Annotated in this window: 97 protein-coding genes and 1 tRNA gene (2 of these 98 cut by a window edge); 58 read left to right on the forward strand and 40 right to left on the reverse strand. The window is 66.2% G+C overall.

Annotation, left to right across the window (positions count from 1 at the left end):
• From mdcA to mqo, 3 genes are all read right to left on the reverse strand, one after another.
• Positions 1–707: the 5' end (the start) of a malonate decarboxylase subunit alpha gene (gene mdcA / locus ACZLIF_RS05570; protein ID WP_128989342.1), read on the reverse strand. The gene continues 937 nt to the left of window position 1, outside the view; 707 of the gene's 1,644 nt are visible here — the first part of the coding sequence; the start codon lies at positions 705–707; the stop codon falls past the left edge of the window.
• Between the two features lie 131 nt (positions 708–838).
• The gene (locus tag ACZLIF_RS05575; RefSeq protein ID WP_053516245.1) at positions 839–3,028 is read right to left on the reverse strand and encodes a TonB-dependent siderophore receptor; all 2,190 of its coding nucleotides are present in this window, start codon (positions 3,026–3,028) and stop codon (positions 839–841) included.
• Positions 3,029–3,294: 266 nt separating this feature from the next.
• Positions 3,295–4,992, reverse strand: coding sequence for a malate dehydrogenase (quinone) (gene mqo / locus ACZLIF_RS05580; protein ID WP_128989340.1), 1,698 nt, complete (start codon positions 4,990–4,992; stop codon positions 3,295–3,297).
• Positions 4,993–5,206: 214 nt separating this feature from the next.
• Between mqo and ACZLIF_RS05585 the strand changes: the two genes are divergently transcribed.
• Positions 5,207–6,322: a PAAR domain-containing protein gene (locus tag ACZLIF_RS05585; RefSeq protein WP_080375221.1), complete on the forward strand. Its 1,116-nt coding sequence runs from the start codon at positions 5,207–5,209 to the stop codon at positions 6,320–6,322.
• 65 nt (positions 6,323–6,387) lie between these two features.
• Complete coding sequence (locus tag ACZLIF_RS05590) at positions 6,388–6,795, forward strand: hypothetical protein (RefSeq protein WP_053516196.1); 408 nt, start codon at positions 6,388–6,390, stop codon at positions 6,793–6,795.
• 27 nt (positions 6,796–6,822) lie between these two features.
• Here ACZLIF_RS05590 and ACZLIF_RS05595 read toward each other — a convergent pair whose 3' ends face one another.
• The 4 genes from ACZLIF_RS05595 to ACZLIF_RS05610 form a co-directional block, all read right to left on the reverse strand.
• Positions 6,823–7,269, reverse strand: coding sequence for a GNAT family N-acetyltransferase (locus tag ACZLIF_RS05595; RefSeq protein WP_065182375.1), 447 nt, complete (start codon positions 7,267–7,269; stop codon positions 6,823–6,825).
• A 44-nt stretch (positions 7,270–7,313) separates the two neighbouring features.
• Positions 7,314–7,898: a hypothetical protein gene (locus ACZLIF_RS05600; protein WP_053516192.1), complete on the reverse strand. Its 585-nt coding sequence runs from the start codon at positions 7,896–7,898 to the stop codon at positions 7,314–7,316.
• A gap of 185 nt (positions 7,899–8,083) precedes the next feature.
• A complete protein-coding gene (locus tag ACZLIF_RS05605) occupies positions 8,084–8,518 on the reverse strand; it encodes a tetratricopeptide repeat protein (RefSeq protein WP_128989338.1) in 435 nt (144 codons plus the stop codon).
• 161 nt (positions 8,519–8,679) lie between these two features.
• Positions 8,680–9,585 (reverse strand): LysR family transcriptional regulator ArgP, encoded by a 906-nt coding sequence (locus ACZLIF_RS05610; RefSeq protein ID WP_053516191.1) that lies wholly within the window; start codon positions 9,583–9,585, stop codon positions 8,680–8,682.
• A 138-nt stretch (positions 9,586–9,723) separates the two neighbouring features.
• Here ACZLIF_RS05610 and ACZLIF_RS05615 point away from each other — a divergent pair, with 138 nt between their 5' ends.
• Together ACZLIF_RS05615 and ACZLIF_RS05620 are read left to right on the forward strand one after the other, a co-directional pair.
• A complete protein-coding gene (locus tag ACZLIF_RS05615; RefSeq protein ID WP_053516190.1) occupies positions 9,724–10,359 on the forward strand; it encodes a LysE/ArgO family amino acid transporter in 636 nt (211 codons plus the stop codon).
• 162 nt (positions 10,360–10,521) lie between these two features.
• Positions 10,522–12,510, forward strand: coding sequence for an alpha/beta hydrolase family protein (locus ACZLIF_RS05620; RefSeq protein WP_128989336.1), 1,989 nt, complete (start codon positions 10,522–10,524; stop codon positions 12,508–12,510).
• 45 nt (positions 12,511–12,555) lie between these two features.
• Here ACZLIF_RS05620 and ACZLIF_RS05625 read toward each other — a convergent pair whose 3' ends face one another.
• Positions 12,556–14,310: a peptide MFS transporter gene (locus ACZLIF_RS05625; protein ID WP_128989334.1), complete on the reverse strand. Its 1,755-nt coding sequence runs from the start codon at positions 14,308–14,310 to the stop codon at positions 12,556–12,558.
• Between the two features lie 88 nt (positions 14,311–14,398).
• Entirely contained in the window at positions 14,399–15,547 is a 1,149-nt protein-coding gene (locus ACZLIF_RS05630) for an acetyltransferase domain-containing protein (RefSeq protein WP_128989332.1), read from the reverse strand.
• Positions 15,548–15,747: 200 nt separating this feature from the next.
• On the opposite strand from ACZLIF_RS05630, the gene ACZLIF_RS05635 reads away from it, so the two are divergent.
• From ACZLIF_RS05635 to ACZLIF_RS05645, 3 genes are all read left to right on the forward strand, one after another.
• Positions 15,748–17,712 (forward strand): OPT family oligopeptide transporter, encoded by a 1,965-nt coding sequence (locus tag ACZLIF_RS05635; RefSeq protein WP_128989330.1) that lies wholly within the window; start codon positions 15,748–15,750, stop codon positions 17,710–17,712.
• A 240-nt stretch (positions 17,713–17,952) separates the two neighbouring features.
• Positions 17,953–20,031: an alpha/beta hydrolase family protein gene (locus tag ACZLIF_RS05640; protein ID WP_128989328.1), complete on the forward strand. Its 2,079-nt coding sequence runs from the start codon at positions 17,953–17,955 to the stop codon at positions 20,029–20,031.
• Positions 20,032–20,158: 127 nt separating this feature from the next.
• Positions 20,159–21,403 carry a DUF819 family protein gene (locus ACZLIF_RS05645; RefSeq protein ID WP_053516181.1) on the forward strand — a complete coding sequence of 415 codons (1,245 nt, stop codon included), beginning with the start codon at positions 20,159–20,161 and terminating at the stop codon, positions 21,401–21,403.
• A 55-nt stretch (positions 21,404–21,458) separates the two neighbouring features.
• On the opposite strand, the gene ACZLIF_RS05650 is transcribed toward ACZLIF_RS05645, so the two are convergent.
• The 5 genes from ACZLIF_RS05650 to ACZLIF_RS05670 are packed head-to-tail and all read right to left on the reverse strand — an operon-like array spanning position 21,459 to position 24,487.
• Positions 21,459–21,938 (reverse strand): hypothetical protein, encoded by a 480-nt coding sequence (locus tag ACZLIF_RS05650; RefSeq protein WP_128989326.1) that lies wholly within the window; start codon positions 21,936–21,938, stop codon positions 21,459–21,461.
• A 48-nt stretch (positions 21,939–21,986) separates the two neighbouring features.
• Positions 21,987–22,247, reverse strand: a complete 261-nt coding sequence (minE, locus tag ACZLIF_RS05655) for a cell division topological specificity factor MinE (RefSeq protein ID WP_053516176.1) — start codon at positions 22,245–22,247, stop codon at positions 21,987–21,989.
• Positions 22,248–22,249: 2 nt separating this feature from the next.
• Positions 22,250–23,059 carry a septum site-determining protein MinD gene (minD, locus tag ACZLIF_RS05660; RefSeq protein ID WP_053516174.1) on the reverse strand — a complete coding sequence of 270 codons (810 nt, stop codon included), beginning with the start codon at positions 23,057–23,059 and terminating at the stop codon, positions 22,250–22,252.
• 37 nt (positions 23,060–23,096) lie between these two features.
• Positions 23,097–23,945 carry a septum site-determining protein MinC gene (gene minC / locus ACZLIF_RS05665; RefSeq protein WP_053516171.1) on the reverse strand — a complete coding sequence of 283 codons (849 nt, stop codon included), beginning with the start codon at positions 23,943–23,945 and terminating at the stop codon, positions 23,097–23,099.
• A complete protein-coding gene (locus tag ACZLIF_RS05670) occupies positions 23,891–24,487 on the reverse strand; it encodes a GNAT family N-acetyltransferase (protein WP_053516169.1) in 597 nt (198 codons plus the stop codon). Before ACZLIF_RS05670 ends, minC begins: the two co-directional genes overlap by 55 nt.
• 138 nt (positions 24,488–24,625) lie before the next feature.
• Between ACZLIF_RS05670 and ACZLIF_RS05675 the strand changes: the two genes are divergently transcribed.
• The 4 genes from ACZLIF_RS05675 (at position 24,626) to ACZLIF_RS05690 (ending at position 28,256) form a co-directional block, all read left to right on the forward strand.
• A complete protein-coding gene (locus ACZLIF_RS05675) occupies positions 24,626–25,828 on the forward strand; it encodes a sensor histidine kinase (protein WP_053516166.1) in 1,203 nt (400 codons plus the stop codon).
• Positions 25,828–26,469: a response regulator gene (locus tag ACZLIF_RS05680; RefSeq protein WP_053516165.1), complete on the forward strand. Its 642-nt coding sequence runs from the start codon at positions 25,828–25,830 to the stop codon at positions 26,467–26,469. Before ACZLIF_RS05675 ends, ACZLIF_RS05680 begins: the two co-directional genes overlap by 1 nt.
• 233 nt (positions 26,470–26,702) lie before the next feature.
• Complete coding sequence (locus tag ACZLIF_RS05685; RefSeq protein ID WP_053516163.1) at positions 26,703–27,776, forward strand: polyketide cyclase; 1,074 nt, start codon at positions 26,703–26,705, stop codon at positions 27,774–27,776.
• 108 nt (positions 27,777–27,884) lie between these two features.
• A complete protein-coding gene (locus ACZLIF_RS05690) occupies positions 27,885–28,256 on the forward strand; it encodes a DUF423 domain-containing protein (RefSeq protein ID WP_128989324.1) in 372 nt (123 codons plus the stop codon).
• Between the two features lie 19 nt (positions 28,257–28,275).
• Here ACZLIF_RS05690 and ACZLIF_RS05695 read toward each other — a convergent pair whose 3' ends face one another.
• From ACZLIF_RS05695 to ACZLIF_RS05720, 6 genes are read right to left on the reverse strand one after another with little or no spacing between them, the layout of a single operon-like run.
• Entirely contained in the window at positions 28,276–29,085 is an 810-nt protein-coding gene (locus ACZLIF_RS05695; RefSeq protein WP_128989322.1) for a M15 family metallopeptidase, read from the reverse strand.
• Positions 29,086–29,094: 9 nt separating this feature from the next.
• A complete protein-coding gene (locus tag ACZLIF_RS05700) occupies positions 29,095–29,688 on the reverse strand; it encodes a PH domain-containing protein (protein ID WP_053516158.1) in 594 nt (197 codons plus the stop codon).
• Positions 29,685–30,974, reverse strand: coding sequence for an alpha/beta hydrolase (locus tag ACZLIF_RS05705; RefSeq protein ID WP_128989320.1), 1,290 nt, complete (start codon positions 30,972–30,974; stop codon positions 29,685–29,687). The genes ACZLIF_RS05700 and ACZLIF_RS05705 overlap by 4 nt, the downstream gene beginning before the upstream one ends.
• Before the next feature lie 2 nt (positions 30,975–30,976).
• Positions 30,977–31,156 carry a DUF4177 domain-containing protein gene (locus tag ACZLIF_RS05710; RefSeq protein WP_053516154.1) on the reverse strand — a complete coding sequence of 60 codons (180 nt, stop codon included), beginning with the start codon at positions 31,154–31,156 and terminating at the stop codon, positions 30,977–30,979.
• Positions 31,153–31,332 (reverse strand): type II toxin-antitoxin system antitoxin, encoded by a 180-nt coding sequence (locus tag ACZLIF_RS05715; protein WP_053516152.1) that lies wholly within the window; start codon positions 31,330–31,332, stop codon positions 31,153–31,155. Before ACZLIF_RS05715 ends, ACZLIF_RS05710 begins: the two co-directional genes overlap by 4 nt.
• 45 nt (positions 31,333–31,377) lie before the next feature.
• Positions 31,378–32,259: an SPFH domain-containing protein gene (locus tag ACZLIF_RS05720; RefSeq protein ID WP_128989318.1), complete on the reverse strand. Its 882-nt coding sequence runs from the start codon at positions 32,257–32,259 to the stop codon at positions 31,378–31,380.
• A 129-nt stretch (positions 32,260–32,388) separates the two neighbouring features.
• On the opposite strand from ACZLIF_RS05720, the gene purT reads away from it, so the two are divergent.
• Positions 32,389–33,576: a formate-dependent phosphoribosylglycinamide formyltransferase gene (gene purT, locus ACZLIF_RS05725; RefSeq protein ID WP_065182365.1), complete on the forward strand. Its 1,188-nt coding sequence runs from the start codon at positions 32,389–32,391 to the stop codon at positions 33,574–33,576.
• 66 nt (positions 33,577–33,642) lie between these two features.
• Here purT and ACZLIF_RS05730 read toward each other — a convergent pair whose 3' ends face one another.
• Complete coding sequence (locus tag ACZLIF_RS05730; protein ID WP_279942289.1) at positions 33,643–34,848, reverse strand: endonuclease/exonuclease/phosphatase family protein; 1,206 nt, start codon at positions 34,846–34,848, stop codon at positions 33,643–33,645.
• Positions 34,849–34,886: 38 nt separating this feature from the next.
• Positions 34,887–35,642: an arginyltransferase gene (locus ACZLIF_RS05735; protein ID WP_128989314.1), complete on the reverse strand. Its 756-nt coding sequence runs from the start codon at positions 35,640–35,642 to the stop codon at positions 34,887–34,889.
• A 155-nt stretch (positions 35,643–35,797) separates the two neighbouring features.
• Between ACZLIF_RS05735 and ACZLIF_RS05740 the strand changes: the two genes are divergently transcribed.
• On the forward strand, positions 35,798–36,361 hold the full coding sequence (locus ACZLIF_RS05740) for an EF-hand domain-containing protein (RefSeq protein ID WP_065182363.1): 564 nt from the start codon (positions 35,798–35,800) through the stop codon (positions 36,359–36,361).
• A gap of 50 nt (positions 36,362–36,411) precedes the next feature.
• Here the strand turns inward: ACZLIF_RS05740 and ACZLIF_RS05745 are convergent, their stop codons facing one another.
• The 4 genes from ACZLIF_RS05745 to ACZLIF_RS05760 all read right to left on the reverse strand — a co-directional run bounded on the left by ACZLIF_RS05745 (position 36,412) and on the right by ACZLIF_RS05760 (position 40,094).
• Positions 36,412–37,629 carry an RNA polymerase sigma factor gene (locus ACZLIF_RS05745; protein ID WP_478462403.1) on the reverse strand — a complete coding sequence of 406 codons (1,218 nt, stop codon included), beginning with the start codon at positions 37,627–37,629 and terminating at the stop codon, positions 36,412–36,414.
• A 144-nt stretch (positions 37,630–37,773) separates the two neighbouring features.
• On the reverse strand, positions 37,774–38,265 hold the full coding sequence (locus tag ACZLIF_RS05750; protein ID WP_478462404.1) for a pathogenicity-like protein: 492 nt from the start codon (positions 38,263–38,265) through the stop codon (positions 37,774–37,776).
• Positions 38,266–38,269: 4 nt separating this feature from the next.
• Positions 38,270–39,190: an acyl-CoA thioesterase II gene (gene tesB / locus ACZLIF_RS05755; protein ID WP_414487809.1), complete on the reverse strand. Its 921-nt coding sequence runs from the start codon at positions 39,188–39,190 to the stop codon at positions 38,270–38,272.
• 127 nt (positions 39,191–39,317) lie between these two features.
• Positions 39,318–40,094, reverse strand: a complete 777-nt coding sequence (locus tag ACZLIF_RS05760) for an enoyl-CoA hydratase/isomerase family protein (protein ID WP_053516135.1) — start codon at positions 40,092–40,094, stop codon at positions 39,318–39,320.
• 34 nt (positions 40,095–40,128) lie between these two features.
• On the opposite strand from ACZLIF_RS05760, the gene ACZLIF_RS05765 reads away from it, so the two are divergent.
• A complete protein-coding gene (locus ACZLIF_RS05765) occupies positions 40,129–40,569 on the forward strand; it encodes a copper chaperone PCu(A)C (RefSeq protein WP_053516133.1) in 441 nt (146 codons plus the stop codon).
• A gap of 105 nt (positions 40,570–40,674) precedes the next feature.
• Here the strand turns inward: ACZLIF_RS05765 and ACZLIF_RS05770 are convergent, their stop codons facing one another.
• The gene (locus tag ACZLIF_RS05770) at positions 40,675–41,082 is read right to left on the reverse strand and encodes an acyl-CoA thioesterase (protein WP_053516131.1); all 408 of its coding nucleotides are present in this window, start codon (positions 41,080–41,082) and stop codon (positions 40,675–40,677) included.
• On the reverse strand, positions 41,082–44,066 hold the full coding sequence (gene uvrA, locus ACZLIF_RS05775; RefSeq protein WP_053516129.1) for an excinuclease ABC subunit UvrA: 2,985 nt from the start codon (positions 44,064–44,066) through the stop codon (positions 41,082–41,084). Before uvrA ends, ACZLIF_RS05770 begins: the two co-directional genes overlap by 1 nt.
• 317 nt (positions 44,067–44,383) lie before the next feature.
• Here uvrA and rplU point away from each other — a divergent pair, with 317 nt between their 5' ends.
• The 3 genes from rplU (at position 44,384) to cgtA (ending at position 46,205) form a co-directional block, all read left to right on the forward strand.
• Positions 44,384–44,692, forward strand: coding sequence for a 50S ribosomal protein L21 (gene rplU, locus ACZLIF_RS05780; RefSeq protein WP_006424709.1), 309 nt, complete (start codon positions 44,384–44,386; stop codon positions 44,690–44,692).
• A gap of 18 nt (positions 44,693–44,710) precedes the next feature.
• Positions 44,711–44,974, forward strand: a complete 264-nt coding sequence (gene rpmA / locus ACZLIF_RS05785; protein WP_053516127.1) for a 50S ribosomal protein L27 — start codon at positions 44,711–44,713, stop codon at positions 44,972–44,974.
• Positions 44,975–45,152: 178 nt separating this feature from the next.
• Positions 45,153–46,205, forward strand: a complete 1,053-nt coding sequence (gene cgtA / locus ACZLIF_RS05790; RefSeq protein WP_065181115.1) for an Obg family GTPase CgtA — start codon at positions 45,153–45,155, stop codon at positions 46,203–46,205.
• Between the two features lie 190 nt (positions 46,206–46,395).
• Here the strand turns inward: cgtA and rpsT are convergent, their stop codons facing one another.
• Positions 46,396–46,665, reverse strand: coding sequence for a 30S ribosomal protein S20 (gene rpsT / locus ACZLIF_RS05795; RefSeq protein WP_005408560.1), 270 nt, complete (start codon positions 46,663–46,665; stop codon positions 46,396–46,398).
• Positions 46,666–46,782: 117 nt separating this feature from the next.
• Between rpsT and murJ the strand changes: the two genes are divergently transcribed.
• The 7 genes from murJ (at position 46,783) to ACZLIF_RS05830 (ending at position 56,509) form a co-directional block, all read left to right on the forward strand.
• Positions 46,783–48,387, forward strand: a complete 1,605-nt coding sequence (murJ, locus tag ACZLIF_RS05800) for a murein biosynthesis integral membrane protein MurJ (protein WP_128989459.1) — start codon at positions 46,783–46,785, stop codon at positions 48,385–48,387.
• Positions 48,388–48,462: 75 nt separating this feature from the next.
• On the forward strand, positions 48,463–49,410 hold the full coding sequence (locus ACZLIF_RS05805) for a bifunctional riboflavin kinase/FAD synthetase (protein WP_128989413.1): 948 nt from the start codon (positions 48,463–48,465) through the stop codon (positions 49,408–49,410).
• Positions 49,407–52,238 carry an isoleucine--tRNA ligase gene (gene ileS, locus ACZLIF_RS05810; RefSeq protein ID WP_065181117.1) on the forward strand — a complete coding sequence of 944 codons (2,832 nt, stop codon included), beginning with the start codon at positions 49,407–49,409 and terminating at the stop codon, positions 52,236–52,238. The genes ACZLIF_RS05805 and ileS overlap by 4 nt, the downstream gene beginning before the upstream one ends.
• Positions 52,238–52,762: a signal peptidase II gene (gene lspA / locus ACZLIF_RS05815; protein ID WP_065174616.1), complete on the forward strand. Its 525-nt coding sequence runs from the start codon at positions 52,238–52,240 to the stop codon at positions 52,760–52,762. The genes ileS and lspA overlap by 1 nt, the downstream gene beginning before the upstream one ends.
• A gap of 27 nt (positions 52,763–52,789) precedes the next feature.
• Positions 52,790–53,740: a 4-hydroxy-3-methylbut-2-enyl diphosphate reductase gene (ispH, locus tag ACZLIF_RS05820; protein WP_053516117.1), complete on the forward strand. Its 951-nt coding sequence runs from the start codon at positions 52,790–52,792 to the stop codon at positions 53,738–53,740.
• Positions 53,741–53,963: 223 nt separating this feature from the next.
• Complete coding sequence (locus ACZLIF_RS05825) at positions 53,964–55,847, forward strand: M61 family metallopeptidase (RefSeq protein WP_128989415.1); 1,884 nt, start codon at positions 53,964–53,966, stop codon at positions 55,845–55,847.
• Positions 55,844–56,509, forward strand: coding sequence for a lysoplasmalogenase (locus tag ACZLIF_RS05830; protein WP_128989417.1), 666 nt, complete (start codon positions 55,844–55,846; stop codon positions 56,507–56,509). Before ACZLIF_RS05825 ends, ACZLIF_RS05830 begins: the two co-directional genes overlap by 4 nt.
• On the opposite strand, the gene treA is transcribed toward ACZLIF_RS05830, so the two are convergent.
• The 4 genes from treA to ACZLIF_RS05850 form a co-directional block, all read right to left on the reverse strand.
• On the reverse strand, positions 56,510–58,129 hold the full coding sequence (treA, locus tag ACZLIF_RS05835; RefSeq protein WP_128989418.1) for an alpha,alpha-trehalase TreA: 1,620 nt from the start codon (positions 58,127–58,129) through the stop codon (positions 56,510–56,512).
• Between the two features lie 73 nt (positions 58,130–58,202).
• Complete coding sequence (locus ACZLIF_RS05840) at positions 58,203–60,989, reverse strand: TonB-dependent receptor plug domain-containing protein (protein ID WP_128989420.1); 2,787 nt, start codon at positions 60,987–60,989, stop codon at positions 58,203–58,205.
• A gap of 14 nt (positions 60,990–61,003) precedes the next feature.
• Positions 61,004–61,972, reverse strand: coding sequence for a FecR family protein (locus ACZLIF_RS05845; protein ID WP_128989422.1), 969 nt, complete (start codon positions 61,970–61,972; stop codon positions 61,004–61,006).
• On the reverse strand, positions 61,969–62,448 hold the full coding sequence (locus ACZLIF_RS05850) for an RNA polymerase sigma factor (protein WP_229765781.1): 480 nt from the start codon (positions 62,446–62,448) through the stop codon (positions 61,969–61,971). The genes ACZLIF_RS05845 and ACZLIF_RS05850 overlap by 4 nt, the downstream gene beginning before the upstream one ends.
• A gap of 430 nt (positions 62,449–62,878) precedes the next feature.
• Between ACZLIF_RS05850 and ACZLIF_RS05855 the strand changes: the two genes are divergently transcribed.
• From ACZLIF_RS05855 to ACZLIF_RS05920, 14 genes are all read left to right on the forward strand, one after another.
• Complete coding sequence (locus ACZLIF_RS05855) at positions 62,879–65,764, forward strand: autotransporter outer membrane beta-barrel domain-containing protein (protein ID WP_128989424.1); 2,886 nt, start codon at positions 62,879–62,881, stop codon at positions 65,762–65,764.
• A gap of 98 nt (positions 65,765–65,862) precedes the next feature.
• Positions 65,863–66,867 carry a 2-hydroxyacid dehydrogenase gene (locus tag ACZLIF_RS05860; protein WP_128989426.1) on the forward strand — a complete coding sequence of 335 codons (1,005 nt, stop codon included), beginning with the start codon at positions 65,863–65,865 and terminating at the stop codon, positions 66,865–66,867.
• Positions 66,868–66,918: 51 nt separating this feature from the next.
• Positions 66,919–66,994: transfer RNA gene (locus ACZLIF_RS05865), tRNA-Thr, on the forward strand.
• A 258-nt stretch (positions 66,995–67,252) separates the two neighbouring features.
• Complete coding sequence (locus ACZLIF_RS05870) at positions 67,253–68,197, forward strand: RHS repeat-associated core domain-containing protein (protein ID WP_343132737.1); 945 nt, start codon at positions 67,253–67,255, stop codon at positions 68,195–68,197.
• Positions 68,194–68,679: a hypothetical protein gene (locus ACZLIF_RS05875; protein WP_128989428.1), complete on the forward strand. Its 486-nt coding sequence runs from the start codon at positions 68,194–68,196 to the stop codon at positions 68,677–68,679. Before ACZLIF_RS05870 ends, ACZLIF_RS05875 begins: the two co-directional genes overlap by 4 nt.
• 852 nt (positions 68,680–69,531) lie before the next feature.
• Positions 69,532–75,609: an RHS repeat protein gene (locus tag ACZLIF_RS05880; RefSeq protein WP_128989430.1), complete on the forward strand. Its 6,078-nt coding sequence runs from the start codon at positions 69,532–69,534 to the stop codon at positions 75,607–75,609.
• 14 nt (positions 75,610–75,623) lie between these two features.
• Positions 75,624–76,541: an RHS repeat domain-containing protein gene (locus ACZLIF_RS05885; RefSeq protein WP_241685979.1), complete on the forward strand. Its 918-nt coding sequence runs from the start codon at positions 75,624–75,626 to the stop codon at positions 76,539–76,541.
• Positions 76,542–77,186: 645 nt separating this feature from the next.
• Entirely contained in the window at positions 77,187–77,333 is a 147-nt protein-coding gene (locus ACZLIF_RS05890) for a hypothetical protein (RefSeq protein ID WP_478462409.1), read from the forward strand.
• A gap of 363 nt (positions 77,334–77,696) precedes the next feature.
• Positions 77,697–80,735, forward strand: a complete 3,039-nt coding sequence (locus tag ACZLIF_RS05895) for an autotransporter domain-containing protein (protein WP_241685980.1) — start codon at positions 77,697–77,699, stop codon at positions 80,733–80,735.
• A 421-nt stretch (positions 80,736–81,156) separates the two neighbouring features.
• A complete protein-coding gene (locus ACZLIF_RS05900) occupies positions 81,157–81,837 on the forward strand; it encodes a vWA domain-containing protein (RefSeq protein WP_128989432.1) in 681 nt (226 codons plus the stop codon).
• A 47-nt stretch (positions 81,838–81,884) separates the two neighbouring features.
• Positions 81,885–82,595, forward strand: coding sequence for a PP2C family serine/threonine-protein phosphatase (locus tag ACZLIF_RS05905; protein WP_206733984.1), 711 nt, complete (start codon positions 81,885–81,887; stop codon positions 82,593–82,595).
• Between the two features lie 4 nt (positions 82,596–82,599).
• Positions 82,600–84,006 carry a DNA-binding protein gene (locus ACZLIF_RS05910; RefSeq protein WP_128989434.1) on the forward strand — a complete coding sequence of 469 codons (1,407 nt, stop codon included), beginning with the start codon at positions 82,600–82,602 and terminating at the stop codon, positions 84,004–84,006.
• Positions 84,003–85,685, forward strand: coding sequence for a TonB family protein (locus ACZLIF_RS05915; RefSeq protein WP_128989436.1), 1,683 nt, complete (start codon positions 84,003–84,005; stop codon positions 85,683–85,685). Before ACZLIF_RS05910 ends, ACZLIF_RS05915 begins: the two co-directional genes overlap by 4 nt.
• Positions 85,686–85,728: 43 nt before the next feature.
• Complete coding sequence (locus tag ACZLIF_RS05920; RefSeq protein WP_128989438.1) at positions 85,729–85,920, forward strand: hypothetical protein; 192 nt, start codon at positions 85,729–85,731, stop codon at positions 85,918–85,920.
• Here ACZLIF_RS05920 and ACZLIF_RS05925 read toward each other — a convergent pair.
• Positions 85,908–86,588, reverse strand: a complete 681-nt coding sequence (locus tag ACZLIF_RS05925; protein ID WP_128989440.1) for a GyrI-like domain-containing protein — start codon at positions 86,586–86,588, stop codon at positions 85,908–85,910. The two genes, ACZLIF_RS05920 and ACZLIF_RS05925, sit on opposite strands and share 13 nt — an antisense overlap.
• 343 nt (positions 86,589–86,931) lie before the next feature.
• Here ACZLIF_RS05925 and cyoA point away from each other — a divergent pair, with 343 nt between their 5' ends.
• Genes cyoA through cyoD form a run of 4 tightly spaced genes read left to right on the forward strand, consistent with a single transcriptional unit; the run spans position 86,932 to position 90,948 of the window.
• A complete protein-coding gene (gene cyoA / locus ACZLIF_RS05930; RefSeq protein WP_053518989.1) occupies positions 86,932–87,972 on the forward strand; it encodes a ubiquinol oxidase subunit II in 1,041 nt (346 codons plus the stop codon).
• A 2-nt stretch (positions 87,973–87,974) separates the two neighbouring features.
• Positions 87,975–89,972 carry a cytochrome o ubiquinol oxidase subunit I gene (gene cyoB / locus ACZLIF_RS05935; protein ID WP_053518988.1) on the forward strand — a complete coding sequence of 666 codons (1,998 nt, stop codon included), beginning with the start codon at positions 87,975–87,977 and terminating at the stop codon, positions 89,970–89,972.
• On the forward strand, positions 89,969–90,607 hold the full coding sequence (cyoC, locus tag ACZLIF_RS05940; protein WP_065174633.1) for a cytochrome o ubiquinol oxidase subunit III: 639 nt from the start codon (positions 89,969–89,971) through the stop codon (positions 90,605–90,607). Before cyoB ends, cyoC begins: the two co-directional genes overlap by 4 nt.
• Positions 90,607–90,948, forward strand: coding sequence for a cytochrome o ubiquinol oxidase subunit IV (cyoD, locus tag ACZLIF_RS05945; protein ID WP_053518984.1), 342 nt, complete (start codon positions 90,607–90,609; stop codon positions 90,946–90,948). The genes cyoC and cyoD overlap by 1 nt, the downstream gene beginning before the upstream one ends.
• 115 nt (positions 90,949–91,063) lie before the next feature.
• Here the strand turns inward: cyoD and ACZLIF_RS05950 are convergent, their stop codons facing one another.
• Complete coding sequence (locus ACZLIF_RS05950; protein WP_128989441.1) at positions 91,064–93,121, reverse strand: putative bifunctional diguanylate cyclase/phosphodiesterase; 2,058 nt, start codon at positions 93,119–93,121, stop codon at positions 91,064–91,066.
• A gap of 149 nt (positions 93,122–93,270) precedes the next feature.
• Between ACZLIF_RS05950 and radA the strand changes: the two genes are divergently transcribed.
• The 3 genes from radA (at position 93,271) to ACZLIF_RS05965 (ending at position 99,057) form a co-directional block, all read left to right on the forward strand.
• The gene (gene radA, locus ACZLIF_RS05955; protein WP_053518980.1) at positions 93,271–94,647 is read left to right on the forward strand and encodes a DNA repair protein RadA; all 1,377 of its coding nucleotides are present in this window, start codon (positions 93,271–93,273) and stop codon (positions 94,645–94,647) included.
• A 198-nt stretch (positions 94,648–94,845) separates the two neighbouring features.
• Positions 94,846–96,702 carry an ATP-binding protein gene (locus ACZLIF_RS05960; protein WP_128989443.1) on the forward strand — a complete coding sequence of 619 codons (1,857 nt, stop codon included), beginning with the start codon at positions 94,846–94,848 and terminating at the stop codon, positions 96,700–96,702.
• 48 nt (positions 96,703–96,750) lie between these two features.
• Positions 96,751–99,057: a tetratricopeptide repeat protein gene (locus ACZLIF_RS05965; protein ID WP_128989445.1), complete on the forward strand. Its 2,307-nt coding sequence runs from the start codon at positions 96,751–96,753 to the stop codon at positions 99,055–99,057.
• A 78-nt stretch (positions 99,058–99,135) separates the two neighbouring features.
• Here the strand turns inward: ACZLIF_RS05965 and ACZLIF_RS05970 are convergent, their stop codons facing one another.
• The gene (locus ACZLIF_RS05970; protein WP_478462411.1) at positions 99,136–99,930 is read right to left on the reverse strand and encodes a cytochrome C assembly family protein; all 795 of its coding nucleotides are present in this window, start codon (positions 99,928–99,930) and stop codon (positions 99,136–99,138) included.
• Between the two features lie 122 nt (positions 99,931–100,052).
• Here ACZLIF_RS05970 and ffh point away from each other — a divergent pair, with 122 nt between their 5' ends.
• The 11 genes from ffh to ACZLIF_RS06025 all read left to right on the forward strand — a co-directional run bounded on the left by ffh (position 100,053) and on the right by ACZLIF_RS06025 (position 107,583).
• The gene (gene ffh / locus ACZLIF_RS05975; RefSeq protein WP_053518973.1) at positions 100,053–101,429 is read left to right on the forward strand and encodes a signal recognition particle protein; all 1,377 of its coding nucleotides are present in this window, start codon (positions 100,053–100,055) and stop codon (positions 101,427–101,429) included.
• A 93-nt stretch (positions 101,430–101,522) separates the two neighbouring features.
• Positions 101,523–101,957: a hypothetical protein gene (locus tag ACZLIF_RS05980; RefSeq protein WP_128989447.1), complete on the forward strand. Its 435-nt coding sequence runs from the start codon at positions 101,523–101,525 to the stop codon at positions 101,955–101,957.
• A 76-nt stretch (positions 101,958–102,033) separates the two neighbouring features.
• Positions 102,034–103,110: an NAD(P)H-dependent flavin oxidoreductase gene (locus ACZLIF_RS05985; RefSeq protein ID WP_128989449.1), complete on the forward strand. Its 1,077-nt coding sequence runs from the start codon at positions 102,034–102,036 to the stop codon at positions 103,108–103,110.
• The gene (locus tag ACZLIF_RS05990; protein ID WP_128989451.1) at positions 103,107–103,889 is read left to right on the forward strand and encodes an aminotransferase class IV family protein; all 783 of its coding nucleotides are present in this window, start codon (positions 103,107–103,109) and stop codon (positions 103,887–103,889) included. Before ACZLIF_RS05985 ends, ACZLIF_RS05990 begins: the two co-directional genes overlap by 4 nt.
• 136 nt (positions 103,890–104,025) lie before the next feature.
• A complete protein-coding gene (gene rpsP, locus ACZLIF_RS05995; RefSeq protein WP_005415733.1) occupies positions 104,026–104,286 on the forward strand; it encodes a 30S ribosomal protein S16 in 261 nt (86 codons plus the stop codon).
• Between the two features lie 44 nt (positions 104,287–104,330).
• Positions 104,331–104,843 carry a ribosome maturation factor RimM gene (rimM, locus tag ACZLIF_RS06000; protein ID WP_053518968.1) on the forward strand — a complete coding sequence of 171 codons (513 nt, stop codon included), beginning with the start codon at positions 104,331–104,333 and terminating at the stop codon, positions 104,841–104,843.
• A 2-nt stretch (positions 104,844–104,845) separates the two neighbouring features.
• Positions 104,846–105,604 (forward strand): tRNA (guanosine(37)-N1)-methyltransferase TrmD, encoded by a 759-nt coding sequence (gene trmD, locus ACZLIF_RS06005; RefSeq protein WP_053518966.1) that lies wholly within the window; start codon positions 104,846–104,848, stop codon positions 105,602–105,604.
• Between the two features lie 154 nt (positions 105,605–105,758).
• Positions 105,759–106,160, forward strand: a complete 402-nt coding sequence (gene rplS, locus ACZLIF_RS06010; RefSeq protein WP_053518963.1) for a 50S ribosomal protein L19 — start codon at positions 105,759–105,761, stop codon at positions 106,158–106,160.
• Positions 106,161–106,242: 82 nt separating this feature from the next.
• Positions 106,243–106,623 carry a DUF6404 family protein gene (locus ACZLIF_RS06015; protein ID WP_065174641.1) on the forward strand — a complete coding sequence of 127 codons (381 nt, stop codon included), beginning with the start codon at positions 106,243–106,245 and terminating at the stop codon, positions 106,621–106,623.
• 79 nt (positions 106,624–106,702) lie between these two features.
• Positions 106,703–107,137: a DUF1801 domain-containing protein gene (locus ACZLIF_RS06020; RefSeq protein WP_053518995.1), complete on the forward strand. Its 435-nt coding sequence runs from the start codon at positions 106,703–106,705 to the stop codon at positions 107,135–107,137.
• A gap of 38 nt (positions 107,138–107,175) precedes the next feature.
• Entirely contained in the window at positions 107,176–107,583 is a 408-nt protein-coding gene (locus ACZLIF_RS06025) for a DUF1801 domain-containing protein (RefSeq protein WP_053518959.1), read from the forward strand.
• Positions 107,584–107,602: 19 nt separating this feature from the next.
• Here ACZLIF_RS06025 and ACZLIF_RS06030 read toward each other — a convergent pair whose 3' ends face one another.
• Complete coding sequence (locus ACZLIF_RS06030) at positions 107,603–109,060, reverse strand: MATE family efflux transporter (RefSeq protein ID WP_128989453.1); 1,458 nt, start codon at positions 109,058–109,060, stop codon at positions 107,603–107,605.
• A gap of 62 nt (positions 109,061–109,122) precedes the next feature.
• Between ACZLIF_RS06030 and ACZLIF_RS06035 the strand changes: the two genes are divergently transcribed.
• Together ACZLIF_RS06035 and ACZLIF_RS06040 are read left to right on the forward strand one after the other, a co-directional pair.
• Positions 109,123–109,359, forward strand: a complete 237-nt coding sequence (locus ACZLIF_RS06035; protein ID WP_053518955.1) for a hypothetical protein — start codon at positions 109,123–109,125, stop codon at positions 109,357–109,359.
• 9 nt (positions 109,360–109,368) lie between these two features.
• Positions 109,369–109,776, forward strand: coding sequence for an RNA-binding S4 domain-containing protein (locus ACZLIF_RS06040; RefSeq protein ID WP_053518953.1), 408 nt, complete (start codon positions 109,369–109,371; stop codon positions 109,774–109,776).
• A gap of 111 nt (positions 109,777–109,887) precedes the next feature.
• On the opposite strand, the gene katG is transcribed toward ACZLIF_RS06040, so the two are convergent.
• The 3 genes from katG to mutS form a co-directional block, all read right to left on the reverse strand.
• Complete coding sequence (gene katG / locus ACZLIF_RS06045; protein WP_128989455.1) at positions 109,888–112,128, reverse strand: catalase/peroxidase HPI; 2,241 nt, start codon at positions 112,126–112,128, stop codon at positions 109,888–109,890.
• 147 nt (positions 112,129–112,275) lie between these two features.
• Positions 112,276–112,884 carry a DUF937 domain-containing protein gene (locus tag ACZLIF_RS06050; protein WP_128989457.1) on the reverse strand — a complete coding sequence of 203 codons (609 nt, stop codon included), beginning with the start codon at positions 112,882–112,884 and terminating at the stop codon, positions 112,276–112,278.
• Positions 112,885–113,022: 138 nt separating this feature from the next.
• Positions 113,023–114,546, reverse strand: partial view of a DNA mismatch repair protein MutS gene (gene mutS / locus ACZLIF_RS06055; RefSeq protein WP_478462414.1) — the 3' portion only. 1,032 nt of this gene lie beyond the right edge of the window; only the last 1,524 of its 2,556 coding nucleotides appear in the window; its start codon lies off the right edge, out of view — the gene reads right to left on this strand; its stop codon occupies positions 113,023–113,025.

The following is a 114,546-nucleotide window of genomic DNA, read 5'->3' on the forward strand; positions in this document are numbered from 1 at the left end:
ATCGCCATCATCGCCATCAGCACCTGGATCTCGGAGATCTGTGCCGGGTCGCGGGTGAACAGGGGTTCGATGTGGTTCGGGCGCGGTGCCTGCACGACGAAGTTGACCCAGTCGGCGGGGATATCGACGCGGGGGAGGGTGTCGACGATCTCGTTGACCTGGGCGATGACGATGCCGCCACGGAAGGCGGCCGCCTCGACGATCACTGGCGTGTCTTCGGTGTTCGGCCCGGTGTAGAGGTTGCCGTCGCGGTCGGCGGCCTGCGCTGCGACCAGGGCCATGCGCGGCGTGAGGTCGATGAAGTAGCGGCCGAACAGTTCCAGGTAGGTGTGGATGGCCCCGATCTGGATCCGCCCTTCGGCTACCAGGTTGGCCAGTCGCACCGATTGCGGGCCGGAGAAGGAAAAGTCCAGCTTCGAGGCAATGCCCCGCTCGAACACGTCCAGATGCGAGGGCAGCGACAGCACCGACTGCACCATGTGCAGATCATGCACGCGGGCGGGGTCCAGCCCGGCAAGGCATTCGGCCAGGAAGTCGGCCTGCTTCTGGTTGTTGCCCTCGAGGCAGACCTTGTCGCCGGGTTCAAGCAGGGCGTGCAGCAGCTCGCCCACATCGTCGGCGGCCACTGCACGGCCTCTGCTCCAGGGCGCAGCCCGCTGCAGACGTGCCTGGCGGCTGCGTTCCAGCGTGTCCCAGCTCGGGTTCATCGACCGGCTTCCGATTGGCGTTGAGATAATTACGCCATAATTACGGAAGGCGACGCAACCTGCAGCGCAGCAAAAAGAAGGGCCCGCCAATGGCGGGCCCATTCAGGTTGCAGGCTTTCAGCCGGTCGTTCTCAGAACTTCCAGCGCAGGCTGGCGGCGACGAAGCGCGGTTCGCCGTAGTTGTTGTAGTCCAGGTTCGCCCAGTAGGTCTTGTCCAGCGCGTTGCGCACGCTCAGCGTTGCCGTCCAGTTGTCGCTGATGCGGTAGTTGGCGTTGAACTGCACGAGCGTGTAGGCCGGCTGGTTCACGGTTACCGTGCCGCCCAGCGGGTAGGGGATGTTGTAGCCCTGCACCTTGCTCTGCCATTGCACGCCGGCGCCCAGGCTCAGGCGTTCCAGTGCACCGCGCAGGCGCACCTGCGTGTTGAGCTGCAGCAGGTCTTCGGGCGGGTTGGCGTACAGCAGGTCGGTGGCGGCGCGGGTCACTTTGACATGGGTGAAGCCGGCGTTGACCGTCCAGCCCGGCAGGATCTCGCCGTTGACGTCCATTTCCCAGCCACGCGACTTGGTGCCGTTGACGCCGATGTAGGCCGAGGTGCCATCGCTGAGCGAGCCTTCCGGCACTCCCATGTCGCGCACGGCATAGTTGTCCTGCTTGGCCTCGAACACAGCGGCGTTGGCGGTCAGTCGCCCATCGAACCACTGCGTCTTGATGCCCGCTTCCAGATTCGAGCCCTGCACCGGCGCCAGCAGGTTCTCGTTGCGGTCCTTGAAGTTCTGCGGGTTGAAGATCTCGGTGTAGCTGGCATAGACCGAGAACTGCGGCGTGACGTCGTAGACCAGTCCCACGTACGGGGTCACTTCATCACTGACCTTGTAGGCCCCGCTGGTCCCGGTATACGCACCGGCCACGCTGTAGGAGCGGCTGAGGGTTTCCCAGCGGCTCAGGCGCGCACCCGCGATCAACGACAGCGGATCGGCCAGGCGCAGGCGCGCGGCCAGGTAGACGCCGCTCTGCGTGGTCTTCTGCACGCGGCGCGCGCCGGTACGGGTGTAGGTCACCTCGGAGATGTCGCCGTTCCAGTCGTACACGTTGGGGATGTAGTAGCAGCGTTCGCGGCCGCAGGTGGCCCAGTCGCGCGGGTAGTTCAGGGCAACAGTGTGGGTGGTGCCTTCCAGATCGGACCACTGGGCACCCAGGGTGACGTCATGCTCGCGGCCGAACAGCGGGAACGTGCCGGTCAGGTAGGCATCGATGTTGCGGCGGGTGTCCTCGGAGTCGCCAGCGGCAGTGCGCAGGTAGATGCCCGCACCGGTGGCCGGATCGGGATTGCCGGTGCCGTACAGGCGCATGTTCTGCACATTGCCACGGGTGTGGGCGGTGTTGATCTTCAGCAGCCAGTCCTCGCCGAAGCGCTGCTCCAGGTTGGCGAATACCGTGCTGGTCTCGCGCTGCCAGTAGCTCCATTTCGGTGCCAGGTTGGTCGAGCGCGGCAGGTGCGCGAAGTCGCCGCGGCTGTCGAAGAACGGCACGGTACCCCAGGTCGAACCGACCGGGTTGTTGTCCTGGGTCTGGTAGCCGAGGGTGACCGTGGTGCTGTCGGTCAGGTCGCCCTCCAGCACCGCCATGCCGGCCATCTTGTTCTCCTTGTAGCGGTCGTAATAGAAATCACGATCGGTATAGGCGGCGACCACGCGGCTGCGGAACCGGCCATCTGCGGTCAGCGGCGCGGTGACGTCGGCCTCCATGCGCCGGTAGTCCCAGCTGCCGGCGCTCACCGAGAACGAGGCGTCGAAGTCCTTGCCGGGGCGCTTGCGCAGCAGGTTGACCGTGGCCGAAGGCACCCCCGCGCCGCTGAGCAGGCCGTTGGCACCGCGGATCACTTCGATGCGGTCATAGAAGGCGGTGTCGTATTCCTGGTTGGTGGAGCCGCTGTAGGTCGGAATGCCATCGACCTGGAAGTCCGTGATGGCAAAGCCGCGGGCGTAGTACAGCGGGCGCTGGGTGTCATAGAAGGACACGCTGACGCCGGTGACGTTGCGCAGCACGTCGTTGATGCTGAACAGCGATTCGTCCTGCAGGCGCTGCAGGCTGATGGCCGTGGCCGACTGCGGCGTTTCCTGCAGGGTGATCGGCAGGCGGGTGCTGCTTGAGGGCGGCGCAGCCTGGTCGGCGCGCACGCTGACGCGGTCCAGGGTCTTGGCATCGGCTGCGGCATCGCCGGCGGCGAACGCTGACGGTGTCGACAGGGCCAGGGATGCGAGCAGCGCGGCCGGAAGCAGCGCGCGACGGAGCGGGCGGGTAGGGGAGTGCAGGGACATCTTGGTGGGCTCGATGCGGGAGAGTCGGAAGGGCGGCAACAGCCGGGCGGTACCCGGGGCGGCGGCTTCGGGCTGGGTCAGGTCCGTCTGGTGAGCGCGGGCGGTCCGCGCGAGGCGCAAATGTAAATCGTTCGTAACAACATTACAATTCGCCCGGGCTGGTCGATGCCTGGGACACGCACCGCGAGCCCCGGCGGAGCCGAGCTCCCTGAATGCGAACGGCCACCCGAAGGTGGCCGTCCGTAGGTGTCATCGAAGAACCGGGCTCAGAGCGCCTGCAGTTCCTCGTTGGCGTTGCGCTTTTCCTTGCCCGGCGTCGGCGTCGGCGTCGGCGCCGGCGGTGTGGCCGGTGCAGCCGTGGCATCGGCCGGCACTTCCAGGTAGGGCAGCTTCAGGGTCTGGCTGGTCATCGAACGGATCTCGTTGACCAGTGCCGCACTGTCGTTGAGCTTGCGCCCGTAGGAGGGCACGATCTCACGCAGGCGGGCTTCCCAGCCGGCCTTCATCTGCTCAGGGAAGGCCTTGGCCATCAGATCCAGCATGATCGGCGGCGACGTCGAGGCACCGGGCGAAGCGCCCAGCAGCGCGGCGATGGTGTGGTCCTTGTCGGTCACGATCTCGGTACCGAACTGCAGCACCGCACCCTTCAACGGATCGCGCTTGATGATCTGCACGCGCTGGCCGGCGGTGACCAGCTTCCAGTCGCCCGGCTTGGCATTGGGGAAGTACTTGACCAGTTCGGCCTGGCGGTCGGCATCATTCAGCCGCGCCTGGCTCATCAGGTACTGCACCAGGTCCAGGTTGTCCTTGCCCACTTCCAGCATCGGCGCAACGTTGTTGTGGGTCACCGACGAGTACAGGTCCCACCACGAGCCGTGCTTGAGGAACTTGGTGCTGTACAGCGCGAACGGTCCGAACAGGACCACCGGCTTGCCGTCCAGCTTGCGCGCATCCAGGTGCGGCACCGACATCGGCGGCGAACCGGTCTCGGCCATGCCATAGGCCTTGACGCCATGGCGTGAGGTCACGTCCTGGCCCTGGAAGGCGAGGAACTGGCCGCCCACCGGGAAGCCGGCGTAGTCCTTTGACTCGGGAATGCCTGACATCTGCAGCAGCTTCAGCGCGGCGCCACCGGCACCGATGAACACGAAGCGGGCGTGGGTGGTGCTCTCGGTGCCGGCCTTGAGGTCCTTCACCGTGACGTTCCAGCTCTTGTCCGCGTTCTGCCGCAGTGCCGAGACTTCGTGGTTCAGGTGCAGGCTGAAGTTCGGACTGCGCTGCAGGCCGGCGGTCAACTGGCGGGTGATCACGCCGAAGTTGACGTCGGTACCCAGTGGCATCCAGGTCGCAGCGACCTTCTGCTTCGGATCGCGGCCTTCCATCATCAGCGGAGCCCACTGCCGGATCTGTGCCGGGTCTTCCGAGTACTGCATGCCGTAGAACAGCGGGTTCTTCACCAGCGCCTGCTGGCGCTTATGCAGGTAGGCGATGTTGTCATCGCCCCAGACGAAGCTCATGTGCGGCGTGGGGTTGATGAAGTCGCTGGGCTCGCTGAGCCGGCCTTCCTTCACCTGGTGCGACCAGAACTGGCGCGAGACCTCGAACGATTCGGCGATGCCGACCGCACGCTTGGTCTCGATGCTGCCGTCGGGCAGTTCCGGGGTGTAGTTCAGCTCGGCGAATGCCGAGTGGCCGGTGCCGGCGTTGTTCCAGCCGTCGGAGCTTTCGCCGGCGACGCCGTCGAGGCGTTCATAGACCTGGATGTTCCAGTCCGGCTGCAGTTCCTGCAGGTAGGTGGCCAGGGTGATGCTCATGATGCCGGCGCCGACCAGCACAACGTCGACAGGCTTGTCGTTGCTGGCGGCGGGGACGGAGCGCTGGGTCAGCGGCCAGTACAGGAACACGGCGGCAGCCAGCAGGAACAGCACGAGCAGGGCGAGCAGGGCCTTGCCAAATTTCTTCATGGGGGCGGGATCGTTGGCGGAGGGGAGGAGATCAGGATGCGCGCTGGGCAGGGGAAGGGCGTGAAGAAACAACGCCTTGCAGCATCCTTGCAGAGGATTCTACCCGGAACGGGTCCGGTTTTTGTGCAATGCATCATCCTGCTGGCGGTCGCTCCGGGGTAGACTTGCCGGCTGATTCCAGAACGACCACCGGCCACGGAGGGGCCGCGCAACGATGTCACGGATGCTGATCGTGGTGGGTGACGCCCTGCAGACGGGCGGTTCGGTCCTTACAGGTTCCCCGCATACCGATATCGAAGGGCGCGCCGTGGCGCGTGTCGGCGACCGTGTCATCTGTGCACGCCATGGTCCGGGTTCGATCGTTTCCGGCGATGCCACCCTGGTCATCGATGGCCAGCCGGTCGCCCGCGATGGCGACAGGGCCAGCTGCGGTTGCGCACTGGTATCGGGCAAGCAGCAGCGCGCCCACGTGGTGGCCGGCGGTGGAGGGCGCGCAGGTGCAGGCGCCGGAGTGGCGGCGATCGCAGCGATCGTCGCGCCGTTGTTGAAGCCCACCCTGCAGACACCCCCCTTCGCAGCGCCCGGCACCGCCGTGCGCGACGAGGACGCGCCGCAGTGCTGGGTGGCGGACCATGATGCGCAGATCGACCGTGACGTGGACGGGCGCTACTACGAAGCCTATGACGTCAATGGCGACAAGCATGACTATCCTTTCCAGGTCAGCTACCGCATCGATGTTCCGCTGCAGGCCCAGGGCGAGGTGGTGGTGTCGATCAAGGTGCAGGTGATGCCCAAGCCCGGCGTCACCGCTGCCGAGGTGGCGGCGGTCAAGGCGCGCATGGAGCGCGGCATCGATCAGTTCTGGAACGGCCGGTTCACGCTGGACGTCCATGATCCCGCGTGCGGCACCCGCAGCTTCCCGATCCGCTACGAAGTGCGGTGGGTGCAGGGCGGCAGCGACTACAGGCTGATCGTTCATCGCACCTATGACCGGGAGCAGGTGGAATTCCCGGATATCGATGTCTCCGTGTCGACCACGGCCTGGACCTTCGCCCACGAGTTCGCCCACACCCTGGGCGTGCCGGACGAGTATTCGTACAACGACCCGGACGAAGAGACCGTGCGTTACGTCCAGCCCGATGGCACTCTGGATCCGGAGGTGCTGGTTGCCGTTCCGGATTCCCGTGAGCTGACCGATCCGGCGGCGACCATCATGAATTCCGTGGACTGCGCGGTGACCCGGCCGCGTCATGCCTGGAACATCGCGCGGGAAGTACGTGAACTGCTGAGCCGGGAAATCGGCCGGGAGATAACATGCACCGTCAAGTGATTTCGTTGATTGCCACTTTTGCCGCTGCCGCAGCGCTGCCGGCCCACAGCAAGGAGCTTCCTCCCATGATCGAACTTCATGCGCGCTGCGTGGACGATGCCCAGTGCCGTTTCCGTGGCGACACCCTCAACGTCGAACTGGAACTGCGCAACAGCGGCAGCGAGCCTGTATCGCTGCCGCTGGAGTACATCCGCAGCCGTGGCCCGTCGGTCAGGGTGAAGGACAACCACTCCGAGAAGACCACGGCGTTGCGCAGCGGCATGGCTTCGGCCGCGCTGCGGCAGCAGATGCAGGAGCTGCGCGCGGGCCAGTCCCTGCGCATCGGTTTCCCGATCAAGCCGCAGGAGCTGACACGCTTCGCCCTGCGCCCGATGGATGTGACCCTGCAGTTCTCGATCAATCTGACACCCGGTTCCACCGGCGCCGAGGCGCAGGTGGTCCAGGCACAGCTGCACGTGGTCGACGCCGACTGACCGCAGCGGCCAGCACTCCGCTTGGGGTCAACGCAGTTCGAGAATCTCGTCGCCGGTTTCGTCGATCTCGCCCGTCGGGCACCAGCCGAGATGGCGGTAGAAGCCATGCGAGCGCGAGCGCGGGTCGGCCGAGCACGCAAGGAACAGCCGGTGGTGACCGGCATCCCGGGCCAGGCTGACCACATCCTGCAGCAGACGTCGGCCGATGCCCAGATTCTCGTACTCCGGCAGCAGGGCCAGAACCAGCACCTCGCCGCTTTCGCGGTCGGCAAACCCGTAGCCGGCCATGCGCTCGCCGTCGCAGGCGATGCGTCCGATGAAATCTCCGTTGCAGATGCCTTCGGCCCAGCTCTGCGTCGTGATGCCCAGCTCGGCCAGCTGCGCTGCACTGAAGGCATTCTCGCGGGTACGCCCGCGCAGGTCGATGCAGGCGGCGGCATCGTCGGGGTGGGCATCGCGGTAACGGATGGTCATGGCACCTCCTTGTGACCGGGCGCTGAAGGAACTGCCCGTCTCGTTCAATCGTTGCCGATTGTGAAGTATTCGGCGGTGAAATAGCCGATCTGGTAGAGCAGGGTGGCCGCGGCCAGTCGCAGCTGTGCCCGGCTGGAGTGCAGTTTCCAGCCCAGCAGGACCACCAGCAGCATCAGCAGGGTGTGGACCGGATACGCCGCGCCCAGCAGATGCCACCGGCTTGTGCCCTTGATCGCGGTGTCCACCAGATCCAGCAGCGTCAGCGCGCCGATCACGCCGAATATCCAGCGTCGGCGCTGCATCAGGTAATTGCCGTAGCTGCCGTAGTCACGCAGGTCATCCGGGAACAACAGGGCGCAGAGCAGGAACCAGGTCGCGCAGTAGCAGATCACGAACAGATAGGTCTCGAACGTCCAGCGGTGGACTTCGATCAGGCGGAACTCCCACCACCAGAAGGTGACCAGCGACACCAGCGTCCATGCCACCCAGCACAGATGGAGTGCCGAGCAGCCGCGTCGCTGCGGATGCTCGATGATCTGCGCAATCCCTTTCAGCAGGGTCGTGATCGACAGGCCCAGGATGATGCCCATCACCACGCGGATATGCAGGAACAGCGGATCGGTCTGCATCGCGGCGCTCCGTGTCGGTTGCTTCGATGCTGGCACAACTGGGCGACCCTGAACGGACCTCGGTCACGCGGAGAAGAGAGGACGGAGGGCGCCAAGTCGCTTTGCCCTGGTTTGTCCACGGCTGGCGCCGGGCAAGTCCTGGCTGCCAAGCGCTGCATTCCCAACGCTCGGCTGCCTTGGTGGCATCAAGGCGAAATGAGGCCCTGCTGTCGCAGCAAGGCAAGGTACTTACTACCGTCATCATCGGCGTCGAATATGTCCTCGCCATCCAACGCGTACGCCCTTAGCAGGTATTCAAGGGCCTGGTCGCGTTTCCCCAGTAGTTCATTGCATTGGCCAATGCGATACAGGATGAAGGGATTGATATGCCCGTCCGGGCCATTCAGCGCATCCATGAAGTACTTTAGGCCCACCGGGACATCGCCGGAAAGAAGGCTCGCGTCTCCTAGTGAGGCGCACAGCCAGGTATAGGCCTCCCAATCCTTCGCAGGCGCTGGCAGCATGCCCAATGCCTGCAGCCAACAGCGCATCGCACCAGCATGATCATGGGCATCCATGCGGACGTTTCCCTGCTCCGAGAGATCAGTGACCCGCTGATAGATTTCGTCAGGAAGTTCCATTCGGTTTGACTCACAGTTGATGAACCTTCCAGCTTACGTAATACAGTTGCTCCGGTCGGCGGGCAATGACGCCACACCGTGTCGTAATTGCCGCAATTTCTAAGGTTGCGGCGCGAAGACCCTGTCCACCAAAGTCGCTGCATCTGAGTACAGTCAGCAATTCAGCGCCTGCGCCGCACCAGCGTCGAGGATGCCTCCAGCACCGCGCGGGTCAGCAGGGCCATGGTCTGCACATCGCCCTTCCAGTGCTGCCAGTACAGCGGCACGTCCTCCCACGCGCGCTGTCGCACGTAGACCAGGCGGCCGGCATCCAGGTGCCGCTTGACCAGCGGCAGGGGGTTCATGGTCCAGCCCATGCCGCCCAGGTTGGCCTGCACGAAGGCACGGGTGGAGGGAATCCACCAGGTCGGCGCGGTGCTGGGCAGGTCATCGCCGGCCATGCGCCGGGCAAAGCGCGACTGCATTTCGTCCTTGCGGTTGAACACCAGTACCGGTGCCTGCGCCAGCGCCTGCGCGGTCACGCCCTTGGCGAAGTGCCGTTCGCGGAACTCCGGCGTGCAGGTGGCCGCGTAACGGATGCTGCCGAGTGCATGGATCTGGCAGCCCTGCACCGGCTCGTCCAGGGTGGTCACCGCGCCGAGCACCGTGCCTTGCCGCAGCAGCTCCACGGTGTGGTCCTGGTCTTCCACGCGCAGGTCGAGCGTGGTGCCGGTACCCAGTGCGAACTGCTGCGCCGCCTGCGGAAACCAGGTTTCCAGACTGTCGTGGTTCACCGCCACCGGGATGCTGGCCTGGGGCAGATCTTCATCGGCCAGGCCCATCCGGTGCAGGGCGTCATGCTCGAGCAGGGCCGTCTGCTCGGCCAGCTGCACCAGCACCTGGCCTTCGGCGGTGGCAGTGGCGGGGGCGCCACGCTTCACCAGAAGGCGTCCGACACGATCCTCCAGCGCCTTGACCCGCTGCGAGATGGCGGAGGGGGTGACATTCAGCGACTGCGCCGCGCGATCAAAGCTGCCTTCGCGGATCACGGCGGCGAGCGCGCGCAGCTGGGCATGGTCGATGCGCATGGTATTAAGTTCCGCTAATGTTGGTTTAGGAAGTTTAGCTCGTCTTTTCTATGTTGCGGCGCGACAATGGCGCCCGTACCCGGTGCTGTCCGCCTTCGCGAGGCACCGTCCCCCCAGCAAGACAAGGCAGTGAATCCCATGTTTTCGGTCATCTCCGCCGGCACCGGCCTCGGTGCCTGGTTCTCTGGTGCAGCCACCGGCATCGGCCTGTTCGCCGTGGTCGGTGCCCAGAGCGCCTTCATCCTGCGCCAGGGCATCCTGCGCAAGCACATCGTGCCGGTGGTCGCCACCTGCGCGGCCATCGATGCGTTCTTCATCTTCGCCAGCGTGGCCGGCCTGCGCACGTTGACCTCGGCGCTGCCGTGGCTGACCTCGGCCGTGCTGTGGACCGGCGTGGCTTTCCTGGCCTGGTACGCGATGAAGTCGGCGCGCCGGGCCATTGCCGGTGGCGGTGGCATGGGTGAAGCCGACAGCGACGACGGCAGCCGCCGCGCGGTGCTGATGGCGGCGGTCGGCTTTTCGCTGATCAACCCGCACTTCTGGCTGGACATGATGGTCATCGGCTCCATTGCCGAGAACTTCGGCCACGCACGCATGGCCTTCGCGGCCGGCGTGGTCACCGCGAGCTGCCTGTGGCTGACCGCGCAGGGCCTCGGTGCACGCCTGCTGGCGCCGCTGTTCACCAAGCCCAGCACCTGGCGTGTGCTTGACGGCACCATCGCGGTGATCCTCAGCATCCTGGCCCTCACCCTGGCGGTGCGCGGGGTCCACTGACCCGGCGCACGCCCCCGAACCCACGTCCTGACTCTCTCTCCAAGGCAGTGGCAACGACGGCACCGGCAACGGTGCCGTCGTCTTTTCCGGCTCTGGCGGGACAGACGGCGCCTGCCTAGAATCCGTGTACAGGACAAGGTGTCCATCGGAGCAGGGGGAAGGATGCGCAGGACGATGTTGACGGCCGCACTGGTCGTCGTGGGTAGCGTTGCCGCGGGCAGCGCATGGGCGGTGGATCTGACGCAGTTCCTGCGCCAGGAGACCTTCACCGACATCAAGATATCGCCGGGGGGCGAGTATGTCGCTGCCACCGTGCCGATGGAGGACAGCACCGCGATCGCGGTGATGCGGCTGGCCGACAAGCAGCTCGTGGGCAGCTTCCGCCCGCCGCAGAAGAACCATGCCTACGAATTCGACTGGGTCAGCAACGAACGGCTGTTGATCGGCCTGGCCGAGAAGTGGGGCGCGCTGGATAAGCCCAATCCCACCGGCGAGCTCTACGCCATCGATGCCAACGGCAATCGCGGCGAGCTGCTGGTCGGTTACCGCGTCGAAAGCAAGGGCCCGGGTACCCGCATCCAGCCGAAGAAAGTCGAGGCGGTCGCGGCGTTCCTGGCCGATGATCTGCCCGGCGACGAACGCAACGTGCTGGTGACGGTATGGCCGTTCGCGGAGGATCCGTTCACCCGCGTCGAACGCATGGACGTGGCCAGCGGCAGGCGTGTGCGCATGGCCTCCTCGCCGGTGCGGCGCGGTGAGTTCACCACCGATGGCCAGGGCGAAGTCCGTTTCGTCCACGGGTCCGGCAGCGACAATGTCAACAAGCTGTACTACCGCGAGCGATCGGGCGACAGCTGGAAGATGATCAACGATGAGGCGGTGAGCACGCGCATCGAGACCGCGATCGGCTTCTCCGCCGATGGCAGCCTGGCGTACCTGCAGGCCGAGCAGGCGCAGGGGCCGGATGCCATCGTCAGCTGGAATCCGCAGACCGGCGAGCGCGCTGTCGTGCTGCGCGACGAGGTGGTCGATCCGTACCGCATCATCCGCCGGCCCGGCACCCATGTGCCGGTGGGCGCCCTGTTTATGGGCGACACACCACGGACCCGGTTCTTCGACGAGAAGTCGCCGGAGGCGCGTCTGTACCGCAGCCTGGAGGCGGCCTTCGGGGGGCCGGTCTACATCACCTCCAGTACCCGGGATGGCCGCGTGGTGCTGGTGGAGACCTGGTCAGGCACCAATCCCGGCGACTTCTATGTGTACGACACGGAGGCCCGCAAGGCTGATCACCTGATCAGCCGCAGCGACTGGATCGACATCGATCGCAGTGCAACGGTGCGTCCGGTGGCACTCAAGGCGCGCGACGGATTGCCGCTGCACGGCTTCCTCACCGTGCCCTCCGGCAGCGACGGACGCAACCTGCCGATGGTGGTGATGCCGCACGGTGGGCCGTTCCACGTGTTCGACAATGGCCAGTACGACCGCCAGACGCAGATATTGGCCGCTGCCGGCTACGCCGTGCTGCAGGTCAACTTCCGTGGCTCGGGGAACTATGGCCGTGCGCATGCCCAGGCCGGCGCCCAGCAATGGGGCGCCGCGATGCAGGATGACGTCACCGACGCCACCCGCTGGGCGATCGCGCAGGGGATCGCCGATGCCAGACGCATCTGCATCTACGGTGCCAGTTACGGGGCCTACGCCGCGATGATGGGCGCTGCCCGCGAACAGGGGCTGTACCAGTGCGCGGCCGGCTATGTCGGCGTGTACGACCTGCCGCTGATGTTTGCCCGCGGCGATGTGCAGGAGCGCGACTCGGGCGTGACCTTCCTGCGCGAATGGCTGGGTGATCCGGCCAAGCTGGGCGCGGTTTCGCCGGTGAACCTGGCCACGCAGATCAAGGTGCCGGTGTTCCTCGCGGCCGGTGGCGAAGACAAGCGTGCGCCGATCCAGCACACCGAGCGCATGGAAGCGGCACTGAAGCGTGCCGGGACGCCGGTGGAAAGCCTGTACTACAAGACCGAGGGGCACGGCTTCTACACCCTGGCCCATCGCACCGAGTACTACGACAAGCTGCTCGCATTCCTGTCGCGCAGCCTGGGGGGCAAGACCGCCCAGGCATCGGCGCCGGCAGGGAAGGGCAAGGCGCCGTAAACGCAGAGCGGCGGCGGATCCACGATCCGCCGCCGCGCAGTGCAGTTACCTGACCCCGTGCATCATCCGCTTCAGCAGCGGCGCGGCGATGAAGGCCAGCAGGGCGCAACCCAGGCCGATCCACATCAGCAGCCAGAACAGGTGCGCATAGGCACCGGCCGCCGCCGCCATGTCCAGCGTGCCGCCTTCGGGCACATCGATGGCCGCCAGCTTGCCGAACAGCGCGGCAAGCGTCTCGGAGAAGGCCGTGGCCAGGAACCAGGTGCCCATCATCAGGCTCATCACCCGCGGCACGGCCAGCTGCGTTACGGCCGACAGGCCCACCGGCGACAGGCACATCTCACCACTGGCCAACAGGAAGTAGGCCAGGACCAGCCACCAGACGCTGGCCATCTCGCCGGTGGCGCCGACCTGCTGTGCGGCCAATGCGAGCGGGACGAACGAGAGCGCGCCGATCACCAGGCCCCAGGCGGATTTGACCGGCTTGCCCGGCTCCCAGCCGCGACGGTCCATCCAGGTCCAGAGGGCGGCGAAGGCCGGCGCCAGCAGCACCAGGAACAGTCCGCCCAGATAGGTCAGGGAGCCGGCGGTCTGCGGAATCACCAGGCAGTCGCGCACCAGCAGGACCAGCATCAGCGCGACGATGGCAATGAAGAACCGGCGCGGCGCGGCCGACCCCGGTCGACGCTCGGTCAGGCGCGCGCTGACCACGAAGCCCAGCGGCGCCAGCAGCAACGACAGGATCGACCAGGGCAGCGGCGTGCCGTCGGTGATCACCAGCGAGGGAACGATGTCCTTGGTCAGCAGGCGATCGGTGAACGTCACCCACGAGCCATAGGACTGCTCGTACAGGGTGAAGAACACCAGCGCCAGGAAAATCAGCACCATCAGCGCGATCATCTGCTGGCGCTGCACCGGCGTGCACTGGCTGCCGGTGAACCAGGCGAACCAGACCAGCACGCCTCCCAGCACCACCAGCATCAGCATCAACGCCAGGCTGATTTCGCCGCCCAGAGCGAACGCACCGTTACCGGCGGCCCACATCAGCCACGCCAGTGGCAGCACCGCGAGCACCGCGCACAGATAGATCAGCCATTCACGCGGCAGGCCCAGCACCCGCTGTTTCAGCGCGGCCGGCTGTGGCGGCTCGGCATGCCCGTGCAGGTACTTCTGCCCCCACAGGAACATCGCCAGCCCGGCCAGCATGCCGATGCCCGCCGCGCCGAAGCCATACTTCCAGCCATAGGCCTCGCCGAGGAAGCCGCACACCAGCGACGAGAACAGCGCCCCGAGGTTGATGCCGGCATAGAACAGCGAGAAGCCCGAGTCGCGGCGCGGATCGTCCTTGGCGTACAGCTTGCCGACGATGGTGGAGATGTTCGGCTTGAGGAAGCCCACGCCCATGATGATCAGCGCCAGCGACAGATAGGTCACCGCCAGCGCCGAGGTGTCGCGCATTACTTCACCGTTGACCCGGTATGCCGCGTGGCCTTCGAAGGCCATGCCGAGATGGCCCAGCACCAGCAGGATGCCGCCGAACAGCACTGCACGGCGCATGCCCAGCCAGCGGTCGGCCAGCATGCCGCCGAACACCGGGATGCAGTACACCAGGCCACCGTAGGCGCCAAGCAGGTCCAGTCCGGCCTTGTCGCCGAACAGGTGGTACTTGGTCAGGTACAGCAGCAGCAGCGCCTTCATGCCATAGAAGGAGAAGCGCTCCCACATTTCGGTGAAGAAGCAGACGTAGACGCCCTTGGGGTGGCCAAGGAAGTCGTCGGAAGCGGGAGCGGCAACGGTCATCGACGGCGGGCACTGCGGAAAGGGCGCGATTATAGGCCCGCCGCCGCGCCCGTGGCGGGCAGCATCAGGCCGCGCCCGGCGAGCGGGGTCACAGGTATCGCAGCCAGCCCAGGTCGCGCCGACGCGCCTTGAACCGCGCGAATGCCCGCGTTGGCGTGTACAGCAGCACCGCCAATGCACAGGCCACCAGGATCAGGCCGGCGACCGAATCGAGAGCGTACAGGCTGCCGTGGGTCGGCCCCCAGAACCCGAGCGCCGCCAGATACAGCAGCTTCAGCAGATACAAATGCAGCAGGTAGAAGAACATCGGTGCCGCGCCGATGTCTGCCAGCGGCCTCAACGCGCGTGCCATCGCAGGCCACTCAAACACGCGCAGCCACAGCAGGCCAACGCCCAGGGTCAGCAACAGGAACTGCAGTGATGGCGGATACTTGGTCACGTTGAACACGCTCATCCAGGTGCGCAGCGCGTCCTGCTGGAACTGCCAGGGCGTATCGCCATAGCCGTTGCCGAACCGCAGCAGGGCGAACATGCCCAGCGCTGCCAGCCCAGCCCACACCAGCCAGCGGTGACGCTGCGCTGGCATGCGGTCCGCCGCGAACCAGGGCCCCATCAGATAGCCGAGCGCGATCACCCCGATCCACGGCAGCACCGGATAGGACGTGCGCAGCCGGAGTGCACCGGCCTCGATCCAGTCCCGCTGGTGCAGCACCTTCCACAGCACCGGCAGCACACCGTCGCCTGCCACGCGCACGCCGTCGAGCAGGTTGTGGCCGGCCACCAGCAGTACCGCCAGCACCAGCAGCGCCGCGCGTGGCAGCCACAGCAGGCCGGCCAGCGCGACCATGCTCAGGCCGATCGCCCAGATCACCTGCAGGTATACGGTGTCCGGAGGCAGCTGGAAGGTCCAGGCGAAATTCACCAGGGTCAGTTCCAGCACCACCAGGAACAGCCCGCGCTTGAGCAGGAACGCGGCCGTGGCCCGGCGCGGATCCGCCTGGCGTTGACCGTACAGCCAGGCCGACAGGCCGGTCAGCAGCACGAACACCGGTGCGCACAGGTGGGCCAGCAGGCGGCACGCGAACAGCGCGGGGGAGACCGTGGCTGCGTCCATCGGGTCGCTGACCTGGTGCTGCAGGAAGAAGGTCTCGCGCACGTGGTCGAGCAGCATCAACAGCATGACGGTGCCGCGCAGCTGGTCGATGGAGGTGAGGCGGGCCGGTGGGGGAGAGGGCATGCGGACGGCGGTGGTGTGCAATCGAAAAGATATAACATATCGTTTGCGGGATGCCCAGCCGGAATGTGCCGGATGCGTCTGCTGCCTGTGCCTGATCGGTGTCCTGCCTGATCCGCTGGCGCTTGTCATGCTGCGGTGTGCTGGACTTGCCGCCCCCTGAACGCTAGCGTGGCAGGGATTTTTTGCCAGCAGGGGCTCCCATGAACCACGACGCTGCGCCCAAGCAGCTCACCTTCCGCGCAGTGGCCCTGGCCATCGTGCTGGCGGTGGTGCTGTCCGCGGCCAACGCCTACCTCGGTCTGTTCGCAGGCCTGACCATCGCCACCGCGATTCCCGCCGCAGTCATTTCCATGGGCGTGCTGCGCCTGCTGGGCGGTGGCTCGATCCTCGAGAACAACATCGTGCAGACCGGCGCCTCGGCCGGTTCCTCGATCGCCGCCGGTGTCATCTTCACCATCCCCGCGCTGGTGATCATGGGCTACTGGCCGGACTTCAAGTACTGGTGGGTGCTGGGCATTGCCGGCCTGGGCGGCCTGCTGGGCGTGCTGTTCTCGGTGCCGCTGCGCCGCTCGATGATCGTCGAAGATCCGCTGCCCTTCCCGGAAGGCAAGGCGGCGGCGGAAGTGCTCAAGGCCGGTGAGAACCCGGGTCCGGGCCTGAAGATCCTGGGCCTGTCGGCGGTGATCGGCGCCTTCGTCAAGCTGGCCGCGGAAAGCGGCATGCGCCTGATTCCCGATGCCTGGGCCACCTCGGCCTACGTGGGCAGTTCCAAGGTCACCGCCTTCATCGGCACCAACCTGTCGCCGGCGCTGCTGGGCGTGGGCTACATCGTCGGCCTCAATGTCGGCATCGTGGTGGTGTCTGGTTCGATCCTGACCTGGCACATCGCCATCCCGCTCTACCAGGCGTTCTTCATGAACACCGATCCGGCACTGGCCGCGTCGGTGGCCGCTGCGTCCTCCACCGAGGCCGCATTCGCCATCTGGGGCGCGAAGATGCGCTACCTGGGTGTCGGCGCAATGCTGATCGGTGGCATCTGGACCCTGATTTCGCTGCGCAAGTCGCTGCTCAACGGCGTCAAGAGCGGTTTTGCCGCCGCCCGCAAGAGCGGCGGACCGGTGCTGGCGCACACCGAGCGCGACCTGCCGATGAAGTGGATGCTGGTCGCCCTGGTGGTCTTCGTGCTGCCGCTGCTGGCCCTGTACCAGGCCATCGTCGGCCAGTGGCACGTGTCGATCCCGATGACCCTCATCATGATCGTCGCCGGCTTCCTGTTCGTGTCGGTCTCGGCCTACCTGGCCGGCCTGATCGGTTCGTCCAACAACCCGGTCTCGGGCATCACCATTTCCACCATCCTGTTCGCCTCGGCGGTACTGGTCGTGCTGCTGGGTGCCGATGGCCTCAAGCCGGTCGGTACCGGCGGTGCACCGCTGGGTGCGGTGGCTGCGATCATGATCGGCGCGGTGGTGTGCTGCGCTGCCGCCGTCGGTGGTGACAATCTGCAGGACCTCAAGGCCGGTTACATCGTCGGCGCTACGCCGTGGAAGCAGCAGCTGATGCTGGGCATCGGTGCGTTCTCCTGCGCGCTGATCATGGCCCCGGTGCTGAACCTGCTGGCCACCGCCTATGGCATCGGCGTGAAGACCGAGCTGCACCCGAACGCGCTGGCTGCGCCGCAGGCCAACCTGATGGCGTCGGTGGCCAAGGGCCTGTTCGGTGGCGAGCTGCCGTGGACCTTCATCGGCATCGGTGCCGTGGTCGGCGCCGTCATCATTGCCTTCGACAGCTGGCTGAAGGCGCGCAACGCGCGCTTCCGGGTGCCGGTGCTGGCGGCCGCCATCGGCATCTACCTGCCGCTGGAGCTGATGGTGCCGATCTTCCTCGGCGGCCTGATCGCTTACCTGGTCGAGCGCTTCCACAAGGTGCGTGCCGATGATGAAGAGGGCCGCGACCGCGTGCACAAGCCGGGCGTGCTGTTCGCCGCAGGCCTGATCACCGGCGAGGCGCTGATGGGCATCGCCATCGCCATTCCGATCGTGGTCAGCAGCCGCGCCGACGTGCTGGCCGTGCCGTTCCATCTGCCGGCCGCGCAGTGGATCGGCCTGGCCGTGCTGTTCCTGGTGGGCTGGCTGATCTACCGCACCGGCAAGTACGCCAAGGCGTAATGCGCGGGGGCGGATCCCTTCCCGTCGGGAAGGGCTCTGACCCCGGTTTGCCGGCGGTGGCCGGGCGGGGCAGAGCCGATTCCTGCGGAATCGGATCCGATCCCGGGTCCACCCACAAACCGCGCTACGGCGCGGTTTGCTGTTTCTGGCGGCTGCCCGATCACGGCCATGACCGATGGCCTTGGCAGCCCCGGGCTGCGGGGCCTACCATCGCTTTTTTGCCGTCCTGCGGAGATCCCGATGAAACTGCGTCATGCCCTGCTGCCACTGAGCCTGCTGGCCGCTCTGCCCAGCGTCGCCGCTGCCCGTGGCCTGGAGATCCGCGACATGGTGGCCATGGATCGCGTTTCCGCGCCGGTGCTGAGCGCCGATGGCGGCACCGTGGTGTTCGCCAAGCGCAGCACTGACGCCAACCTCAAGGCCAGCACCGCCCTGTACGCACGCAACCTGCGCACGCGTGACGCGGCACCGCCGAAGCAGATCACCCCGGCCGGCTGGAACGTCAATTCCGCCTCGCTGTCGGCGGACGGCCAGACGGTGTACTTCCTCAGTTCCAAGAACGGCAGCCAGCAGCTGTACGCGCAGGCGATCAACGGCGGCGCCCCGCGCCAGCTGACCGATTTCCCGGTGGATGTGGACAGCTACCACGTCTCGCCACAGGACGACCGCGTGCTGTTCAGCGCCGGCGTGTTCCAGGCCTGCGCGTCGGACCTGGCCTGCACCGAGAAGAAGCTGAAAGAGAAGAAGGACGCCAAGGCCAGTGGCCAGGTCTGGGATTCGATGTTCGTGCGCCATTGGGATACCTGGAACGACGGCCGTCGCAACACCCTGTTCGTCGCGCCGCTGCCGGGCGCCCAGGCCGGCCCGGTCAAGGGGGCTTCAGCGCTGAGCGCCACCCTCGATGGCGATGCGCCGTCCAAGCCATTCGGTGGCAATGATGACTTCGTGTGGTCGCCGGACGGCAGCAGCGTGGTCGCCAGCATCCGCGTGGCGGGCCGCGAGGAACCGTGGTCGACCAACTTCGACCTCTATCGCTTCGATGCTGCCGGTCGTCAGGCACCGGTGAACCTGACCGCCTCCAACCCGGCATGGGATGCGGGCCCGGTGTTCAGTGCCGATGGCAAGACGCTGTTCTACCGTGCGATGAAGCGCCCCGGCTTTGAAGCTGATCGCTTCGGCCTGATGGCGATGGATCTGGCCAGCGGCAAGAGCCGTGAGATCGCCCCGCAGTGGGATCGCTCGGCGGGTGGCATCGTGCTGTCCGCCGATGGCGCCAGCATCTACACCACCGCCGATGATCTCGGCGAGCACCCGCTGTTCCAGATCGATGTCGCCACCGGCAAGGCCACCCGTCTGATCGGCGATGGCAGCGTGACCGCCGTCGATGTGGCCGGCACCAGCGTGGCGATCACCCGCAACAGCCTGAAGAGCAACGACCAGGTACTGGTCGGCCTGCTGCCAGCCGCCGGCCAGCCGATGGGCGAGCTGCGTGCGCTGACACCGTCTGCCGGCGACGTGCTGAAGGACGTCAGTTTCGGCGATTTCGAGCAGTTCTCGTTCAAGGGCTGGAACAACGACACCGTGCACGGCTATGTGGTCAAGCCGCACAACTACCAGGAAGGCAAGTCCTACCCGGTCGCGTTCCTGATCCATGGCGGTCCGCAGGGCAGCTTCGGCAACGGCTGGAGCTACCGCTGGAATCCGCAGACCTATGCGGGCCAGGGCTACGCGGTGGTGATGATCGATTTCCACGGCTCCACCGGTTACGGTCAGGCATTCACCGATGCGATCAGCCAGCACTGGGGTGATCGTCCGCTGGAGGACCTGCAGAAGGGCTGGGACGCGGCACTGAAGAAGTATTCGTTCCTCAACGGTGACAAGGCCTGTGCTCTGGGCGCCAGCTATGGCGGCTTCATGGTCAACTGGATCGCCGGCAACTGGAACGGCCCGTTCAAGTGCCTGGTCAACCACGATGGCGTGTTCGACCAGCGCATGATGGGCTACGCCACCGAGGAGCTGTGGTTCACCGAGTGGGAGCAGGGCGGCACGCCGTACCAGAAGGCGGCGAACTACGAGAAGTTCAACCCGGTCAACCACGTGGCGGACTGGAAGAAGCCGATCCTGATCATCCATGGCCAGCAGGACTTCCGCATTCCGGTCGAGCAGGGCCTGGCGGCATTCACGGCGGCGCAGCGGCAGGGGATCGAGTCGAAGTTCCTGTACTTCCCGGACGAGAACCACTGGGTGCTCAAGCCGCACAACAGCATCCTGTGGCATGACACGGTCAACGGCTGGCTGAAGCAGCATATCGGCGAATAAGCCGGTCCGGCGCCGCCCCCCAGGGCGGCGCTCTGCTTTTTGTAGAGCCGAGCCATGCTCGGCTGCTCTGTGCCTCCTTTCCCGCCAACAGCAGCCGAGCATGGCTCGGCTCTACCCGAGCGCCCGCATGACTTCGAACGCCCTGATCCAGAACGACATCGTGGTCTTCGGCCTGATCGCCGCCACTTTGGGGGCCGTGTTCTGGACCGCCTCGCGCGAGCAGGGGCCGTGGAAGCGCTTCTACACCTTCGTGCCGGCGTTGCTGCTGTGTTATCTCATTCCTGGCATCTACAACACCGTCGGCCTGATCGACGGGCAGAACACCGCGCTGTACAACCCGGTCGCGCGTGACATCCTGCTGCCGGCGGCGCTGGTGCTGCTGACCCTGGCCGTGGACATCAAGGGCATCCTGCGGCTGGGGCCGAAGCTGGTACTGATGTACCTGGGCGCCTCCGCCAGCATCATGCTCGGTGCCGTGGTCGCCTTCCTGCTGATGCGCGCGCTGCACCCGGAAACCGTTGCCGGCGACACCTGGGCCGGCATGGCCGCACTGGCCGGCAGCTGGATCGGCGGTGGCGCCAACATGCTGGCGATGCGCGAAGTATTCGACGTCAACGCCACCACCTTCGGCCAGTTCGCCGTGGTCGACGTGGGTGTCGGCTACGTCTGGATGGCGGTACTGATCTTCCTCGCCGGGCGCGCCGCGAAGATCGACGCACGCAGCGGTGCCGATACCTCGGCCATCGACGAACTGAAGGAACGCATCGCGCGCTTCCAGGCCGAACACGAGCGCATTCCCAGCCTGACCGATCTGATGCTGATCGTCGCCGTTGCGTTCGGGGGCGTCGGTCTGGCGCATGCAATCGGCGCGCCGCTGGCGGCCTGGTTCAAGGCCCATGTCGGCTGGGCATCGCAGTTCAGCCTGGATGCTCCCTTCGTCTGGGTGGTGGTGCTGTCGACCACGCTGGGCCTGGGCCTGAGTTTCACCCGCGCGCGCACGCTGGAGGGAGCGGGAGCGTCACGTCTGGGGTCGCTGCTGCTGTACTTCCTGATCGCCTGCATCGGCATGCAGATGGATCTGCTGGCATTGCTGGACCGTCCGTGGCTGTTCCTGCTTGGCCTGATCTGGATCGCCGTGCACATCGTGCTGCTGTGGTGCCTGGGCCGGTTGCTGAAGGTGCCGTTCTTCTATTTCGCCATCGGCTCGCAGTCGAACATCGGCGGTCCGGCCTCGGCGCCCGTGGTGGCCGCCGCCTTCCATCCAGCATTGGCACCGGTAGGCGTGCTGCTGGGAACGATGGGCTACGCCACCGGGACCTACCTGGCGTACATCGTCGGCATCACCCTGCGTGCGCTGGCAGGGCAGGGGTGAGGGGGTCAGATCCCTTTTGCTGCGCAAAAGGGATCTGACCCCGTTTCGCGGCGCGTCACGCTACCGGCAATCCACGTTCGATCAGCCAGGCTCTCGCGTCTTCGGCGTCCTGCTCGAACCACGCTCTCGTCGATCCCAACCGGTACGTATACCCCCACGCATCCATGTCGGCCATCAGCCGTGCGCTGCCGACACCGGGCAGCTGCGCGGCCAGCACGATCTGCAGATAGCACGTGGCATCTTCCTCGGCGACCGAATCAGTGGCATCGGTATGCACCTGCGCGCGCCGCTCCGGCGGCAGCACGATCAGGTGGCAGGCCTCGTGCAGCATCGAATGCACGGGCGTGTCGTCGCGCACATACACGTTGCTGGCGATGATGCCTGCTTCAGGTTCACCCCAGTAGCTGCCGGGAATCGGCTCGCCGGCGGCGACGTGGTGCAGCTCCAGCCCATGCGCGGCAAGCAGGCGCTGTGCATCGGCGAAGGCGATATCGCCCACGCAGGTGATGTCCACGGCGGTTGTCGTGTCAGTCATGCGGAATCGTGCAGCCCCGCCCATGCAGGCACGGGCGGGGCAGGGGGGTCAGGGCTTTTCCGGGCCTTCCGGCAGCGCCACGGAGATGTCCAGCACGTCGTGCTGGCCATCCTTGACCAGGTCGACCTTCACCGCGTCGACGTCGATGTTGACGTACTTCTTGATCACTTCCAGCAGCTCGCGCTGCAGCAGCGGCAGGTAGTCCGGGCCACCGCGATGGCTGCGCTCCTGCGCGATGATGATCTGCAGGCGGTTCTTGGCGGTTTCGGCGGTGGTCTTCTTCGCTTTGAGGAAATCAAACAGGCCCATGCTTACCCTCCGAACAGCTTGCTGAAGAAGCCCTTCTTCTCCACGGTGGTGAAGCGCATCGGCCGCTCCTCGCCCAGGATGCGGCTCACCGCATCGTCATACGCCTGGCCAGCGATCGATTCGCCGTCGAGGATCACCGGCTCGCCCTTGTTGGAGGCGTTCAGCACGTCACCCGATTCGGGGATCACGCCGATCGCCTTCAGGCCCAGCACTTCCTCCACGTCGACGATGCTCAGCATCTCGCCGGTTTCCACGCGCGACGGGCTGTAGCGGGTCAGCAGCAGGAAGGCCGGCACGTCCTGGCCGGATTCGGCCTTGTGCGTCTTCGAGTCCAGCAGGCCGATGATGCGGTCGGAGTCGCGCACCGAGGACACTTCCGGGTTCACCACCACCACCGCGCGGTCGGCGAAGTACATCGCCAGGAAGGCACCCTTCTCGATACCGGCCGGGGAGTCGCAGATCACGAAGTCGAAACCGTCGGCGGCCAGGTCCTTCAGCACCTTGCCCACGCCCTCCTGGGTCAGCGCGTCCTTGTCGCGGGTCTGCGAGGCAGCCAGCACGTACAGGTTGTCGAAGCGCTTGTCCTTGATCAGGGCCTGCTTGAGGGTGGCTTCGCCGTGCACGACGTTGACGAAGTCGTACACCACGCGGCGTTCGCAGCCCATGATCAGGTCGAGGTTGCGCAGGCCGACGTCGAAGTCGATCACCGCCACCTTCTTGCCGCGCCGTGCCAGGCCGCAGGCCAGGCTCGCGCTGGTAGTGGTCTTGCCGACGCCGCCCTTGCCGGAGGTGACTACGATGATTTCAGCCAAAGGACTTCTCCTGGTTCTGCATGATGTTGGGGCTGCGTCAGTCCAGCGCAGCGATCTTGACCTGGTCCTGTTCCAGCCACACCTGCACGGCCTTGCCGCGCAGGTTGTCCGGGACATCGTCCAGTACCTTGTAGTGGCCGGCAATGGCCACCAGTTCCGCATGGAAATCACGGCAGAAGATGCGTGCCGCGGTGTTGCCCTGGGCACCCGCCAGCGCGCGGCCGCGCAGGGTGCCGTAGATATGGATGCTGCCGTCGGCGATGACCTCGGCACCGGCGCCGACGGTCGCCATGACCGTCAGGTCGCAGTTCTCCGCGTACAGCTGCTGGCCGGAACGTACATTGCCGAGCTGCATGCGGCCCGGTTGCGGTGCCGAGCCCTCGGCCACCCTGGCCACCGGAGCGGCCGGGGCCGGCTTCGGTTCAGCGCGGGCGGCGCGGCGCGGCTCCGGCGCAGGCGCAGGCGGCGGGGCCGGCTCGGTCTCGACACGCTCGTACTGGGCGCGGAACTTGGCCAGCAGCGGCAGGCCGAGCTGCTGCGAGAGCTGGTCGACCGCACTGGTGCCATAGGCCAGCGCCACCGGCAGCACGCCGGCGCTGCGCAGTCCATCGACCAGCGCCTGGGCGGTGGCCACGTCCGGTACCTGGCTGAGGCCGCCGAAGTCCAGGATCACCGCGGCACGGCCGAACAGTTTCGGGGCGCGGGTCACCCGTTCGCGCATTTCCTGCACGAGTCGTTCGACATCGAGGGTCCGCACGCGCAGGTTGGCGATGCCGACCTGGCCGATCTTCAGTTCACCTGCCTGTTCGTAATCGAAATTCACCGCCACGCTCAGGTCCCCGTCGGCCGCTGTGCCTGCGCCGGCAGCTGCCGGTCGCGTGTCCATGCCACATCCGGCAGCTTGCCGCCGTAGGTCTCCTGTACCCACGGGTAGCTGCACAGTTCCTTGGCCAGCATGCTGGCGCGCACATCGACCTGCGGCATGGTGTTCTGGCCCAGCTCGCGGAAGCCGAAGCTGCCGTGGAACAGCAGGGCGGCATCGGCACCATGGTCGAGGAAGACTTCGCAGGTCATCTGCGGGTAGCGCAGCTCGGCGAAGCTCTGCGCATCGGCGTAGAACGCCCGGCCGACGCCACCACCGCGGCGGCGGCTGGCGACCACGATGCGGTCGATATAGAAGAACGGGGTGTCCAGCTGCTGCTTGAACCAGGCGAAGTTGCTGCTGTCGTGCTGGCTGTCGCTGCCGAAGCCGATCAGGAACCCGGCCAGGTTGCCGTCGCGCTCGGCGACGCGGAAGTACTCAGCGGTTTCATAGAACAGGCGCAGGCGTGCGGCATCCAGCGGAAGGATGGCCAGGCCAGCGTTGTTGTTCAAAGCCAGGACGGAATCGAGCTCGTGCTCGCGCACGTCGCGGATGACAATCGACATTGTGACTCCGTGGGGTAACGCGGTTGGTCCTGCAACGGACCCTGCGCACGATTATTGCATGGGTGGCTGGCGGGGGCACGCCCGTCGCCATGACTTCTGCCCGGGGGCAGGAGCGCTGGTTCAGCCTAAGATGCCTCCATGTTGGGATATCTCAGCCAAATCCGAGTCCTGCGCCTGGCCGGCCTGTTCACCTGGGTCATGGTCGGCCTGCCCGTGGTGTATTCCCAATACGAGTCGATGCTGCGGCACGGGGGCAGCGGCATCGACAGCTGGTCCCTGTGGCTGTTTGCCGCCTACCTGTTCTTCGGCGCCGGCTACTTCTGGCTGACCCGTGGTCTGCGCGACAGCAGCCAGGCCGCCTGGTACGACCGGGTGGTGCTGGTGGTACTGACCGGCTCGGCCCTAGGCGTCAGCTACCTGAGCGGTTCGGGCCTGGGCAGCATCCTGATGATGGTGGCCGCCGGGGTGATCCCGTGGATGCTGCCCGTGCGCAGTGGCGTGATCTGGTTGCTCCTCAGCCAGCTGGCGGTGCTGCCGGTCTACTATCTGATTCTCGACATGCCGTTGTTCGAGGCACTCATGCAGTCGCTGCTGTATGGCGGCTTCTCCATGTTCATGTTCGTGACCAGCCTGGTCGCACGGCAGCAGACCGACGCCCGCGACGAGCAGCGCCGGCTGAATGCGGAACTGAGGGCGACCCGCGCCCTGCTGGCCGAGAGCGCACGGGTCAACGAGCGCACCCGCATCTCGCGCGAGCTGCATGACCTGCTGGGGCATCAGTTGACCGCGCTGACCCTCAACCTGGAAGTGGCCGGCCATCTGGCCGAAGGCAAGGCGCTGGACCACGTGAAACGCTCGCACACGCTGGCCAAGCTGCTGCTGGGCAATGTGCGCGAAGTGGTCAGCCAGCTGCGCGAGACCAGCGCCATCGACCTGGCTGCCGCGCTGCGCCCGCTGACCGAGAACGTGCCCTCGCTGGACATCCAGCTGGACATCGAGGACCCCCTGAACGTGGAGGATCCGCAGCGGGCCCACGTGCTGCTGCGCTGCACCCAGGAGATCATCACCAATACGGTGCGCCACTCCGGGGCCCGCCATCTGTGGATCCGGGTGTACCGTGAGGCGCCGGACCGGGTGGTGGTCGAGGCGCGCGACGACGGTGTCGGCGCGGAAATGGTCAATGTGGGCAATGGCTTGCGCGGGATGCGCGAGCGCCTGCAACAATGCGGTGGCCAGCTGCAGGTGGAAACCCGCCCCGGCGAAGGCTTCTGCCTGCGTGCGACGGTGCCGGCAACCGTGCTGGTGGCCGCCCTTACCAAGGTTCCTGAAGGAGTGCGTTGATGATTCGCGTCTGCCTGGTCGACGACCAAACCCTGGTGCGGCAGGGAATCCGCTCGCTGCTGGCGCTGGACGACGGCATCGAGGTGGTGGCCGAGGCCGGCGACGGCCGGCAGGCGGTCGAACTGGTGCCCCAGGTCCGTCCGGATGTGGTCCTGATGGACATGCGCATGCCGGTGATGTCCGGGCTGGAGGCGCTTCAGGTCCTGTCGCGGCTGGAACAGCTGCCGCCGACCATCATCCTGACCACCTTCGACGACGACCAGCTGGTGCTGGCGGGCCTGAAGGCCGGCGCCAAGGGGTATCTGCTCAAAGACGTGACCCTGGACCAGCTGGTGGGCGCCATCCGCACCGTGGCTGACGGCGGATCGCTGGTGCAGCCGGCGGTGACCCAGCGGCTGCTGTCCGGGCTGGAACACATGCGCAATGATTTCGTCAGCCTGGACCGGCCGGACCCGCTGACCGACCGCGAGACGGAGATCCTGCGGCTGATGGCCAGCGGCTTCTCCAACAAGGAGATCGCCAATTCGCTGGGCGTGGCCGAGGGCACCATCAAGAACCATGTGTCCAACATCCTGTCCAAGCTGGGCGTGCGCGACCGTACGCGGGCCGTGCTGAAGGCGTTCGAACTGCAGCTGGTCTGACGAAAAGCCTTTTGCGGCAAAGGTTTGGCCGGCATTCCCGGGCCCCGGGACGGGCTGCCCCCTACATGCGGGGCGGCCGGATGCGCTACCCTGCCAATCCTTTGTCCATACAAATACGCAGCCGGCAGGGAAACCGGTGCGCCAATCGCGATAAACAATGCCCGCGAAGCCTGCTAGGATTGGCGCTTCGCTTCAATCAACCCGGCCGTGGGATCGGCCCCGGAGACTCCTGAATGACCCGTATTATCGAGTTCCTGATCGCCTTGGGGATCGTGGCTGGCCTGTTCGTCATCATTGGCGTATGTCTGCCGGGCGAGCGCCACATCACCGAAAGCATCGAGACCAACCGCAAGATGACGATCGTGTACGACACGGTCAGCAGCCTGCGCCGCTTCAAGGACTGGAACCCGCTGGTACTGCGCGATCCCGCCGTTGAACTGAAGCTGTCCGGCCCGGCCTCCGGCGTCGGTGCCACCCTCGACTTCTCCTCCAAGGACCTGGGCAACGGTTCCTGGAAGGTGACCGAGGCCGAAGAGAACAAGCGTGTTGTGATCGCCATCGAAGACCCGACCAAGGGTCACGACAAGGTCACCACCTTCAATCTGGAGCCGACCGGCAAGGGCGGTCGCAACGTCAAGATCACCCAGGACTACTCGGTGAAGTACGGCTTCGACCTGTTCGGTCGCTACGCCGGCCTGTATGTCAGCCGCCAGATCGGCGACGACATCAAGCTGGGCCTGTCGCGCATGGCGAACATGCTGGCCACCGTGCCGAACGTCGACTACCGCACCCCGGAAGCGCCGCTGACCGATCTGGGTATCGTGCAGGTGCCGGCCGAAGACCTGCTGGTCGTCAACGCCGGCAACGTCGACCGCGGCCAGGACACCATCACCAAGTCCATCAAGGACAACCAGGAGTGGATCAAGCGCGTGATGGAGGCCAATGGCCTTGAAGCCGCCGGTCCGTTCCGCATCATCACCACCGATTTCGGTGCCGAGAAGTACGCCTTCGACATCGCACAGCCGGTGAAGAAGAAGGGTACCGAAGGTGCCACCGGTGAGGAGCTGACCGTCAAGATCGACGGTGGTGCGCCGGTCAAGTACGTGCATGTCGCCCCGCACCGTTCGGCGCATGCGGCCTACACCGGTCACATGGCCGGCCTGGACGTGGCCCGCAACGGCCTGCGTGCGTGGGCAGTGACCTCGGGCAACGAAGTCATCGACCGTCCGTACGAATCGTGGAAGGACGGCGTGGACAAGTCGTTCACCCAGGAAGGCACCTACGACATCTACTGGGCCGTCAAGTAAGCGCTGGCTGACCCATGTAGTGTTGGACACGAAAACGCGCCGCTTCCTGCGGCGCGTTTTTTTTCATCCCGCGTCCGCCGCCGGGCGGGCGCCGCGCAAGGAGCAGTCATGTTCAATCTGGAACGACGTGCGCGTAAGCCCTCGCTGCTGGCCTGCATCGGTGCGCTGTTGGCGGCCGCTTCGATCGGCCTGTCGGCCTATGCCTCGCATGGCGTGTCCGATCCGCAGGCGCAGCAGCATCTGAACATGGCGGCGCTGTATGCGTTCGCCCATGGTGCCGTGCTGGTTGCAGTGGGACGGCGCGCGCAGGGCGTGATCGCACATCTGGCGCTGTACGTGCTGCTGCTGGGCGTCGGGCTGTTCTCCGGCAGCCTGGTGGGCAGCGCGCTCTGGCAGTGGCCTACCCGGCTGGCGCCTGTGGGCGGCACCAGCCTGATGGTGGGATGGGTGCTGCTGGCGATCGACGCCCTGCGGCGGTGAGGGCAGTGCGGGGAGGGGCTCAGCCGTTGGCCGGTTTCCAGCACCAGTGCCAGGGCTCGTAGACGATCCCGTGCGGGTTGCCGCGCGGGTAGCTCAGGTGGAATCCATGCCCGCGGGCGTGCGCCTGCAGCCACGCGAACGCATCGGTACGCTCGAACGATTCCTCTGCAGGTGCATCGCCCGGGGTGCCGATATCCAGTGCGTGCCCGCTGTGGTGCTCGCTGAAGCCCGGCGCGGCGTTGACCTTCAGGATCTCCGCCACGCTCAGGCCGCGGCCGCGCTTCCGCTCGAAGATTCCCAACTGGTACGCATGGCTGCGGAAGCCGGAAATGGCATCCAGGGCAACGCCATCGCGGGCCGCGTGCAGGCGCATCCGCCGCCACCCCTGCGCCGCGTCGCGGCGCAACCACAGGGGCCGCGAAAAGCGATCGCGGCCGGCGAAATGCAGCAGGCACGGCTCGGCTTCCAGCGGCAGCCCGGTGTCATCCGCGTAACCCTGCGCATCCAGGCCAAGGTGCTGCAGGCGTTGCTGCAAGCCCGCCAGGGGCAGCCATCGCTGCTCCAGTGCCGCAGCGAAAGGGCGTGACGCGCGGGCATCCAGCAGTGCCAGCGCCTCCTCCACGCCAGGCTCGTGCGGTAGGCGCGGCACCAGCGAATGAACGCCCTGCGCCAGCACGGCGGCCAGATAGCGGCCATCGCGCTTGCGCCGCAGCACCCAGCGGGCCCGCGCCAGCAGGCGTGCATCGAGGTTGCTGCGCGCGCGCAGCAGATCGGCCGGCCACAGTTCGATGGCCTCGGTGTTCAGCAGCAGCAGCGGTCGGCGATGCATGTCCGCAGCTTACTGCCGTGGCGCGGCTGCGGCCACCTTGCGCAGGGCGTCAAGCAATGCCTGTGGGCGTTCCATGCTCAGCAGCAGGGTGCTGCCGCCGCGCACCGGGATCGCCAGCGTGCGGTGACGGTCGGTGACCAGGGCGAAGCCCTTGCCGCCGCCCTGCAGCCGCATATGCCCGGAATAGAAGCCGGGCATCGAGTAGCCGTTGGTCTTGAAGCGGATGCCATAGCGGCGGTCCTGCGCCAGGTCCACCACCTCGGCCTGGTCCAGCAGCATGTCGCGCACCGGTGTACGCCGCCGGTACAGCGTCGAGCGCACATCCAGCACGCCACCCACCAGCTCCACGCGGCGGCGGAAGAACGAAGTACCCAGGCCCACGCCGATCAGCACCAGCACGGCGATGCTCCATGCCGCGCTGCCGTTCATCAGGAAGAACGGCGGCGAAAGGGTGACTTCCATCCATGGTGCAGGCGCACGCGTGCGGCTGAACTGCACGTACACGCTGATGACCAGCACGGCCAGCACCGGCAACAGCACCCACAGCACGCGCAGGGGTGAACTGCCAGCCAGCTCGAACGGACGGGCTTCATTGGGGCTCATCGTTGTGCCTCCACCCATCGGGCGATGTCATCGATCAACCCCGCATCGACATGGCCGGGCCGGGTGTACTCCTTCAACGAACTCGGGCCGCTGCCAGCGATGCCGATATGGTTCAGCGCCGGATAGGTCCGCCACTGCACATCGTCGCGCCGGGCGAGGGCCTTCTGCCAGAGTGCCCAGTCGGCATCGGGAACCTGGAAATCGCGCCCGCCATGCAGCATCAGCAGCGGTGCGCGCAGCCGCTGTGCATCGGCGCGGGCATCTACGGCTTCGATGCTCTTCCAGAAGGACTGCGGAACGCCGAGTGGCAGCTCGCTGGCGGGTACCGGCGTGCTGCCGCGTGCTGCGGCGATCTGGCTGTCCAGTTTGTCCAGCAGCGCCTGACCGGCCGCGCTGATGTCGCCGTCCAGGCTCAGCAGGTAGCGGTTCTGTTCCGGCAGCAGGTCCAGCAGCGTGCGTGCGGGAGCGGCCCACAGGATCGCGCCACGCGCCTGTGGCCAGCGGCTGGCGATGCGTGGCGCAAGCATGCCGCCCTGGCTGTGGCCGAGCACGAACACGCGGCGGCCGTCGATGCGCGGGTCGCTGGCGACGGCCTCCAGTGCCGCCACCGCATCGTCGGTGGATTCGACATCGACAGTGAAGGTGCCGCTCTGGAAATCCTGGGGCCGGGCGAGAGTGCGCTTGTCGTAGCGCAGTACCGCGATTCCGTGCGCGGCGAGGCCACGGGCGATATCGAGGAAGGGACGGTTGCCGCCGATGGTCTCGTCACGGTCCTGCGGGCCCGAGCCATGCACCAGCACCACCGCCGGGAACGGGCCTTTGCCCTTGGGCAGCGCCAGCGTGCCGGGCAGCGCACCGCGTGCCTGCGGCACACTGAAATCAACTTCGCTGTAGGTCGCATCAGCCGGCGGCGGCGGCGCCTTGGCCGCGGGAGCGGGGCGCAGCAGCAGGCCGGCGACCTTGTCCTGTGCGTCCACGGCCACCTGCGCGATCACCGCGCCACCGGTGAACTGCAGCGGCACTTCCACCAGGTGCAGGCCCTGCTGCTCGCTGCTGCGGGCCTGGCCGCGCTGCTGCAGTTCGCCCAGGGACCGCCACACGCTGTCGAGCTTCTCGGCGGGAACGGCACGGGCCATCTGCGGGGTCAGCATCGCCTCCGCATCGGCGATGCGGCCGGCCTGCAGGTGGTCCAGCAACCGGGCGGCAACCTGCTGCGGTTCGGCGGCGAATGCGCCACCGCTCAGCAGCGCCAGTGAAAGGGCGAACAGCGAACGGCGGGTCTTCATGGTCAGAGCTCCTTCTTGAAGACCAGCACCGCTGCGCTCATCGGCGCGGGGATCACGATGTTGACCAGCTCCCAGCCAAGCTGGCCCTGCTTGTTCAACGCCTCCTGCACGGCTTCGGTCTTCATGCTGCCCATCAGCGTCGAGGGCACTTCCAGGGTCTGGTACGTCCAGCGCTTGCTCATTCCTTCTCCTCCTGAGGTGGCTTGGGATGCGGCAGCCTGCCGGCCTTGCGCAGCGCGTCGCGCAGCAGGTACTCGATCTGCGCGTTGAGGCTGCGCAGTTCGTCGTCGGCCCAGCGCTGCGCCGCGGCCAGCACGTCGGCGTTGATGCGCAGTGGATAGGCTTTCTTCTCGCTCATGGATGCTCCTGGCGGGGCGGTGGGGCGCCCCGTTGCGAGGGTGATTCAGTACAGCGAACCGGCGTTGACGATCGGCTGCGTGCCCCGGTCCGAACACAGCACGGTCAACAGGTTGCTGACCATGTGCGCCTTGCGTTCCTCGTCCAGCTGCACCACGCCGTTCTTCTGCAGTTCGCCCAGGGCCATCTCGACCATGCCGACCGCACCGGCAACGATGCGCGTGCGTGCCGCGATCACCGCGTTGGCCTGCTGGCGCTGCAGCATGGCCTGGGCGATTTCGGCAGCATAGGCCAGGTGGCTGATGCGTGCGTCGATCACCTGCACGCCGGCATCGGCCAGGCGCTCGGCCAACTCGTTCTTCAGGTGCTGGGAGATCTCGCTGGCGTGGCTGCGCAGTGCCAGCTGGCCCTCTTCATGCTGGTCGTAGGGATAGCTGGTGGCCATCGCGCGCAGCGCCGATTCGGACTGGATGTGCACGAAGCTCTCGTAGTCGTCCACGTTGTAGACCGCTTCGGAGGCATCGACCACCTGCCAGACGATCACTGCGGCGATCTCGATCGGGCTGCCATCGAGCTCGTTGACCTTCAGCTTGCCGCTTTCGAAATTGCGCACGCGCTGGCTGACGTGGCGCTTGCTGAAGAAGGGGTTGTTCCAGCGCAGGCCATTGTCTTTCACGGTGCCGACGTACTTGCCGAACAGGCTCACCACCGCGGCCTGGTTCGGCTGCACGGTGTACAGGCCCGCCAGCGCGAACAGCGCCACCACCGCGACCAGCGCGCCAACCAGCATCATCAGCAGGTTGGGGGAGCCGGTCGACGCCTTGGCGGCGATGCCCAGCACGAACAGCACACCGCCGAAGACGGCGACGAGCAATGCGCCCGCCAGAGTGCCCAGGCCGTTGAGGGAGGACAGCGACTTCTCTTTCATGGCAATACGTCCTTGAGGGTTCGAGGTGACGATATCAAATTGATATCAGATTTCGACTACCGTTCGTCGGGAACCGCCGCTGGACCGGCTAGAATGCCCACCCGCCTTCACATCACCGCCGGACCCCCCATGGCCAAGCTCGGAACCCCCCTCTCGCCCTCCGCCACCCGTGTGCTGCTGCTGGGCTCGGGCGAACTCGGCAAGGAAGTGGCCATCGAGCTGCAGCGGCTGGGCGTGGAGGTGATCGCCGCCGACCGTTACGCCGATGCGCCCGCCATGCAGGTCGCGCATCGTTCGCACGTGATCGACATGCTGGATGCGATGGCGCTGCGTGCGCTGATCGCCCAGGAACAGCCTCATCTGGTGGTGCCGGAGATCGAGGCGATCCACACCGAGACGCTGGTACAGCTGGAACAGGAGCAGGGCCTTCGGGTGATCCCCACCGCGCGTGCCGCACGCCTGACCATGGACCGTGAGGGCATCCGCCGCCTGGCCGCCGAGACGCTGGGCCTGCCAACCTCGCCCTACCGCTTTGTCGATACCGAGGCGGAGTACCGCGCCGCCGTGGCCGCCATCGGCCTGCCGTGCGTGGTCAAGCCGGTGATGTCCTCCTCGGGCAAGGGACAGAGCACGCTGCGCAGCGAAGCGGACATCGCGCCGGCCTGGGAGTATGCGCAGACCGGCGGCCGCGCGGGCGCCGGCCGCTGCATCGTCGAGGGATTCATCGATTTCGACTACGAGATCACTCTGCTGACCGTGCGCCACGCGGCAGGCACCTCGTTCTGCGCGCCGATCGGTCATCTGCAGAAGGACGGCGATTACCGCGAGAGCTGGCAGCCGCAGCCGATGTCGGACAAGGCGCTGGCGCGCGCGGAGGAGATCTCGCGTGCGATCACCGATGACCTGGGGGGCTGGGGCCTGTTCGGCGTGGAGCTGTTCGTGAAGGGCGATGAAGTGTGGTTCAGCGAAGTGTCGCCGCGCCCGCACGACACCGGCCTGGTGACGCTGGTATCGCAGGAGCTGAGCGAGTTCGCGCTGCACGCACGCGCCATCCTGGGCCTGCCGGTTCCGGTGATCCGCCAGAGTGGTCCGTCGGCATCCTGTGCATTGCTGGCGCAGGGCGAAGGCGTGCCGTACTTCAACAACGTCGCGGCCGCACTGCAGGTGCCGGATACGGCCGTGCGCCTGTTCGGCAAGCCGAGCGTGCACGGTCAGCGCCGTGTCGGCGTCACCCTGGCGCGCGCCGACACCGTCGACGAGGCGCGCTCGATCGCCCGTGATGCCGCCGACGCCATCGGCGTCGAGCTGCGCCCGTAAGCCGGTAGCGCCGGGCCGCGCCCGGCGGCTTTCTGCAAGGCAGAGCAGCGCGCCTGGCGCCTGGGGTCACTTCACATCCACCCACACCAGGTGGTGGTCGCTGCCGTCGGCAATCTTCGCTTCAGGGCTGTTGCTGGCTGGCCAGAACACGCCGCTGCCCACGTACTGGAACCCGGTGGAAGGCAGCACGTAATCCAGTCGCAGGGTGCCGGACTTCGGGCCAAAGTCGCCGGTGGCGTGGAAGGGCGCACCCTTGCGCACGATGCCCTTGGCGGCATAGGCGAGGCTGGTTTCCTCACCCCCCGCGCTGCGCGGGGTGGGGTAGCGCAATACGCGTGCGTTCTCGATCAGTTCGACGATCGCCTCGTGGCGGCCATCGCCGTCGACCGGGTCGTTGTTGAGATCGCCGAGGATCACGAAGCGTGCATCCTGCGCCAGACCTCCGCACTGGCCCTTGTCGTCGCACAGCCAGGGCTTGTCACCTGCGGTGAGATACTCCTGCCACAGGCGCAGTTCGTCGTGGTTGCGCGCCGCGTTGCGCTTTTCCGGGCCGTCGAACACCGGCGGCGTCGGGTGCGAGACCAGCGCATGCACCACGCCGGCCGGGGTCTGCACCGGTACATCCCAGTGCGACTTCGACGACAGGCGCAGCTGCGACCACACGGCGTCGCTGTAGAAGCTCTGCCCGCTGCGCGGATCGACCGGACGGATCGCGCCCGGCATCGTGCTCCACTTCAGCAGCTGGAAGCTGCGTACCTTGGCTTCATCGATCGGGTAGCGCGACAGCACCAGCATGCCGTACTGGCCCGGGTGCAGGCCGTAGCCCCAGGCATCGTTGCCACGGCTGCGGCCTTCGCCGCCGACCACGCCGTTGTTGTCCAGGTCCAGGCCACTGGGCACGCCGGTGTTGACCGGGGCCAGGTAGCGGTAGGCGAAGTGCAGCGGCGCGCCGCCGCCCGGCTGCGCCACTTCCAGGTAGCGCTTCTGGAACAGGTCGGCGGCGCGATGGGCGTCGTCGAAATCGAATTCGTTCAGCAGCACCAGGTCCGGGCGCACCTGCTGCAGCACGGCGGCGATCTTGCGCGCATGCGCGCTGTCGCCTTCAAGCTCCCTGATCAGGCCACCGGCCTCATCGGAGTACAGCGACGTGTTGTAGGTGGCCAGGCGCAGCGATGCGGACGGTGTTTCGGTCATCGCAGGGGTCCTGGCAAGAGCAGGGGCCGCAGCGCCACACAGCAGGGCCAGGGCAAGAATCAGGGGTTGGGTGTTCATGCCGCCTATTGTGCACCCCGCCCGGTGTCAGCGGTTTGTCAGCGGCCGTCCAGATCGCGGTCGAAATCGTGCCAGCGACGGCCATCGTAGGCCTCCAGCGGACGGAAGCGGCGCTTGTAGTCCATTTTCTGGTGTTCACGGATCCAGTAGCCCAGATAGACGTGCGGCAGTCCTTCGCGACGCGCCCATTCGATCTGCTGCAGGATGGCGAACGTGCCCAGTCCCCGCGCTGCGTGGTCTGGATCGAAGAAGGTATAGACCGCCGAAAGGCCGTGCTCGGTGACATCGGTGACGGCCACTCCGAGCAGCCGGCTGGGCCGGCCATCGTGGCCCGGCAGGCGCATCTCCAGGAAGCGGGTGTGCGACCAGCTGCCGATCAGGAACTGCTCGAACTCATGCGGGCCATGATCGTCCATGCCGCCGTTGGCGTGGCGGTGCACCAGATAGCGGTGGTAGAGGGCAAACAGATCCTCGCGCGCAGTGGCGGCGGTGATCCGCACCTCCAGGTCGGCGTTGCGGGTGGCGCAGCGCCGCTGGCTGCGGTCCGGTGCGAACCGGGCCACCGGAATCCGTACCGCCACGCAGGCATGGCACTGCGCGCAGTGGGGCCGATAGACCAGGTCGCCGCTGCGGCGGAAGCCCCAGCTGAGTGCGAGGGGATACAGGCCGCCCAGGCGACGGTCGTGGGGATCCATCACCAGGTCGCGCGCCACCCGGTCCGGCCAGTACCCGCAGGGGTGCTCGCCGGTCTGGAACAGCCGCAGTTCGTCGTCTCTGTCGCCGTGGATCGCCATGGCCACAGCATAGCCCCAGCGTGTCGCAATGAACGCGACTGTCCGCCGGATGAACGGAACTGGCGGTTGCGTCAACCGCCGTCGCGGCCGGGCGTTGTTGTCATTCGAGGGTGAACTGATCACCCCGACGCAACCTCATCCCCAGGAGTGACCTCATGATCCGTACCCCCCTGCTGCTGGCCCTGCTGCTTGCCACGTCCGCCTCCGGTGTCGCGCTGGCGGCGACTCCCCCGACCGCACCGGCACAGCGCCCGGCCAAGCTGGACACCAACGGCGACGGTGTCATCGACCGCAGCGAGGCCGCTGCCAACCCACGTCTGGCGGCCAAGTTCGACGAACTGGACCGCAACAAGGACGGCAGGCTGTCGCGCGATGAAATGCCGCGCTGGCAGCATGGTCGTCGTGGCGGCCATGGCGGCGAGCGCTGGGCCAGGCTGGACACCGACAAGGACGGCCGCATCAGCCGCGAAGAGGCCAAGGCCGATCCGCGCCTGGCGGCACGTTTCGACCAGCTCGATCTCAACAAGGACGGCTATCTGGACAAGGCTGATCGCGAGCTGCGCATGAAGCAGCATCGCGACGCCTGGTTCGCCGCTGCCGACACCAACAAGGACGGCCAGTTGAGCAAGGCCGAATTCGATGCGGCGAAGGGCCCGATGCATGGCGGCCCGCGCCACGGGGGCCCGCGTGACGGCGCCGCACCGAAGCCGCAGCGCTGATCACGGCGCAACGTTCAACGACGACGCCGGCAGACTGCCGGCGTCGTCCGTTACAGGCGACCGCTGTCGAGCAGCGTATAGGCCACCAGGGCGATCACCAGCAGGTTCATCGCGATGATGGCGCTGCGGCCGTACATCGCTTCGTACTTCCAGTTGATGCCCTGCCGCCCGCGCCGCGCTGCGTCGCGCACGATCAAGGGCCGCATCAGGCGCTGCAGCGGTCCCAGGCACTGGTAGTTGACCGCACCCAGGCCGATGGCCATGACCACCAGGTGTACCCATACCGGCGTCTGCAGCAGCACGACCAGCAGTATGGACAGGCAGCAGGCCATCACGGTCCAGGTGTTGAGATGGACGAAGCGCCGGACCTGGGTCCGCTCCGGTTCCGTTTCGGCGTAGGACAGCAGGAAGCGACCGCCCAGGTAGCTGCCCAGCACGCCGCCCAGCACGGCACCGGCGATCGCTGCCCAGTTGTGGGCCGGGACCAGATGCAGGTGCCCCAGCGCCGCTGTCAGCGATCCCATCGCGGTACCGCCGGCTGCGCTGGCGCCGCCCAACCCCAGCTTGCTGCCGCCAATGCCCACACCGGTGCCGAGCAGGATCGCGGCACTGGCCGTGCCGGGCGCAGCGATCAGCACCATCGAGACCACGGTGGTTGCGAAGGCAGCGCTGGGTGCGCTGCTGCGCGCGAATTCGCCGAAGCGCTGCAGCAGTCCCTCGCGGACCTGCGCGCGGGCCCGCGACAGGCGCTTGCGCACCGCCGCATCACTCAGGCCCAGCAGGTCCGCCACCTGCTGCGAGCGCTGACCTTCCCGGTAGTAAAGCAGCAGGACTTCGCGGCTGTCGGTGGGCAGCGCCGAGATGATGTCCTCGGCGGCAACCTCCTCTTCCAGTCGCTGCAGGCGGTCGGCGGCAGTCGGCGAGGGGTCGGCCGCCATGCCCAGCGCAACTTCGGCGGCCTCGCCGCTCAGGGGCCTGCCGCGCTGTGCACGCAGCCAGTCGCGCGCGAGGTTGCGGGTGATCTGCCGCAGCCAGGGCAGGAAGCTGGTGGAACTGCGCAACTGGTGCAGCTGCTGCCAGCCCTTCACGAAGGCTTCCTGCGCGATGTCCTCGCTGGCCTGGCGATCGCCGGTGATGGCCAGGGCGATGGCGGTCACGGTGTTCTGGCAGGCGAGCACGATGCGCCCATAGGCGTGCTGGCAGCCACTGCTGGCGGCTGGCAGTTCACGTTCCAGGGTCTGGTCGATGCTGGCGGCGAACGTCGTCATGGCAGCGGCTCCTGCAGGGATTGTGTCCCATGACGGGGCCGCGTGCCGAATGTGACCGGTCAGCCTGCCGGTAGCGCCGGGCCATGCCCGGCGGCTTTTCTGTCCGCCGCGCTCGCCGGGCATGGCCCGGCGCTACCGGTGTCGTTACGTCGACGGATGGATGCGGACCCGCACTTCTTCCTGTTCCGGCGCGGGCTGCTGCGGTTGCGTCTGTGGGGCGGGGGCGGGTGCTGCGGGGGCCGGGCCACCGCGGTGGCGCAGGCCGATCACCAGCGCCACGCCAGCGATCACCACCAGCAGTGCGATGCGGATCCGCCAGGCCCAGCTGCGCCCGCCGCTGCCGGCATCCGGCGTGTCGCGGAACGCGAACTCGGCCGTGGGATGGTCGCGGCGGGTGGTATCGAGCAGGCGTGCATCGCGCAGGATGTCGCGCGCACGCGGCTGGTCGTCGGCGCGCACGATCCAGACCGCTGGATAGCCCTGCGTATTGCCCAGGTCGGTATAGCTGAACTGGCCGCGCCGCCGGGTCTTGTACGAGCGACCATTGGTCACCTTCACTTCGATGCCATGGCTGCGCAGGAGCTCGGCCACGCCCTCGACGGTTTCCACACGCTGGCTGCTGAAGATCTGACGCATCGGATCAGTCCTTGGCCGGCACGGCGGCCGCTGCAGTCTGGTCGGGAACCACGCGGATCAGGCCCTCCTGTGCCGTGCTGGCCACCAGCACGCCATTGCGGGTGAAGAACTGGCCGCGGGCGAGGCCGCGCGAATCCTGCGCACTGGGGCTGTCCAGCGAATAGAGCAGCCAGTCGTCGGCGCGGAACGGGCGGTGGAACCAGATCGCGTGGTCGAGCGAGGCCATCTGCACGTGCGGATGGTAGTAGCTGATGCCGTGCGGGAAGGTCGCCGTGCCCAGCAGATGGAAGTCGGACGCATAGGCCAGCAGCGCCTGGTGCAGCTCGGGGGCATCACCGACCGGTTCGCTCAACCGCATCCAGACCTGGTGATAGGGCGGGCGCTTGGGCGGATTCAGTTCGTCGCGGGGATAGACGTGGCGGAACTCGAACGGGCCACCGCGCGAGAGCCAGCGCTGCACTTTGATCGGCAGCCGCTCCAGCACTTCGGCCGGCAACGGGCGGTTCGGCTCGATGTCTTCCGGTTGAGGCACTTCGGGCATCTTGTGCTGATGCTCGGCACCGGTCTCCGCCTGCTGGAACGAGGCAGCACAGAAGAAGATCACCTTGCCATGCTGGATCGCGGTCACCCGGCGCACGGAGAAGCTGCCGCCATCGCGGGTGCGGTCCACGTCGTAGACGATCGGATGGTCGATGTTGCCGGCCCGCAGGAAATACGCGTGCAGCGAATGCACATGGCGCCCGTTGTCGACCGTGGCCTGGGCGGCGGCCAGCGCCTGGCCCAGCACCTGCCCGCCGAACACGTACTTGGTGCCGATGTCGCGGCTTTGTCCGCGGAACAGGTTGTCTTCCAGCCGCTCCAGGGTGAGCAGGTCGATCAGCTCGGAGACGACGGGTTCGGGCGTGTCGTTCAAGGGGGCGGCCACAGCAGTGAAGAAGGACCGATTATACCGGTCAGGGGTCAGATCCCTTTCGCCTGGCGAAAGGGATCTGACCCCGATGCCACGCGATGCCCCAACTTCGGTCGTGCCGGCCGCTGGCCAGCACGACCGCCTACTTGCCCAGCCGCGCCACCAGCGCCTGCAGGGCATTCTGTGCGTCCGGGGCGAACCAGGCCTCTACGAACCGGTCCAGCTGGATCAGGTCCGGGTGCAGCGCTTCGTGCAGGTCATTGCGGGCCACGGCGCGGGTCAGCAGCATCGGCTGCCGCGGCTGCCTGAGCAGGTTCTGCAGCCAGGCCACGGCGCGGGCGACCACCAGATCGCCCTCGGCCAGTTCGTCGACCAGGCCGATCTGCAGCGCCTGCTCGGCCGGCACCAGGGCGCCGGTGGTGAGCAGCACCCCCGCGCGGTGCACGCCGACGGTACGGCGCAGCAGGCGCTGGATGCCTTCCGGTGCGATCAGGCCGACCTGCACCTCGTTCAGTCCGATGGCATACGGGCGTGCCGGGTCGGCGCTGCGCGCCATCACCCGGTAATCGCAGCACAGGGCGAGCACGCAACCGCCGGCAGGGGCGTGGCCGGTGATCGCGGCGACCACCGGGATGCGGCTCTCGGCCAGCGTACGTACCGCGCCGAAGAAGGCATTCCAGGTATCCAGCAGCTTGTGCTTGTCATCGCCGTGGGAGAGCAGGTGTGGCACGTCCATGCCGCCGGTGAACACGCGCTCGCTGCCGGACAGCACGATGCCGTGCGCATCGTCGGCCATGGCCTGCTCGACGGCGTGGATCAGCTGCCGGCACAGGTCGGTGTCCAGCGCGTTGACCGGCGGCCGCGCCAAGCGCAGTTCGCGGATGGGACCATGGTTGATCACCTCGATGAGCGTCGTCATGCTGCGGTCTCGTTGCGAAGAAGGAACGTGGGCGATGATAACCAAACCATTCGTTGGCGTACTGTTGCTTCTGTGTGCGTCCGCAGCAGCGGCGGCGGAATCACGCTGTGTGACGGTGGAGCAGGGCTGGGTGCGCCTGCCGCCGAACCCGGCCATGCCGATGACGGCGGGTTACGGGACGATCGTGAACCGCTGCGCAGCGCCGGTGACGGTGGTGGGCGCGGGCAGCAGGGCCTTCGGCGACGTGTCACTGCACGAGACCACCGTGGTCGACGGTGTCAGCCGGATGCGCGAAGTCGAACGGCTGCCGATTGCAGCCGGAGCGCGCACCGAGCTCAAGCCCGGTGGCCTGCACCTGATGCTGATGGAAGGCGAGGGAGCTTTGAAGGAAGGGCAGGTCGTGCCGCTGCAGTTGCAGCTGGAGGGCGGTGGCACCGCCAGCGCAACGCTGACGGTACGCAAGGCCGCTCCATGATGCAGCGCCCGTTCTGCCGGGCATCAGGGTCGGACCGGCGTCGGTAGCGCCGGCCCATGCCCGGCGGGGTGGGGCCGACCAGGGCCGGCACCCACCCGCAGTGCATCAGCTCGATGCGCTGCGGATCGCGTCCGGCAGCGGCGCGCTTTTGCCGGTCTGGGTATCCATCCAGACCACCACCACGTTGCCATCGGAGTACAGCTTCGACTCGTCCTGCTGGTCGACGATGCGGTGACCGATGGTGACGCTGCTGTTGCCCAGGCGCTCGACGAACAGTTCGACCAGGATGTCGTTGGGCCACACGATCGGCAGCCGGTAGTTGACGTTGGTCGCGGCCACCACCGGCGCGATGCGGTCGGTCATCGACACGCCTTCCACGCCCAGCATCCAGCGCACGCGCGCTTCCTCCAGGTAGGAGATGTACTTGGCGTTGTTCACATGGCCCATGCTGTCCATGTCGCGCCAGCGCACGCTGATCGGGATGCGGGCCAGGATCTTGTGTTCGCTGCTCATCAGGCGTCCTTCTTCTTGGTCGTGCTCTTGCTGGCCTTGCCGGTGCTCTTGGCGGCCACGGCCTTCTTCGCCACCTTCTCCGGCTTCACCTTGCGCGGCGGCCGGGCGTCGGGCTTGTTGGCCACGGCGGCCGGCTGCTCCGGGCGCGCACTGGTGGACGGCAGCATGCGTGCCAGGAACTGCCCGGTGTACGACTGCGGGCAGGCGGCCACGTCTTCCGGCGTGCCGGTGACCAGGATGGTGCCACCCCGGTGGCCGCCTTCCGGCCCCAGGTCGACGATCCAGTCGGCGGTCTTGATCACATCGAGGTTGTGCTCGATCACCACCACCGTGTTGCCTTCGTCGCGCAGCTTGTGCAGCACGCCCAGCAGCGCTTCGATGTCGTGGAAGTGCAGGCCGGTGGTCGGTTCGTCGAGGATGTACAGGGTGCGGCCGGTATCGCGGCGCGACAGCTCCTTGGACAGCTTCACGCGCTGCGCTTCACCACCGGACAGCGTGGTCGCGCTCTGTCCCAGCTTGATGTAGCTCAGGCCGACATCCACCAGCGTTTCCAGCTTGCGCGCGATCGACGGCACGGGCTCGAACAGCTTCAGCGCATCTTCGACGGTCATTTCCAGCACGTCGTTGATGTTGAAGCCCTTGTACAGGATCTCCAGCGTTTCGCGGTTGTAGCGCTTGCCGTGGCAGACATCGCAGGGCACGTACACGTCCGGCAGGAAGTGCATCTCGACCTTGATCAGGCCATCACCCTGGCACGCCTCGCAGCGTCCGCCACGCACGTTGAAGCTGAAACGACCCGGTGAATAACCACGCGCACGCGCTTCGGGCACCTGTGCGAACAGCTCGCGCAGCGGGGTGAACAGGCCGGTGTAGGTGGCCGGGTTCGAGCGCGGGGTGCGGCCGATCGGCGACTGGTCGATGTCCACGACCTTGTCGAACAGGTCCAGGCCATCGATCTCCTTGTACGGGGCGACCGGGTGCGAGGAGCCGTTGATCTCGTTGGCGGCCAGCGAGAACAGGGTGTCATTGATCAGCGTCGACTTGCCCGAGCCGGACACGCCGGTCACGCAGGTCAGCAGGCCCGAGGGAATCGACAGGTCCACGCCCTTCAGGTTGTTGCCGCTGGCGCCGCGCAGATGCAGGGTCATCTTCGGATTCGGCCGGTGCCGGCGCGCCGGGATCTCGATCGAGCGCTTGCCGGACAGGTACTGGCCCGTCAGCGAACGGGGTGCATCCAGGATGTCCTGCAGGGTGCCCTGGCCGACGATCTCGCCACCGTGCACGCCCGCGCCCGGGCCGATGTCCAGCACGTAGTCGGCCAGGCGGATCGCATCTTCGTCATGCTCGACCACGATCACCGTGTTGCCGAGGTCGCGCAGGCGGGTGAGGGTGCCCAGCAGGCGTTCGTTGTCGCGCTGGTGCAGGCCGATCGACGGCTCGTCGAGCACGTACATCACGCCGACCAGGCCGGCACCGATCTGGCTGGCCAGGCGGATGCGCTGTGCCTCGCCACCGGAGAGGGTATCGGCCTTGCGCTCCAGAGTGAGGTAGTCCAGGCCCACGTCGACCAGGAAGCCCAGGCGTTCGCCGATCTCCTTGACGATCTTCGAGGCGATCTCGCCACGCCAGCCCGGCAGGCTCAGTTCGCTGAAGAACTTCAGGGCTTCGTCGATCGGCAGCACCACCAGGTCCGGCAGCGGCCGGTCGGCCACGAACACGTTGCGCGCAGCCTTGTTCAGGCGGGCACCGTTGCACTCGGGGCAGGCGCGCTCGCTGATGTACTTGCCGAGCTCCTCCTGCACGGCCGCCGACTCGGTTTCCTTGTAGCGGCGTTCCAGGTTGGGAATGATGCCCTCGAAGCGGTGCTTGCGCTGGGTGCGGCCGCCGGCTTCGGTGAAGTAGGTGAACGTGATTGCGTCCTCGCCGCTGCCATACAGCACGGCCTGCTGCACCTTGGCCGGCAGCGAGTTCCAGGCGGCATCGACGTCGAACTTGTAGTGACGTGCCAGCGAGGCGATCAGCTGGAAATAGTACGCATTGCGACGGTCCCAGCCACGTACTGCGCCGGCGGCCAGGGACAGCTCGGGATGCACGACCACGCGCGAGGGATCGAAGAATTCGGCCATGCCCAGGCCATCACAACCGGGGCAGGCGCCCATCGGCGCGTTGAACGAGAACAGGCGCGGTTCCAGCTCCGGCAGCGAGTAATCGCAGACCGGGCAGGAGTATTTGGAGGAGAACAGGGTCGGCGCGCTGGCGGTGTTGTCCAGGCTCTGCACCGAGGCCATGCCGTCGCCGAGTTTCAGCGCGGTCTCGAAGCTCTCGGCCAAGCGCTGCTTGATGTCCTCGCGCGGGCGGAAGCGGTCGATCACCGCCTCGATGGTGTGCTTCTGGCGCAGCGCCAGCGGCGGCACCGCGTCGATCTCATGCAGCTCGCCATCCACGCGCACGCGCACGAAGCCCTGTGCGCGCAGCTGGTCGAATACCTGCGCGTGTTCGCCCTTGCGATCGCGGATCACCGGGGCCAGCAGCATGTAGCGCTGTTCCGGGTCCAGCGTCAGCACCTGGTCGACCATCTGGCTGACCGTCTGCGCTTCCAGCGGATAGCCGTGGTCGGGGCAGCGCGGCGTGCCGACGCGGGCATACAGCAGGCGCAGGTAGTCGTAGATCTCGGTGATCGTGCCGACCGTCGAGCGCGGGTTGTGCGACGTCGACTTCTGCTCGATCGAGATCGCCGGAGACAGGCCCTCGATGTGGTCCAGGTCCGGCTTCTCCATCACGCTCAGGAACTGCCGGGCGTAGGCCGACAGCGACTCGACGTAGCGACGCTGGCCTTCGGCGTAGATCGTGTCGAAAGCCAGCGACGACTTGCCCGAGCCGGACAGGCCGGTGATCACGATCAGCTTGTCGCGGGGCAGGTCGAGGTCGAGGTTCTTCAGGTTGTGCGTCCGCGCGCCGCGGATGCGGATGAAATCCATCGCCATGGGGAATCCGGTTGTGGGGGCGTTGGCTGGGTGCCGGGCCAGCAGGGAACGGCAATCGGTCAGCCTACCGAGGTGACCAGATGGGGGCAATGGGCGACAATGCCAGCCCGGTGTCTCACCTTCTGAGACAGGCCGACAGGTGGGGGTCAGATCCCTTTTCACGTTGTGAAAAGGGATCTGACCCCGTTCCGGCCGGGCCCCCCAGGCCGTTCAGGGGTTGACTTGACCCGCGGCCGTTGATCTGCGTACAATTTCGCTCCTGTCCGCCCTCGATGGCGGCAGCTCAGACCACAATAACTACAGAGGAAGGCCTGGTCATGTACGCAGTACTGGTCACCGGCGGTAAGCAATACCGCGTGGCGCAGGGCGAAAAGCTCCGCGTTGAAAAGCTCGAAGTCGAAGTCGGCAGCGAGATCAAGTTCGACAACATCCTGATGCTGGGCGACAGCGATGGCGTGAAGCTGGGCGATGCGCTGAAGGGCGCCGCCGTCACCGCCAAGGTTCTGTCCCAGGGTCGTGCTGACAAGGTCCGGATCATCAAGTTCCGTCGCCGCAAGCACCACATGAAGCGCCAGGGTCACCGTCAGTACTACACCGAAATCGAGATCACCGGCATCGCCGGCTAAGCATCAGGAGAAGCAGTCATGGCACATAAAAAGGGCGTAGGCTCCTCGCGCAACGGTCGCGACTCCAACCCGAAGTACCTCGGCGTCAAGATCTTCGGCGGCCAGGCCATCGAAGCAGGCAACATCATCGTGCGCCAGCGCGGCACCCAGTTCCACCCGGGTTCCGGCGTCGGCCTGGGCCGTGACCACACCCTGTTCGCCCTCGTGGACGGCAAGGTGGAGTTCTCGGTCAAGGGTCCGAAGAAGCGTCGCACCGTCAGCATCGTCTCGGCCGAAGCCTGATCCAGGCATCCGCCGGCACCCGTGCCCCGGCATGGGAATGCTGCATGAAGAGCCCCGCTTCGGCGGGGCTTTTCGTTAGAGTAAAAGCAAGACCGGCTGCGCCGGGTTGCCCGCCATCGGCTGGCATTACATTCAAGGCGACGGCAGGTTGGCCGCGCCCATCGCAGGCATCGAAACAATGAAACTGGTAGACGAAGCAGAAATCGAAGTGTTCGCCGGCAACGGCGGCAACGGCTGCATTGGCTTCCGTCGCGAGAAGTTCATTCCGCTCGGCGGCCCGGACGGCGGCGACGGCGGTGCGGGCGGCAGCGTGTACATCCGCGCCGACGAGAACCTGAACACCCTGGTCGACTTCCGCCATGACCGCATCTTCAGGGCGCAGCGCGGCGAGAACGGCATGGGCCGGCAGGCCTACGGCAAGGGTGGCGAAGATCTGACCATCACCGTGCCGGTCGGCACCGTGGTCATCAACGTCGCCACCGATGAAATCATCGGCGACCTGACCCAGCACAACGACCGCCTGCTGGTGGCCAAGGGCGGCAGGGGCGGCCTGGGCAACATGCACTTCAAGAGCTCGACCAACCGTTCGCCGCGCCAGGCGCTGCCGGGCGAGCCGGGCGAAGAGCGCACGCTGAAGCTGGAACTGAAGCTGCTGGCCGACGTCGGCCTGCTGGGCTTCCCCAATGCCGGCAAGAGCACCCTGATCCGCGCTGTCTCGGCGGCGACGCCGAAGGTGGCCGACTACCCGTTCACCACGCTGTACCCGAATCTGGGCGTGGTGAAGGTCGAGAACTACCGCAGCTTCGTGATCGCCGACATTCCGGGCCTGATCGAGGGTGCGGCCGACGGTGCCGGCCTGGGCGCGCAGTTCCTGCGCCACCTGCAGCGCACCCGCCTGCTGCTGCACCTGGTGGACATCTCGCCGATGGAGGGTGGCGTGGAAGGTATCTCCCCGGTCGAGCAGGTGCGCGCGATCGAGCGCGAGCTGGAAAAGCACGATCCGGAGCTGCTGCAAAAGCCGCGCTGGCTGGTGCTGAACAAGGCTGACCTGATGTTCGAGGACGAGGCCAAGGCGGCGGCCGAACAGATCGTGGCCGAGCTGGGCTGGAAGGAGCCCTGGTTCCTGGTGTCCGCCCTGGGGCGCGAAGGTACCTTCCCGATCATGAGCCGGATCATGGCCTTCTTCGATCGGCAGAAGGAAGAGGAGCTGGAGGCCCGCAACGCGCAGTAAGGGCGTTGTGGCTCCCGCCAGAAAAGCCCGGCTTCGGCCGGGTTTTTTTGTTGGTTGCGATGCAGGCAGCAGCCGAGCATGGGCTCGGCTCTACGGAAAGCGGGCAGGGCCCGGAGTGCAGGCAACAAAAAACCCGGCCGGAGCCGGGCTTTTGCGTGTCGCCGGGACGGCAGCCCCGGCGGCAACCGGATCAGGCGGCCTTGAGGGCCTTGATGCGGTCGTTCAGGCGGCTCTTGTGGCGAGCAGCCTTGTTCTTGTGGATCAGGCCACGCGCGCTGAAGCGATCCAGGATCGGCTGGGCAACGGCGAAGGCGGCTTCGGCGCCGGCGGCATCGTTGGCGTCCAGCGCCTTGATCACTTTCTTGACAGCGGTGCGCAGCATCGAGCGCTGAGCCACGTTGCGCGCGTTGCGCACGACGGTCTGCTTGGCGCGCTTCTTGGCGGACTTGATATTGGCCACGGTGGTGGTTTCCTGAAAAAATCGGTGTTATGGGAACAGCAAGCTGGCTAGTATGATGGCGCGGGAAATGTACGTCAAGTCGATTGTCAAGAGGGACGTTGAGTGAGTTCACCGAAGATGTTGCGGGGCCTGCTGTCGTTCAGCAGCATGACCATGGTCTCGCGGGTGCTCGGACTTGTCCGGGACCAGGTGATCACCACCACGTTCGGCACCAATGCGGTCACCGATGCGTTCTGGGTGGCGTTCAGGGTACCCAATTTCCTGCGTCGCCTGTTCGCCGAAGGCTCCTTCGCCACCGCCTTCGTGCCGGTGTTCACCGAGGTGAAGGAGACCCGCAGCCACACCGAACTGCGCGAACTGATGTCACGCGTGGCGGGCACCTTGGGCGGGACGCTGCTGGTGGTCACCGCGCTGGCGTTGATCTTCGCTCCCCAGCTGGCGGTGGTGTTCTCAAGTGGCGCTGATACCGACCCGGTCAAACAGACCCTGCTGGTCGATCTGTTCCGCCTGACCTTCCCGTTCCTGTTGTTCGTCTCGCTCACCGCGCTGGCCGGCGGGGCGCTGAATAGCTTCCAGCGCTTCGCGATGCCGGCGCTGACCCCGGTCATCCTCAACCTGTGCATGATCGCCGGCGCGCTGTGGTTGGCGCCGCAACTCGGCGGCACCCCGGAAAAGCAGATCCTGGCGCTGGGCTGGGCCGTGCTGGCGGCCGGTATCCTGCAGTTGCTGTTCCAGCTGCCCTCGCTCAAGGGGATCAATCTGCTGACCCTGCCGCGCTGGGGCTGGAACCACCCGGGTGTGCGCAAGGTGCTGACCCTGATGGTGCCGACCCTGTTCGGTTCCTCGGTGGCGCAGATCAACCTGCTGCTGGACACCCTGATCGCGGCCAAGCTGACGGATGGCTCGCAGTCCTGGCTGTCCCTGGCCGACCGCTTCCTGGAGTTGCCGCTGGGGGTGTTCGGCGTGGCCCTGGGCACGGTGATCCTGCCGGCGTTGGCCCGCCACCACGTCAGCACCGACCGCGAGGGCTTCTCGCGCTCGCTCGACTGGGGCCTGCGCATGACCCTGCTGATCTCGGTGCCGGCCATGCTGGGCCTGGTGCTGCTGGCTGAACCGCTGATCGCCACGCTGTTCCAGTACCGCCAGTTCACCGCCTTCGACACCCGCATGACCGCGCTGTCGGTGTATGGCCTCAGCTTCGGCCTGCCGGCCTTCGCCCTGTTGAAGGTGGTCCTGCCGGCCTTCTATGCCCGCCAGGACACCCGCACCCCGGTACGTGCCGGCGTGGCCGCGCTGGTGGCCAACATGGTGTTCAACTTCGTCCTGCTGGCCGTGCTGTATCAGGTGATGGTGCCGGACACGCTGAAGGCGCAGGGCGTGATGACGGCCATCGGCAAGCAGCCCGGCCTGCATCTGGCGCTGGGCATTGCCAGTGCGTTGTCCAGTTACCTGAACCTGGGCCTGCTGTGGTACTGGCTGGGCAAGACCGATGTCTACCAGCGCCTGCCGGGCTGGGGCAGCTACCTCGTGCGGCTGCTGGTGGCGTGCGCGTGCATGGTCGGCGTGCTGCTGGCCCTGCTGTACTGGATGCCGGCCTTCACCGGCATGGATAAATGGCACCGGATCGGCGGCCTGATCCTGCTGGTGGGGGGCGGTGGCCTGACCTATCTGCTGGCGATGCTGGCCATGGGCTTCCGCCCGCGCGACCTGCGCGGGCATTGATCGTCGCCTGCGGCGGCTATACTTCAGGGTTACACCATTGAAGCGGCGGCCCCGGGTGGGCCGGAACGGGAGTTGATGAGCAGGCTGTTCAGAAGCGTCGAGGGCGGGGAGCTGTTCCCCAACGGAAGCGTGGTCTGCATCGGTGCATTCGACGGCCTCCATCTGGGGCATCGTGCACTGGTGCGGCATGCCGTTGCTCGTGCGCGGGCCTTGGGCGTGGCTGCGGTGGCCGTGGCGTTCGAACCGTTGCCCCGTGAGTTCTTCGCCCAGGGCACGCCACCACCGCGCCTGACGCTGGCACGCAGCAAGGTCGAGATGCTGCGCGAGCTGGGGGTGGACGCGGTGGGGCTGCTGCGCTTCGATGCAGCGATGGCGGCGATGCCGGCCGAAACCTTCGTCCGCCAGCTGCTGGTGCAGCGCCTGAATGCCCGCGAAGTGTGGATCGGGCCGGAGTTCTGCTTCGGCAACCGTCGTCGCGGTGATCTGGCCCTGCTGCAGAAGCTGGGTAGCGAGCTGGGCTTCAGCGCGGGCGAGATCGAGGCGGTCGACCTGCACGGCGAGCGCATTTCCAGTACCCGCATCCGCCAGCTGCTGCAGTCCGGCGATTTCGCCCGGGCCGGCGATCTGCTCGGTCGCCCCTACGCGATCAGCGGGCGGGTGGTGCGTGGTCGCCAGCTCGGCCGCACGCTGGGCTTCCCGACCGCCAACCTGCGTTTCCCCAAGACCCCGGCGTTGTCGGGCATCTACGCGACCTGGGTGCACGGTGTGTTCGACCAGCCCTGGCCGTCGGTGTCCAGCTTCGGCACGCGGCCGACGGTGGAGGGCGTGGAGCCGCTGCTGGAAGCCCACCTGTTCGATTTCCAGGGTGACCTGTACGGTCGCCACATCGACGTTGAATTCGTCGCCAAGCTGCGTGACGAAGAGAAGTTCAATGATCTGGCGGCACTGACCGACCAGATGCACCGCGACGCCGAGCAGGCGCGCGCCATCCTTTCCGAACATAGATTGCGAGCCACTGCGTGAGCCAGGACTACAAGACCACCCTGAACCTGCCAGCCACCGATTTCCCGATGCGCGGCGATCTGCCCAAGCGCGAGCCGGGCATTCTGGCGCGGTGGGAGGAGCAGGGGCTCTACCAGCAGCTGCGCGACAACGCCGCCGGCCGCCCGCTGTTCGTGCTGCACGACGGCCCGCCGTATGCCAACGGCCGCATCCACCTGGGCCACGCGGTCAACAAGATCCTGAAGGACATCATCGTCAAGTCGCGTTACCTGGCCGGTTTCGATGCGCCCTACGTGCCCGGCTGGGACTGCCACGGCCTGCCGATCGAGATCGCGGTGGAAAAGAAATGGGGCAAGGTCGGCGTGAAGCTCGATGCGGTTGAATTCCGGCAGAAGTGCCGTGAGTTCGCCGAGGAGCAGATCGACATCCAGCGCGTGGACTTCAAGCGTCTGGGCGTGACCGGTGACTGGGACAACCCGTACAAGACCCTGAGCTTCGACTTCGAGGCCAACGAGATCCGCGCACTGGCCAAGGTGGTGGCCAATGGCCACCTGGTGCGGGGTGCCAAGCCGGTGTACTGGTGCTTCGACTGCGGTTCGGCGCTGGCCGAAGCCGAGATCGAATACCAGGAAAAGGAATCGCCGGCGATCGACGTGGCATACCCCGCGCGCGATCCGCAGGCCATCGGCCAGGCATTCGGCGTGAGCGTGCCGGCCGATGTGGACGTGGCGGTGCCGATCTGGACCACCACGCCGTGGACGCTGCCGGCGTCGCTGGCCGTGTCGCTGGGTGCGGACATCCGTTACGTGCTGGCCGAAGGCCCGGCGCACAACGGCAAGCGCCGCTGGCTGGTGCTTGCCGCTGCGCTGGCTGGACGTGCGCTGCAGCGCTACGGCGTCGAGGAGGTGGTACTGCACGGCGAAACCACGGGCGCTGCACTGGAAAACCAGCTGCTGTCGCATCCGTTCTATGCCGGGCGCGCGATCCCGCTGCTCAACGGCGACCATGTGTCCGACGAAGACGGTACCGGTGCGGTGCACACCGCTCCTGGACATGGCCAGGAAGACTACGTGGTCAGCCAGAAGTACGGCCTGCTCGACACGTACAACGCCGGCCAGGTGACGCCGATCGATGGCCGTGGCGTGTACCTGGAATCGACGCCGCCGGCCGGTGACGTGGTACTGGCCGGCCAGCACCTGTGGAAGGCGCAGGAGGCCATCATCGGCGTGCTGCGCGACAACGGCACGCTGCTGGCCTTCCACCCGATCCGCCACAGCTATCCGCACTGCTGGCGCCACAAGACGCCGGTGGTGTTCCGTGCCACCCCGCAGTGGTTCATCTCGATGGACAAGGCCAACCTGCGCAGCGATGCGCTGGCCGCGATCGACACCGTCGGCTGGTTCCCGGCCTGGGGCAAGGCGCGCATCCAGAGCATGGTCGATGGCCGTCCGGACTGGACGATCTCGCGCCAGCGCACCTGGGGCGTGCCGATCGCACTGTTCACCCATCGCCAGACCGGCGAGATCCACCCGCGCTCGGTGGAGCTGATGCAGCAGGTTGCCGACCGTGTCGAAGCCGAGGGCATCGACGTGTGGTACTCGCTGGATGCAACCGAACTGCTGGGCGCCGAAGCGGCCGACTACGAGAAGGTCACCGACATCCTCGACGTCTGGTTCGACTCGGGTGTCACCCATGAAGGCGTGCTGGCCGCGCGTGGCTTCGGCAAGCCGGCCGACCTGTACCTGGAAGGCTCGGACCAGCACCGCGGCTGGTTCCAGTCGTCGTTGCTGACCGGCGTGGCAATCGACAGGCGCGCGCCCTACAAGCAGTGCCTCACCCATGGTTTCACCGTGGACGAGCACGGTCGCAAGATGTCCAAGTCGCTGGGCAACGGCATCGAGCCGCAGGACATCATGAACAAGCTGGGCGCGGACATCCTGCGCCTGTGGATCGCCTCGGCCGACTACAGCAACGAGATGTCGCTGTCGCAGGAGATCCTCAAGCGCAATGCCGACGCCTACCGTCGCCTGCGCAACACCGCGCGCTTCCTGCTCGGCAACCTGGACGGGTTCGATCCGGCCCGGGACCTGCGCCCGCTCGACCAGATGGTGGCGCTGGACCGCTGGATCGTGCATCGCGCGTGGGAACTGCAGGAGAAGATCAAGGCGGCCTACGACGGCTACAACATGGCCGAGATCGTGCAGCTGCTGCTGAACTTCTGCAGCGTGGACCTGGGCTCGCTGTACCTGGACGTCACCAAGGACCGCCTGTACACGATGCCGACCGACTCGCACGGTCGCCGTTCGGCGCAGAGCGCGATGTATCACATCGCCGAGGCGTTCACCCGCTGGGTGGCACCGATCCTGACCTTCACCGCCGACGAGCTGTGGGGCTACCTGCCGGGCACGCGCACCGGCCACGTGCTGTTCACCACCTGGTACGAGGGCCTGGCGCCGCTGCCGGCGGATGCCCAGCTCAACGCTGCCGATTTCGACCAGCTGCTGGCCGTGCGCGAGCAGGTGGCCAAGGTGCTCGAGCCGATGCGTGCCAACGGCGCGATCGGCGCCGCCCTGGAGGCCGAGATCACCGTGGCCGCCAGCGAAGAGCAGGCGGCGCGCTGGCAGCCGCTGGCCGACGAACTGCGCTTCCTGTTCATCAGCGGTGACGTGCAGGTGCGTCCGGCAACCACCGACGAGGTGTTCGTCAGTGCCCAGCCGACCACCAAGGCCAAGTGTGTGCGCTGCTGGCATCACCGCGCCGACGTCGGCAGTCATGCCGATCACCCGGAACTGTGCGGCCGTTGCGTGAGCAACATCGACGGCGCTGGCGAAGTTCGGAGCTGGTTCTGATGAGCGCCGCCCGTCCGCATCCCAACGCTCTGGTCTGGCTGCTGCTGTCGGCGGCCATCATCGGCCTGGACCAGTGGTCCAAGGCCTGGGTCCTGTCGAGCCTGCCGGAGTTCCAGCCGGTGGTGGTCATCGATGGCTTCTGGAACTGGTATCGCACCTACAACACCGGTGCCGCATTCAGTTTCCTCAGCGACGCCGGTGGCTGGCAGAAGTATTTCTTCACGGCGCTGGCGATCGCCATCAGCGGCCTGATGGCATGGTGGCTGCGTGGCACCGCCCGTGGCAACTGGAAGGCCGCCGTTCCCTATGCGCTGATCATCGGCGGGGCGATCGGCAACGTGATCGACCGCCAGGTGCACGGTCATGTCGTCGATTTCATCCAGTGGTACGTTGGCAGCTATACCTGGCCGGCGTTCAACATCGCCGACTCGGCCATCGTGGTCGGTGCCATCGGCATCGCCCTGACCGGCCTGTTCGACGGCAGGTCCGCCAAAAAGGCGGATAATGCCACTCCGAAACCGTAAGCCGGCCGCTGCCGGGAGATTGAACTGATGGATGTGCTGCTCGCCAACCCGCGTGGTTTCTGTGCCGGTGTCGATCGTGCGATCGAGATCGTGAAGCGCGCGATCGAAACGCTCGGCGCGCCCATCTACGTCCGTCATGAGGTGGTGCACAACCGCTTCGTGGTCGATGATCTGAAGCAGCGCGGTGCGATCTTCGTCGAGGAACTGGACGAGGTGCCGGACAACAACACCGTCATCTTCAGTGCCCACGGTGTATCCCAGGCAGTGCGCCTGGAAGCGGAGCGTCGTGGCCTGAAGGTATTCGATGCCACCTGTCCGCTGGTCACCAAGGTCCACTTCGAAGTGGCGCGCCATTGCCGTGCGGGCCGCGACGTGGTGCTGATCGGTCACGCCGGCCATCCGGAAGTGGAAGGCACGATGGGGCAGTGGAACCAGGAAGCCGGTACCGGCCAGATCTACCTGGTGGAGGATGTGGAGCAGGTCGCCACGCTGCAGATCAACCAGCCCGAGAACTTCGCCTACACCACCCAGACCACGCTGTCCGTGGACGATACGCGCGGCATCATCGACGCCCTGCGCGAGCGCTTCCCGGCCATGCAGGGGCCGAAGAACGACGATATCTGCTACGCCACGCAGAACCGGCAGGACGCGGTACGTGACCTGGCCAAGCGCTGCGATCTGGTGCTGGTGGTCGGGTCCCCGAACAGCTCCAATTCCAACCGGCTGAGCGAGCTGGCACGGCGCGAAGGCGTCGAGAGCTACCTGATCGACGGCGCCCATGAGATCAACCCGGCCTGGGTGCAGGGCAAGCAGCACATCGGCGTCACCGCCGGTGCGTCGGCACCGCAGGTGCTGGTCGATGGCGTGCTTGCGCGCCTGGCCGAACTGGGCGCGGGCAGTGTGTCCGAGCTTGATGGCGAGCCGGAATCGATGGTGTTCGCGCTGCCGAAGGAACTGCGCCTGCGCCTGATCGACTGACCGGGAAAGGCCTCGTCCACGCACGGCGTGGATCTACTGAAACCGCTCTGGTGGGTGCAAAAACCGCTCTGGTGGGTGCAAACCAGCACAAGGTGGGTGCGAACCTTGGTTCGCACGCTTTTGGGCATGCGCGGATGGGCAGCCCGCCCATGACCTTTGGCCATGGGGCCGCGCACCACACAGGCCTAGCATCGGAGGATTCTCCGCTGTTGGAAGCCGCCCGATGAAGACCCGTGCCCTGGTGATGTCCGTGCTGTTCGCGCTGGCGGCCACACCCGCGCTGGCGCAGAGCCCGCCGCCGGCCGATGCCGCTGCGCACGGCCTGCTGCGCATCGACGTGGACGCGCGCGATCTGGCCCGGCGCATCTTCAAGGTGACCGCCACCGTGCCGGCAAAACCCGGCCCGATGACCCTGCTGTACCCGCAGTGGATTCCCGGCAACCATTCGCCCACCGGCCCGATCGACAAGCTCGCTGGCCTGCGCGTCACGGCCAATGGCAGGCCGCTGGCCTGGCAGCGCGACCAGTACAACGTCTATGCGTTCAAGGTCGATGTGCCGGAGGGCGTCAGCGAGATCGTGGCGCAGTTCGATTTCCTGTCCTCGCAGGGCGGCAACCAGGGCCGCGTGGTGATGACGCCGGAAATGCTCAACCTGCAATGGAACGCCAACGCGCTGTATCCGGCCGGGGTCGATGCACGCCATCTGCAGGCCCAGGCCAGCGTGACCCTGCCGAAGGGCTGGAGCTATGCCACCGCGCTCGAAACAGTCCGGCGCGACGGTGACACGGTGGTGTTCAAGCCGATCACTTTCGACCATCTGGTCGATTCGCCGCTGTTCGCCGGTGAGCATTACCAGCGCATCGATCTGGACCCGGGCGCCAAGGCGCCGGTGCACCTGAACGTGTTCGCCGATGAAGCGAAGTCGCTGAAGCCGACCGAGGCACAGATCAAGGCGCACCGCGCCCTGGTGCAGCAGGCTGACCGCTTGTACGGCGCGCGCCACTACGACCATTACGAGTTCCTGCTGGCATTGACCGACCGACTGGGCGGCATCGGGCTGGAGCATCATCGCTCCAGCGAGAACAGCGCTGCGCCGGGCTACTTCACCGAGTGGGATGACTCGGCATGGATGCGTGACCTGCTGCCGCACGAGTACACGCATTCCTGGAACGGCAAGTATCGCCGTGGCGCGGACCTGGCAACCGACAACTTCAACGTTCCGATGGGTGACAGCCTGCTGTGGGTGTACGAAGGCCAGACCCAGTTCTGGGGCCAGGTGCTGGCCGCCCGCTCGGGGTTGTGGTCCACCGATCAGGCGCGCGACATGCTGGCCAATGTTGCGGCGACCTATGATCGCGGTCGCCCGGGACTGGCCTGGCGGCCACTGCAGGACACCACCAACGACCCGACCATCGCCCAGCGGCGCACACTGCCATATCGCAATTACCAGATGAGCGAGGACTATTACTCCGGCGGCCAGATGCTGTGGCTGGAAGTGGAGGGCAGGCTGCGCGCGCTGACCGGAAACCGGCGCAGCCTGGATGATTTTGCCCGTGCCTTCTTTGGCGTAGGCAACGGTGACTGGGACGTCAATCCGTATACGTTCGACGACGTGGTGGCGACCTTGAACGCCATTGCTCCGTACGACTGGGCCGGCTTCCTGCGGCAGCGCCTGGACGGCCACGGATCGCTGACCGGCGGTCTGGAACTGGCCGGCTGGAAGCTGGTCTACCGCGACGCGCCGAACGATGCCTACAAGGCACAGGAAAAACGCGCCAAGGCGGCGCTGCTGGCGTACTCGCTCGGTGCGACGGTGATGGACAGCGGTGTGGTCGGCGACGTGATCTGGGACAGTCCCGCCTTCAACGCAGGCCTGGCGCCGGGCATGAAGGTGATCGCCATCGGTGACCGCGAGTACAGCAGCGAGCGGTTGAAGGACGCGGTTGCCGTTGCCTCCACCAACAAGGCGCCGATCACTCTGCTGGTCAAGCAGTTCGACCGCATCGTGCCGATCCGGATCGACTATCACGGTGGCCTGCAGTATCCGGTGCTGGAGCGCATTCCCGGCCGCCCGGATCAGCTGGCCGAGCTGTGGAAGCCGCGATGAGACCACGCCTGGGCGGCAGTGCGGTCCTGCTGCTGGCGGTGCTGGCCATCGTCGGTGCATTCCTGCCCGGCGAAGGCCGCTGGCTGCACTGGCTGGCAAAGCCGGCAGCGACCCTGCTGATCGCGGCGATGGTATGGCAGGTGCATCCTGCTGGATCGCCATCGTACCGGCGCGCGGTGCTGGCGGGCATGCTGCTCTCGTGCGCAGGCGACATCGCGCTCATGCTGCCGATGGATGCCTTCGTCCCCGGCCTGCTGGCGTTCCTGCTGGCCCACCTCTGCTACATCGTCGCCTTCCGCGATGGTCTGCGCGCGGGTCGTGGGCTGCTCGCCGCCGCCGTGTTGCTGGGCGCAGTCGCCGTGCTCAACGTGATGGGGCTGTGGCCACATCTGCCGGCGCCGATGCGCACCCCGGTGATGGCATACGTGGTGGTGCTCGCGTCGATGGCGGTGTTGGCGCTTGCACGCGTATGGGCGCGCCCCCAAGCGGCGGAGCCGGAACCGTGCAGCGCACGCTGGGCAGCGGCCGGCGCCCTGCTGTTCGTCGCCAGCGATTCACTGCTGGCCTGGGACCGCTTCGGCGGTGGCCTGCCGCTGGCAAGCCTGCTGGTGCTGTCCACCTACTACGCGGCGCAGTACGCGATCGCACGATCAGTGCGCTAGCTACTCGACGTCGCCCGCGTTCTCGCAGGTCCGCTGCCGCGGGCACAGGCGATCCAGCAGTGCCAGTGTTACCCCGTTGCTCCAGCCGAAGCCATCCTGCAGCGGATACTCGCCGCCACCCCCTCCGCCCGCGGAGCCATCGACCACGTACTTCTCCACCAGCTTGCCTTGCCGATCGTAGACGGACTGCACGGTGCGCAGGAAGCGCACTCCCAGCTGCCGCGCCAGGCGCTCCTGGCCGTAGTGCTGCAGGCCATCGACGGCCACCCACTGCAGCGGTGCCCACCCGTTCGGCGCGTCCCACTGCTGGCCGCTGACGAGGGTGGTGGTCAGCAGGCCGCCCTCACGCATCAATTGTGCTTCGGCCGCGTCGGCGCTGCGTCGCGCCTGCTCATCGGTGGCGATCTTCAACCACAACGGATACAGCGCGGCAGCGGTCAGGGCAGGGCGCAGCTGTCCGCTGCGCAGATCATGATCGGCATACCAGCCTTGCGCCGCATCCCACAGCAGGCGATTGATGGCCGTGCGTCGGGCCTCGGCCCGGGCCGAGTAGTCGCGGGCCGATGCGCGGTCGCCGGCCACGCGGCTGGCCCGGGCGATGGTCTGCTCGAGGTGGTACAGCAGACTGTTCAGGTCGACTGGAACGATCGACGTGGTCTGGATGCTGGACAGTGCACTGGGGTCGTCCATCCATCGAGAGCTGAAATCCCAGCCGGATTCGGCGCCGGCGCGAAGGTCGCGGTACACCTGTAAGGGTGCCCGCTGCGGTGCCTGTGCCGCCGTCGCCAGATCGTCCGTCCACGATTCGCTGCGTGGTACCGCGCGCGCATCCCAGTAGCGATTGAGCAGGTCGCCATTGGGCATGCGCACCACGCGCTCGCGTGCCTGGCCGGGCGCAAGGCCATCGGCGCCCCGCATCCAGAAGTCGTGCTCGGTGCGCAGCTGTGTCAGATAGCGGCGGTACGCCTGATCGCCTTCGTGCGCGGCCAGCAGGGTCACCATCAGACTGAAGAACGGCGGCTGCGAGCGGCTCAGGTAGTAACTGCGGTTGCCGTTGGGAATGTGCCCATACTGGTCGAGCTGCCACGCGAAGTTGTCGACCATCGCGCGGACCTGGGGCCAGCGGCCACTGGAGGCCAGTCCCAGCATCGTGAAGTAGCTGTCCCAGTAATACACCTCGCGGAAGCGCCCGCCGGGCACCACATACGCGTGCGGCAACGGCAGCAGCGAGCCATGGGGATCCACCGCCGTGGACTGCCGGGTCAGCACGGGCCACAGGCCTTCGATATGCGCGCGCAGGCTCTGGCCGGCAGGTGAGACGTAGGGCGCAGGCCCACCGGGCAGGTCGAAGGCCCTGTCGACGAAGGCCCGCAGCGTGTAGCCAGGCTGTCGCTGCGCGCGCTGCCAGTCAGCCAGCAGTGCAGCCGGCGACTGCCGCGGCACAGCATCGGCAAAGGTCTTCTGGTCGGGGAACAGATGCGCGCGCTGGACCTGCTGGAAAAGCGGCTGCCAGGCCTGGTCCGGTGGCGCAGGGGTCGAAGCGGGCGAGTCGGCGCATGCCGCGCCGGCACTGAGCAACAGGGCCAGTACGCAGACGACCGGGCGGATCGAAGGACGCATGACGTACCTCACGGTGGGCGTGGCCCCACCCTAGCGCGCCGCCCGTGTCACCCGCGTGTGGATGCCAGCGGCCTCAACGGAACTGCAGGGTCAGCAGGAAATAGCGGCCCAGCGGATCATCCAAACCCGGCAACTGTCCGCCGTTGCCGACCAGATAGTTCACCGGCTGCCGGTCAAGCACGTTGTGCACGTCCAGCGCGGCGATCACCCGCGGCCCCAACCTGCGCGCCATGTGCAGGTTCCAGCGCAGCTGCCGTGGATTCATGCAATGGTTCATCTCGCGCTGGTCATCGGGGCATTCCGCACCGGGCAGCCAGGCGCGCGTGCGTCCCACCTGGTTGCCGCGCAATGCCACGTCCCATGCCGTGTTCTGCCATTGCACGGTGAGGATCGCGGCCATTGCCGGCGTGGCATGGCCGCGAAGATCCACGCTGCCATCCTGCCCTCGTTCGCGGCGCAGCGCCTGCTGTTTCAGCGCGTCCAGTGAGAAAAGCCACTGGCCGGTGTCATCGGTGTCGACGCGGTATTCGCCGCGCATTACCCAATTGCGCGACGTCGTGCGGCCGATGTTGTCGAATGACAGGCGAAGACTGCTCAGGCGCCCTTCGTCATCCAGCTCCCACGTGCTGCGGTTCCATGCCGCGTCGGTGGGCCTCAGGGCAAGGATCTCGTTGCGCAGCTCGACGATGTTGTGGGTCAGTGACAGCGAGAACAGGTCGTTGGGCGTCCACGTGGCTGCCAGCGAATGGCTGCGTGAACGCTCCGCCTTCAGCGCGTCGTTCTCGGCGACCTCCACGTTGACCAGGCAGCTGCCGTCGATCGCGGGCTGTGCGCAGGGCGGCAGGCCCGGCGAGGCCGGCAGCGCGACCAGGCCGAAGTAGCCAGGGGGGCGTCGCTGCTCGAACAGGCTGGGCGCACGGTAGCCTTGTCCGCTGGTCAGCAGGAACGACCAGTGGGGCGTTGGACTCCAACGCAGTCCCGCGCGTGGCGAGAACGCCAGGTAATCGCCATCGCGGTCCCAGCGTGCGGCCACGTCCATGCGCAGCGAGCGGCTGAGCGGCAGGCCGACCTCGGCATAGGTGGCTCCGCTGCGACGTGACAGGCGTCGCTGCTGCTGGGGCAGGCCCAGTGCCAGATCGCCCTGGATCAACAACGGATCGGGCAACGAGGCCCATGCTTCGTAGCGCAGATCGACGCCGGTGGCCAGCTGGGCCGGCCCTCCGGGCAACTGCATCAGCTGCCGCTGCATGCCCCACCAGCCCTGCCACTGGTCAGTGCGTCCACGATTGCGGATCGACGGGAACAGCTGTTGCGCTTTGTCCGCACGCAGCGAGGTGAAGCCGGGAAGGTAGTCCAGTGACTCGGCGGCGTGCAGCAGCGGTTCGGTGCGCACGGTGCCCGGCGTGACCAGGGTGACCTGGCTGCGTTGCGCGCTGATGCCCGCATCCCAGCTGCGTGACTGCTGCTCGCGACCGATACCCAGGGTGATGTCGGCATCGCTGGCGCGCACGTGCGGGCGCACGCTTCCGGCCTCGCGCAGCACGCTGTTGAACGTGATGCCGTACAGGCCGATGGCAACGGCGGTCGGCCCCAGATCGAAACGCTGACGATTGTGACTGCCGCGTGCTTCCAGATAGGCGTAGCGTCCCTCGCCACGCTCGTGCCGGTAACGCAGGTAGGCCGAGGCAGTATCCGACGCGGGCTGCAGCGAGCGCGGCCGCGCGCTGTCGAACCAGCAGCCATCCTCACGCTGCATCAAGGGACCTTCGCAGAGTTCTGCGGGGATGTACGCGCCGTCGTAGAACGCGCCGATCGGATACAACGACGTCTCCGCATGCCACTCGCGGCGATCGCCGGCCACGTGCTCGATGCGATGCAGGTCCAGGCCGGCGAACCAGCGGTCCCCCCCTTCGCGTACGCCGCCGTTGGCGATCTGCAGGCGATTCTGCTGCGCGTCGCCGCGGCTGCTGATGCCCGATTGCACCGTCGCCTCCGGGCCTTCGGCCTGTTCGCGCAGGATGATGTTGACCACACCGGACATCGCGTCGGCACCATAGATGGCTGACGCGCCTCCGCGCACAAGCTCGATGCGCTCGATGAAACTCAGGGGAATGCCGCCCAGATCGGTGAGACCTCCCTGTTCCAGCGACACCATCGGATAGCGTGGCAACCGCCGGCCGTTGACCAGGAACAGCGTCGCACGCGGCCCCATGCCATCCAGGCTGGTGGTGGCTGCAGCGCCCACCGGCAGATACTGCGAATCGCCGCCGCGCGACGTGGTCATCGCCGGGTGGCCGTTCATGCCGGGAAGGTGCCGCAACAGGTCGAACAGGCTGCCGTAGCCACTGCGCAGGATGTCTTCGCGATCGATGATCGTCATCGGCAGCGTCGTCTGCACGGAGGTGCGCGGCAGGCGGCTGCCGGTGACGTGTACCGGTGCCAGTTCCACCTGCGCAGGGGCCAGCGCGACGGGCAGCGGCTTGGGCGACGCCACGGCCGGGGCACGTGCAGGAGGCGCGGCAGAAGCAGCGACGCGGCGGATGACGAACGCCCCCGAGGGTGTGCGCAGGATGTTCACCGGCATCCCGGAGACCAGCTGCTTGAGAGCGATCGCCGGTGCCTGTCGGCCGTCGGCGCCGGGGGTGTGCAGGCCCGTCAGCTCGCGGGCGTCGAATACCAGGGCGATGCCGCTCTGGCGTGCCCATTGCTGCAGTGCCGGTGCCAGCGGGCCGGGTGCGATGTGGTAGTCGACATTGGCGGGTTGCTGGCCGGCGTGGGCCGGCGCGGCGCTGGCAGCGCCGAACATGACCCACAGCAGCCCCCGGAGCAGCCCCCACTGCAGCGCGCCCGGTCCTGCCATCACCGCCTTTCTCCTCAGTAGGTACGCCGCAGTTCCAGCGCGCCATCCGGACGCGCCTGGCCGGCAACGGACCATCCCAGCTCCAGCGCAGACAGCAGTTCCTCTGCGTCGCCTGCACGGAAGGTGCCGCTGACCGCGAGATTGGCGATCTCCGGATCGGCGATCACCATCTGCGTGCGGCCGTAGCGGTTCATGCGTTCGACCACGGTCGCCAGGGGAGTGGCATCGAACACCAGCCGTCCCTGCAGCCAGGCCTCAGCCGCTTCGGTCGAGGCGAGCGCAGGGCCCGGCTGGATCCGTCCGGAGGGCAGTACCTGCAGCTGCTGACCCGGTGCCAGCGTGTGCTGCGCGCTGCCGCTGGTGACCTCCACTGCGCCTTCCAGCAGGGCGACCTCGACATGGCCGTCGCGCAGGCGCTCCACCTGGAAGGTGGTTCCGATATCGCGGATCGAACTATTGCCTGCCTGCACGCGCAGGGCCTTGCGCGACGGTGCCACCTGCAGTTGCAGCCGACCCTGCTCCAGGACCAGTTCCCGATGGCGCCAGCCCATGCGCACGGTCAACGTGGTCCCTGCGTCCAGGATGGCGGAGCTGCCATCGGCCAGCGTCTGTTGGCGGGGAGCAAGGCTGTCGTTGGCATAGATGCGGGGCGTGGGATTGCCATCGGTGGCGACCATCCAGCCCATGCCGATGGCCAGACAGAGCGCCGCCGCAGCAGCGACGCCGGGCAGCCAGCGGCGCCGGGCCGGATGCGCGGCGCGCGCCGCCGCCGTGCGCAGCCAGGGATCCTGGGCCAGGCCCGCACTCTGCTGATAGAGCGTTTCGGCCTGTACCCACGCCTTGACGTGGCGGGTGTCCTCCGCCAGCCAGTCTTCGAAGCGCTCGCGTTCCTCGGGCGTGCAGTCGTGTGCCTCCAGGCGCGCCACCCAGGCGCTGGCGCGCTCGAACACTCCCGCCTCTTCCGTGTGCCGGGTGCTGATCATTCGTTGTCCCTGTCGTTGTGCAGCGGGTGTGGCCCCAGCTCCTGACGCAGGCCCTGCAGTGCACGGGCGATGTGTTTTTCCACGGTCTTGGCGGTGATGCCACAGTGCTGCGCGATCTGCGTGTAGCTCATCCCGGTGATCCGGTTGAGCAGGTACACCTCGCGCGCGCGCTCCGGCAGTTTGAACAGGGCCTGCCGGAGCAGGGCGAGCATCTGCCCGGATTCGGCCTGGCGCAGCGGGTCGGCTGACGTGCTGGAGGGCTCGTCGCTGCCATCGCGCTCGGCCAGCGACAGATGCGGTCTCGCCTGCGGCGAGCGGCCGCGGTCTGCCAGGCGGTTGCGGGCGATACGATACAGCAGCAGGCGCAGCTCCTCGGTGCCGTGCGCGCGATAGCGGATCAACCGTTCCATGCAGTCCTGGGCGATGTCCTCCGCATCCTCCGGGCCCACCCCACGGGTACGCAGGAAAGTGCACAACGGCGCGCGCTCTTCCCTTACGAACGTGATGAAGGCGTCCGGAGGCCCAGGCGGATCCGGTGCGCGATGGATCAGGGGGGACGAAGCGGACAGGGCTGGCCTCGGGCAACGATTGAGAGGGGGCGCCACCGAGTTTTACGCGACGATGACCGGATGGGGAAGAGCCGCCGGCCTGCACGTGTCGATCATGAATTCGTTCACCTTTCACTCGGATGGCCACTGGGGGTGTTACCGCCCTTTCTGCGTTTTTAAATTTGCCGGAGGCTGTATTTCTCCTGTAAAGGCGTTCAAGAGCGCTAACTCAGCCACGGATTTGACTGCCAACTTGATCTGAATCCGTTCATTCTTTTCCATGGCATGCAGCGGGGGAGGGTCTCCCGCTCTGGCGTTTAGCTTCCCGTCCGCGTGTTGCGGGGGGAGAGAGAACGGTATGAAGCAGTCCAAGTTGAGTCTGGCCCTGGCCGGCCTGATAGGTGTTGGCGTCATGGTCAAGGCTGATGACGCCATGGCAATGAACTATCACGTGCAGGGAGACCGCATCTTCCTCAGCGGTGGCGTCACCTTCGCCGACGTCGTTTCGCTGCCGGCGCTGCTGGCCAAGGCGCAGGCCGAGGGGCGGCCGATCCGGGAGGTGGTGCTGCGCACCTCCAACGGTGGCGCGCTGATTGCCGGCGAGTGGCTGCAGGGGGTGATCCGCACGTCCGGCCTGAACACCATCGTATCGGGCCACTGCATCTCGTCCTGCTCGATCATGCAGTCCGGGGGCGTGGAGCGCTATCTTGCCGGTGATCTGCCGATTGTCGATTCGGTGGAGATCCATGCGGCCAACAACGGCAGCAATGTGATCTACGAGCCGTCGCCGCGCATGACCCAGATCTACACCGGCAACTATGGCGGCGGCATGGATGCTGGGCTGCTGCACAAGGCGATGTACGAAGTGGTCAAGCCCAACGGCCTGCTGGTGTTCCGCGATCCTGCGCGCACCCCCGGTACGTCGGTCACGTTCGATCCGGATGGCAGCGGCAGCGCGCTGGAGTCGTTCCCTGGGCAGGACATTCACAGCAACCGGATCATCACCGCAACCGGCTATCGTGATCCGGGCGATACGTTGAATGTCATTGCGGACGTCACCGGTGACATCAATCCGGGCTACCTGCGGACGGGACGCCAGCTGCAGACGTTCGTCGATGATGATTTCGCGCGCTGGAGCACCGATCGACCGTCGGCGTACTTTTCCTACGCACTGACCATCTACAACCTTTCCAGCACGGGTCCGCAGGGCATCGGCGCTGGTTCGGTGCAGGATTATCTGAGCGATCCCGGCGTGCAGGCCCTGCTGCTGTCCAAGCTTCGGCTGGGCGATCTGGGCGCGTCCACGCTGGACGATTCGATGGGCGTGATCCGGATTGCCAATGGCGCTGTCTGGCGCTCGTCCGCAACCACCGGTGCGGACTTCATGCTGGTCGACAATGGCACCATCGCCCTGGAAGGTGGCGCCCTGCGTGCCCCGGAAGTGCGTGTGCTCGGTGCGGGCATGCTGGTCGGCCACGGCGACGTGGCGGGCACCGCGATGGACAGCACTGCATTGCTGGGTGGCACCGGCCCGTCCTGGCGCGAGGATGGCTTCAACCGCCTGCGCGTGTTCGGCACGCTGATGCCGCGCGGAGGTGATCTGGTCACCCATGGCTACGTCAACGTCATGCCCGGCGGCAAAGTGCTGTTCGACGTGACCGAGAGCGGCGGCAGTGCCGGTGGTCGCGTGCGCGTGGGTAATTTCTTCGACCCGTCCACCAACAAAGTGCTCGATGGCGCGCTGGTGATCTCCAAGGGCGCCTTCCTTGAACTGAACGTGGCGCAGGGCTATTACAGCAAGGACTTCCGTCGCGATCTGGTTGAAGGCCCGATCTACCAGGATGGCTTCCAGGAGGTCGTGCGGCTGGGCGACACTGGCTACAGCGCCAGCATCAGCGGCGGTGAGGTGTTCCGTCCGCGCCACAACTCGCTGTTGAGTTTCAATGTCAGGCAGACGGCCGACGGTCTGTGGCTGACCGCCAACCCGGGCTTCGACCAGTGGGATCTGTTCGCCAACGGCCCGTCCGGTGATGACCTGGGGCGTGTGCTGGGAGCTGCATCCGATCGCCATGACAGTGGCCTGAAGCCGCTGCTGGGCGCACTGCAGTTTGCCGACCGCGACGTGGTCGCGCAGCAGGCCGGTGCGCTGCGTGGCGATGCGCACGCCACCCTGCGCCTGGCCGACAACGCCCTGCTGGGCAGCATCGGCAACGTGGTCCAGCAGCATCAGGCGGCGATGCGCAGTGCCGGTGGCGATGCCGATGGCCTGGCCGCGCAGGTCGCGCAGTCGATGTCGGCACAGCCGGGCATGCGCCATGGCACCCTGTTCAACCAGCTGGCAATGCATCTGGTCGAGCCGACGGCAGCAGGTGCGGGGGCCAGCGGTGATGGCCAGCGTGGCCACGGACTTTGGGCACGTGGCTTCGCCAGCCATGGCCGCATCGATGCCGATGCCGGCGTGGCCGGGATGAGCCATACCGTGGGCGGCATCGTGGTCGGTGCCGATGCGCGCCTGGCCGATGACCGTGTCGGCCTGGGCGTAAGCGTGGCGGCCGCGGACATGTCGACCAAGGCCCGTGGCGCCTCCCGCTTCACCGGCGACGTGCGTGCGCTGGATGTGGGCGGTTACCTGGACGCGATCTACTCACGCGGCTACCTGTCCGCGGCGGTGCGCTACACCGACCTGCGCCACGACACCCGGCGCAGCATCGCCGGCATCGAGGGCCTGCAGGACCCGCTGCGTGCGAAGTACAGCAACGATGCGATCTCCGCGCGGGTGGAACATGCGTTCTCCTTCACCCGCGGCAAGGGCGTGGTGATCCAGCCGCTGCTGCCGGTGGTGGACTACGCGCGCACCTCCGCGACGCGGTTCAACGAAGGGCAGGGCGTGGCGGCGCTGGCCGGGCGTGGCGGCAGCCTGGAGAGCATCCGGGTCGGTGCAGGCCTGCAGCTGTTCAAGACCTTCGAGGGCAACAACGGCGAGCGCATCACCCCGCGGGCGCGGGTGGTGTGGCAGAAGGAGCTGGGGGATACGCAGGCCCGTTACAGCACCGTCTTTGCGGCGGCGCCGGACCTGGTGTTCGGCAGCGACAGCCAGACGGTGGGCGAGCAGGTGCTGAGCTGGAACCTGGGTGTGACCAGCCGGGCCAGCGAGCGGCTGTCGGTGATGGTCGACTATGTGGGCGAGCGCCGCGACGGCCAGCTGCAGAATGGTGTGCAGCTGGGCCTGGGTTACCGGTTCTGAGTGGCCGGCGGCACCGGCGATGCCCGCATCGCCGGTGCCATCCCAGGACGCACGCTGCTGCGGTATGGTTCGGCATGGAATTCCACCCAGGCCCCTCCATGCAGATCGCAGTCTTCAGCGCCCGGCCCTATGATCGCCGCTTTCTTGACGAGGCCAATCAACGCGGCGCCGCAGAACAGGATTTCGCGTTCATCTACTTCGATGCCGCGCTCGACCTGCATACCGCCACGCTGGCACAGGGCTGCGACGCCGTCTGCGTGTTCGTCAATGATCGTCTTGATGCCCCTGTGCTGCAGGCCCTGCACGCGCAAGGCGTACGTGCCGTGCTGCTGCGGTGCGCCGGCTTCAACAACGTCGATCTCGCCGCTGCGACGTCGCTGGGCCTGTTCGTCGCGCGCGTGCCGGCCTACTCACCTGAGGCCGTCGCCGAGCATGCCCTGGCCCTGGTGATGACCCTCAACCGGCAGACGCATCGCGCCTACAACCGCGTACGCGAAGGCAACTTCATGCTCGATGGCCTGCTTGGGCACACCCTGCATGGCCGCACCGTCGGCATCGTCGGCACCGGCAAGATCGGTGTGGCGACGGCGCGCATCTTCAAGGGCCTGGGCTGCACGGTGCTGGGCCATGATCCCTATCCATCGGCATCCTTCGCCGGGCTGGGAGAAAACGTGGCTCTGGCCGAGCTGCTGTCCCGCGCCGACATCGTGTCGCTGCACTGCCCATTGACGGCGGACACCCATCACCTGATCAACGATGCGTCGCTGGCGCAGATGAAGGCGGGCGCCATGCTGGTCAACACCTCGCGTGGCGGTCTGGTCGACACCCATGCGGTCATCCGCGCGCTGAAATCACGCCGGCTGGGCCACCTGGCCATCGACGTGTACGAGCAGGAAAGCGCGCTGTTCTTCCAGGATCTCTCCGGGGAAATCATCGACGATGAAGCATTCCAGCGCCTGATGACCTTCCCCAACGTACTGGTGACCGGCCATCAGGGCTTCTTCACCGTGGAGGCCCTGCAGGAGATCTCGGCGATCACGCTGGGCAACCTGGCGGATTTCGCGGCCGGGCGGGCGTGCGCGAACCGGGTGGAGGCAGGCTGACCGAGGGTGGATTGACCACCGGGCAGGGGAGCCCGTAAAATCCCGTGCTCGGCCGGAATAGCTCAGTTGGTAGAGCGGCGCATTCGTAATGCGTAGGTCGCAGGTTCGACTCCTGTTTCCGGCACCATGTTTGATGAAAAGCCCCGGCCCTGGTCGGGGCTTTTTTGTGTCTGGTAGCGCCGGGCCATGCCCGGCGGAATGCGAGTTCCCGGCAGTGCCAACCCATGGCGGGCAGCCGCAATTTCCGAGTCTCGCGGCCTACTCGTCCCTCCGGCTTCCCGAGCGCTTGGCTCCTCGCACAGTTCCTGACGTGGCAACCGCAGCCGGTCATTCCTGTGCTATGAATACCCAGCCTTGCTTCAAGGCTCTTTCAGGGATTGGAAGGATGCGCAGGTTCGGGGGAACTGCGGGCGGTGTGTCGACCCGCTTCAGGGGGTTTGAAGATCGAATTCGGAAGCTGGGGGCATTCGGCGCCTGGCTGTGCTGCGTGCTGCTGCTCGGCCTTGGCGTGTCGCCAGCCGCAATTGCCCAGACGACGGTGACGTACATCCACACGGACGCGCTGGGCTCGGTCGTGGCCGAGAGCGATGCCAACGGCAACGTGATCAAGCGCTATGACTACGAGCCTTACGGTGCTGTGGTCGGTGGTCAGGTCACGGATGGCCCGGGGTATACCGGGCATGTGAGCGACTCGGCCACCGGGCTGAGTTACATGCAGCAGCGGTACATGGATCCGCAGTTGGGGGTGTTCCTGTCGGTGGATCCGGTGACAGCGTATGAGCAGCCGGTTGGGCAGTTCAATCGGTATCGGTATGCGAACGGGAATCCGTACAAGTTCACTGATCCTGATGGACGGCAGGCGATTCCGATGCCGGCCCCTTACATCCTTCCCATCCCGGTTCCCCACCCCGGTGGAAACATCCAGCGCAGTGAGGATACATCCGGGGGGAATCGCGAGAGCGGGCCAAGTGGAAGGCCAACTTCGAGGCCCACTGAACGTCCCGCAGGTCGGGATACAGTGCGGCGGGGGCGAGATGGGCAGCCTATTCCTGGAAGCAGGGGCGAATCGGGACGATCGCCATCGCCATTCATCCCGAGTGATCCATATTCACCTGAGAGTACAAGTGGGCGTCAGTCTGAAACGAGAAGAAATGAAGGCGCTTCAAGTAGCGATCCCGACTCGGTGATTCCTGACCGTGGGCCCGGAAGTGATCAAGGAGGGCATGCGAGCAGGGGAAGGACTCCACACGATACCGGAGAAAGAAATGTCAATAGAAACGAGGAGCATTCTCGCCGACCCAAGGGAAATCCAACAGGGAGGTCTCGATGACTGATCGTAGATGGTCGCTGCCCTCAAATCGAGGAATGGAGAATCTCGAGTGTGAAGTTGTGGAGAGCACAGATCGCGAAATGGTCTGTCGCTTCACGCTGGTTGGCGAGTACTGGAATCGAGCGCCAGAGGGGGGGCGGGAGGCAACTGAGGATTTTCGCGTTGTGCTTCCGCAAGTCATCGTGGCGCGAGACGCATTGGAAGGGCTTAGGCAGTCTTTTGTAGACTGGCTGGATGACGGTGGATCATTCTCGCGCGCGCTCCAGCCTGCAGATGGAGGTGGGCAGGTGCTTGAGGTCGGCTTGGGAGATGATCCGCGCTTTGTTCGATCCACGAATAAAGCTGTGTTTACTTTTAGCTACTTCTCCGGTCTGGTGGTGACAGCCAGTTTCAGCTTCATGGTCGACCAGTCCTGTGTCCGTATGGCCATCGACGGATTAACTGACTGCCTTCGCAATAAGGTCACGAAGTTCCGCCCATGACCATGACGCTTGGTCGACATGGTTGCACGGCGCAATTGACTGGTTGGGAGAGGTCGATCGTAATGCGTAGGTCGCAGGTTCGACTCCTGTTTCCGGCACCCGTTGCATGAAGTGCCCCGGACCGGGTCGGGGCTTTTTTCCTGCTGTGGTAGCGTCGGGCAGTGCCCGGCGGAATGCGGATTGGTTGGCAGCCCGGGAGCGCCTCCTGCTGTTGATTGATCCGGCCCCTCCCGAGGCTTCCGGGCGCTCGGTGGCTGCCGCGCGGGCTGGTGCCTCTGGCGTCAATGCTGCAGTCCCGTCATCCAGGCCCCGGTTCTGTGTTATGAATACCCAGCCTTCCTTCAAGGCTCTTTCAGGGATTGGAAGGATGTGCAGGTTCGGGGGAACTGCAGGCGTTGTGTTGATCCGCTTCAGGGGATTTGAAGATCGAATCCGGACGCTGGCTGCGGCGGGCCGCTGGCTGCGCTGTGTGCTGCCGACTGACCTCGGCTGTCGCCGTTCGTGCTTGCCCAGACGGCGCTCGTACATCCTACCGATGCCGTTGGCTCGGCCGTCGTCGAGAGCGCCTGCTCGATCTTCCCGCTATTGGCACCACATAGCTGGCGGCGCTGCTGGGGTGTTCGCGATCCGTATCTGTTAGTGCAATCTTGCTCCGTGACCCTGGGAGTCCGGGTCACGAGTCGGGGTCAGAATTTTTCGAGTAAGCATGCCCGCGCTGACGCCGACCCTGGGCCGGGGGCGTATCGGTGCGAGCGGGAAGGCCGTGCGGTTCTGTTTGCAACCGCGGGCGCAGCGTAACTGAAGTCTGGAAGTGGGATCACAATTCTCGATCAAGGGATTAGGGGGACAGGGATGGAAACAGTTGCAAAGAAGAGTGGTCGCCTGGTACTCGAGTCCATCAGCGCGGCTTTCCTGATTCTGTGGATGGCAGGCGCGGCACAGGCGCAGCAGGCGGTGCAGCAGCCCTACCAGGAGTACGACAAAAAGCTGCGCTCGGCGGAACTGGTTGGCCCACTCACGTCTGATCTGTTCGGGGACTCGGTGAACGCGTTCGATCGGGCCGCGCACTTCCGGCAAACCGATATCTCGTTGCCGGGCAGCAACGCGTTGCCGGTGGCACTCGCCCGCAGATTCAGCATCCGTCCGATACCGCATCTTGGCCAGGACCCTGAGATCTACGGCGGTGCGGGCGATTGGAACATCGACGTCCCGTACATCTCCGGTGTTTTCGACGCGGATTACGGGTGGACATACCGGGGATCGACCAAGGTTCCACGTTGCAGCGCGAACTTCATTCCCTACACCGAGCTGCCCTTCAGAATCAACGACCTCTGGTCAGGCTACTCGGTGAATCTACCGGGTCATGGTGCCCGGTCCCTGATCGGCAGTCCTCCTGCCAGCTTCCGTCCCGATGCCCGGCGCGCGGACAACTGGAGCTGGACGACCAACGAACTGGACGCGGTGAGCTGCACGCCCATGGTGGCGGGCTATGAAGGTGAGGGCTTCATCCTGCAGACGAAGGATGGAATAAAATACACCTTCAATGTGGGTACGCAGCGTACCGTCGGGCAGATGATGGTCGATTCCTCCATCGGATACATCAAGACACGGATGGAGGTCTATCTGCTCGCAAGCCGAATCGAAGATCGATTCGGGAACAGTGTCAGCATCAGCTACAACGCGAGCGGGCATCCGACCAGTATCGCCGGTAGCGACGGTCGTCTTATCACACTGAACTACAGCGGTTCGAAGCTGCAGAGTGCTTCGGCGAACGGGCGTACGTGGAACTACGGATATGCGGGGGCTGCACTGCAGCGGGTCACCCAACCGGATGGCTCGTCCTGGGAGATCGAGCACCTGGACAATAATCGCATCGCCTATGAAAACTGGACGGAGGACCCCGGCCAAGGGTGCGGCGGCGTCGCGCCCCTGCGTGAGAAGGTGTACCGGCTTCGCATCAAGCATCCATCCGGTGCCGTCGGCAACTTCAGATTCGATCATCAACGCCATTACAGGGCCGGCGTCCCTGTGCACTACTGCGCGCCGGAGTCCGCGGGAGAGGGGATTCTGCGTCACGTGCTCGGTGTTCCTTATTACTCCGACCTGCTGGCATTGACCGAGAAGACCATTGACGGCCCGGGGCTGTCTCAGATGCGGTGGACGTATGGCGATTCTGGTGACTTCCAGCCGATGTGGGAGGGGACGGTAACTCCGTGCACGAGCTGCCCGCAGACCAAGGTCGTGAAGATCACACAGCCCGACGGCAGCTGGATCGAAGAGACCTACGGGATCGTCTTCGAGCACAACGAAGGAAAACTGCTCGGGCGCAAGACGGTGGCCGCATCTGGTGTGGTGCTGGAGACGGAGGAGCTCAGTTACGTTTCTTCTGCTGAGGCGGCATCATTTCCGTTCCCCGACCGGTACGGTTGGGCGTGGGGCGGATTCGATGGGACGTCAGCGCTCGTCCGTCCCCTGCGGACGCGGCAGATCCGACGCGATGGCGTAACGATGACCTGGCACGTGGACGCCTTTGACAGCTATGGCCGGCCATCGCGCGTTACGCGGAGCAGTTCACAAGGCGCCAGTCGCACTGATACTACCGGCTACTACAATGACACCAGTGCCTGGATCCTTGGCCAGGTATCCAGTCAGACCAACGACAATACCGGTCTCGTTGAAGTCCAGACGGTCTACAACGCAAAGGCCATGCCTACCGAACAGCGGCGGTTCGGCAAGCTTCTTCAAGCGCTGAGTTACCATGCTGATGGCACTGTGGCCAGCTTTGCCGATGGTCGTGGCAACAGCACGACACTGAGTAGCTGGAAGCGCGGTATCCCACAGTCGATAGGCTTCGCGGATGGCACATCGATGTCGGCAAGTGTCGACGACAATGGTTGGATACGCTCGGTCACCAACGAGCTGGGCTACCAGACGAGCTTCGACTATGACGCGATGGGGAGGCAGACACGCAAGGCATTTGCGGTGGGCGACACCGTGGCGTGGAGCCCGACCACCCAGGTCTTCGAGCGGGTTGACGCTGTCGAGCATGGAATGGCGGGTGGCCACTGGCGACTGACGACAAGTACCGGAAGCCGCAACAAGGTGACGTGGTTCGATGCGATGTGGCGCCCTGCATTGACCCTTGAGCAGGATGCGAACAGCCCCTCCGCGACCGGGCGCTATCAACGATTCACGTATGACCATGCGGGTCGCACGACGTTCCAGTCCTATCCAGCTGCGGGGGCTAGTCCAAGCACCGGTCAGTGGAGCGAGTTCGACGCGCTGGGACGGCCAACGTCAAGTTCAATCGATAGCGAACAGGGTCTGTTGACCACCTTGACGAGCTATCAGTCAGGCATGCGTGTACGTGTCACTGATGCGCGCGGGCAATCAACGATTACCCAGCATCGAGTCTACGACACGCCATCCTATGATCAGGCGGTAGCAATCGAGCACCCGGGTGGCGCTTTCACCGACATCGGGCGTGACCTGTTCGGAAAGCCGACATCGATCAAGCGCCGAAACGCAACCAGCGGCGTGTCGATTACGCGTTCCTACGTTTACAACCCCCAGCAGGAGCTCTGCAAGAGTGTCGAGCCCGAAACTGGCGCGACGGCCATGGGCTACGACGCAGCCGGAAATCTTGCATGGTCCGCGGCCGGGCTGACTCAGAATGCGACCAACACCTGTGATTCGGCTGCAGCGCAAGCCTCAGGCCGCCGTGTCGATCGCACCTACGATGCTCGCAATCGGCTGAAACAGCTCATCTTCGCCGACGGTAGTGGTGACCAGCTGTGGTCATACAACGGCGCCGGTCTTCCGACGCAGGTGGTAACCGGCAATCCGGACGGAAGGCAGGTCATCAATACCTATGACTACGCCAAGCGAGGATTGATCATCAGCGAAACCCTGCAGCAGTCGGGGTCGGGAATCTGGGCGATGGGCTATGGCTACGACGCCAATGGTGCGTTGGCCAGTCTGCAGTATCCCAGTGGTCTGCAGGTGGCGCTGGCTCCAAACGCGCTCGGTCAACCAACCCGGGTTGGGACCTTTGCCACCGGCGTTGCCTACTATCCCAATGGCGCGCTGCGGGCTTTCAGCTACGGCAATGGCATCGCCCACAGCATGGCCCAGAACACTCGCGGACTGCCGTCCCGTGCGATCGATTCTGGAGTTCTGGATACCAGCATTGCCTACGACAAGAACGGCAACGTTGCCAGCATCACGGATGCGATCGAAGCGGCCAAGTCACGGCAGATGCAGTATGACGCCTCCGATCGCCTGACGCAGGCCAGCTCGGCCTCCTTCGGTGGCGACAAAATCTATCGCTTCACGTACGACGTTCTGGACAACCTGCGCAGTGCCAAGCTGGGCGGCATCAAGCAGCACAATTACTGGTACGACGCACGTAACCGCATGACGACCGTGAATCAGGATGACGGGAGTGCCATCATCGGCCTCGACTACGATGTGCAGGGCAACCTTGCCGTGAAGAATGGTGAGGTGTTCCGTTTTGATCTCGGCAATCGCCTGCGTGACGTTGGCGGCCGCGAGACCTATGCATACGATGCTCACGGGCGACGAGTAGGCAGTTACAACGCCTCGGCTGGAGACATCCTCTCCTTCTACGGCAATGATGGAGTGCTGCGTCGACAGCACAACAAGCGCACCGGAAAGGAGCTTGAGTACGTGAGTCTGGGCAGCCATCTGATTGCGCAGGTGGAAACGGCTGTTGTTCTTGTGGCTCCTGTCCTCACTGCCCCAGCCACTGTAGCAACCGGAAGTTACACGGTCAGCTGGAGTTCGATCGGAAACGCGAATCGTTATGAGCTCCGTGTGTCCAGCAGTTCGGGTGCATCCTGGAGCAGCGCCTACGCAGGTCGTGCGCTTTCCTTCGCTGTCTCGGGGGTTGCTAAAGGTCCACGCCACTATCAAGTCCGAGCCTGTCAGGGAAGCGGGTGCGGGGATTGGAGCGGCTCCGTCGTCGTCAACCATGTTCCGGTGCCGGCAGTGGCACCTTCGTTGGCGCTGCCAGCGGTCGGTCTCAGTGGCACCCACACCATAAGCTGGTCGGCCGTGGCGGATGCAAGCCGCTACGTTGTCGAGGAACAGGCCGGCAACGGAGCGTGGGTTGTTGTACACGACGCCGCAGCCCTGAGTGTCACATTGAGTGGAAGGGCGGCCGGTAACTACAGTTATCGAGCGCGGGCCTGCAATGTGTCTGGATGTGGGCCCTATTCGGCCACGCAGGCGATGACCGTGATCTACCCGACGGACACGGCGCCAACTGTCACTGCGCCTGCCAGCAGCTATTCCGGTGCCTTCACCGTAAGCTGGACGCCAGTGGCGGGCAGCGTCCGGTACGAACCCAGGGAGCGGCTTGGGGCGGCGGCCTGGACCAATCTGGCCAGTACTTCTGGGACGTCCGCGGCGATCAGCGGCAAAGCCACGGGCAGTTACGGCTACCAGGTGCGCGCATGCAACTCTGCAGGTTGTGGGCCCTGGTCAAACATCGTTTCGACCACGGTGCTCCTGCCGCCGGCAGGGGCGCCGACCATTTCACTGGCCGGAAACAGCACCACCGGAGCATTCCCTGTGAGCTGGAGCAGCGTTGCCGGCGCTGTGGAGTATCGGCTGGAGGAAAGGCTGGGGACTGGAACCTGGAAGGAGTTGCAGGCGGAAGGAGCGACGCAGCGCAGTGTTTCCGGAAAGACTTCCGGCACCTGGAGCTATCGGGTTCAGGCCTGCAACGCCGGTGGCTGTAGCGCCTGGTCAGCCGAGAAGGCGATCATCGTGCTGCTGGTGCCCGCCGCGCCCGCCGTCACGGCTCCCGCTACCAATAGCTCGGGAGCTTGGACGGTGAGCTGGCTGTCGGTTCTCACAGCATCGTCCTATCAGCTTGAAGAGCGTATTGCGGGAGGAGCATGGGGCAACGTGCAGGATGCTTCCGCACTCAGCAAGGCAGTCAGTGGCAAGCCAAGCGGTTCATATGAGTACCGCGCCCGGGCCTGCAACGCCAGTGGCTGTGGAAACTACTCTGCAACGGTCAAAACGGTCGTGGTCCTGCCTCCATCCGCTGCGCCGGCTTTGGCTGTGCCTGCATCCAGTACGAATGGCGGTTTTACTGTCACATGGACGACGGTTGCCGCGACAACCGAGTACCGACTGGAGGAGCTGACATCCGGGGCGTGGTCGCAGATCCAGAGCGGTGCGGGTACCAGTATCTCGGTCAGCGGACGGGCTAATGGCAGCTACTCGTTCCGGGTAAGAGCCTGTAATACGGGAGGCTGCAGCAGCTACTCAAGCACTGGCATGGTCACGGTTCTGCTCCCGCCTCAGAGCGCTCCAACGCTGAATGCTCCGGCCTCGGCGACGGCGGCATATACGGTCAGCTGGTCAGCGGTGAGCGGCGCGACACGCTACAGTCTGCAGCAGAGCGTGAACGGCGCTGCGTGGGCAGGAGCTGGCGATCACTCCGGTACAAGCGCTTCGTTGAATCCCGGCGCACCCGGCAGCTATGCCTATCGCGCGTCCGCATGCAACAGCAGCGGGTGTAGTGCCTGGTCTGCGACAAGGACGGTCAATGTGATACGTCCGCCGTCGACCCCTACGATCACCTATGCACATCATCACTGGTACTACGCCGGACCGCACGACAGCGAGTTCGCAAACTGCAGTGTCAGCTGGACTGCCTCGAGCGGTGCGGAGCGGTACGAACTCCATGCAGGCGATGGCACGACCGTGTATGGCCAGATGTATTCCGGGCCACTCAACGAGATCCAGGGGGAGAGCTACTCGATTGCATACTGCACCAGTCCCTATGTAGTGCGGGCATGCAATGCCGCTGGCTGCTCAGGCTGGTCGTCACCTTTCGAGCCCACGGTTGAGCGGGATCCGAAGCCGGAAAACCCGGGCGATCCGCCCCTCTGAACGGAGAGCACACCATGTCCGGGATGATCAGGCGCATCTGTCCGTTGTTGTTGCTTGCCGTCGTGGCGCTGGTGTTCGATGCCGCTGCACAGACGGTCACCTACGTCCACACTGATGTCCTCGGCTCGGTCGTGGCCGAGAGCGATGCCAACGGCAGCGTCATCAAGCGCCATGTCTACGAGCCATACGGGGCGGTGGTGGGCGGGCAGGTCGGCGATGGGCCTGGGTACACGGGGCATGTGAGCGATTCGTCGACCGGACTGAGCTACATGCAGCAGCGGTACATGGACCCGCAGCTTGGGGTGTTCCTGTCGGTGGATCCGGTGACGGCGTATGAGCAGCCGGTTGGGCAGTTCAATCGGTATCGGTATGCGAACGGCAATCCGTACAAGTTCACTGATCCTGATGGAAGGCAGAGTCTGCCGCGCTCGGTTTACGAGACCGACTGGACGAAGCCTGAAACCAGGCAGGCGTTCCGTGAAGCTGCCTCCATGGTCGCAGACTTCACCCCCATTGTTGGCGACATAAAGGGCGGCGTAGATGCTGCTCAGGATCCATCTGTCGTCAACATAGTTGCCGCAGTAGTTGGGCTTGTCCCCGTAGTAGGGGATGGGGCTGGGAAGCTGATAAAAGGCGCCGACAATATAGCGGATGGAGTTAGGTTGAATAAGCAACTTGGCAGCGAGCAGCAGCTTGGCGAGCTGATATCAGGGCAAGGGGACATCATTGCTGGCGGCCCTAGTGAAGTGGTGCTGCGGGATTCGGCGCGTCTTAGTGCTGTGCACGGAGGGCAGGCGTCAGATTGGACCAAGGTGTCAAGCTCTTCTCATAAGGCGCCAGATGGTCAGCAGTTTTCCACCCACGCATATCGGAATCAGTCGAGCGGGCAGGTTGTTGAGCCAAAAACAAAGCTCATTGAAGAGGGGAAGTAGCTCAATGCGAGTTAAAGTTATCGATGAATGGGAGAGCGTTCTCGCTGGTCTCGGCGCAGAGGGTAAGCTAAAGCCTCGATTGTCCGTGACTCGCGGGAGGGAGTACACGGTTTATGGGCTTAGCCTGCATGAAGCCTCATCTGTGTATCGGGCTGGCGTACTTACTTGTCAGCTGGTCAGCGATCATGGGAATCTGATTTTTGCGCCGGTTGATATATTCTCAGTGACTGATGGAAGACTCCCGGACTGTTGGAGGATTGAAATTCGTGGTGGCAGCGTCCTTATCTGGCCAGATATTTTCTACAGAGAGTTCTTCTTCGAAGATCTGTCAGATGGCGTTCCGGAGTGCGTCGCAGCCTTCCGACATCTGCAGTCGCAGCTGGAAGATGCGGGCTGAATGAATTGTCTGAAATAGAAAAGGGAAGGGAAGGACATCGATACAAAGGCTAACGGGACACGTTGGTCGCGGACGATCCGCATCCAGACATCGCCTCGCATCCTGGCGTAAGTTGGGTCCATCGCCGCTTACGGACAATTCTCCCGATGTTGTCCGCTCTCACCAAAAGCATCGTTCTCGCGGCTGGGCCAAGGATAGACCTGCGAGCTCAGGGGCGCTCAGGTTAGGTTCGTGGCCTGATCCTGCGAGTGCAGACCTCTGGCCACAAGGCTTGGATCTTCACCTGGGCGCAAGGGAAGCGCCGCACCTTGGGCTCCGTCGAACGCCTGACGCTTGAACAAGCTGCGACCAGGCTCGGCAAGCTGATGCGTAGATCGCAGGGCTCTTGTTTCTGATGCCCGCTGTAATGAAGATCCCTGGCCCCGGTCGGGGATTTCTGTTTTGTGGTGCTGGTGGTGCGGGCCCAGGCCCGACGGCCGTGGTGGCTGGCAGCCGCGGCCACCAAGGCCGCGCCGGGAGCCTGCCGACACGCCTCGCTGCGATGTGGCGCGATTCGCCGCCCGACTGGGGGTGAGGGCGACCTTCGGCCGTTAGTGCTTCCTGTCGTCGGCCACAGGCACGACGGATGGCACTGCGACGTCCAACGGCCCTGCATCGGCAGGGGCGGTGGCGGGGCGGCACTCTCTCGAACACAGGTAACCCGCATGTCGAACTCGTCGATCTCCCCCCTCATTTCCCGGTCCAGGCTGAGCATGGCGATGTCGTTCGCTCTGATGGCAGGACTCTCCACGCTCGATGCGCAGGCAAGCACCTTCCATCTGAACGGCGACACGATCTACTACTCCGGCGGCGTCGAGAGCAGCGATCCCAGGACCTTGGAGCGCATTCTCAGCGCGGCGAACCGGCAGGGACGGACCATCCGCCAGATCGTCTTCCGCAATTCACCCGGTGGTGCTGCCAGCGGTGGCGTTGGCATGGGCGAGGTCATCCGCCGCAATGGCCTGGATACCGTGCTGGACGGTGGTTGCTACTCGGCGTGTGCCGATGCATTCGTCGCGGGTGTCAATCGTCGGATCACCCGCTTCGCCCTGCCGGTGTATGACGGTTACGACATGACCGTGCTGGGGATCCATGGCGAAGCCCGGGATGGTGTTCCCACGCCGTACCCGGGCCAGGAGAAGTACATCCAGTACTACCGGGACATGTTTGGCGCCAGGGACTTTGCCGTCATTGAAGGCCGGATCACCCAGGCCCACTACGAACTGACGGAAAGCTCCGGCTTCCTCCGCTATTTCGATCCGGCCACGATGGCCATCGCGACCCGCTTCTGCCCGACCCACGACACCAGCGAGGACGGTGGCTGCACGGCCTATCCGGACGTGACGCTGTTCAGCGACAGGGTGGCGACCTCGATGGACTATGCAACGACCAACGATGTCCTGGTCATCGATGGCAAGCCGGTGAGCGGAAACATCAATCCGGCATTCGATCCCGCGCAGTTCTCCTATGTGCGCGATGTGGACGTGGACAAGGTCGTCGGCGGCGATGCCTTTGGCGTGATCAAGCTCACCGCGGGCGCCCATTGGTCCGCGACGGAAGACAGCGGTGCGTCGATTCTGTGGGTGGACTCGGGGAGGCTGGACATCACAGCGCAGAGCAGCCTGCTTACCGGCAACAGCGTGATAGGACGCAACGGTGCCGTCGATGTGAGGGACGGTCTGCTGAAGGCCGGGAGCACGATCGTGGACGGTTCGCTGTCCCTCGCCTCGACCGGCGAACTGGACAACAGCGATACGCTGCTGGTCCGGCGTGGAGGTGAGGTGGCGATGGCCGGTGGTCGAATCTCCACGGCCGTCGTGACGCTGGATCCAGGGGCCGCACTGAAGGGGCATGGAACCATCGGCGCGACGGCCTATGTCGGGGACCCGGACTATCCCGACTTCCCCTGGAATGTTCCGCAGGTGGCGCGGGTGAGGGTGGCCGGTGGCGATCTTCATCCGCAGGGCGGCCCGTTGACGGTCAACGGCTATGTCAGCTTCGCCTATCCCAATGCCGGCCGGCTGCTGTTCGACATCACCCCGGAAACGCGCCAGGCGGGCCTTGTACTGGACGCATTCGAAGTCCATCGCTGCGACAGCCAGGGCAGCTACTACTATTGCGGAAACGGGGCGGCCACCACGGCGCCGGGCTTCCTGATCGGCGGCACGGTCGGCAAACTCGCGCTGGATATCGCACCGGGCTACTACCGCCAGGATCTTTCGATCCCGCTGGTACAGGGGCGTATCTATGGCAGCAAGGAAGGCAACGAGCTGACCACCGCGCTGTTGAACGACAGTGACAGCGAGTTCGATGCCAGCGTGCCGCAGCTGCAGGCCGGACAGGTCGCCTTCACCCATGCCGAGCGGCAGGACGGCTCGGGCTACAGTGCCGATCTGACCAGTGCCGACACGGCACAGCGCAGGTTCCATCCGCGCGAGAACTCGCTGCTGACGTTCAACATCGTGCAGACCGGTGACGGCATCTGGGCGGTCGCCAATCCGGCTTTCGATGACGTGTCTCCGTTCGCCAACGTGGCGTCGGGCGCGGGCCTCGGCCAGGCATTGAGGACGGCCGCGTCGCAGCCGGCGTCGGCGCTGGAGCCGCTGCTGGGCGCACTGCAGTTTGCCGACCGCGACGTGGTCGCGCAGCAGGCCGGCGCGCTGCGTGGCGATGCGCACGCCACCCTGCGCCTGGCCGACAACGCCCTGCTGGGCAGCATCGGCAACGTGGTCCAGCAGCATCAGGCGGCGATGCGCAGTGCCGGTGGCGATGCCGATGGCCTGGCCGCGCAGGTCGCGCAGTCGATGTCGGCACAGCCGGGCATGCGCCATGGCACCCTGTTCAACCAGCTGGCAATGCATCTGGTCGAGCCGACGGCAGCAGGTGCGGGGGCCAGCGGTGATGGCCCGCGTGGCCACGGTCTGTGGGCACGCGGCTTCGCCAGCCATGGCCGCATCGATGCCGATGCCGGCGTGGCCGGGATGAGCCATACCGTGGGCGGCATCGTGGTCGGTGCCGATACGCGCCTGGCCGATGACCGTGTCGGCCTGGGCGTGAGCGTGGCGGCCGCGGATATGTCGACCAAGGCCCGTGGCGCCTCCAGCTTCACCGGCGACGTGCGTGCGCTGGATGTGGGCGGTTACCTGGACGCGATCTACGCACGCGGCTACCTGTCCGCGGCGGTGCGCTACACCGACCTGCGCCACGACACCCGGCGCAGCATCGCCGGCATCGAGGGCCTGCAGGACCCGCTGCGTGCGAAGTACAGCAACGATGCGATCTCCGCGCGGGTGGAACACGCGTTCTCCTTTACCCGCGGCACGGGCGTGGTGATCCAGCCGCTGCTGCCGGTGGTGGACTACGCGCGCACCTCCGCGACGCGGTTCAACGAAGGGCAGGGCGTGGCGGCGCTGGCCGGGCGTGGCGGCAGCCTGGAGAGCATCCGGGTCGGTGCAGGCCTGCAGCTGTTCAAGACCTTCGAGGGCAACAACGGCGAGCGCATCACCCCGCGGGCGCGGGTGGTGTGGCAGAAGGAGCTGGGGGATACGCAGGCCCGTTACAGCACCGGCTTTGCGGCGGCGCCGGATCTGGTGTTCGGCAGCAACAGCCAGACGGTGGGCGAGCAGGTGCTGAGCTGGAACCTGGGTGTGACCAGCCGGGCCAGCGAGCGGCTGTCGGTGATGGTCGACTATGTGGGCGAGCGCCGCGACGGCCAGCTGCAGAATGGCGTGCAGCTGGGGCTGGGTTACCGGTTCTGATGCAGGGAGGACGTCCTCGCCCGCAGGGCGGGGGCGTGCTGCGGGCGGCACGTCGGTTGTGATGCAGGCGCCCGCACAGGTTGGCGCAGGAGTGTCTTCAGTCGCGAAGGAGCGGTCTTCGTGGGTCGCTCAGTTAGATCTCATGGTGCGGGCCGGCAAACGTGTTGCTTGGTCTGGTAGCGCCGGGCCATGCCCGGCGGGATGCGAGCTATGTCGCATTTGCACCGGAAAGATCGTCCTGCTTCTGAACAGATGTTCCAGAACGACGGTATCGGCAGGGAGGCGGTTGGCTGTCCATAACCCCGTGGACAGAGTCGGATTCCGGGTCGGAAGTCGGCTGATGGCTTCCCTTCTCCCTCTGTGCCTATACTCGATGCAACCGCATACAGCGGCCCGGTCCATAGCACGGAGGCTTACAACGATGCCCATTGGCGCGATTCCTGACGTTTCTCTGGTCGATAACAGCGAACAGCGCACACCGCTGATACTGGTACTGGACTGCTCCGGCAGCATGGGTGGTAGCCCGATCGAACAGCTCAACGCTGGCCTGAAGCTGCTGGAGAAGGAGCTGAAGGACGATGTGATAGCGGCCAAGCGCGTGCGCGTGTTGCTGGTGGAATACGGTGGCATGGACACTGCCGCCGTACGTGGTGACTGGTGTGATGCAATGGATTTCACTGCACCCACCCTGAAGGCCAACGGCACCACCCCCACCGGCGCGGCGGTGGAGCTTGCCCTGCAGGAAATCGAAGATGAGAAGCAGCGCTTCCGGCAGGCTGGCGTGGCCTACACGCGGCCATGGTTGTTCCTGATGTCAGATGGCCAACCGACCGATGCCTGGGAGGCGGTGGCCGAACAGTGCCGCAGTGCCGAGGAACAGAACAGGGTGGCGGTGTTTCCAATTGCAGTGGGTAATGCCGACCTCGGTGTGCTTGCCCAGTTCAGCCGCAATGGCGAGCGCGGGGTGAAGCGTTTGCAGGGCCTGCAGTTCAAGGAGCTGTTCCTGTGGCTCAGCGCGAGCATGCGCGCGGTGTCCAATTCGACGCCCGGCGGGCAGGTCCAGTTGCCGGCGACCGATAACTGGTCGCACGTGCCGGTCTGACCGTGAGTTGGCGCGTTATGGCTGCCTCGGCTACGGGGCGGTCACACGTGGATCGCGGACAGCCCTGCCAGGACGCGCATGCCGCGGTATGCAGCGGCGCGCTGCTGGTGGCGGTGGTCTGCGATGGTGCCGGTTCGGCCTCGCACAGCGATATCGGGGCGCAACACGTGTCGTGCAGCGTCGCGGCTGCAGTGGCGGCGGCACCGGCGTTGGGCGACGCACCGCTGACGGTGCCCGTGGACGTGCTGCGGCCGATCATCGAAACGGCCATCGATGACGCGCGCGGTCAACTGGCGCTGTTGGCGGCCGGACGTGGCCTGCGCCTGTCCGACCATGCCTGCACCCTGGTGGGGGTAGTAGCCGATGTGCGTGGTGGCTGGTTCTTCCATATCGGCGATGGGGTCGCCGCCTGCGCATTCAGCGATGACACCGCCGATGCAGTATCGCTGCCGGCCAACGGCGAGTACGCCAACGAAACCTGGTTCGTTACCGGAGCCAATTGGCGGCAACAGTTGCGGCTGACCCGTTTCGAAGGGGCGGTGCAGGCGCTGGTGCTGATGTCCGACGGCGTGCAGCCCTTTGCGATGACGCGCCGAGGGGACACCTTGTTCCAGCCGTTTTTCGGGCCGGTGCTGCGCTATCTCTCTGCTGTGGATGAAGTGCATGGGAGCCAGGCCTTGCAGGCGACCTTGTCCGACCCGCGCACGGATGGCATTACCGGCGATGACAAGACGCTGCTGATCGCATTGCCGGGCTGAGCACATGCCTGGCCGCAGTGGAGAAATCATCTTCGACCAGCGGCGCCAGCCGCTGACCCTGCTGCGCCTGCTCAAGAGTGGTGGCGCCGGCAGTGTGTTCACTCTGAAGGAGCGTCCGCGCGAGGTCGCCAAGCTGTATCACTCGGCCAAGGACGTGCTGTTCTACGAGCGCAAGCTGCGGGCAATGCTGGAACTGCAGCCGGATCTGCCGACGCTCCGAGAGGGTGGGCGCGAACGGGTCCAGATCGCATGGCCGACCGGCCTGCTTCGTGACTGTGGCGGGCGCTTCGTCGGCTTCAGCATGCCGATCCTGGACGTCTCGGCCACCACCGATCTTGAGCATGTACTGCAGGAACGGCAGGCACGCGTTGAAAAGCTGCCCACCGGTCTGGGCGCGAAGATGACCCTGGCTGCGAATCTGGCGGCGACCCTGGCTGCCTTGCACCGCTGCCAGCACTACGTGGTCGATCTCAAGCCGCTGAATGTCCGCTTCTACCGCGATTCGCTGTTCATCGCCATGCTTGATTGCGATGGCTTCAGCATCCAGGGCAAGGACGAGCGTTTCCCGGCCGGCCAGGTGACCACCGATTATCTGGCGGCCGAGTTCCAGCAGCGTGGGGTCACGCCTGGCGAGGAAGAGGCGCAGGATCGCTTCGCATTGGCGGTGATCGTATTCCAGCTGCTCAATTCGGGCCTGCATCCGTACGCCGGGCGCCCCCAGGGGGGCGACGTGCCCAACGACCTGCCTGGGCGCATCGCTGCGCGGTTGTATCCCTACGGCCGGCGCGGCATCAGCCGCCTGCTGCCCGCACCGGTCAGTGGCCATGAAATGTTCCCGCCGGCTCTGCGCGATCTGTTTGATCGCGCGTTCTCGGCGCAGCCGCAGCGCCGTCCATCGGCGCAGGAGTGGTCGTCGCTGCTGATGGGCTACGCGCAGCGAAGCGGCGGCCAGTTGGTGGCGTGCAGTCAGGATGCCAGCCACCAGCACTTTGCCGGGCTACCCTGCGCGGCGTGCGCGCGCGCCGGCCTGGTCGCACGCAGTGCGCGCGTGGCACAGCAGACGAACGGCGGCAAGGGCCGCGGTCGCAAGCGGAAACGTACCCGCACGGCCCAGCCACTGCGGCAGGCGGCAGCCGCCCGCCCGGTGGCAAGGCCGGCCGCTCCGGGCGCTGCTGCCACAACCAGTCAGCTTCCCGGCCTGGGGTCGCGGGTTACGATGGCGGCGGTCGGCACCCTGGTGCTGGGCTGGGTGGCCGGCTGGGGCATGCCGGCCTGGCGTGCCTACGACGCGCTGCCCTCGCCGGGCTGGTGGGATGGCTTTGAGCTGGCCGTGCAGTCCGGCATGCTCCTGCTGGGCGTGCTGTTCTACATCCTGTGCGTGCCGGGCTTGATCATGAGTAGGCGGCCGTGAAGTGGCTGGGCTGGCTTGCCGTGCTGCTGGCGGTTCTGATTGGCCTGACGCCGTTGTGGGCGTGGCTGGGCGGTCTGGTTTACTCCACGTTTGATGTCCTGGGCCATCTGGGTGCTCGCCCATCCATCAGCGATGGCCGCGCTGCCTTCCGCGCGGCGGTGATGCTGGGCGGCACGGCTTCGGTGCTGTCGCTGCTGCGCGTGGCCTGGCTGGATCGGTCCGGCAATTACCTGGTGGCGGCTCTGATGCTGGGCTTGGGTTTCGTCGTGGTGGTAGTCATCTCTGGTGGCGGAGGCTCTGCTGATCGCGACGCACCGCGCCAGGTCTACATAGCGGCGAACGACTTGGCGCGCGGGCAGCGGCAATGGAGTTCGCGCGAGGCGTTCGAGCAGGACTCGCTGCAGACAGTGGAGGCGGCGATGCGCGCTGGTGCCCGCGGAGACGTGGCGCAGGTCGATCACCTGTTGAGCGAGCTGAAGGCATCTGCTCGGCTCTGGCCGCGCACGTCTGACCATACGCGCGAGTTCGCGCGCCTGCGCGACCAGTACAGCGCCGTGGTGGGCAAGATGAACGCGCTCTCTCCGCCCAGCCGTACCGGTGCCATCGATCGCAGTGTGCTGGAGGCAAGGCGGAGCCCGGAATACAGGGCGCTGGACGCGGAATCGACCGAACTGCTTCGGCAGATGTGGGCTGCGTCGCCACGCCGCCCGGCCATTGCTCTGGCGCTGTTGACCGAGGACATGCGAGCGCTGTCGGTGCGCAGCTTCTTCGGCAGGCGGCAGCTGCCCCCTGCGTTGGACGAGTTGCCATTGCAGGAGCGCCTGTATCGGATACAGACCCTCTTGGAACAGGTGCTGGCCTATGCGCCCAACGAAGTTCCTGTATGGGAGGCCTACAGCGAAGTGATGGCCGACCAGGACGAGGAACTGGCGCTGGGCGCGCGCGTGGTAGCCGGCCAGTTGGAACGACGGCTGCGCAGCGGCGTGGACTCGCGTGACTACCTCAATACCGGCAACATCCTGCTGGGCAGCGACGTGCGCCTGGGGGCCATCATGATGTCGCGCGGCAGCAGGGAGCGCTCCCGCATTCTGGAGGCGCGGGCCTCGGCGCTGCTCGGGCCGGCTGCCGACAAGGTTTCTGAGGGTACAAGTGATGACGCTGGCGGCGACACGGCGGCCTCGCCTGGCGGGATGGCAGAGCCGGGCGTGCCAGTGGTGTCGGTGACGTCGCCCTCGGATGAGCCCGACGCAGAGCGAGCGCTGCCGCCACGCGGAACGCTGGCCGATGGCACAGGGTTGTGGGTGCCGCCGCGGCCCCGGGCGCCCGCAGCCCCTGCGCAGGAAGACGGCGGGCCGCCCAATACGGCGGAGGGCGATCGGGGAACGCTACGTGTGGATCTGGCCGCGGCCGGCTTCACACCCGAGCCGTTGCCGCCTTTGCCGGAAGGCACCGTCGTTGCCCGTAACGTGCGTGTGTTGCTGGTGGTTGATGTCTGGGAGGACGGGCAGGTGACCTCGGTCCTTGTGCAGAGGAGCAGCGGCGTCCTGGCGCTGGACCAGGCTGCGCGGGCGGCGGCGGCGCGCTGGCGCAGCGCAGTCAAGGTACCGGCTGGCGGGGAGCGGCGAGGGGTGGCAGTCGAGTTCCTGCCATCGGGTGGCGAGCCCCCCGTGCTTCGCTGACTGCCTTCATCCGCGGTTCCCCCGCCGATTGAGGCGGACGTCATTGCGTATCTGGCCCATGCGGATGATGTTCGGCAGCAACAGCCAGACGGTGGGGGAGCAGGTGCTGAGCTGGAACCTGGGTGTGACCAGCCGGGCCAGCGAGCGGCTGTCGGTGATGGTCGACTATGTGGGCGAGCGCCGCGACGGCCAGCTGCAGAATGGTGTGCAGCTGGGGCTGGGTTACCGGTTCTGATGCAGGGAGGACATCCTCGCCCGCCGGGCGGGGACGTCCACCGGCGGCTGATCCGCCTCTACCGCGCGCACAGGTTGGCGCAGGAGTGTCTTGAGTCGCGAAGGAGCGGTCTTCCGTGGGTCGCTCAGATAGATCTCATGGTGCGGGCCGGCAAACGTGTAGCCCAGCGATGGCATCACCTCCTGGTGCAGCCTCGCGAGTGTCGGGCCTTCATCCTCATAGGGGCCCACGTGCAGCGTCTGCAGGCAGAGACCCTCCTCCAGCCGCTGCAGGCGCAGGCTGGAGGGTGGCGCACCGAGCTTCGCCCTCACCGTCTCCGTTGCTGCAGCGAACCGCGGCGTGTCGACGGCATCCGGGGTGCGGATCATCAGGGTCCAGGTCCATTCGTCCTTGCGGCGGGCGACGAAGCTGCCCGGATCCTCAGCGCTCCAGAGCCCCTCCAGCGGCGCAACCACATGGTCCTGTCCCACCGCCTTGAGGGCGAACTTCAACGCATAGCTGACGGAGTAAAGCCAGCGTACGGCCTCGGCGTAGGCGATTGCCGTGTTGGGGTCGCCGCGGCCGTCAACCATCACGAACGGCAGGGAGGGCACTTGGAGCAGGACGAAGTCGCCGGTCGGCGCCCGGTACAGGGTGCGGTCAAGCGTCTTGAAATCGACTTTGCCCATTGGAGATCTCCAGTAGACGGACAGCATCGCACGCGCGTCAGCATGCCACAGTTCCTGAATGCGTTCATTCGACTTTGCCGAACGAGGGATTCCGGCGTGGCGACACCTGCGGCTGCGATGCTCCGCGCCCCACTGCGCGCACGGTGCGACAACGTGTCGCAGCCAGAATGGGGCCTTTCCTGCGGAGGATCATTGTCAATGCCTTTCTTAAATGGTGGGTGACGGCCTAAAATTGCAAGGCTGACTCGACCCCACCTCCCTGCCTGTCTCCGGACGGGTGGGACCGGCTTTGGCCGGAGCGGGCAGGACGGGGAACGGCATTCCCTCGCAATTGGATCGACCGATGATTCCGTTGAAAACCCTTGGGCGCTGGTTGCGCCCGGGCCTGCTGCTCGCAGTGCTGGTGATGCTCACCGGCTGCGATGCCGTGGCCATCCTCAGTCCGAAGGGCCAGATCGGCCAGGATGAGAAGACCCTGCTGATCACGGCCACCGTGCTCATGTTGCTGGTCGTCATCCCGGTCATCATCATGACCCTGACCTTCGCGTGGAAGTACCGCGCTTCCAACACCAAGGCCCGTTACGAGCCGAAGTGGTCGCACTCGACGGCGATCGAGGTGGTGGTGTGGTCGATCCCCTGCATGATCGTGCTGGTGCTGGCCGTGCTGACCTGGCGCTCCTCGCACGCGCTGGATCCGTACAAGCCGCTGGAATCGGACGTCAAGCCGGTCACCATCGAGGCGATCTCGCTGGACTGGAAGTGGCTGTTCATCTATCCGGAAGAGAAGATCGCGGTCGTCAACGAGATCAAGTTCCCGGTCAACACTCCGCTGAACTTCAAGATCACCTCCGACACGGTGATGAATGCCTTCTTCATCCCGCACCTGGGCAGCATGATCTATTCGATGGCGGCGATGGAGACCAAGCTCCACCTGATCGCCAACGAAACCGGTGAATTCCCGGGCATGTCCTCGCACTACAGCGGTGCGGGCTTCGCCAAGATGCACTTCACTGCCTATTCGGTCACCGATGCCGAGTACCGCCAGTGGCTGGACCAGGTCCGCGCCGGTGAGCAGACGCTGGACAAGGCCTCGTTCAAGGCCCTGGGTGAAGCGCGCAATGCCGAGTGGTATCCGGTGACCTACTACGGCCGGTCCGAGGAGGGCCTGTTCGACTGGGTCATCGCCAAGCACATGGGCGACAACAAGCACTACGGCATGAAGCACGCCCATGCGGGCGCTGCCGCCGCCGATGCTGCCAGCCATGAAGGGCATGAAGGCCACGCCCCGAGCGAAGAGCACAAGTCCAAGGAGTCCGGGGAAAACCTGGATGCCACTGAACACGAGCACGCCGGCCACGCCGGTCATGCGGGCTCGGGAGAATGAACATGCTGGGAAAACTCTCTCTTGAGTCGATCCCCCACGATCCGATCGTGCTGACCACACTGGTCGGTGCGGTGCTGGGTGGCCTGGGCGTCGTCGCCCTGATCACCAAGTTCAAGCTGTGGGGCTATCTGTGGAAGGAGTGGTTCACCTCGGTGGATCACAAGAAGATCGGCGTGATGTACCTCATCGTCGCCTTCGTCATGCTGCTGCGCGGTTTCTCCGACGCGATCATGATGCGCACCCAACAGGCCATCGCCGTCGGTGGCTCCGAGGGTTACCTGCCGCCGCACCACTACGACCAGATCTTCACCGCCCACGGCGTGATCATGATCTTCTTCGTGGCGATGCCGTTGATCACCGGCCTGATGAATCTGGCCGTGCCGCTGCAGATCGGTGCGCGCGACGTCGCGTTCCCGTTCGTCAACTCGCTCAGCTTCTGGCTGTTCGTCGCCGGTGCGGTGCTGATCATGCTGTCGCTGTGGATCGGTGAGTTCGCCGCCACCGGCTGGCTGGCATTCCCGCCCTTGTCGGGGATCGAATACAGTCCAAGCGTAGGCATGGACTACTACATCTGGGGTCTACAGGTGGCGGGTCTGGGTACCACGCTGAGTGGTATCAACTTCTTCATCACCATCCTCAAGATGCGCACGCCGAGCATGAAGCTGATGCAGATGCCGGTGTTCACCTGGACTGCCCTGGTGACCAACGTGCTGATCGTCGCTGCCTTCCCGGTGCTGACCATCACCCTGGTGCTGCTGACCCTGGACCGTTACCTGGGTACGCACTTCTTCACCAATGACGGTGGCGGCAACGCCATGCTGTACATCAACCTGATCTGGATCTGGGGCCACCCGGAGGTGTACATCCTGGTCCTGCCGGCGTTCGGCGTGTTCTCGGAAGTGATCGCCACGTATTCGCGCAAGGCCCTGTTCGGTTACAAGGGCATGGTCTACGCCACCGCCTGCATCGGCGTGCTGTCGTTCATCGTGTGGCTGCACCACTTCTTCACCATGGGTTCGGGTGCCAACGTCAATGCCTTCTTCGGCATCACGACGATGATCATCTCCATTCCCACGGGCGTGAAGATCTTCAACTGGCTGTTCACCATGTTCCGCGGCCGCGTGCAGTTCACCACGCCGGTGCTGTGGACGATCGGCTTCATGGTCACCTTCACCATCGGCGGCATGACCGGCGTGATGCTGGCCATCCCGGCCATCGATTTCGTGCTGCACAACAGCCTGTTCCTGATCGCGCACTTCCATAACGTGATCATCGGCGGCGTGGTGTTCGGCATGTTCGCGGGCATCACCTACTGGTGGCCGAAGATGTTCGGCTTCCGCCTCAACGAGTTCTGGGGTAAGTGTGCGTTCTGGTGCTGGTTCATCGGCTTCTACGTGACCTTCATGCCGATGTACGTGCTGGGCTTCATGGGCATGACCCGTCGCCTGCAGAGCACGGTCAATCCGGCCTATGAGCCGCTGCTGCTGGTTGCTGCTGCAGGTGCCTTCATCGTCGGTGCCGGCATCCTGTGCCAGATCATCCAGGTGGCCGTGTCGATCCGCGACCGCAAGAAGACCGTCGACCTGACCGGCGATCCGTGGGATGCCCGTACGCTGGAGTGGGAAACCTCTTCGCCGCCGGCGTTCTACAACTTCGCCACGCTGCCGGACGTCACCGAGCTGGACGATTTCTGGGAGCGCAAGCAGCGCGGTGAGGCCTGGCCGAAGCCGGCGAAGTACACCGACATCCACATGCCGCGCAATACCGGCACGGGTGTTGTCATCGGTGCCTTCAGCCTGGTGTTCGGCTTCGCGATGATCTGGCACATCTGGTGGCTGGCCATCGTCGGCTTCGTCGGCATGATCGCCACGTTCATCTACCGCACCTTCGACCAGGACGTGGACTACTGGGTCCCGGCCGCCGAGGTGGAACGCATCGAGAACGAACACCGCAAGCACCTGGAAGCCCAGGGCCTGGTGAAGTCGGAGCTGAAGGCATGAGCACCAATACCTCGACCCTGAGCCACGGGCACGCCGCGCATGCGGCGGCCCATGGCCATGACGACCACGAGCATCACGACACCGGCGGCAACACCGTCTTCGGTTTCTGGGTGTACCTGATGAGCGACTGCCTCATCTTCGCGTCGCTGTTCGCCACCTATGTGGTGCTGGCCGGCGGCACCGATGGTGGCCCCGGTCCGAAGGACCTGTTCGAACTGTCGTTCGTGGCCTGGGAAACCGCGCTGCTGCTGACCTCCTCGCTGACCTTCGGTCTGGGCATGATCGCCCTGCACCGCAAGCAGGTGGGCCAGATGTACCTGTGGCTGGCAATCACCTGGCTGCTGGGCTTCGGCTTCATGTGCATGGAAGTGTGGGAATTCCAGCACCTGATCCACCAGGGCTATGGTCCGGACCGCAGTGCCTTCCTGTCGGCGTTCTTCGCCCTGGTCGGTACCCACGGCCTGCACGTCAGCGCCGGCCTGCTGTGGCTGCTGGTGATGTTCGTGCAGCTGAAGAAGTACGGCCTGACCCCGACCAACAAGACCCGCATGGCGTGCCTGAGCCTGTTCTGGCACTTCCTGGACCTGATCTGGATCGGCGTGTTCTCCGTCGTCTACCTCAATGGAGCGCTGTAATGGCACATGACAACCACGCACACGATCATGGCACCGGTGGCGAAAGCCACGGCAGCGTGAAGTCGTACCTGATCGGCTTCGTGCTGGCAGTGGTGCTGACCGTCATCCCGTTCTGGATGGTGATGTCGGGCGACTTCTCCCGCACCGTCAACGGTGTGGTGATCGCGATCACCGCCGTGCTGCAGATGCTGGTCCACCTGGTGTTCTTCCTGCACCTGGACCGCTCCTCGGAGAGCCGCTGGAACGTCAACGCTGCTGCCTTCACCATCGTGGTGATCGGCATCATCGTGGTCGGCACCCTGTGGGTCATGCACAACATGAACGTGCATATGATGCACTGACGTCCCCGCGACGTTGCCACGCAGAAAGGCCGCCCCCGGGCGGCCTTTCTGTTGTCAGGTGGATGGGGTCGGATCCCATGTCGCAGGCGAGGGCTCCGACCTCGCACGCCGGGCCTCACCCCACCTTGCGCAGGAACTCCTCGGCATCCATCGGCCGACCCAGGTGGTAGCCCTGCAGCTGGTCGCAGCCCAGTTCGCTCAGGTACTCGCGCTGGGCCTGGGTCTCCACGCCCTCGGCCACCACCTGCAACTGCAGCGTACGGCCCAGGGCGATGATCGAGGAGACGATCGCGGCGTCTTCGGCATTGCGTTCCAGGTCGTGCACGAAGGCCCGGTCGATCTTCAGCTCGGTGGCCGGCATGCGCTTGAGGTAGAGCAGGCTGGAATAGCCGGTGCCGAAATCGTCGATGGCGATGTGCACGCCCATCGCGGTGAGATCGTTGAGAATCGCCAGGCTCGCGTCGACATCCTTCATCGCAGTCGTTTCGGTGATCTCAAGCGTCAGCAGAGGCGGATCGATGGCGTGTCGTTCCAGCGCCGCACGCACGCTGGCCAGCAGCGTCGGCGAGGCGAACTGCAGGGGAGACAGGTTGACCGCCATCGTCCAGCCGCGATGGCCGGCATCATGCCACGCACGCAGCTGGGCGCAGGCGCGATCCAGTACCCAGTCACCGATCGGCAGGATCAGCCCGCTGCGCTCGGCGATCGGGATGAACACGTCCGGTGCCAGCAGGCCCAGTTCCGGGTGCTGCCAGCGCAGCAGCGCTTCGGCGCCGCTGGCGGGGGCATCGGCGGCGGGAAATTTCGGCTGGTAGTGCAGCACCAGTTCGTCCCGGACGACGGCCTTGCGCAGATCCTGCAGCAGCCGCAGCTGGCGGTTTGCACTGAGCTGCATCGAGGGAGTGAAGAACGTGTAGCCGTTCCGGCCGGTGTCCTTGGTGTGGTACATGGCTGCATCGGCGTGGGCCATCAGCTCGCGTTCGTTGCCGGCGTCGTCCGGGTACAGGGCGATGCCGAGGCTGGCGCTGACCTGCAGCTCTGCCGCGTCGAGAATGAAAGGCTCGCTGGCCGCGGCGATGATGCGCTCTGCGACGACCACGGCGTCATCCGGGATGTCGATCGCCAGCACGATCACGAATTCGTCCCCGCCCAGGCGTGCGAAGGTGTCCTGCGGTCGCAGCAGGCCGCCGATGCGCTGCGCGACGGCGACCAGCAGGCGATCACCCAGTTGATGACCGTAGGCGTCGTTGACCGCCTTGAATCCGTCAAGATCGCAGAACATCACGGCCACCGCGTGCTGGTGCCGGCAGGCCTTCTCGATGGCCTGTTCGATGCGGTCCTGCAGCAGCATGCGGTTGGGCAGCTGGGTCAGCGGGTCGTGCAGCGCGGCCTGGATCAGCCGGTTGTTGGCGTGCGCGAGCGAATCGGCCAGCAGCCCGGTGCGGACCCGCATCTGGCGATCGAACAGGGAGGCCACCAGCGCGATGCCAAGCGTCGCCACGGTGGTGACGATGACCAGTACCGCCAGCCAGCGGGCATCGATGCCGCCATTGACCACGGCACCGCAGATGCTGCCGTCCGCGAAGCGTGCGGCGGCCATGCCGGTGTAATGCATGCCGACGATGGCCAGCCCCATCACCAGCGAGGCGAGCAGGCGCAGGCGCAGCGTGTTGCGCTGCTCGGTGCGCAGGCGGAAGGCGATCCACAGCGCAGCGCCGGCTGCGCCGATGGCCACCACGATCGATGTCGCGAACCATCCTGGGTGGTAGTCGATGCCGGGCTGCATGCGCATGGCGGCCATGCCCAGGTAATGCATGGCCGCGATGCCGGTGCCCATCAGCACCGCACCGGCCAGCAGCCGCCGTCGCGGCAGGCTGGGGCGGGAGACCAGCCACAGCGCATAGGCCGATGCGCCGATCGACACGGCCAGGGAGTAGAGGGTGATGGCCAGGTCGTAACCGATCGGGATCGGCAGGTCGAACGCCAGCATGCCGATGAAGTGCATCGACCAGATGCCCAGGCCCATCGCGGCGGCGCCACCAGCCAGCCACCAGCGGGCGACGCGTCCCTGCGCGCTGGCGACACGCCCGGCCATGTCCAGGGCCGTGTACGAAGCAAGAATGGCCACCAGCAGAGAGATGGCGACCAGGCTCTGACTGTAACTGCCAGTCATGTTGAATCCAGTGGGAAAGGGAGGGGCGCCCGCAAGGCGCACGCCCGCGACCCCTATCGGCGCAGGTGGGCGGTACTTGAGCGGTCGCAGCACCTGCGACCGGGCTCGGCTATCCTGCCACGCCCGTCCCCGCCGCAGGAAATTCCCAGATGGCAAAAGCCCGCACCGCCTACGTCTGCAATGAATGCGGCGCCGAGTACAGCAAATGGCAGGGCCAGTGCACCGAGTGCAATGCCTGGAATTCGCTGTCGGAAATCGTCCTGGAAAGCGCGGCGGCGGCCAAGGCGCCGGCATCGCGGCGGGCCGGCTGGGCGGGCAAGGTCGATCCGCCGAAGATCACCGCCCTGAAGGATGTGGAGCAGACCGAGCATCGCCGGGTCAGCACCGGCATCGGCGAGTTCGACCGCGTGCTTGGCGGCGGCCTGGTGGAGGGGGCGGTGGTGCTGGTCGGCGGCGATCCCGGCATCGGCAAGTCGACCCTGCTGCTGCAGGCGGTCGCCAGGATGGCGGCCGAGCTGCCGGTGCTCTACGTCACCGGCGAGGAGTCTTTGGCCCAGGTGGCCGGTCGCGCGCATCGGCTGGAACTGCCCCTGGATGGCGTCAACGCGCTCGCTGAAACCGGCGTCGAGTCGATCCTCCAGCACGCGGCCAAGGCCGGCCCGCGCCTGATCGTGGCCGACTCGGTGCAGACGCTGTGGACGGAAAGCCTGACAGCCGCACCGGGGTCGGTCAGCCAGGTGCGCGAGAGTGCCGCACGGCTGGTGCGTTTCGCCAAGGAAACCGGCACCGCCGTGTTCCTGGTCGGCCACGTCACCAAGGAAGGTGGCATCGCCGGCCCGCGTGTGCTGGAACACATGGTCGATGCGGTGCTGTACTTCGAAGGCGAAAGCGGCAGCCGCTTCCGGCTGCTGCGTGCGTTCAAGAACCGTTTCGGCGCGGTCAACGAGCTGGGCGTGTTCGCCATGGGCGACAAGGGCCTGAAGGAGGTTTCCAATCCTTCGGCCATCTTCCTGTCCGGTGGCAGTACGCATCAGCCCGGCAGCTGCGTGATGGTGACCCGTGAAGGAACCCGTCCGCTGCTGGTGGAGGTACAGGCGCTGGTCGACGCGTCGCCGCTGTCGAACCCGCGCCGTGTCGCCGTAGGCCTGGAGCAGAACCGTCTGGCCATGCTGCTGGCGGTGCTGCACCGGCACGGCGGTGTGCTGGTGGGCGACCAGGATGTGTTCGTCAATGTCGTCGGCGGCATCCGCGTGCAGGAGACGGCCGCCGACCTCCCGGTGCTGCTGGCGGTACTGTCGTCGCTGCAGGACCGGCCGTTGGCCGAGAAGACCATCGCTTTCGGCGAAGTGGGCCTGTCCGGCGAGATCCGCCCGGTGCCCAATGGTGAGGACCGGCTGCGCGAGGCGGCCACCCATGGTTTCAGACGTGCGATCGTGCCGAAGGCCAATGCGCCCAAGGGGGGCTCGGTCAAGGGCATGGAGGTGATCGCCGTGGAGCGCCTGTCCGAGGCGATCGACGCGGCGTGATTCCATCGGAGGCGCGCCGGCGGCCGCGATCCTGTTGAGCCGGGCAACGCGCGTCTGCTTCCCCGGCGAAGGACCGCCGGGCATGGGCCAGACGCTGCAGACGTCAGATGCGGCTACGGTCAGCCTCGCTGTGCTAGTTTTTCCCGCTCGACGAAGGCGCCCTGTGGCGCCTTTCCGCGCCCAGGAGTAAACGATTACATGCAGGACCCCGCGCTTACCGCCCCCGCCGCCGAAATCCGCCGTGCGGGCGTCGACCTCAATGGACTGATGACGGTGCTGGGCAAGCACCTGTACTCCACGCCGATGGTGGCCCTGCGCGAGCTGGTGCAGAACGCGCATGACTCGATCATCCGCCGTCGCATCGAGCAGCCGGGCAGGGACGTGCCTTCCCGGATCTCCGTCCAGGTCGACGCCACCGCCGGCGTGCTGCGCATCAGCGATACCGGGGCGGGCCTGACCCGCCAGGAGATCCACGATTACCTGGCGACAGTCGGTGTCGGCTACACCCGTGGCCTGCGCCAGGGCGGCGCCGACGAGGATGGCCTGATCGGCATGTTCGGTCTCGGCTTCCTGTCCGCCTTCGTGCTGGCGCGTCGGGTCAGCGTTCGCACCACCTCCTACCAGACGCCGGAACTCGGCCATCTGTACGTGTCCAGCAATGCCGAGCAGTACACGGTCAGCGAAGTGCCCGCGCGCGAGATCGGAACCGAAGTGGAGCTGGAACTGCACCCCGACTTCCTGCCGCTGGCCAACGAAGCACGCCTGCACGAGGTGCTGGGGCGGTACTGCGCGCTGCTGTCCGAACCGATCTTCATCGGTGCCGCCACCTCGGCGATCAATCCGGAGCCGCCACCGTGGCGGGGGCAGGGCGAGGTCGCGCTGCACCCGGTGCAGGCGCGCCGGCAGTCCCTGCAGTTCGCCGCGCGTTTCGAGCATGACTTCGAGCCCATCGTCACCCTGCCGCTGCGCGCCGATGGCGTCAGCGACGCCACCGGCCTGTTGTGGGTGCAGGATGGCGCCACCTATGGCACCAGTGACAACCGCAATCTGTCGGTGTTCGTACGCGGCATGCTGCTGGACGACGATGCACGTGACCTGCTGCCGCCTTGGGCCGGCTTCATCGGCGGCGTGATCGAGTCCTCGCGGCTGACGCCCACTGCCAGTCGTGAGGATCTGCAGCGCGATGATCATTACCGTGCCGTGCAGCACGCCCTGCTGGAAGCGTTGATCGATGGCCTGGCCGAGGTCGCACGGCAGCAGCCTGAAGCCTGGCGCCGGGTGCTGGCCCGCCACAACGAAGCGCTGCTGGGCGCGGCGCTGTGTGATGACCGCCTGTTCGAACTGCTGGTGGAGCACGTGCGCGTGCCGACCTCGCAGGGCGATCTGCCGGCCAGCGCGCTGCCGGCACGCGGCGCCGTGCATGTGATCCTCGACAACGGTGGCGGTTTCGAAGAGATGCTGTTCCGCGCGATGGGGGTGCCGGTCGCGCATGGCCATCGTTATGCGGTGGTTCCGTTCCTGCGTCGCTGGGCCCAGGCCAAGGGCCTGCGTCTGGTGGAACTGGGCACCGAGCAGGGCAACCGCGCGCTGTTCCGTACCGATGACAGCCTCGATGAGGGGCAGCTGGCCTGGCTGCGTGAGCAGTTGGGCGATGGTGAGCAGCTGCTGCCGGCGCGCTTCAGTCCGGAGGCACTGCCGGTGGTGGTGGTGCCCGACCGCGAGGCCGAACTGAAACAGCGGCTGGAGGACGACGAGAACGACAAGCGGGTATCGATGGCCGCGCTGCGGCTGGCCCGCCAGTTCACTGCACGCATCGAATCGCGTGCACCGTCGCGGCTGTATCTCAACCTCGACAACACCGCGGTGCAGGCGCTGCTGCGCGCACAGCGCGAAGGCCACCCGCAGGCCGAAGCGGCCGCACGCCTGCTGCGCTCCCTGAAGATCATCGTCGCCGCGCAGGGCAGGCCCCTGGCGCGGACGACGGCAACCGCAGGCCCCGACCTCAATGGAGCCTTCACCGACATCGCGGGCGCGCTGCAGCAGATGCTGCGCTGACGCCCGCTCTCATCCAGCCTTCGCTAGACAGGAGCACGTAATCCCCTCATGGACATCTGGAACTGGGTAGAAAAACTGCAGGGCGACCTGCGCCAGGCCGGGCAGGCGCAGAACGCGCACCTGCTGAACCGCCTTGCAGACGACGTCAGCGAGCTGCAGGTCGACCGCGTCGATGCGCTGTTGCCCGAGGCGCGTGCGCTGGGCAAGGCGCTGGACAATCCCTGGGTCGATGTCTACGTCGGCCACTGGGCGCTGCGCAACCGCGTGGGCAACCGCGTCGAAGGTGAAAGTGCACTGGGCGAGGCGGTCGCGCTGTTCGAGCGTGCGCATCGCGAGGATACCCTGGAGTGCCCGCAGTCGATCTGCGTGACCCAGGATCTGGCCGCCTGCTACGGCAACATCGACGGCCCCGGCTGGGTGCCCGAACGGGTCGAGGTCTGCGACGAGACCCTGGCACGCATCGATCCGAGCTGGGCCTGCTTCCAGTGCCTGAGCTGCGAGAAGGCGGACGCGCTGCTGGACGACGATCGGGGCCAGGAGGCGCTGGATTACCTGCAGGCACAGGCCGACGCGATCGAGGCCTGCGGCAAGGAGGTGTTCGACAGCTTCCCGGAGATGCAGATCAAGATCCTTCTGGGCCTGGGCCGCGCTGAGGAAGCGCTGGCGCTGATCGAAAAGCGGGAGGCCGAGGTGGTCGCGTCGGGCGAGTATGAGCCGGCCAACTGCACCGTGCCGCGCCGCCTGTCCAAGGCCTGGGCGCTGGCACAGCTGGGCCGCGACGAAGAAGCGCTGCAGCAGATGGTCCCGTGGAGCGAACTGACGCCTAACTACTGGCGACTGTGGGCGAACACCGCCGCTGCGCTGTGCCGGCGCGATCCGGCGCGCAACACCTGGGACCTGGGTACGCGCTTCAACACCATCATCGAACATTTCGCCCGCGTCGGTTCGCACCGGCTGTTGATCGAGGTGGCTGCACTCAGCCTGGAGCTGGCGCTGCAGCGGGGCGCGCGCTGGGTGGCGCAGCGGCAGCTGGGCCTGGCCCGTGCCCACCTTCCGCAGCTGCGCCAGGACCGCGGCGCGTCCGCGCTGGTGGCCGCCCTGGCTGCACGCGTGGAAAGCCTGCCGGAGGTCGCGCCGTTGCCGGTGCCGGCCACGGAGCTGCTGGCGTGGCTGGAAGCGCGCGGGGAGCAGAACCACTCGCGCGATCCCGAGCAGGAGGCGCAATGGTTGCTGCAGGCCCACGCACAGTGTCCCGATGATGAGCCGTTGGCCGACACGGCGGCTTCGGCGCTCAATGCCTGCGGCGCGCAGGCCGAAGCACGCGCACTGCTGTGGGACTTCGTGGCGGCGCATCCGCAGCACGATGGTGCCGCGGCCTACACGCTGATGCGGTGGCTGGCCGAACAGGGCGATGACGCCGGCCTGCGCCGGTTGGCGGATGTCTTCCGCGACAGCGTGCCGGTGTTCGCCCACTGGTGCGAGGTGCAGCGCGCGCGCCGGGTGTCCGACTGGCCGGCGCTGGAGCAGGCGGCAACGGCACTGCTGGAGCTGTCGCCGGGATCGCATGGCGCGCGCGGCACGCTGGCCCGCATGTACATGGAGACCGGACGCTTCAGCGATGCCCAGGCCTGCTACGCGCAGCTGATCGAACTGCTGGAGGAGCCCAATGCCGCGCATTGGGACCACATGAGTGCCGCCAGTGCCGCGCATGACTGGGACGCCGTGCGGCGGTCCGCGGCGGCGATCGGCATGGAACTGTCCAGCACCGAGGGTGTGGTCGAAGAGCCGTGGGGCTGGGTGATCATCCGCAGCGAGGAAGAGGGCGAGCCGATGGAGTACTACGCCCGGCGCAGCGGCCCGGTGACCGCCCGCATCGTCGAGAACGCGCCGGCCAACCGCGCCCAGCAGGTGGGTGACTGGGTGGTGTTCGACGCGGCGCTGGTGCATCCGGCACCGGAAGACGAGGAGGCACGCGAGCACTTCATCCCGACCTACGCACAGGTGCATGTGCTGGAGCGGGGCGGCTTCGCCCGCAGCTGGCTGATCGACGGCGCACATCCAGGTGAGGACGCCTGGAATGCCCTGGTCGAGGCGGTTGAGGCGCAGGGCTGGAAAATCTGGGCCCACAGCCGTCCCGACTACACCGTGACGGACCCGGAAGCCGAGGACGGCACGCTGCCGGGGCTGCTGTTCACCATCGCCCAGCCTCAGGATCACGCACCGCTCGCGCTGCACCGGTTCCTGCAGCAGGCCACCGCCGGCTGGGCACATCCGCTGTGCTGGCTGCGCCTGGCCGAAGCCTGCGACCAGGATCGCCAGCCGCATCTGGACGTGATCGAGCGGTACGGCCTGTAGGCACGCCGCGCTCGCCGGGCGTGGCCCGGCGCTACTGCTCTGCGCCGCCGGGCGATGCCCGGCGGACCTGTCATCCGATCAACGGGAGTGTCCGAACACCAGCTCGATCGCGAACTGGCTGCCGAAGAAGGCCAGCAGCAGCAACAGCATGGCCGTCAATGTCCAGTGCACCGCCTTCACCCCGCGCCAGCCGTAGCGGCGGCGGCCGATCAGCAGCACGCCGAAAACGATCCACGACAGCACGCTCAGTACGGTCTTGTGCACCAGCTTCTGTGCAAGCAGGTCATCGACGAACAGGACGCCGGTGACCAGGGTCAGCGTGAGCAGGGCGAAGCCCACCGCGATGACCCGGAACAGCAGCGCTTCCAGATCGGCCAGCGGGGGCAGGGCGCGCAGCCAGGGCCGGAATTCGCGGCGGCGCAGCGCGCGTTCCTGCAGCCACAGCATGATCGCCAGCAATGCCGCGATGCTCAGCGTGGCGTAGGCCAGCAGGGCCAGCCAGGCATGGCTGGCCAACCGCCAGCCCAGCATCTTGCTCGGCTCGTGGCCATAGCCGTGATAGGCCAGCAGCAACAGTGCCGCGAGCGGAAACACCACCACGCCCAGCGCGGACATGCGGCCGCGTGCACCCACCAGCGACGTCAGCCAGGCCATGCCCAGGCCGACCAGCGACAGCGCCGCGAAGAAATGCATGTCCGGCCCGCCGTTCGTGCGCATCGCCACCATCACGTGATAGCCGCCATGCAGCACGATGGCTGGCAGCGCCGGCCACAGCCAGGCGGGCGAACCTACGGCACCATCGCGGCCGAGCGCGCGCACCAGCAGGACGCTGGCGGCCAGGTAGAGCAGGACGGCGATGAGAACGATTGTCATCGTGGCAGTTTCGCATACCCCCGGGGTGCTGGCGACGGCCGCCGTGTCGCAGCCCGGGAGCAGGGGCGGACCGGCTATACTGTGTGCCTTATTGTCCCCCGTTTTCAGACAGGTCGCACCGCATGTTCGAGTCCCTGACCCAGCGCCTTTCCGGCACCATCGAGCGCCTGCGCGGCCGTGGCCGCCTGACCGAGGAGAACATCCGCGAGGCCACCCGCGAGGTCCGCATCGCGCTGCTCGAGGCCGATGTCGCGCTGCCGGTGGTGCAGGCGCTGATCGAGCGCATCAAGGTGCGCGCCGTTGGCCAGGAAGTATTGAAGTCGCTGACCCCCGGCCAGGCGCTGATCAAGGTCGTCCGCGACGAGCTGACCGCGGTGATGGGCGCTGAAGCCAGCGACCTGAACCTCAACGTGCCGGCGCCGGCCATCATCCTGATGGCGGGCCTGCAGGGCGCCGGCAAGACCACGACCGTGGGCAAGCTGGCCAAGCACCTGAAGGAAAAGCGCAAGAAGAAGGTGATGGTGGTCTCGGCCGACGTCTACCGTCCGGCGGCGATCGAGCAGCTGAAGACCCTGGCCGAACAGGTCGGCGTGCTGTTCTTCCCGTCCAGCGCCGACCAGAAGCCGGAAGCCATCGTCCGCGCCGCCATCGACGATGCGCGCAAGTCGTTCGTCGACGTGCTGCTGGTCGATACCGCCGGCCGCCTGGCCATCGACGAAGCGATGATGGCCGAGATCAAGGCCCTGCACGCAGCGGTCAACCCGGCCGAGACCCTGTTCGTGGTCGATGCCATGACCGGCCAGGACGCGGCCAACACCGCCAAGGCCTTCGGTGATGCGCTGCCGCTGACCGGCGTGGTGCTGACCAAGACCGACGGTGACGCCCGTGGCGGTGCCGCCCTGAGCGTGCGCTACATCACCGGCAAGCCGATCAAGTTCGTCGGTGTCAGCGAAAAGCCGGACGGCCTGGATGTGTTCCATCCGGACCGCATCGCCAGCCGCATCCTGGACATGGGCGATGTGCTGTCGCTGGTCGAGCAGGTCGAGCAGCAGGTCGACAAGGACAAGGCGGCCAAGCTGGCCGAGAAGGTCGCCAAGGGCAAGAAGTTCGACCTGAACGACATGCGCGACCAGCTGGAGCAGATGCAGAACATGGGCGGCATCGGCGGCCTGATGGACAAGCTGCCGGGCCTGGGCAACATCCCGGACCACCTCAAGCAGCAGGTCAGCCAGGGCAAGGAAGTGCCCCGCATGATCGCCATCATCAGTTCGATGACCAAGAAGGAACGGCGCAACCCGAACCTGCTCAACGGCTCGCGCCGCGCGCGCATCGCCAAGGGCTCGGGCGTGACTCCGGCCGACGTCAACAAGCTCATGAAGCAGTACATGCAGATGGAAAAGATGATGAGCAAAATGGCCGGCGGCGGCATGAAGGGCATGATGCGCAGCATGAAGGGCATGATGGGCGCCATGGGTGGCCGCGGCATGCCGTTCCGTTGATTTTCACCGGCGGGCGCGTGCGTGTCGGGATCTGCACTTGCGCGGCCGCTGCCGAATTGCTTGACTACCTGCGTGTCTGACAAGGGAATGTTCATGAACAGAACCATCATGGTGATCGCGCTGGCCTTGGGGCTGGTCGCATGCAAGGACGACACGTCCGTCTCGCAGAAGGCTGGCAGCGCCATCAGCGGTACGGCGGCGGATTTCGTCGCGGGACTCGGTGAAGGCGTGGACAAGCGCATGAACGTGACGCTGCAGGCCGATCCAGGCCTGGCTGCGCGCGGCCTGACCATCACGTTGGGCAAGAGCCGTGGCATGGGCTCCAAGGAGGCCGCGGTGTATGTGGTGGCTGACAAGGCCTTCAATGGCAAGCTGGTTGCGCGGGCACTGGACGCTGAGGGCTCCGAGATCGGTCGTGCCTCGGCTGATGTCGAATTCGCCGCCGACGACGCACGCTATGTGACTTTCCAGTTCAACGAGGAAATGGACAGCCAACTGGTCCGCAGCTACGCGGTGGCGGCGCGCTGACCTCCGGTCGGATCTACGGATCAGACCGTGGCGACTGGCGTATGCTGGGCGGCGACCTCTCCCGCAGGTATGTCGCGTGAACGCATCGCCGATTCTTGAACGCGCCGACGCCTTCTGTCGGCGTTTTTCATTGCAGCTTCCGATCCTCCTCGCCCCCATGGCCGGTGCCTGTCCGGTGCCGTTGTCGGCGGCGCTGGCCAATGCCGGCAGCATGGGCGCAATGGGCGCGGTGCTGTCCTCGGCCGCCGATATCGGGCGGTGGATGGATGAGTTCCGGGCCATCTCCACCGGCCCGGCGCAGGTGAACCTGTGGTTGCCGGATCCGGCGCCGACGCGCGACGTGGTTGCCGAATCCGCCAGCCGTGCCTTCCTCGCGCAGTGGGGACCGGAGGTGCCGGCCAATGCGGCCGATGCCACGCCAGCCGATTTCGAAGACCAGTTCGCCGCGTTGCTGGCCGCGCGCCCGGCGGTGGCCTCGACCATCATGGGCGTGCTTTCCCCCGCGCATGTGCAGCGGTTGAAGGACGCAGGCATTGCCTGGATCGCCTGTGCCACCACGCTGGCCGAAGCGCGGGCCGCACAGGACGCCGGGGCCGATGCGGTGGTTGCGCAGGGGGCTGAAGCCGGTGGCCATCGCGGGGCCTTCGATCCGGCGTTGGCCGAGCGCCAGCTGGTCGGCCTGTTCGCACTGCTGCCGCGGCTGGCGGACCATCTTCGAATTCCGGTGATCGCGGCCGGTGGCATCGCCGACGGGCGTGGCATCGCCGCGGCGTTGACGCTGGGTGCCAGCGCGGTGCAGATCGGCACCGCGTTCCTGCGCACACCGGAGGCGGCACTGGCGCCGGCCTGGGCCGACGCGCTGGCGATCACGGAACCGGAGGATACCTGGCCGACGCGTGCGTTCAGTGGCCGACTGGGCCGCGGCCTGGCAACGCCCTATGTACGCGCCGCTGCGGCGGCCGGTGCGCCGGCTCCGCGCCCGTACCCGGTACAGCGTGGACTGACCGGGCCGATGCGCGCGCAGGCCACACGCGAGAACCGGCTGGCGGCGATGCAGGCCTGGGCCGGGCAGTCGGCGTGGATGGCACCGGCGCGGCCGGCCGCTGACGTGTTGCGCGGCATGTGGGAACAGGCGCAGGCGCTGCTGCGATGATGCTGACCTGCAACGGCCAGCCGGCGCAGGTGGAGGATCTGCTGCCGACGCTGGTGAATTACGGTCACTTCACCTCGCTGCAGGTGCGTGGCGGAGCAGCGCAGGGATTGGACCTGCATCTGGCTCGATTGTCGCAGGCCACGCGCGACCTGTTCGGCAACGAGCTGGATACGGCGCAGGTGCGCAGCTGGATGGCGCAGGCGCTGCAGAAGGCCGGCCTTGCCGACGCCTCGCTGCGGGTGACGGTGTTCTCGCGTCACTTCGACTTCCGCGATCCACTGGCCCGCGTGGCGGTCGATGTGCTGGTGGCGGTATCCGCGCCGGTATCGCTGTCCGCGCCGCGGCGCGTGCGCAGCGTCACCTGGCAGCGGGAGCTGCCGCAGATCAAGCACGTCGGCACGTTCGGCCTGTTCGCGCAGCGTCGCGCGGCGATGGCCGATGGGTATGACGACGCGCTTTTCGTGGACACGCAGGGGCACGTCAGCGAGGGCACGACCTGGAACGTGGCCGTGCATGATGGGCACCAGCTGATCTGGCCACGCGCCGCCGCGCTGCGGGGTACCGCAGAGGCCCTGCTGCGTGCGCATTGGAACGGACCGCAGGTGTGCCGGCCCTTGCCGGCAGGCGCGTTGCAAGGCGTGCAGGCTGCGTTTGCCTGCAACGCCAGCGGACTCTGGGCGCTGCAGAGCATTGATGGGCGGGCCCTGGGTGGCTCGCTGGCGTTGGCTGAACAGGGCAGGGCGGTACTGGCCGGTGTGCCCTGGCAGCCGCTTTCCTGAACGGATGCATGGCCTGCCGGCCGCCGGGCATGGCCCGGCGCTACCGTGACGCGTGGGGTTGGCTCGGCCACGCTCTGCCGCTATAATCGCCCGCTTACCTCGCCATCCTGGCGACTGGGCAATAGGAAAACACACCATGGTCAAGATTCGACTGACCCGCGGCGGCGCCAAGAAGCGTCCGTTCTACCACATCATCGTCACCGACGTGCGCAGCGCGCGCGACGGCCGCAACATCGAGCGCGTTGGCTTCTACAACCCGGTCGCCCAGGGCGCCGAGAAGCGCATCGAGCTGGATCTGGCCCGCGTTGACCATTGGGTCAAGAACGGCGCCCAGCCGACCGACAAGGTCCGCAACCTGATCAAGGAAGCGACCAAGTCCCAGGCCGCTGCGGCCTGATCCTGACGGGCCACGCTCCGGCGTGGCCCTCCTGGTTGAAGCAGATGAAAGATATCGAGCGCCGCATCCTGCTGGGCAGGATTGTCGGCGCTTTTGGTGTGCGCGGCGAGATCAAGCTCGAGTCCTGGACCGAGCCACGTTCCGCCATTTTCCGTTACCAGCCATGGATCGTGCGCAGTCCGTCCGGCGTGGAGACCACGATTGAAGGTGTGCGGGGTCGCGACAGCGGCAAGCACCTGGTCGCGCGTTTCCCCGGCGTCGAGGACCGTGACGCGGTCGAAGCCATGCGTGGCACCGAGATCTACGTGCCGCGCAGCGCGCTGCCGCCGCCGAATCCGGATGAATATTACTGGGTCGACCTGGAAGGCCTGGACGTGAAGACGACCGAGGGCGTTGCCCTGGGCCAGGTCTCGCACCTGTTCAGCACCGGCGCCAACGACGTGGTGGTGGTCCGTGGCGACCGCGAGCGGATGATCCCGTTCGTGCTGCCGGACTTCGTCGTTTCGGTGGACTTCGAGGCGAACCTGGTCGTGGTCGACTGGGATCCCGAGTTCTGAGCATGCGTTTCGACGTCATCACCCTGTTCCCCGAGTTCCTCGCCCAGTCTGCTGGACTGGGCGTGGTCGGGCGCGCGCAGGAGAAAGGGTTGTTCAGCCTTCACGGCTGGAATCCCCGTGATTACGCCGAAGGCAACTACCGCCGGGTGGACGACCGTCCCTTCGGCGGTGGCCCGGGCATGGTGATGCTGATCGAACCGCTGCAGGCCTGCCTGCAGGCGATCCGCAATGCCGATCCGACCCCGGCCAGGGTGATCTACCTCAGCCCGCAGGGGGCGCCGTTGACCCAGGCCAAGGTCCGTGAACTGGCGGCGCTGCCGCGCATGGTCCTGCTCTGTGGGCGCTACGAAGGCATCGACGAGCGCTTCCTGGAAGCCAATGTCGACGAGGAGATTTCCCTCGGCGACTACGTGCTGTCCGGCGGCGAGCTGGGCGCAGCGGTCATCATCGACGCCGTGGCCCGCCTGCAGGAGGGGGCCCTGAACGACGCTGAATCGGCGGCACAGGACAGCTTCGAGGGCGACCTCGGCCTGCTCGACTGCCCGCATTACAGCCAGCCGGCCCAGCACCCGCTGGGTGACGTGCCGGAGGTGCTGCGCTCGGGCAACCACGCGGCCATTGCCGCTTGGCGCCGCCAGCAGTCCCTGGTCCGCACCGCCCAGCGGCGCCCGGACCTGCTGGATGAACAGGCGCTGGGCAAGACCGACCGCAAACTGCTGGAGCAGGGCCGTCAGGCCCGGAAACAAAAGGCCAGCCCCTAGCGCAGGGCTGGCGTTATCGGCTATCATGGCCAATTCCCGCCGGCCCCGGCTGGCGTGCGCAGTACCCAAAACAAACGTGCAGCACAGTCCGGTGACTGCATGAGCCTATGTTGTCGAATCGACACGCCCACCCGAACAAGAATCGGTGTAACCCATGAGCAAGCTGAACAAGTCCATCGTCGCGGAATTCGAATCCGCCCAGATCACCCGCGAACTGCCGAAGTTCAGCCAGGGCGACACCGTTGTCGTCAACGTGAAGGTGAAGGAAGGCAACCGTGAGCGCGTGCAGGCCTACGAAGGCGTTGTGATCGGCACCAAGAATGCCGGCCTGAACTCCTCGTTCACCGTCCGCAAGATCTCGCACGGCTACGGCGTCGAGCGCGTCTTCCAGACCCACAGCGCCATCATCGACTCGGTCGAAGTGAAGCGCCGCGGCAAGGTCCGCGCCGGCAAGCTGTACTACCTGCGTGGCCTGGAAGGCAAGGCTGCCCGCATCAAGGAAGACCTGGCTGCCGCTGCGCAGGCCAAGGCTGCCCGTCTGGCCGAAAAGGCCTGATAGACAACTCCGGTTGTTGCCGCGACGGCCGCCTTCGGGCGGCCGTTTGCGTTTGTGCTCCTGCATCCGCTAGGTTCGTGCGATGAACAAGAACGACCTGCGCTATCCCGACCGCATCCGCGCGGCGCTTCGTCTGCTGGACGACAAGGGGCTGCCGCGCGCGCAGTCCGCACCGTTGCTGCATCGGATGCTGTGGCGGATGGGCGTCGCTGTGCCGCCGCCGATCCTGGCCGGTTTCCGCATCAACGCGCTGGTGCAGGGGCTGCTGTTCGGCCTGTTCTGGTGCGCCCTGATGTGGCTGCTGCTGTGGCAGGGCGGTGAGCGTCCACTCGGCCTGCTGCTGGGTGCCGGATTGCTGGCGGGCGGCCTGTTCGGTGTGGTGATGGCGCTCCTGATGCGCTCGCTTCAACGCCAACGACAGCTGCCCGAATGGCGCCAGTTCCTGGCCTCGCTGGCGGACTGAAGCGATGGCGCAGTGCGCCGTGACCGCAGGCTGCCGATGGCGCTAGTCTGCGGCTTCATTCCCATGCATGCGCCGTGCGATGCCTTCCAAGCGAGCCGCACCTTCCACTGCACCCAGGCTCCTGTCCGGGGGAAATCCGCAGATCGCCAAGGGCGAGGGTGATGCGCCGGTGCAGGCGTACATCGCCGCCATGCCGGACTGGAAGCAGCCCATCGGCGCACGCCTCGACGCACTGATCGGCCAAGCCGTGCCCGGCGTGCACAAGGCGGTGAAGTGGAACTCGCCGATGTACGCGGTGGCCGCCGATGCCGGCTGGTTCCTCAGCTTCCATTGCTTCGCCCGTTACATCAAGGTTGCGTTCTTCCGCGGCGCGGCCCTGCAACCGATGCCACCGGAGCCGTCCAGAAGCGCCGATACCCGCTACCTGCACATCACGCAGGAGGGCATGCTGGATGAAGCGCAGTTCCTCGAGTGGGTCCGCCAGGCCGCTGCATTGCCCGGCGAACGCATGTAAGCCCGCCATTCCGGACGTTCCGCCGACGAGAGCACACGATGACCACGCATGCACCGAACCCCGACGACGCCGGAACACCCGCGGCCGCACTGATCGATGCGCGCATCGCGGAACTGGGTGACTGGCGCGGTGAAACGCTGGCACGCGTTCGGGCGCTGATCCATGAAGCGCTGCCGGAGGTGCAGGAAACCTGGAAGTGGCGGGGCACACCGGTATGGGAGCATCACGGCATCCTGTGCACCGGTGAGACCTACAAGCAGGCAGTGAAGCTGACCTTCGCCCAGGGGGCGGCCTTGCCGGACCCGAAGCGCCTGTTCAACGCCAGCCTGGAAGGCAACACGCGGCGCGCGATCGACATCCATGAAGGCACCATGCCCGATGCCACGGCGTTCAAGACCCTGATGCGCGCGGCGGCCAAGCACAACGCCGCGAAGAACAAGCGGTAGCACCGGGCCATGCCCGGCGCTACCGGGTCACGGCATCCGGGTCCGCCACCGGTGACGGCGGGCAGGCGGGAATCTCCGACGGTGTGGCAATCGCCTCGGCCTTCGCGGGTGTGCTGATCATCTTCGCCTTCCGCCATCCCCCCCAGCGGTAGTACGCCAGCGACAGCAGCATCGACACCAGAGAACTGACCGGGAAACTCCACCAGATCGCATCTGCGCCCCAATAGGGCTGCAGCAGTTCGGCGAACGGAACGCGCACGCCCCACAGTGACGCGGCCAGGATCAGCAGCGGTGGAATCACCGCACCCGTCGAGCGCACTACGCCGGAAATCACGAAGCTCACGCCGAAGAACAGGAACGAGCCGATCACCACATGGTTGAGGTGGCGCGCGATCTGCAGCGACTCGCTGCCCTGCGGCAGGAACAGGGCCAGCGAGTACTGGTCCAGCAGCACCAGCGGCAGGATCAACGCACCGGTCAGCAGGAAATTGAACAGCACGCCCTTGCGTGCGGTGCCGCGGACGCGATCCCACTGCTGGGCACCCACGTTCTGTGCGGCCATCGTCGAACAGGCCGCGCCGATCGCCATCGCCGGCATCTGCACGTAGTTCCACAATTGCAACGAGGCGCCATAGGCCGCCGCGGTTTCGGTGCCGTACTGGTTGACCATGGTCATCAGCAGGATCACCGACAGCGAGATCAGCACCATCTGCAGGCCCATCGGCACGCCTTTGACCACCAGTGCCTTGAGGATGGTCAGGTCCAGCTTGAACAGGCGCATGTTGGCGCGACCCAGCCACAGCGTGTGGCGCTTGTGCCGCATGTACAGCAGCAGGCCGCCCAGCGAGAGGGTCTGCGACACCAGCGTGGCCCAGGCCGAACCGGCGATGCCCAGCTCCGGGAACGGACCCATGCCGAAGATCAGTACCGGATTCAATGCAATATCCAGCACCACCGACAGCAGCAGGAAGCGGAACGGCGTACGCGAGTCACCGGCACCGCGCAGCGCGGCGCTGAGGAAGGCAAAGGCATACAACGTCGGCATTGCCAGGAAGATGATGCGCAGATAGGCCTCGGCCAGTGGCAGCGAGGCCGCCGGCGTGCCCATCGCCGCCAGCAGCGGATGGGCCATGAACCAGCCGGCGATGGCGATGATCGCCGACAGGCCGATGAAGAACGTGGCACTGGTGCCGACCACGCGCCGTGCCTGGGCGATATCCCGTGCACCGATGGCCTGGCCGATCAGGATGGTGGAGGCCATGCCGAAGCCGAACACCGAACCGATCAGGAAGAACATGATGTTGTTGGCGTTCGCGGTGGCGGTCAGTGCCGCTTCGCCGAGGAAGCGCCCCACCCATACCGCGTTCACCGAACCGTTCAGCGACTGCGCGATGTTGCCCGCCAGGATCGGCAGCGAGAACAGCAGGAGATTGCGGCCGATCGGGCCGGCGGTCAGGTCAAGCGGCGCTTTGGCCATGGGGTGGTGATCGAATCCCGGGAGGCGCACACTAGCACCAAGCCGGTTCGCGGGATGTGGCAATGCATCAACGACAGCAGGTGAGGTCGATGACGTTGGCCTTGATTGGCGGCCTGTTGGCCGCATGTTCGTCGGGAGACCGGCTGGGCGATACCCAGGTGCGGCCGACCGACCGCCCCGAATGTCTGGTCGGCAGCCAGCGCCAGGATCTCGCTGCCGGAGCACCGACCCTGATCGGGGGCAGCGGCTGCCGCACCGACCCCGACAATCCGCGCCCCCTGAACAAGCGAACGGAGTAGTACCTGCCGATGCCTGAGCTTTCCCCGCTGTCGCCCAGTGTCCGTCTGGACATCTGGTTGTGGGCGGCCCGTTTCTTCAAGACCCGCAGCCTGGCCAAGCAGGCCATCGAAACCGGCAAGGTCAGCGTGGCCGGTCAGCGGCCGAAGTCCTCGCGCGCGGTGCGCGTGGGTGAGCACCTGCAGGTCGATCGCGGCGAGGAGCATTTCGAGATCCAGGTGATGGGCCTGAGCGACCAGCGCGGGCCTGCCCCGGTCGCGCACCAGCTGTATGCCGAGAGCGAGGCCTCGAAGGCACGGCGCGCCGAGCAGCGCGCACTGCGCATCGCCGCGCGCGACGGCTTCCAGCCACCGGAGCACAAGCCGGACAAGCGCGCGCGGCGTCTGATCCGCGCGCTGGGCGACATCGACGCGCTGTAACGCAAACGCCCCCAAGGCAGCGCCGGGTCATGCCCGACGAGCCTTCCAGTGGTAGCGCCGCCGGGCCATGCCCGGCGGGCCTTCCGACAGCAGCGCCGGGCCTGCCGGTGATCAGCCGTGCAGGTCGTAGCGGTCCAGCTCCATCACCCGGGTCCACGCCGCGACGAAGTCCTGCACGAACTTCTTCTCGCCGTCTGCACTGCCATAGACCTCTGCCAGCGCACGCAGCACCGCATTGGATCCAAATACCAGATCAGCACGGGTGGCGGTCCAGCGTGCGGCGCCGTCGTTGCGGCTGCGGCCTTCGTAGGTTTCACGACCGGTGGCCTTCCACTGCGTGCCCATGTCCAGCAGGTTGACGAAGAAGTCGTTGCTGAGTGTCCCGGGCCGATCGGTGAAGACGCCGTGCGCGCTGCCATCGGCATTGGCACCCAGTACGCGCAGGCCACCGACCAGCACGGTCAGCTCCGGGGCGGTCAGCGTCAGCAGTTGCGCCCGGTCGATCAGCAGCGCTTCGCCCGGAACGCTGTAGGCGCCCTTGAGGTAGTTGCGGAATCCATCGGCCGCCGGTTCCAGCACCGCGAACGATTCCACGTCGGTCTGCTCCTGGCTGGCGTCGGTACGGCCCGGCGTGAACGGTACGCTGATGTCGTGTCCACCGGCCTTGGCGGCCTGTTCGATGCCCACGCCACCGGCCAGCACGATCAGGTCGGCCAGCGACACCTGCCTTTCACTGCCGGCATTGAACCCGCTCTGCACCTTTTCCAGCGCGGCCAGCACCTTGGCCAGACGGGTGGGCTGGTTTACCGGCCAGTCCTTCTGCGGTGCCAGGCGGATGCGCGCACCATTGGCGCCGCCCCGCTTGTCCGAGCCACGGAAGGTGGAGGCCGATGCCCAGGCCGTGGAGACCAGTTCAGGGACGCTCAGGCCGCTTGCGGCGATCGCCTGCTTCAGCGTGGCCACGTCCTTGGCATCAATGAGCGGGTGCTTTGCGGCCGGCAGCGGATCCTGCCAGATGAACTCTTCGGCCGGCACTTCCGGACCCAGATAGCGCGCGCGCGGCCCCATGTCGCGATGGGTCAGCTTGAACCAGGCGCGCGCGAACGCATCGGCAAACGCCTGCGGATCGGCCAGGAAGCGGCGCGAGATCTTTTCGTAGGCGGGATCCATGCGCAGCGACAGATCGGTGGTCAGCATGGTCGGGCGGTGCTTCTTCGAGGCGTCGTGCGCATCGGGAATGACCGCTTCGGCATCCTTGGCCACCCATTGATGCGCGCCGGCCGGACTTTTGGTCAGTTCCCATTCGTACTTGAACAGGTTCTCGAAGAAGTCATGGCTCCACTGCGCTGGAGTACGGGTCCAGGTGACTTCCAGGCCACTGGTGATGGTGTCGCCGCCCTTGCCACTGCCGAAGCTGTTGGCCCAGCCCAGGCCCTGGCTTTCCAGATCGGCCGCTTCAGGCTCCTTGCCGACGTTGTCGGCCGGGCCGGCGCCATGGGTCTTGCCGAAGCTGTGCCCGCCTGCGATCAGCGCCACCGTTTCCTCATCGTCCATCGCCATGCGGCCGAACGTGTCACGGATGTCATGTGCAGCCAGTACCGGGTCGGGGTTGCCGTCAGGGCCCTCGGGATTCACATAGATCAGGCCCATCTGCACTGCGGCCAGCGGGTTCTCCAGCTTGCGCGAATGCACGTCGCCATCGGCATCGTCATCGGACACCAGCACGCCGTGGGATTCCACCACGCCTTCGGAGCCGTGCTTGTAGCGCACGTCACCGCCCAGCCATGTGGTTTCGCGGCCCCAGTACACATCCTGGTCCGGTTCCCAGGTATCGGGCCGGCCACCGGCGAAGCCCAGCGTCCTGAAGCCCATCGACTCCAGCGCGACATTGCCGGTCAGGATCAGCAGGTCGGCCCAGGAGATGGCCTGGCCGTACTTCTGCTTGATCGGCCACAGCAGGCGTCGCGCCTTGTCCAGGCTGACGTTGTCCGGCCAGCTGTTGAGCGGAGCGAAGCGCTGCTGGCCGCGGCCGCCACCACCGCGGCCATCACCGATGCGATAGGTGCCGGCGCTGTGCCACGCCATGCGGATGAACAGGCCGCCGTAGTGGCCGAAATCGGCCGGCCACCAGTCCTGCGAGTCCGTCATCAGCGCCTTCAGGTCTGCCTTCAGCGCGGCATAGTCCAGGCTCTTGAACGCCGATGCGTAATCAAAGCCGGCATCGAGCGGGTTGGAGCGCGCGGAATGCTGGTTGAGCAGGTCCACGCGCAGCTGGTTCGGCCACCAGTCGCGGTTGGTCGTCGCGTCACCGACGACGGCATGGTTGAAGGGGCACTTCGCTTCGCTTTTCATGGGTCTGTACCTGTGGACTGGCGAAAGGTGGAATCGGGGGAGGCCCGACCCACATTAGGTGGCGCCTGTGGATCGGTAAATTCGATTGATTCAACCAATGCGATAGTGGCTGCCTATTGAATCCAGCGCTTGTACGGGTGTGTGCGATCAGCGCTTGAGCAGCCCCGCGCCGAGCTTCAGCAGGTCGCTGGCCCCGAACTGGCCGTCGCCGTCCTGATCGAGCACCCCGCCCAGCATGCTGCCGATGCCGCCGGACTGCTGCGCCTCCTGGCCGAGGGCGCTGCTGAGTTCGCTGGCGTTGCCCTGCTGGGCGAAGCGCTGGGCCAGGAAGGACATGACGATGGGCGCAAGGATCGCCAGCAGCTTGCCGGAGGTGCCGCTGTCCAGCCCGGTCTTCTGGCCCAGCACCTGCGCGGCCTGCGGCTGCTGGCCACCGAAGATGTGGCCGAGGATGCCGGCCCCATCGGTGGCGCCGCTGCCACCGCCGCCCATCACTGCGCCGAGGATGCTGCCGAGGTCGAAGCCGCCACCCCCGGCAGTGCCCAGATGATCACGCTGCAGCGCGTTGAGCAGGGACTGCGCGCCCTGCGGCTCGCTGGCGTTCTGGCCCATTGCGCCCAGCAGCAGCGGCAAGGCGCTGCCCACCGCCTGGGTGGTCTGGCTGCTGTCCAGGCCGAGCTGCTGGGAAACCTGCTGCAGGCCTTGCCCCTGCTGCAGCTGCTGGAAGAGGGATGCGGCGAGGGATTCGGTGTTCATGGCGGTCTCCGTTCTGTGAAGGAAGGACCGCCCGAGCATAACGCCGCCTGCACGACGGAAATGCGAAGGCTGCCGGGCGCAGGCTCGCTCTGACCGGGGGCGGGAGGGGGGGCCGGCGTTGCGCCGGTCCCATGCCGGTTACAGCAGTGACTTCAGCCGATACAGCGCTTCCAGCGCCTGTTTGGGCGTCAGTTCGTCCGGATCGATGGCGGCCAGCGCCTCCTGCGCCTTGCTGGACGGGGCATTGAACAGGCCGAACTGCTGCGGGGCATCCAGCGCCTGAGGGGCCAGCTCCGCCGCGTGGCTCTCGCTGCCCCGTTGTTCCAGTTCGGCCAGGCGCCGCCGCGCCTGTGCCACGGTCGATCGAGGCAGGCCGGCCAGCGCGGCCACCTGCAGTCCGAAGCTGCGGTTGGCCGGGCCGTCTTTCACAGCGTGCATGAACACCAGCGCTTCGCCATGCTCGACCGCATCCAGGTGCACGTTGGCGATACCGCTGCGGCCGCCCTCGTGCTGCTCGTCGGCCAGCGCGGTCAGCTCGAAGTAGTGGGTGGCGAACAGCGTGTAGCAGCGGTTCTCGTAGGCGAGGTGGCGGGCCACCGCGTCGGCCAGGGCAAGGCCGTCATAGGTGGAGGTGCCGCGGCCGATCTCATCCATCAGCACCAGCGAATGTGGGCTGGCGTGATGCAGGATGTAGCTGGTCTCGGCCATTTCGACCATGAAGGTCGACTGCCCGCGGGCGAGATCGTCGCCGGCGCCGATGCGGGTCAGGATGCGGTCGATCGGGCCGATCACGGCGCGGCTGGCCGGTACGAAGGAGCCGATGTGGGCCAGAAGCACGATCAGTGCATTCTGCCGCATGTAGGTGGATTTACCGCCCATGTTCGGGCCGGTGATGACCAGCATCCGGCGGTCCGGGTGCAGGTCCAGATCGTTCGGCTCGAAGGGCTGCTCGCGCACGGCTTCCACGACAGGGTGACGGCCGCGCTCGATCTTCAGGCAGGGTGCCGTTTCCAGTTCCGGGCGCGACCAGTCCAGTGCCTGCGCGCGCTCGGCGAATGCGGCCAGCACATCCAGTTCACTCAACGCGGCGGCACACTGCTTCAGCGGCTCCAGCTGTGCACCCAGCGTGTCCAGCAGCTGCTCATACAGGAACTTCTCGCGCGACAGCGAGCGGTCGCGCGCGGACAGTACCTTGTCCTCGAACGCCTTCAGTTCTTCGGTGATGTAGCGCTCGGCATTGGTAAGAGTCTGGCGGCGCGTGTAGTGCACCGGTGCGCGGTCGGCCTGGCCCTTGCTGATCTCGATGTAATAGCCGTGCACACGGTTATAGCCGACCTTCAGTGTGGCAATGCCGCTGCTTTCGCGCTCGCGCCGCTCAAGGTCGACCAGGAACTGGTCGGCGTTCGTGGAGAGGCGTCGCAGCTCATCCAGCTCCTCGTCGAAGCCATCGGCCAGCACGCCGCCATCGCTGAGCTTCAGCGGCGGCATTTCAGCGATGGCACGCGCGAGCAGCTGCGCGCAGTCGTCATGCTCGCCCAGCGCGGCGTACAGCGCCTGCAGGCGTGGCGAGTCCAGCGGCGCCAGCACGTCGCGCACCGCAGGCAACAGGCCCAGGCCATCGCGCAGTGTCGAGAAATCGCGGGGGCGTGCCGAGCGCAGGGC

Source organism: Stenotrophomonas sp. 2201_Sma (assembly GCF_056486685.1).

Bases quoted from the DNA above. Each gene is read 5' to 3' on its own strand.
- rplU (WP_006424709.1), top strand. From the start codon at position 44,384: ATGTACGCAGTACTGGTCACCGGCGGTAAGCAATACCGCGTGGCGCAG.
- ACZLIF_RS05990 (WP_128989451.1), top strand. From the start codon at position 103,107: ATGATGCTGACCTGCAACGGCCAGCCGGCGCAGGTGGAGGATCTGCTG.
- ACZLIF_RS05910 (WP_128989434.1), top strand. From the start codon at position 82,600: ATGCCTGGCCGCAGTGGAGAAATCATCTTCGACCAGCGGCGCCAGCCG.
- ACZLIF_RS05650 (WP_128989326.1), bottom strand. From the start codon at position 21,938: ATGACTGACACGACAACCGCCGTGGACATCACCTGCGTGGGCGATATC.
- ACZLIF_RS06015 (WP_065174641.1), top strand. From the start codon at position 106,243: ATGAACAAGAACGACCTGCGCTATCCCGACCGCATCCGCGCGGCGCTT.
- ACZLIF_RS05900 (WP_128989432.1), top strand. From the start codon at position 81,157: ATGCCCATTGGCGCGATTCCTGACGTTTCTCTGGTCGATAACAGCGAA.
- ACZLIF_RS05825 (WP_128989415.1), top strand. From the start codon at position 53,964: ATGAAGACCCGTGCCCTGGTGATGTCCGTGCTGTTCGCGCTGGCGGCC.
- ACZLIF_RS05715 (WP_053516152.1), bottom strand. From the start codon at position 31,332: ATGAGCGAGAAGAAAGCCTATCCACTGCGCATCAACGCCGACGTGCTG.
- ACZLIF_RS05750 (WP_478462404.1), bottom strand. From the start codon at position 38,265: ATGCGTCAGATCTTCAGCAGCCAGCGTGTGGAAACCGTCGAGGGCGTG.
- ACZLIF_RS05925 (WP_128989440.1), bottom strand. From the start codon at position 86,588: ATGGGCAAAGTCGATTTCAAGACGCTTGACCGCACCCTGTACCGGGCG.
- ACZLIF_RS06035 (WP_053518955.1), top strand. From the start codon at position 109,123: ATGCATCAACGACAGCAGGTGAGGTCGATGACGTTGGCCTTGATTGGC.
- radA (WP_053518980.1), top strand. From the start codon at position 93,271: ATGGCAAAAGCCCGCACCGCCTACGTCTGCAATGAATGCGGCGCCGAG.
- ACZLIF_RS05695 (WP_128989322.1), bottom strand. From the start codon at position 29,085: ATGCATCGCCGACCGCTGCTGCTGCTGAACACCGAGGCCATCGAACTG.
- ACZLIF_RS05635 (WP_128989330.1), top strand. From the start codon at position 15,748: ATGAACCACGACGCTGCGCCCAAGCAGCTCACCTTCCGCGCAGTGGCC.
- rplS (WP_053518963.1), top strand. From the start codon at position 105,759: ATGAGCAAGCTGAACAAGTCCATCGTCGCGGAATTCGAATCCGCCCAG.
- ACZLIF_RS05875 (WP_128989428.1), top strand. From the start codon at position 68,194: ATGACTGATCGTAGATGGTCGCTGCCCTCAAATCGAGGAATGGAGAAT.
- rimM (WP_053518968.1), top strand. From the start codon at position 104,331: ATGAAAGATATCGAGCGCCGCATCCTGCTGGGCAGGATTGTCGGCGCT.
- ACZLIF_RS06030 (WP_128989453.1), bottom strand. From the start codon at position 109,060: ATGGCCAAAGCGCCGCTTGACCTGACCGCCGGCCCGATCGGCCGCAAT.
- lspA (WP_065174616.1), top strand. From the start codon at position 52,238: ATGAGCGCCGCCCGTCCGCATCCCAACGCTCTGGTCTGGCTGCTGCTG.
- cyoA (WP_053518989.1), top strand. From the start codon at position 86,932: ATGATTCCGTTGAAAACCCTTGGGCGCTGGTTGCGCCCGGGCCTGCTG.
- rpsP (WP_005415733.1), top strand. From the start codon at position 104,026: ATGGTCAAGATTCGACTGACCCGCGGCGGCGCCAAGAAGCGTCCGTTC.
- rpmA (WP_053516127.1), top strand. From the start codon at position 44,711: ATGGCACATAAAAAGGGCGTAGGCTCCTCGCGCAACGGTCGCGACTCC.
- ACZLIF_RS05670 (WP_053516169.1), bottom strand. From the start codon at position 24,487: ATGTCGATTGTCATCCGCGACGTGCGCGAGCACGAGCTCGATTCCGTC.
- minE (WP_053516176.1), bottom strand. From the start codon at position 22,247: ATGGGCCTGTTTGATTTCCTCAAAGCGAAGAAGACCACCGCCGAAACC.
- ACZLIF_RS05970 (WP_478462411.1), bottom strand. From the start codon at position 99,930: ATGACAATCGTTCTCATCGCCGTCCTGCTCTACCTGGCCGCCAGCGTC.
- ACZLIF_RS05860 (WP_128989426.1), top strand. From the start codon at position 65,863: ATGCAGATCGCAGTCTTCAGCGCCCGGCCCTATGATCGCCGCTTTCTT.
- ACZLIF_RS05705 (WP_128989320.1), bottom strand. From the start codon at position 30,974: ATGAAGACCCGCCGTTCGCTGTTCGCCCTTTCACTGGCGCTGCTGAGC.
- ACZLIF_RS05600 (WP_053516192.1), bottom strand. From the start codon at position 7,898: ATGCAGACCGATCCGCTGTTCCTGCATATCCGCGTGGTGATGGGCATC.
- ACZLIF_RS05575 (WP_053516245.1), bottom strand. From the start codon at position 3,028: ATGTCCCTGCACTCCCCTACCCGCCCGCTCCGTCGCGCGCTGCTTCCG.
- ACZLIF_RS05610 (WP_053516191.1), bottom strand. From the start codon at position 9,585: ATGCGCATCGACCATGCCCAGCTGCGCGCGCTCGCCGCCGTGATCCGC.
- ACZLIF_RS05685 (WP_053516163.1), top strand. From the start codon at position 26,703: ATGACCCGTATTATCGAGTTCCTGATCGCCTTGGGGATCGTGGCTGGC.
- ACZLIF_RS05700 (WP_053516158.1), bottom strand. From the start codon at position 29,688: ATGAGCCCCAATGAAGCCCGTCCGTTCGAGCTGGCTGGCAGTTCACCC.
- ACZLIF_RS05615 (WP_053516190.1), top strand. From the start codon at position 9,724: ATGTTTTCGGTCATCTCCGCCGGCACCGGCCTCGGTGCCTGGTTCTCT.
- ACZLIF_RS05585 (WP_080375221.1), top strand. From the start codon at position 5,207: ATGTCACGGATGCTGATCGTGGTGGGTGACGCCCTGCAGACGGGCGGT.
- ACZLIF_RS05845 (WP_128989422.1), bottom strand. From the start codon at position 61,972: ATGATCAGCACCCGGCACACGGAAGAGGCGGGAGTGTTCGAGCGCGCC.
- ACZLIF_RS05965 (WP_128989445.1), top strand. From the start codon at position 96,751: ATGGACATCTGGAACTGGGTAGAAAAACTGCAGGGCGACCTGCGCCAG.
- ACZLIF_RS05760 (WP_053516135.1), bottom strand. From the start codon at position 40,094: ATGACGACGCTCATCGAGGTGATCAACCATGGTCCCATCCGCGAACTG.
- ACZLIF_RS06025 (WP_053518959.1), top strand. From the start codon at position 107,176: ATGACCACGCATGCACCGAACCCCGACGACGCCGGAACACCCGCGGCC.
- purT (WP_065182365.1), top strand. From the start codon at position 32,389: ATGGCCAAGCTCGGAACCCCCCTCTCGCCCTCCGCCACCCGTGTGCTG.
- ACZLIF_RS05645 (WP_053516181.1), top strand. From the start codon at position 20,159: ATGACTTCGAACGCCCTGATCCAGAACGACATCGTGGTCTTCGGCCTG.
- uvrA (WP_053516129.1), bottom strand. From the start codon at position 44,066: ATGGCGATGGATTTCATCCGCATCCGCGGCGCGCGGACGCACAACCTG.
- ACZLIF_RS05740 (WP_065182363.1), top strand. From the start codon at position 35,798: ATGATCCGTACCCCCCTGCTGCTGGCCCTGCTGCTTGCCACGTCCGCC.
- ACZLIF_RS05745 (WP_478462403.1), bottom strand. From the start codon at position 37,629: ATGACGACGTTCGCCGCCAGCATCGACCAGACCCTGGAACGTGAACTG.
- ACZLIF_RS05720 (WP_128989318.1), bottom strand. From the start codon at position 32,259: ATGAAAGAGAAGTCGCTGTCCTCCCTCAACGGCCTGGGCACTCTGGCG.
- ACZLIF_RS05630 (WP_128989332.1), bottom strand. From the start codon at position 15,547: ATGCCCTCTCCCCCACCGGCCCGCCTCACCTCCATCGACCAGCTGCGC.
- ACZLIF_RS06050 (WP_128989457.1), bottom strand. From the start codon at position 112,884: ATGAACACCGAATCCCTCGCCGCATCCCTCTTCCAGCAGCTGCAGCAG.
- murJ (WP_128989459.1), top strand. From the start codon at position 46,783: ATGTTGCGGGGCCTGCTGTCGTTCAGCAGCATGACCATGGTCTCGCGG.
- ACZLIF_RS05590 (WP_053516196.1), top strand. From the start codon at position 6,388: ATGATCGAACTTCATGCGCGCTGCGTGGACGATGCCCAGTGCCGTTTC.
- ACZLIF_RS05880 (WP_128989430.1), top strand. From the start codon at position 69,532: ATGGAAACAGTTGCAAAGAAGAGTGGTCGCCTGGTACTCGAGTCCATC.
- treA (WP_128989418.1), bottom strand. From the start codon at position 58,129: ATGCGTCCTTCGATCCGCCCGGTCGTCTGCGTACTGGCCCTGTTGCTC.
- cgtA (WP_065181115.1), top strand. From the start codon at position 45,153: ATGAAACTGGTAGACGAAGCAGAAATCGAAGTGTTCGCCGGCAACGGC.
- cyoB (WP_053518988.1), top strand. From the start codon at position 87,975: ATGCTGGGAAAACTCTCTCTTGAGTCGATCCCCCACGATCCGATCGTG.
- ACZLIF_RS05770 (WP_053516131.1), bottom strand. From the start codon at position 41,082: ATGAGCAGCGAACACAAGATCCTGGCCCGCATCCCGATCAGCGTGCGC.
- ACZLIF_RS05830 (WP_128989417.1), top strand. From the start codon at position 55,844: ATGAGACCACGCCTGGGCGGCAGTGCGGTCCTGCTGCTGGCGGTGCTG.
- ACZLIF_RS05605 (WP_128989338.1), bottom strand. From the start codon at position 8,518: ATGGAACTTCCTGACGAAATCTATCAGCGGGTCACTGATCTCTCGGAG.
- ACZLIF_RS05950 (WP_128989441.1), bottom strand. From the start codon at position 93,121: ATGACTGGCAGTTACAGTCAGAGCCTGGTCGCCATCTCTCTGCTGGTG.
- ACZLIF_RS05625 (WP_128989334.1), bottom strand. From the start codon at position 14,310: ATGACCGTTGCCGCTCCCGCTTCCGACGACTTCCTTGGCCACCCCAAG.
- katG (WP_128989455.1), bottom strand. From the start codon at position 112,128: ATGAAAAGCGAAGCGAAGTGCCCCTTCAACCATGCCGTCGTCGGTGAC.
- cyoC (WP_065174633.1), top strand. From the start codon at position 89,969: ATGAGCACCAATACCTCGACCCTGAGCCACGGGCACGCCGCGCATGCG.
- ACZLIF_RS05980 (WP_128989447.1), top strand. From the start codon at position 101,523: ATGAACAGAACCATCATGGTGATCGCGCTGGCCTTGGGGCTGGTCGCA.
- ACZLIF_RS05855 (WP_128989424.1), top strand. From the start codon at position 62,879: ATGAAGCAGTCCAAGTTGAGTCTGGCCCTGGCCGGCCTGATAGGTGTT.
- ACZLIF_RS05885 (WP_241685979.1), top strand. From the start codon at position 75,624: ATGTCCGGGATGATCAGGCGCATCTGTCCGTTGTTGTTGCTTGCCGTC.
- cyoD (WP_053518984.1), top strand. From the start codon at position 90,607: ATGGCACATGACAACCACGCACACGATCATGGCACCGGTGGCGAAAGC.
- ACZLIF_RS05765 (WP_053516133.1), top strand. From the start codon at position 40,129: ATGATAACCAAACCATTCGTTGGCGTACTGTTGCTTCTGTGTGCGTCC.
- ACZLIF_RS05730 (WP_279942289.1), bottom strand. From the start codon at position 34,848: ATGAACACCCAACCCCTGATTCTTGCCCTGGCCCTGCTGTGTGGCGCT.
- ACZLIF_RS05690 (WP_128989324.1), top strand. From the start codon at position 27,885: ATGTTCAATCTGGAACGACGTGCGCGTAAGCCCTCGCTGCTGGCCTGC.
- ACZLIF_RS05595 (WP_065182375.1), bottom strand. From the start codon at position 7,269: ATGACCATCCGTTACCGCGATGCCCACCCCGACGATGCCGCCGCCTGC.
- ACZLIF_RS05870 (WP_343132737.1), top strand. From the start codon at position 67,253: ATGCGCAGGTTCGGGGGAACTGCGGGCGGTGTGTCGACCCGCTTCAGG.
- ACZLIF_RS06040 (WP_053518953.1), top strand. From the start codon at position 109,369: ATGCCTGAGCTTTCCCCGCTGTCGCCCAGTGTCCGTCTGGACATCTGG.
- ispH (WP_053516117.1), top strand. From the start codon at position 52,790: ATGGATGTGCTGCTCGCCAACCCGCGTGGTTTCTGTGCCGGTGTCGAT.
- ACZLIF_RS05675 (WP_053516166.1), top strand. From the start codon at position 24,626: ATGTTGGGATATCTCAGCCAAATCCGAGTCCTGCGCCTGGCCGGCCTG.
- ACZLIF_RS05960 (WP_128989443.1), top strand. From the start codon at position 94,846: ATGCAGGACCCCGCGCTTACCGCCCCCGCCGCCGAAATCCGCCGTGCG.
- ACZLIF_RS05735 (WP_128989314.1), bottom strand. From the start codon at position 35,642: ATGGCGATCCACGGCGACAGAGACGACGAACTGCGGCTGTTCCAGACC.
- ACZLIF_RS06020 (WP_053518995.1), top strand. From the start codon at position 106,703: ATGCCTTCCAAGCGAGCCGCACCTTCCACTGCACCCAGGCTCCTGTCC.
- ACZLIF_RS05620 (WP_128989336.1), top strand. From the start codon at position 10,522: ATGCGCAGGACGATGTTGACGGCCGCACTGGTCGTCGTGGGTAGCGTT.
- ACZLIF_RS05805 (WP_128989413.1), top strand. From the start codon at position 48,463: ATGAGCAGGCTGTTCAGAAGCGTCGAGGGCGGGGAGCTGTTCCCCAAC.
- ACZLIF_RS05640 (WP_128989328.1), top strand. From the start codon at position 17,953: ATGAAACTGCGTCATGCCCTGCTGCCACTGAGCCTGCTGGCCGCTCTG.
- ffh (WP_053518973.1), top strand. From the start codon at position 100,053: ATGTTCGAGTCCCTGACCCAGCGCCTTTCCGGCACCATCGAGCGCCTG.
- ACZLIF_RS05895 (WP_241685980.1), top strand. From the start codon at position 77,697: ATGTCGTTCGCTCTGATGGCAGGACTCTCCACGCTCGATGCGCAGGCA.
- trmD (WP_053518966.1), top strand. From the start codon at position 104,846: ATGCGTTTCGACGTCATCACCCTGTTCCCCGAGTTCCTCGCCCAGTCT.
- mqo (WP_128989340.1), bottom strand. From the start codon at position 4,992: ATGAAGAAATTTGGCAAGGCCCTGCTCGCCCTGCTCGTGCTGTTCCTG.
- ACZLIF_RS05840 (WP_128989420.1), bottom strand. From the start codon at position 60,989: ATGGCAGGACCGGGCGCGCTGCAGTGGGGGCTGCTCCGGGGGCTGCTG.
- ACZLIF_RS05680 (WP_053516165.1), top strand. From the start codon at position 25,828: ATGATTCGCGTCTGCCTGGTCGACGACCAAACCCTGGTGCGGCAGGGA.
- minC (WP_053516171.1), bottom strand. From the start codon at position 23,945: ATGGACACGCGACCGGCAGCTGCCGGCGCAGGCACAGCGGCCGACGGG.
- ACZLIF_RS05710 (WP_053516154.1), bottom strand. From the start codon at position 31,156: ATGAGCAAGCGCTGGACGTACCAGACCCTGGAAGTGCCCTCGACGCTG.